Source organism: Nocardioides marinquilinus, from assembly GCF_039543705.1.
Classification (GTDB): domain Bacteria; phylum Actinomycetota; class Actinomycetes; order Propionibacteriales; family Nocardioidaceae; genus Nocardioides; species Nocardioides marinquilinus.
Map to the genome: position 1 here is coordinate 798,177 of NZ_BAABKG010000001.1, position 111,127 is coordinate 909,303.

Below are 111,127 nucleotides of genomic sequence, written 5' to 3' on the forward strand. Positions count from 1 at the left end.
GCCTTCGCCTTCGACGACGCCGGGCCCGCGCACCCGTGGGCGGCGCACACGGCGTGGCGCGGCCCGACGGTGCTGCAGCTGCGACGGACCGACCTCTGGTACTCGGTATGGAAGTTCTTCGGCCCCGCGACCGAGGGGTCGCCGTTCACGCACTGGTACGTGAACTTCGAGCGGCCCGTGGTGCGCGAGGCCGACGGCGTCCGCACCGACGATCTCGAGCTCGACCTCGTCGTGCGTCCCGACGGCCGCCGGGAGTGGAAGGACGTCGAGCACCTGCACGCGCGTCTCGCCGAGCACCGGTTCACGACGTCCGACCTCGAGCACGTGCTCGCCGCGGCCGCGGACGTCGTCGCGATCCTCGACGCCGACGCCGCGGGCGACCCCACCGCCCGCTGGTGGTCACGCTGGGACGACTGGGTGCCGTCGTCCCCGGCCGGTAGTCCCTGACGAAAATCAGGGATTCCGGGCGCCGGACCTTGATTTTCGTCAGGGACTACCGGCGCGGGAGGATGGCCGGCGTGAGCGTCCCGAACGTCCTGGCCGCGCGGTACGCCGGGGCCGACCTGGCGGCGATCTGGTCGCCGGCCCACAAGATCGTGCTCGAGCGACAGCTGTGGCTGGCGGTGCTGCGGGCCCAGCGCGACCTCGGCGTCGCCGTGCCCGAGGGCGTCGTCGAGGCCTACGCGGCCGTCGTCGAGCGGGGCGAGGACGCCGTCGACCTCGGCTCGATCGCCGCCCGCGAGCGGGTGACCCGCCACGACGTGAAGGCCCGCATCGAGGAGCTCAACGCCCTCGCCGGCCACGAGCACATCCACAAGGGCATGACCAGCCGCGACCTCACCGAGAACGTCGAGCAGCTGCAGGTGCGGCAGTCGCTGGCGCTGCTGCGCGACCGCGCCGTCGCCACCCTGGCCCGCCTGGCGCGCCTCGCCGCCGAGCACGAGACCACCGTGATGGCCGGGCGCAGCCACAACGTCGCCGCGCAGGCCACCACCCTCGGCAAGCGATTCGCCACCGTGGCCGACGAGCTGCTGGTCGCGCTCGAGCGGGTCGAGCAGCTGCTGGCCCGCTACCCGTTGCGCGGCATCAAGGGCCCCATGGGCACCGCTCAGGACATGCTCGACCTGCTGGACGGCGACGCCGACCGCCTCGCCGACCTCGAGCAGCGGGTCGCGGCCCACCTCGGCTTCGAGCGGGTGCTCACCAGCGTCGGCCAGGTCTACCCGCGCAGCCTCGACTACGACGTCGTCACCACCCTCGCGCAGCTGTGCGCGGCGCCGTCGAACCTGGCCACCACGATCCGGCTGATGGCCGGCAACGAGCTGGTCACCGAGGGCTTCGCCGAGGGCCAGGTCGGCTCGAGCGCGATGCCGCACAAGATGAACAGCCGCTCGTGCGAGCGGGTCAACGGCCTGGCCGTCGTCGTCCGCGGGCACGTCTCGATGGTCGGCGAGCTGGCCGGCGACCAGTGGAACGAGGGCGACGTCTCCGACTCGGTGGTGCGTCGCGTCGCGCTGCCCGACGCCTTCTTCGCCACCGACGGCCTCTTCCAGACCTTCCTCACCGTGCTCGACGAGTTCGGCGCGTTCCCGGCCGTCATCCAGCGCGAGCTCGACCGCTACCTGCCGTTCCTGGCCACCACCAAGGTGCTGATGAGCGCGGTGCGCAACGGCGTCGGCCGCGAGACCGCCCACGAGGCGATCAAGGAGGCGGCGGTCGGCGCCGCCCTCGACATGCGCGCCGGCGCCGACAACGACGTGCTCGCCCGGCTCGCCGCCGACCCGCGGCTCGGCCTCACCGACACCCAGCTCGCCGCGCTCGTGGCCGAGCCGATCGACTTCACCGGCGCCGCCGTCGCCCAGACGCGGGACGTCGTCCGCCGCGTCGGCGAGATCGTGGCCCGCCACCCCGACGCCGCCGCCTACGAGCCGGGCTCGATCCTCTGATCGACGGGGTCAGGCGGGCGCCCGGCCCCAGGTGACGGCGGCGCGGACGGCCGGGGGCGCGGCGTCCGCGACCTCGTGGTCGGGCGCCGCGCCGAGCGCGCCGTTGACGCTCGAGAACGCCAGCCGCAGACCCACGTAGAGCGTGAGCGAGAAGATCGCCGCGTCGTCGTAGCCCGCCGCCCGCAGCGGCTCGAGGTCGGCGGACGTCGTGCCTGACGGGTCGCGGACGACGGCCCGCGCCCACGACGCGAGCGCGCGGTCGCGGGCGTCGAGGACGGCGTCGTCCTCGCCCGACAGCGTCGCCGCGGCCACGTCGGCCCCCGCCTCGTCGGCCAGCCGGCCGCCCCACGCCAGGGCGCAGTAGGAGTCGCCGAGCGCAGCCGCGGTGGCCGTCACGAGCACCCCGCGCTCGCGCATCGACTGGCCCGCGGAGGCCAGTGCGGTCAGGTCGCGGAAGGCCGTGTCCGCCTCCGGGGCGTGCGCCCACAGCCGGGTCAGGTTCATCACGAACCCGTCGTCGGCCAGGTCGGCGTCATACATCCGCCGCGCGCCGGCGGTCTCCTCCGGGTCGCTCAGGAACGTCATCGTCCGAGTGTGGAGCGCCCGAGGCCCCCACGACCAGGGCCGCGACCAGCGCCAGCGCGAGCACGCCGAGCCCGGTGAGCAGGGCGGCACGCAGGGCCGCGTCGCCCGTGCCGAGCTGGTAGACCGCCACCAGCAGCGCGGCGCCGATGGCCGAGCCGATGCGCTGCCCGGTCTGGACGGCGGCGCCCGCCGCCCCGCCCATGCGCGGCGGCACGTCGGCCAGCGTCAGGGTGAGGTTGGGCGAGACCACCGCGCCGCCGCCGATGCCGGTGAGCAGCAGCGCCGGCACCAGCACCCACGCCGTGGCCGTCTCGTCGCGGCCGGGCACGAGCAGCGCCACGAGCGTGACGCCGCTCATCATCACCGTGAGGGCGCCGATGGTCAGGCGGCGTCCGAGGGTGGTGACGACGCGGCCGGCCAGCAGCGAGGCGACGGCCGAGCCGAGGGCGAGCGGCGTGATCAGCAGTCCGGTGTGCAGCGCGGAGTAGCCGCGGCCCTCCTGCAGCCAGACCGAGAGCACGAGCAGCACGCCGACGTAGCCGGTGAAGTAGAGGGTGCCGATGACCAGGCCGCCGGCGTAGCCGGGCGTGCGGCGCAGCAGCCCGAGATCGAGCAGCGGCGCGCGGCCGCGGTCGCGCAGCCGGTGCTCCCAGCGCACGAACCCCACGGCGACCAGCGGGGCCACGACGAGCAGCAGCAGCGGCAGCCGCTGCCCGCCCTCGAGGCTGACGACCGGGAACAGCACGCAGAGCACGGCCAGCCCGAGCAGTGCGGCGCCCACGACGTCGAGGTGCTCGCGGCGGCCCTCGCCACGGCTCTCGTCGTCCGCGTCGTCGATGCGGCCGGGCACCAGCCTGAGGACGCCGACCAGCGCGACGGCGCCGATCGGCACGTTGACCAGGAACAGCCAGCGCCACCCGCCGTCGTCGCCCGCGACCGCGATGATGGCGCCGCCGAGCACCGGCCCGATGGCCGAGGCGAGCGAGACGGTGAAGCCGAAGACGCCGAACGCCCGGCCGCGCTCCGGGCCGCGGAACAGCTGCTGCACCAGGCCGGAGTTCTGCGGGGTGAGCATGCCGGCCGAGGCGCCCTGCAGCAGGCGGGCGACGACGACGAGCTCGGCGCTCGGCGCCAGCCCGACGGCGGCGCTGGAGGCCACGAAGGCGACCAGGCCCCACACCATGAGCCGGCGGCGGCCGTAGGCGTCGCCGAGGCGACCGCCCGCCACGAGCGTCAGGCCGAAGGCCAGCGCGTAGCCCGAGACCACCCACTGGATGGTCGAGGCCGAGGTGCCGAGGTCCTCGCGCATCGAGGGGATGGCGACGTTGACGATGGTGACGTCGAGCAGCGACATGAACCCGACGACCAGCGAGACGCCGAGGATGCGCCAGCGCCGGGGGTCGGGCTCGTAGGCGTCGCCGTCGCCGCTGACGACGCTGACGGCGCGGCCGGGTGCGGCATCCTGGGCCGCGTGACCCGTGCCGTCGACCTCGTCGTGACCGGAGTCGTGCAGGGCGTGTCCTTCCGGGCCTACGCGCAACGGGAGGCGCGACGTCTGGGGGTGGCGGGATGGGTCGCGAACCGCGGCGACGGCGCCGTCGAGGCCCGGGTGGAGGGCGACGACGACGCCGTCGAGGCTATGACGCGGTGGTGCCGGACGGGATCACCCGCGGCGAGGGTGGCCGGGGTGAGCGTGTCCGAGGCCGAGGTGAGCGGGGTGACGTCCTTCGAGGTGCGCCGCTGACCCCGGCCGGGGGGCGGACCGTCAGAGGTCGGCCGGGCGCAGCACGCGGTTGATGCCGTGCGCGACCTGGCGGTTGCCGCGGTTGATGTCGATCAGCTCGGGCACCAGGCGCGGGTCGAGGTCGTTCGGGTCGGCGTCGACGAGGCGGACCGTCTTGCGGTCGGGGCGCAGGCCGATGTCGGCGCCGATCGCGGTGGTCAGCGACTCCCGGTCGGCGGTGGCGTCGAGGATGTACGGCGAGGCCAGGCTGCGGGTGACGACGTGGTAGAGCAGCACGGTCTCGAGGGTCTTGACGTCGACCAGCCTGGTCAGCTTGCGCACGGTCTGGTGCTCGGTGCCGGCGTGCTTGCCGGTGAGGTCGGCGACCAGGCGCTTGAAGGCGAGGTCGGTCGGCACGAAGACGGTCAGGGGCTGCTTGCCGTCGGCGACCAGGCCGACCGGGCTCTTCGGGCGCTCCTCGAGCACGAGCATGATCGCGGCCTCGGCGATGTCGAAGTCCTGGCCGTTGCGGTCGAAGCCCTTGTCGGCGGCGAGCAGGGTGGCGAGGCTGCGCACGCCCTTGGCCTTCGGGGCGGCCTTGGTGGCGACCGACGCGCCGGTGTCGGCGGCGGAGGCGCTGCCGACCGCGCCGAACGCGGCCATCGAGGTCAGGGCGACGGCGCCGGCGAGGCCGGCGGCCAGGCGGTGGAGGTGGGGTCGGGGCATGGGGACACTCCTCGGTCGAGGCCGCGCGGTTCACGGCCACCGGCCTCGAAGTTAGGACGGCGCACCGTGCGCCGACCTCACCCCGCTGTCATCCCTGCGGGTGATCTCGGGCCACCACTCTCGACGAGGCCCCCGAAAGGGTGTAAGGGCGCTCAGGCGCGGGCGTCGCCGCCCCAGTTGGCGAGCTTGGTGGCGACCGTGTGCAGGTCGGCGCGCCAGACGTCCTCGGGGCCGGGCGGCAGGACGTCGTCCCACTCGAGCGCGGTGGAGCCCAGCACGTTCGTCAGCCGGGCGGTGCGGGCGACGAACCACTGGTGGAAGTGGGAGCCGCCGTCGCCGAAGCGGCTGACGTGCACGCGGCCGACGTGGTCGAGGCTCTCCGTGATGCGCACCAGCCGGTTGGTGATGCGGCCCAGCTGCGAGGCGAGCTCGTCGTCGAGGGTGCCCATGTCGAGGTGCTCGCGCGTGTGCAGCGTCAGCACCAACGGCAGGCCCGACGGACGGCCGTGGTGGGTGAGCACCCACACGGGGTCCTCCCACACGATGCGCTCGGCGTCGAAGCCGGTGACGCAGGCGCTGCACGGCTTGTCGGGCGCCTCGCCCCAGCGTGGCGGCTCGTCGGACGGCGGCATCAGGGTGCGTGGCGCGATGGCGCCGTCGACCACCGTCCACGGGAAGATGTCCCAGTCGCCCAGGGCCGGCATCGGCAGGTGGCCGTCGGCCCCGACCGCCGCCACGACCCGTGCATAGACGTCCTCAGCAGACTCCGCCATGGCCGACAGCCTGCCAAACGCCCTCGCGGCCGGCGCGGGCAGGTGCGCCGGGCGCGGGGCTGGAGCGAGGGTGATCCCCGATGACACGCGCGTGGGCGGGTGTGAGCGTGGAGGCATGAGCACTCTCTCGGGAACCACCACGCCCGCCCGCCGCTCCCTGCGCCGCGCCGCCGCCGTCGGCGCCGGCACGCTGCTCGGGCTCACGGGCGCGTTCGCGACCGCCGGGCCCGCCTCGGCCGTCACCCAGGCCAGCGCCGAGTCGCAGTTCAGCGCCGCGGGCATCTCGTGGACGTCGTCCGGCGGCTGCACCACGCGCAGCAACTCGACGTGCACCTCCTTCGACGGCATCCGGCAGGCGACCATCGACGGTGCCAAGACCCTGAAGAGCGCCAGCGGCTGCGGCCTGACGATCACCGGCGGCACCGAGGTGGGCCACGCCGGCGGCACCTACAGCCACTACAACGGCTACAAGCTCGACTTCTCGCGCACCTCGTGCCTGACCAGCTGGGTGACCGGCACCTACACCTACATCGGCACCCGCAGCGACGGCGCCGCCCAGTACCAGTCGGGCGCCGGCAACGTCTACGCCGACGAGGGCAACCACTGGGACGTCACGTTCTACAACTGCGGCGGGTGCTGATACTCGACCTACCCGGTCGACTAACCTGGGGCGCGTGACGACGCTGCCCGCCGACCTGCCCCGCCACGCCGACCCCGTGGTCGTCGTCCCGGCCCCCGGGGAGGGCCCCGGCAACTGGTCGGGGGCCGCGAGCGCGGTGCTGGTCGACGGCGTGTTCTGGCTGACGTGGCGGGTGCGGCGTCCGCTCACCGCGGGCCGCGGCGTCAGCGTCATGGTCGCCCGCTCCGACGACGGGCTGCTCTTCGAGCCGGTCGCAGCGGTCAACCGCGACGCGTTCGGGTGCGAGTCCTTCGAGCGCCCGGTGCTCGTGCCGGTGCCCGGGGTCGGGTGGCGGCTCTACCTGTCGTGCGCCACCTACGACTCCAAGCACTGGTGGGTCGACAGCCTGACCGCGGCCACGCCGGCCGAGCTGCCCGCGGGCGAGCGCCGCGTGGTGCTGCCCGGCGACGACACGGTGGCCGTCAAGGACCCCGTCGTCACCCACGGCCGCCCCACCGACCCCGCGGCCGGGCCGTGGGAGATGTGGCTGTGCTGCCACCCGCTCACCGAGCCCGGCCACGAGGACCGCATGACCACCCGCCGGCTCACCAGCCACGACGGCCTCGCGTGGGACGACCGGGGCGAGGTGCTCGCCGGCCGGCCGGGCCGTTGGGACGCCCGCGGCGCGCGGGTCACCACCGTGCTGCCCGCGACCGACGACCGGCTCTCGGTGCTCTACGACGGTCGCGTCGACGCCGCCGCCAACTGGCACGAGACCACCGGCCTCGCGCACTGGGACGGCGTCCGGCTCGTGCCCGACGACGCCGTCGGCCCGATCGCCTCCCCGCACTCCGACGGCGCCTGGCGCTACGCCGCCGCCGTCCCCCTGCCGGACGGCCGCACCCGCTTCTACGTCGAGTCCGCCCGTCCCGACGGCGCCCACGACCTCGTCACCGTCGTCACCGGCTGACCCGTCGGACATGTCTGACGGGTCACCGCGCATCCGACGCTGACCCGTCGGACATGTCTGACGGGTCGGCGGAGTCGCGTCGGTCTGTTCCCGTGCGTGGTCTCGACCCGCCGGTCGCGACCTGCTTCGTCGGCCGCGCGGCGTGCTCGACCTTCGCCCGCTACGCGAGCCGCTCCTTCGTCGCGTCTCGCTGCGGGCTCCGCTCGTCGAAGGAGCCGCGGGCGGTGGGGGAGAGCCAGTCGCCGAAGTCCTCGCCGGTCAACGACGAGAGCAGGGCGATGTCGGCGGCGAAGACCTCGACGAGGGCGGCGCGCTCGTCGGGGGAGAGGCGCGGACGACGGGCGCCCCCGCCCTGCAGGGCGCCCACCAGCGGCCGGCTGGCCCGGCGCCAGAGGCGCGGCGGCGCGAACTGGCCGAGGGCCGCGCCGCCCCGCACCACCGGCCCGAGGGTGCGGGTGCGCCAGCCGGGCTCGGCGAAGGCGCGGGCGTTGTCGCGGGGGATCGAGGTGACCAGGCCCTCGCGGATGCCGAGGAACCGGCAGGTGCGGTCGATCGCGGCCACCGGCTCGTCGACGATGTCGCGGTAGCGCAGCACCAGCACCTGCTCGCGCGGCACGTGCTCGTACAGGTGCGCCAGCTGCTCGCCGTACAGGCCGAGGTCGCGGTAGCGCCAGAACGGCGCCCAGCCGCGCGCCACGCGCTCGTCCTGCAGGCCGAAGGCGGAGACGAAGTCGGGCTCGGGCTCGAGACCGTCCGACCACAGGTGCATCCAGTTGCTGTGCGCCCGGTCGACCGGGTCGCGGACGACGGCTACCACCCTCACCTCAGGCAGCGCGGCACCGAAGCGGCGGTGGGCGCCGCGTGACCAGAGGTAGAACGGCGTGCAGTCGCCGCGCACCTGGTGGGGCTCGGCGGGCTCGAAGAGCGCGGCGTACTCCTCGGCGCGCCACACCCACTCCTGCTGCGAGTGACGGTCGCCCGGGCCGCTCCAGTGCGGGGGCGGGGCGTCGTCGCAGAGCCAGAACTTCGGCTCCTTGGGGTTGCTGACGAACACGTCGGGATGCCGGGCCAGCGCGGCGTGCAGCGCCGTCGTCCCGGCCTTGGGAGCGCCGACGAGGAGGAAGTCAGGACGGGCGGGCCGCATCCTTGAATACTAATCGGCTCTGGTTACAGCACAATGGGCCCGGCCCCTATGCTGGGAGCGTGCTCAACATCCCGGCGGCGCCGGTCGTCGACGGCGCGCGGCACGTGCACTCGGGCAAGGTCCGCGACCTCTACGAGCTCACGTCCGGCCCGCACGAGGGACGCCTGCTCATGGTCGCCAGCGACCGCATCTCGATCTTCGACCACGTGCTCGGGACGACGATCCCCGACAAGGGCGAGATCCTCACCCGGATGTCGCTGTGGTGGTTCGACCAGCTGGCCGACCTCGTGCCCGCTCACGTCGTCTCCGCCGACCCCGCCGACCTGCCGCCCGGCCTGGCCGGGCGCGCGGTGATCTGCGAGCGGCTCGAGATGTACCCCGTCGAGTGCGTCGCCCGGGGCTACCTCACCGGGTCGGGGCTGCTCGACTACCGCGCGAGCGGTGCCGTGTGCGGCGTCCCCCTGCCCGACGGTCTCGACGACGGCAGCCGGCTGCCCGCGCCGATCTTCACGCCGGCGACGAAGGCCGACCTCGGCGAGCACGACGAGAACGTCGACCTCGCCACCGTCGAGCGGCTGGTCGGTCGCGACGTCGCCGCCACCCTCCGCGAGACGACGCTCGCCGTCTACGCCCGCGCCGAGCAGCTGGCCCGCGAGCGCGGCATCCTCCTGGCCGACACCAAGCTCGAGTTCGGCGTCCGCCCCGGTGGGGACGTGGACCGCAGCGCGCTCGTGCTCGGCGACGAGGTGCTCACCCCCGACTCGTCCCGCTTCTGGCCGGCCGACCACTGGCAGCCCGGCCGCGCGCAGCCCTCGCTCGACAAGCAGATCGTGCGTGACTGGGCGCTCTCGCCGGCCTCGGGCTGGCAGCGCGACTCGGGCGAGCCGCCACCCGCGCTGCCCGCCGAGGTGGTCGACCGCACGCGGGCGGGCTACGTCGAGGCCTACGAACGACTGACCGGAGAGCGCTGGTGACCCCATGAGCAGACCGATCCGCTTCGACGTGTCCTGCGAGGAGGCCTACGACTACCTCGTCGCCCCCGACAACCGGCCCGAGTGGCAGTCGAGCCTGGCCGCCGTCGCCGACGTGCAGGGCGAGGACAACGTCGTGGGCCAGCACTGGACCGACGTCACCAAGGCCCGGCTGCGGCCGCACATGGAGCTCACCGACGCCGACCGGCCGCACCGCTGGTCCGAGCGCGGCACCTGGCGCGGCTTCAGCGCCACCCTCACGCTCTGCTTCACCCCGGTCGGCTCGGTCTGCGACGTCACCGTCGGTCTCGACATGCAGGCCCGCGGCATCGCGCGCCCCGTCGGCGCGGTGCTCAACCGGATGGCGCCCTCCGCCGTCCGCTCCGACCTCAAGCGCGCGGCGCGCATCCTCGCCGAGCGGGCGGGCGACGCCCCGACCCGCTGACCCGCTGACCCGCCGACCCGCCGACCCGCTGACGCGCTGCGAACCGGTGAGTAGGTTGCAGCCGTGACCGACTTCAACCTCGCGAGCCTGCTCGAGCGCACCGCCGCCGCCCACCCCGACCGTGAGGCCGTCGTCCTCGCCCGGCCCGGCGCCGAGAGCGTCCGGCTGACCTACGCGCAGGTCGACGGCGCGGCCAACCAGCTGGCCAACGCGCTCGTCGAGCGCGGCGTGCGACCCGGCGACCCGGTGGCGCTCAGCTGCCCCAACCTGCCGTGGTTCCCGATCGCCTACTACGCGATCCTCAAGGCCGGGGGCACCGTCGTCCCCCTCAACGTGCTGCTCAAGGGCCGCGAGGTGGCCTACCACCTCGACGACTCCGGGGCGAAGGCCTACCTGTGCTTCGAGGGCACCGACGAGCTGCCGATCGGCGCCGAGGGACACCGCGGCTTCACCGACGCGGCGGGCTGCGAGCTGTTCGTGGCCATCACCGTCGACCCGGCCGGCGCGAGCCCGTTCGAGGGCACCGAGACGCTCGGGCAGCTGATGGCCGGCCAGCCGCCCACCTTCGAGACCGTCGTCACCGACGAGGACGACGTCGCCGTCGTCCTCTACACCTCCGGCACCACGGGCCAGCCCAAGGGCGCCGAGCTGCGCCACCGCAACATGCGCGACAACGCGCTGCTCGGCGAGGAGCTCTTCGGCGCCGACGCCGGCAACCCCGACACGCTGCTGTGCGTGCTGCCGCTGTTCCACTCCTTCGGCCAGACCGTGATCATGAACGGCGGCTTCGGCTACGGCGGCACCGTCGTCATGCTGCCGCGCTTCGAGGCCGGCGCCGCGCTGACGACGATGGCGGCCGAGGGCATCACGTTCTTCGCCGGCGTCCCGACGATGTACTGGGGCCTGCTCGGTGCGCTCGACGACTCCGGCGTCGACGTCGCCGCGCTGGCCGAGCAGCTGCGGGTGGCGGTCGCGGGCGGCGCGAGCCTGCCGGTCGAGGTGCACAAGGACTTCGAGCAGCGCTTCGGCGTCACCATCCTCGAGGGCTACGGCCTGTCCGAGACCTCGCCGGTGGCCAGCTTCAGCCGCCTCGGGCACGGCGTGCGGGTCGGCTCGATCGGCCAGCCCGCGCCCGGCGTCGAGATGACGCTGCTCGAGCCAGGCACGTGGGACCCGATCGAGTGGAGCGCCGAGGACCCCGACCGGGTCGGCGAGATCGCCATCAAGGGCCACAACATCATGAAGGGCTACCACGGCCGGCCCGAGGCCACCGACGAGGCGATCCAGGACGGCTGGTTCCGCTCCGGCGACCTCGGACGCCGCGACGCCGACGGCTGGTACTACATCGTCGACCGCAGCAAGGACATGATCATCCGCGGCGGCTACAACGTGTACCCGCGCGAGATCGAGGAGGTGCTGATGACGCACCCCGCCGTCTCGCTCGCCGCCGTCATCGGCGTCCCACACGAGAGCCACGGCGAGGAGGTCAAGGCGGTCGTCATCCTCGAGAAGGGCGCGGAGATCACCGAGGACGAGCTGGTCGCCTGGGGCAAGGAGCAGATGGCCTCCTACAAGTACCCGCGCGTCGTCGAGTTCCGCAGCGAGCTGCCGATGACCGCGACCGGCAAGATCCTCAAGCGCGAGCTGGCCTGAGGCGCGCCGGCGATGCCACCGATCCTCCGGGTGCTGCTGCTCGTGCTCGCCCTGCTGCTGCTGACCGTGGGCGCCCTGTGGACCCTGCAGGGCCTCGGCGTGATCGGCGGCAGCTCGATGTCGGGCGAGAACACGTGGGCCATCGTGGGGCCGCTGGTCGCGGGCCTCGGGGTGGCGCTGGCCGTCGTCGTCGTCCAGGGAGGGCCTCGGAGCCGTCCGTAGGCTGACCGGCATGAGCGCTCCGCACGGTCAGCCGACGCCGCCGGCGGTCGACTACGCCGAGCCCGCGCGGGTGCCGGCGTCGCGCCGGGGACCGCGGCTGGCGGGGGCCACCGGCTCCGCGCCGCGGTGGCTGCGGGCCGGCTGCTGGGTGGCTGCGGCAGCGCTCGCCGTCCCGCTGGTGCTGCCGCTGCTGGCCGGGCCGCAGACCGGTGCCGACTCGCCCGAGGAGGCCGTCGACCAGCTGCTGCAGGGCATCGCCGACCTCGACGCCGCCGCCATCGTCGCGGCCGTCGACCCCGACGAGACCGACGACCCCTCGGTGGCCGACAGCGCCTACCAGCGGCTGCGGTCGGTGCGCCGCGTCGGCGACGAGGTGCCGCCCGACGTCACCGCGGTGCTCAACGCCGCCGAGGCGCAGGTGGGCGGGCAGGTCGACCGGCGCGCGCTCGCCACCCTCGCCGCCGTCGACATCGCCCTCGACGACCTCGAGCTGGACGCCGGCCCGCCCGGCTCCGACGGCACGGTGCAGGTCGCCATCCTCGACGGGGTCCTCGGCGTCACCGTCGACCCGAGCCGGCTGCCCGACGAGGTCGACGGCCTCGACCCGGCCACCTACGACATGCCGCTGGTGGAGGGCTGGCGTGCCCGCGACGTCGGCTTCGAGCCGTTCCTGACCACCGTCGAGCGCGACGGCCGCTGGTACGTCAGCCTCGACGCCACCGCCGACGACATCCTGGGCGCGACCTCGTGAGGGCCGCCCCCCGCGACCTCGCCGCCGCCGGCCTGTGGGCCGCCGCGGCGATCGGCTGGGTGCTGGCGATGCGGGTGCCCTGGTACCGCGCCGGCGTGCTGGGCGACGTCACCGTGCTCGACGGCGCCGAGCTGCTGCGCGCCGGTGTGTTCGGCGTGCCCGCCGTCGCGGGGTTCGCCGTCGTCGCCCTGCCGGCGGTCGCCCTGGTGCTGCTCGGCCTCGCACCGGTGCACGGCCGCGCCGCGATGGTCGCGAGGGTGGTGCTCTGGCTGGTCGGCACGGGCTCCGCCGTGGCGCTCCTGCTGGTCACCTGGCCGCTCGGCGGGGGCGCGATCGGGCTGGGCGCCGGTCTCGTGGTGCTCGCCTGTGTGCTGGGCGCGATCGCCCTCGGCTGCGCCACCGTGACCCCGCACCGGGAGGCCGCCGACGGGGTCCGGGGCATGACCGAGCCGCTCGGCGGGTAGGGGACCGGGGTCACGGACCCCGACCTGACTCGGCAGGAGACATCGACCATGGAGGTCATCCCCACCCGGCTCGTCGAGCTGGCCCAGCAGTGCCTCGCCGCCTCGCAAGAGGTGACCGGCGCCAGCGTCGGCGGCGCAGCCGCCCTGCAGCTCGACGGCTCAGCCGCCGGCAACAGCGACGCCGCCCCGACCCTGATCACCGCCCACCAGTCCCTCGTCGAGGCCGCTAGCCAGGCGTGCGACCGGCTGGTGGCCACCCTCGAGCACGACTACGACGGCCTGCTCGCGGTCGCCTTCGACGTCTCGACGACCGACCTCGACCAGGCCCAGGGCTACGAGACCCAGCTGAGCTTCGTCGAGCTGCTCCAGGCGGGGGTCGTCTGATGGCCGGCGGCATCTTCGACCTGCGCGACGACCCCGACGCGCTCGTGCGCGCCGCCGAGCGGTGGGCCGAGCTCGGTCGCACGCTCGGCAGCGCCGGCGACGACGTCACCGAGGGCTCGCAGACCACGTTCAACGCCGGCTGGGAGGGCCAGACGGCGACCTCGTTCGACGAGCACCGCCGCGAGCTCACCGCCGACTTCGACGCGGCCGCGGAGGCGGCGAGCACCGTCAACCGCACGCTGACCCAGTCGGCCGGCGCGCTGCGGGTCGCCCAGGCGCAGCTCGACACCGAGTTCTCCAAGGTCGCTGACGTGCGGCACGTCGACTTCCTGAACCTGCTGCAGTTCTTCCCCGAGGACGAGGACGAGGAGCGACGCGTCAACCAGGCGATCGCCGCCGCGGAGGGCATCCGCACCGACCTCGACGCCAAGCTCACCGCCGACGCCGACGCGCTCACCGCCGCCACGGCGGTCTGGGACGACATCTCGTCGAGCTGGGCCTCGGTGGCCGGCGGCAACAAGCCGTTCGACTACGACGACGACGCCGGCGGCGCCGGCGTCATCACCAACGGCGACCAGACGATCGTCAACACCGGACCCGGCGACGACGAGGTGATCGTCTTCGTCAACGGCAAGGGCGAGCAGATCGTCATCGTCAACGGCGTCCCCTACCGCTTCCCGCCGGGCCAGCACGTCACCGTCCGCACCGGCCAGGGCGAGGACGTCGTCCGCGTGGGCAAGGGCGGCACCGTCGGCTTCACCATCACCGGCAGCGACGACGAGGACCACATCACCGGCGGTGACGGCGACGACACCATCCTCGGCCTCGGCGGCGACGACCAGATCGACGGCGGGGGCGGCGACGACCAGCTCTCCGGCAACGCCGGGCGCGACTACCTCGACGGCCAGGACGGCGACGACGTGGTCACCGGCGGCGACGGCGACGACACCGTCTACGGCCTCGGGGGCGACGACGTCCTCTCCGGCGGCGACGGGCAGGACTACCTCGAGGGCGGCACCGGCGACGACGTCCTCGACGGCGGCGACGACGGCGACGTGCTCTCCGGTGGCGACGACGACGACACGATCATCGGGGGCGACGGCGACGACGTCTCCTACGCCGGCCGCGGCGACGACACCACCTACGGCGGCACCGGCGCCGACACCTCGAACGCCGAGAGCGGTGACCGCGACGAGGGCGTCGAGAACCACGTCCAGGTCGAGATCGAGGAGCCGCCGGAGTACATCAAGATCGAGGGCTCCCCGGAGTTCGTGGCCCGCGTCGAGGCCGACCTGCAGCTGCTGATGAGCAGCCCGCGGGGCCAGGAGATGCTCGCCAACCTCGAGCGCGCCTACGACGACTCGGGCACGCTCGGCATCGGCAAGCAGGGCCTGACCATCAGCGAGTTCGACGGCAACGACAACAGCTCGGCGCACCCGGGCGGACCGCTGGGCCAGGACCACGAGATCAAGTACTCGCCCTACGTCGACACCATCCAGGGCGCCCCGCCCTCTGTCGTGCTCTACCACGAGCTCGCGCACGTGTACGACTACGCCAACGACACCTACATGGACGGCCAGTACAACGGCGACGACCCGCGCGACCACGGGGACAACAACTCCGAGCGCCAGGCCTCCGGGCTGCCCGTCGACCACGACAACGACCCGTCGACGCCCGAGATCATCGACCCCGACCACCCCGTCGAGTACACCGAGAACGGGCTGCGCGACGAGATGGGCCTCCCGCCGCGCACGCACTACTGATGCGCCGCGTCCGCGTCCTGGTCCCCGCCCTCGCGCTCGGCCTCCTGGCCGGGTGCGGGGACGACGCCGGCGGCGACGTCGGAGATGTCGGCGACGAGCCCGCGCCGCCGTCGTCGTCCGCCCCTGCCACCTCCGCGGCGCCGGCCGACCTCGGTGCCACCCTCGACGCCGACGTGCGGGTCGACGGCTCGCTGGTGCGCATCCGCTACACGCTCACCAACGGCGGCGACGAGCCGCTGCCGGTGGTCGACGCCGTGGGCACCGACGCCGCCACCATCGACCCCACCGAGGTCTACGTGGTCGGCGCCGACGACGGTGTGCTGCAGCTCTCGCAGCGGCTCTTCGCCCGGCCGGCCGACGACGACAACGACTACGCCGCACCGTTCTACGCCGGCGTCACCGAGGTGCCCCCCGGCGAGAGCCTCGAGCGCTCTCTCGAGGTCGGGCTGCCGGCGCGCGAGGACAAGCCGTTCCCGGGCTACTACGCCGACGGCGAGCAGCCGGCGCCGTGGCCGGCCGCGTCCGTGGTGTTCTGCGTCGGCGCGCTCGACCCGGCCCTCGACCTGCTCGACGGCCGCGTCACCCACGGCTCGGACGTCGCCCAGCAGGTCCTCTGCAGCGACGAGGTCGACCTCACCTGACCCTCACGGACCAACGAACCCACGGACCCTGAGCTTGTCGAAGGGCCTGGACAGGTCAACGGGCTGGTGTGGCGGGACAACTCGACTGCTGTATCGAGCTGCGCCTCCGCTCCTTCGTCGCTTCGGCGCGTGTTCGCGGTGCCTGATGCGATCGTCTTCCTCCGTGCGCGCGGAAGGGCTCGGGGGTCGCGTCAGGGCCCTTCGACGAGCTCAGGGTCCGTGAGGTGGCCTGGGCGGCTTCACTCGAAGGGGTTGGGCAGGGCGCCGGGGAGCTGGGCGAGCAGCTCGCGGGCGCGGCCGGCGACCTTGTGCTCGACGAGCACCTCGTAGCGGGTGGCGACGACCTGGGTGACCGACTGGAAGTCGCGGCGGCCGCGGGTCATGCCGTAGCCGAGCAGCGCCCAGATCAGGAAGAACAGGGCGCCGAACGCCATCGACGACAGCACGGTGGCCAGCACGCTGCCCTCGGCGAAGATCGAGAGGATCAGGCCGATGAACAGCCCGAACCACGCGCCGGAGGCGAAGCCACCGACGGCGACGCGGCCGGTGGTCAGCCGGCCGGTGATGCGCTCGATGCGCTTGAGGTCGGTGCCGACGATCATGCAGTTCTCGACGGGGAAGTGCTCGTCGGAGAGGAAGTCGACGGTGCGCTGGGCCTGCTCGTAGTCGTCGTAGACGGCCAGCGACTGCGGGAACTCGAGCCGGAGCGCACGGGTGGCGCCGGTGGCGCCGGCGCTACGACGTCCGCCGGGGGTGGTCATGCTCATGGTCGAAGTCTGCCCGACTACCCTGAACGTGTGCCGAAGGTCGTGGTCGACGTGATGCCCAAGCCCGAGATCCTCGACCCCCAGGGCAAGGCGGTGCTCGGTGCGCTGCCCCGCCTGGGCTTCGAGGGCGTCGTCGACGTGCGGCAGGGCAAGCGCTTCGAGCTGGAGATCACCGGAGACGTGACCCCCGAGCTGCTCGCCCAGGTGCACGCGATGGCCGAGACGCTGCTGTCGAACCCGGTCATCGAGACCTTCGCCGTGCGCGTGGAGCCCACGGCGTGAAGGTCGGCGTCGTCACCTTCCCCGGCTCGCTCGACGACGTCGACGCCCTGCGCGCGTCGCGGCTCGGCGGCCACGAGGCGGTCGCGCTGTGGCACGGCGACCACGACCTGCGTGGGGTCGACGCCGTCGTCCTGCCGGGCGGGTTCTCCTACGGCGACTACCTGCGCTGCGGGGCGATCTCGCGCTTCGCGCCGGTGATGACCGAGGTGGTCGAGGCCGCCGGCAAGGGGATGCCGGTGCTCGGCATCTGCAACGGCTTCCAGATCCTGTGCGAGTCGCACCTGCTGCCGGGCGCGCTGATCCGCAACGACCACCAGCGGTTCGTGTGCCGCGACCAGCGGCTGCGCGTCGAGAACACCACCACGCCGTGGACGGCGTCCTACGCGGACGGGCAGGAGGTGATGATCGTGCTCAAGAACGGTGAGGGCGGCTACGTCGCCGACGCCGAGACGCTCGACCGGCTCGAGGGCGAGGGGCAGGTCGTGGCCCGCTACCTCGACACCAACCCCAACGGCTCGCTGCGCGACATCGCCGGCGTGTGCAACGAGCGCGGCAACGTCGTCGGGCTGATGCCGCACCCCGAGCACGCCGTCGAGGACCTCACCGGCTGCGGCACCGACGGCCTCGGCTTCTTCACCTCGCTGGCCGCCGCCGCGTTCGCATGAGCGGCCTGACGCCGGCGCTGCTGTTCCGCCGCGTCGCGATCGCCGAGGCGATCACCTGGGCGCTGCTGCTGATCGGCATGGCGTTGAAGTACGTCAGCGACACCACCGAGCTCGGCGTGCAGGTCGCCGGCCCGATCCACGGCGTCGTGTTCGTGGCCTACTGCGTCACCGCCGTCGTCGTGGCCGTCGACCAGCGCTGGACGACGGGCCGCACCCTGCTGGGTCTCGCCTCGGCCGTGCCGCCGTTCGTCACCGTCGTCTTCGACGTGGTCGTCGATCGCCGCGGTGGTTTCGGCCCCTGGCGGCTGCGTGACGGCGAGCCCGGCCGCGGCGTCGACCGGCCGGTGGCGTGGCTGCTGCGGCGTCCGGTGCGGGGGCTGCTCGCCGGGCTGGCCGCGGTCGCCGTCCTCACCGGCCTCGCGCTGCTGGTCGGCCCGCCGGTCTAGGGGTCAGCGCTCGCGCGCCCCGGCCTGCAGCTTGGTCCAGGTGGCGGCGGTGACGATGCCGGTGGGGTTGAGCCCGACGCGCCGCTGGTAGGCGCGCACGGTGTCGGCGGTGACGCCGCGGTAGACGCCGTCCGCGGTGGCCTTCACGCCGATGTCGGAGGCGTTGATCGCGCGCTGGACGCGACGGGTGAAGACGCCCGAGGAGCCGATCTTCTGCACCGGCTTGTTGCCCGAGGAGAGCAGCGCCGTCCAGTCGCGGCGGAAGAAGCGGCCGTCGACGAAGAAGCCGCGCTTGGCCTTCCAGGCGCGCACGGCCCGCACGGTCGGCGTCTCGTAGCGGCCGCTGAGCTTGCCGGTGTAGAAGCCCTGCTCGGTCAGCAGGCACTGCAGCGCGCGCACCTTGCGGGGGCGGTCGGTGTAGCCCTCGTGCGAGCGCTCGATCGTCTCGTAGTTGCGGAAGGTGATCTGGACGCCGCCGCAGTGACGCTCCATCGGCGCGACCGAGCCGTGGCCGACGTCGAGGTAGTTGGAGTCGATGTTGATGCGCACCCCGCCCCAGACCTCGTCGTGGCCGCCGCGATACTGCTTGACGCGGCCGCCGGGCCGCCAGCCGTCGTCGCGGATGTAGGACGTCGAGTCGTTGGCGACGCCGTCCCAGCGCGCGATCCAGACGCGGTCGGGCAGCACGTAGGCGTTCGGGCGCTGCACCCGCGCGTCGTCCAGCGCCTTGATGCCCGAGCCGGCGCTGGAGTAGACGCCGGCGACGTAGCCGAGGCCGCGCACGGTCGTCGTCCACGTGCTGAGGAACGACAGGGCCGACTCGCGGCAGTCGGTGTTGCCGAGGTCGAAGCCCTCGAGGTCGTACCAGAGCGTGCTGCCGGGCACGATGCCCAGCGCCTGGGCGTCGACGACGGTGGACTTCGCGGAGTCGCGGCCCATCTCGCGGGCGCGGGGGTAGCGCCCCTTGCCGCGGAACGGGCTGATCTTGAAGTCGTCGCGGTAGCGCGGGAAGCGCGGCTGGCACGAGGCCTGCGGCCCGAGCGAGATCGGCAGCAGCTTCCAGCCCTTGGCGAGCTGGGTGCGCACCCACGCGGGCGTGAGGTTCGGCTGGTCGCGGCAGGCGCGCGAGTCGCCGGAGATGTAGATGCCCACGGCCAGGAACGGCGAGTGGTCGAGCCAGGTGTCCATCGCCGCCTGGGTCGGGGCGAGGCACTGGTCGAAGCCGTAGCCGGTGAAGTTGCCGGGCGTGACGCGGTTCGGTGGGTCCTCGCGGCGGTTGCCGGCGGCCGGGGCGGACGTCGTCGCCGCGACCGCGGCCACCGGGGCGGACGTCGTCCCCGCGGTGGCGGGGCCCTCGGCGGCGGCGAGCAGGGTCGCACCGAGGACGGCGGTCAGGGCGAGGCCGGTGATCCGGGTCGAGCGGGTCGAGCGGGTCGAGCGGGTCGAGCGGGTCGGGCGGGTGCGGGCACGGGGGAGCGTGGCGGGACGCATGGCGGAGCTCCAGGGGAAGAGGTGGTGTTCCGTCGGTCGGACGGCACCCTAGCCCCATCGGTCCCATCCGTCACAGGACTCGCGCAACCCGGACCGCTGTGACTCGGTGTCCGTGCCACTACCTCGGTGTCCTGCCGCCGAGGTAGTGCACCGGACACCGAGTGACAGGGCGGTGGCCGGTGCGGGTGGGGCGGGTCAGGCGGACGGCGGGCCCCACTGGCCCGGCGGCGGTTGCTGGGGGCCGGTCGGGGGCTGCGGCGGGTAGCCGCCGGGCTGGCCGTACTGGCCGGGCTGCTGGCCGGGCTGGCCGTACTGGCCGGGCTGCTGACCCGGCTGGCCGTACTGACCGGGCTGCTGACCCGGCTGGCCGTACTGACCCGGCTGGCCGTACGGGCCGGGCTGCTGACCGGGCTGGCCGTACTGGCCCGGGTAGCCGCCGGGACCGCCGGCGTTGCTGCCACTGTTGTCGACCAGCGGGCCGAACGAGCTGCGCACCTGCGGCGGCACGGTCAGGGCGTAGGCGGCGAGGGCGGGCAGGGTGAGCCAGGCGGCGACGACCCAGCCGGTGTCGAGACCGACGTCCTCGCTGTTGATGATGCCGAGGGCGATGAAGCCGGCGACGACGATGCCGCCGAGCACCCCGAGCAGCACGATGCGGTTGCGGCGGGCGTCGGAGACCAGCGTGGTGCCGAAGCCGGCGGCACCGGCGGCGAGCAGGCCGATGATCAGCGCGACGATCGGCGCCCCGCCGAAGTCGTCACCGGCGATCATCGCGAACAGCACGGTGAGGGCGAACAGGCCCGACCCGGCCGCCGAGACCATGAGGGCGGCCGAGACGGTCGAGGTCCAGCCGGCCACCGGGTCGCCGCCCTGGGTGGCGGCCTTGCGCTCGAGCGCGCGCGAGACCGAGAGTCCGGCGGCCACGCCGAGCAACAGGGTGCCGCCGGTGGGGGCGTAACCGCCGCCGTACCACTTGTCGACCTGCGGGAAGCTGAACAGGCCGTCGGGGTCGGAGCCGGCGAACAGGGCGATGGCCAGCACGGTGAAGCCGCTGGTGACGAAGACCCGGCGCCAGGCGACGGCGTCGCCGATCGACTGGAACGCCGGCCACAGCACCACGGCCGCCGGCAGCAGGACGTAGCCGACGAGGAGGAGGACGAACCCCGAGAACGGGTCGAAGATGTCGTAGCCGTCGGCGGTGGCGCCGTGCAGCAGCCACGTCAGGTGCATCAGCACCGTCAGGCCGATCAGGCCGTAGACGGCGTAGGTGGCCGCCGACGTCCAGGTGCGGTCGTCGGCGTGGCCCGGCTGCTCCTCGGCCTGCCGTGGCTGGACGGCGAGCGCGACGCCCGCGAGCCCCATGCCGATGGCCGTGCCCAGCCCGCCCTCGAAGTCGTCACCGAGGTGGATCAGCTCGTTGATGACCGCCGCCAGCACGCTGAGGGCGAACGGGGCGAGCAGGCCGAGCTTGGCCAGCGTGTAGTGCTTGGCGCCCCACCCGGGGACGACGCCCGCCTTGCCGGCGTAGGGGACGGCGATCGCGACGATGCCGACGAGCACCGCGATGATCACCCACCAGTGGTCGCTGCCCTCGTTCTGGGTGTCCCAGCGCATCGGCAGGACCGCGAACAGGCACACGGCAGCCGCGGCGTCGCGGACGTAGTCGGAGATCGGCCAGCCGACGAACGGGTTCGTCTTGGGTGCGGCCGGCGCGCCGCCCACGTAGCCCTGCGGCGGGTAGCCCGGCTGGCCCTGCGGCGGGTAGCCGCCCGGCGGTTGCTGGGGCTGCTGGGGCGGGTAGCCCGGCTGGCCCTGGGGCGCGAAGCCCGGCTGGGGCGGGCCCTGCGGCGGGAAGCCGGGCTGCTGGCCGGGCTGCTCGTACGGCTGCTGGTAGGGCTGCTGGTGCGGCTGGGCCGGCGGCGGTGCCTGCTGCTGGTAGGGCTGCTGGTACGGCTGGGCCGGCGGCGCCTGGTAGGGCGGCGGGGCGTCGGCCGGGCGCACCTGGGTGACGTCGGCGGAGGAGGCGGGAGGCGCCGCGGACGGGTGGTCGTGGCCGGCGGCGCCGAGCGGGCGGCCGCACTGGGCGCAGAACGCCGCGCCGTCCTCGTTGGCGGCTCCGCAGCTGCCGCAGTGGTTGGTCATGTGGAGCTGCCTCCGTGTGGTCGGGGGGTGGTCCCGGCGGCCGGTAGCGGGCCGCTCACCCAGGACAGCGGCAACCTATACCGTGCGCGGCGCCCCTCGTCCGCACTCCACGCCACGTCGAGAGGTCGACCCCGGTGACCCACCAACCCCACCCGCCCACCGAGCCGTCGGGCCGGACTCGTCGCGGCCTCCCGCCGCTGGCGGCGTCCGTGGTCTGGGTGGTCGCGGGCGGGTGCTGGGTGGGGCAGCTGGTGGTGCCGTGGACGTCGTCCGGGCTGCTGTCGCGCTCGAGCCTGGCCGACGCGCTGGCGCTGGTGCGGGCCGGTGGCGTGGGGGAGGCGGTGCCCGCCGGCACGACGGCCGGGGCGCTGGTGCTGCCGGTCGCGGGCGTGGTGCTCGTCGCCCTGGTCGCGGTGCCGACCCGCCTCGGCACGCTCGCCCGGGGCCTGGTGGCGGTGGTCGGCGCGGGCGCGTGGGTGGCGCTGTGGCGCGTCGTCCCGCAGGACGGCGCCGGGCTCGGCCCGGGCGGCTGGCTCGGCGCCGCCGGCGTCGGCGCCGCCGGGCTGGCACTCGTGGCCGAGCTCGTCGTGCGCCGGTCGGCCGGCCGCGCCGTGGCCGTCGTGGGGCTCGTGCTGGCCGTGGTCGGCGCGGGCGCGGTGACCTGGCAGGCCACCCGGCACCGGGTCGGCGCCGACTCGCCCGAGGACGCCGTGCGGCAGCTGGCCGCCGCGGTCGAGCAGCGCGACGCCGTCGCGGCGCTCGCGGTGGTGGCGCCCGACGAGGTCGACGACGTCGTGAGCGCCTACCTGCGCCTGCGCGGTGGCATGGACACGGGCGGTGAGCCCGATGACGGGCCGAGCGTCGCGGACGCCGTGACGATCACGGTCGACGACGTCGAGCTCGAGACCCAGCCCGACAGCACCTCGGGCCCGGACGGTGTCGTCCGGGCCCGGGTGGTGCTGGTGGGCGGCCGCTACGAGGTCGACCTCGACCTCGCCGCGCTGCCGGGGCCGTTCGGCGCCCTCGCCCGGCTGTTCCCCGACGGCGCCTGGCGCGGCGACCTGGCCGACGTCGCCGACGGCCCGGTCGGGCTGTTCGTCGACGACGGGGACGGCGACGGGTCCGGCCTGCTGGCCGCGAGCACCGTGCGGGTCGACGGGCGGTGGTACGTCACCGGCGTCGGCACCGCCGTCGACCGCGTCACGGCCGTCGTCCTGGGCGACGACCTGGCCACGCCCGACCTGGGCGAGCTACCCGACCTGCTGCTCGACCGCCTCGGTGAGGGGCTGGCCGACCGGCTGGGCGAGCGGCTCGGCGGCTAGCGCCCGCGGCCGGCGCAGGTGCATGGCCACGCCCACGGCGAGCGCGAGGGCGGTGAGCACCGCCGCGGCCGTGAAGGCCTCCTGCGCGCCGGAGACGAACGAGCCGGGCGTGGCGGCGGCCGCGAAGACCGTCACCACCACCGACAGGCCGACCGCCCCGCCGAGCTGCTGGAAGGTCTGCAGCAGGCCGGACGCCGAGCCGGCGTGCTGCGGGTCGACGCCGCCGAGCACGATCGTGCTGACCGGCATGAACAGCAGGCCGGCCGAGACGCCGTTGAGCAGCATCGGGCCGAGCAGCGCCGCCACGTAGCCGTCGCCCGACGAGAGCAGGCTCAGCCAGAGGAAGCTGGCGGTGAGGCCGGCCGCGCCGGTCACGATCATCGGCGTGGGGCCGACGAGGGCCAGGATGCGCGGGGTCACCCGCGACATCGCGAAGATGCCGAGCGTCAGCGGCAGGAAGGCCAGGCCGGAGGCCATCGGGCCGAAGCCGAGCTCGCCCTCGATGAACTGCACGGCGAGGAAGAACATCGACAGCTGGCCGCCGACCACGAGGCCGATGACGGCCAGGCCGCCGACGCGGCGCGGGTCGCGCACCAGCTCGGGACGCACCATCGGGTGCGCCACCCGGCGCTCGGTGGCGACGAGCAGGGCGATCAGCGCGGCGCCGAGGCCGAGCCCGGCGAGGGTGCGCACCGACGTCCAGCCGTGCTCGGGCGCGCCGATGAGCGACCACACCACGGCGACCGCACCGCCGGTGGCGGCGAGCGCGCCGACGACGTCGAAGCGGCCCGGACGACGCGGGGTCTCGTCGAGCAGGCGCCGGGTCAGCGCGAGGACGGCGAGGCCGACGGGCACGTTGATGAACATCGTCCAGCGCCACGAGCCGACCTCGGTGAGGACGCCGCCGAGCAGCAGGCCGATCGACATGCCGCCGGAGGTGACGGCGCCGAACAGCGCGAGCGCGCGGTGGCGGGCGGCGTCGTCCGGGGCACTGGTGGTGAGCAGGGCGAGGACGCCGGGCGCGGCCATCGCGCCGCCGACGCCCTGCAGGGCGCGGGCCGCGACGAGCATCTCGGGCGAGAGGGCCAGGCCGCCGAGCAGCGAGGCGAGGGTGAAGACGCCGATGCCGATCTCGAACATGCGGCGGCGTCCGAGGACGTCGCCCAGCCGGCCGCCGAGCAGCAGCAGGCCGCCGAAGGCGAGGGTGAAGGCGTTCAGCACCCACGACAGCCCGGCGGGGGTGAAGTCGAGGGCGTCGTCGATGTGGGGGAGCGCCACGTTCACGACGGTGGCGTCGAGGATGAGCATGAGCTGGGCGACCAGCACGAGCGCGATGCCGGCGGCGGCGCGGCCGGCGCCGGCGGGCAGGTCGGTCGGGAGGTCGGACTGCCGGGTGGCGCCGCCCGTCGTCCGGGCGCGCAGGGGTGTGTCGAGGGACATGAGGTGGAGGTCCTGTTCTGGCCGGAACGGCCGACGTAGGCTTTAATGGAGGAACTCTCCGGTTCGTCTGGAACGATACGGAGACTGTCTCCGTTTAGCAAGTGCCTGGACCGAGGAAAGGCGAGGTGACCCGTGCGGGCCGACGCGAAGCGCAACCGCGACCGCATCGTCGAGGCGGCGCGCGAGGTCTACCGCGAGCACGGCTACGACGCCCCGCTCGACCTGGTCGCCAAGCGCGCGGGCGTCGGCGCGGGCACCCTCTACCGCCACTTCCCCAGCCGCGACGTGCTGGTCGACGCCGTCATGCAGGGCTGGATCGACCGCGTCACCGAGGCCACCGAGAAGGTGCTCGCCTTCGAGGGGCCCGACCGCGACCTGCTGCTCGCCTGGTTCGACACCTACGCGGGGCTGGTCAGCCTGCACAAGGGCGGGCCGGCCAAGATCACCCGCGCGATGGGCGACCCCGCGTCGCCGATCCGCAGCAAGTGCACGGTGCTCACCGGCGCCGCCGGCCAGGTGATCGACGTCCTCGTCGACCGCGGGGCGCTGCGCGAGGGCACCGACCCGGTGCAGATGTGCCGGCTCGTGGGCGCCGTGGCCGCCACCGCCGAGGTCGGCGAGCTCGACGACGCCGCCGTCCGCCCGATGCTCGAGGTGCTCGCCGACGGGATGCTCGCCCAGCGCTGACCGGACGCGCCGCGGCGCCCGGCCGGGCGCTCGATAGATTGAGGGTCGTGCCCGAGCCCCGCCCCGCCAGCCAGCCCGGACTCGACACCGTCGCCGTCGCCGCGGGCGACCCCGACCGCGAGCAGCCCTGGTCCGAGCTGGGCCTGAAGGCCGACGAGTACCGCGAGATCCGGCAGATCCTCGGACGGCGGCCGACGTCGTCCGAGCTGGCGATGTACTCGGTGATGTGGAGCGAGCACTGCTCCTACAAGAGCAGCAAGGTGCACCTCAAGCAGTTCGGCGAGCTGCCGCAGACCACGCCGCGCGGGCCGCTGCTGGCCGGCATCGGCGAGAACGCGGGCGTGGTCGACATCGGCCAGGGCTACGCGGTGACCTTCAAGGTCGAGAGCCACAACCACCCGTCGTACGTCGAGCCCTACCAGGGCGCGGCCACCGGCGTCGGCGGCATCGTGCGCGACATCCTCGCGATGGGCGCGCGGCCGGTGGCGGTGATGGACCCGCTGCGCTTCGGCCCCCTGGACGCCGCCGACACCCGCCGGGTGCTGCCCGGGATCGTCGCCGGGGTGGGCGGCTACGGCAACTGCCTCGGCCTGCCCAACATCGGCGGCGAGGTGGTCTTCGACGAGACCTACCTCGGCAACCCCCTGGTCAACGCGCTGTGCGTGGGCGTGCTGCGCCACGACGACCTGCACCTGGCCGCGGCGTCCGGCGCCGGCAACCGGGTGATCCTCTACGGCGCCCGCACCGGCGGCGACGGCATCGGCGGCGTCTCGGTGCTGGCGTCGGAGACGTTCGACTCCACCGGCCCGGCCAAGCGACCCAGCGTGCAGGTCGGCGACCCGTTCATGGAGAAGCTGCTCATCGAGTGCACCCTCGAGCTGTTCGCGGCCGGGCTGGTCGCCGGCATCCAGGACCTCGGCGGCGCCGGGCTCTCGTGCGCCACCTCCGAGCTGGCCAGCGCCGGCGACGGCGGCATGCACGTCGAGCTCGACCGGGTGCCGCTGCGCGACGCCACGCTCGCGCCCGAGGAGATCCTGATGAGCGAGTCGCAGGAGCGGATGATGGCGGTGGTCGAGCCCGGCCACGTCGAGGCCTTCCTGCGCATCTGCGCCAAGTGGGACGTCGAGGCCGTCGTCGTCGGCGAGGTCACCGACACCGGCCGGCTGCACGTCGACTGGCACGGCGAGCGGGTCGTCGACGTGCCGCCGCGCTCGGTGGCGCACGACGGGCCGACCTACCGGCGACCGTTCGAGCGGCCGGGCACCCAGGACGCGCTGCAGGCCGACGTCGCCGAAGCGCTGCCGCGGCCCGGCCGCGGCGGGGCCGGTGACGGACTCGCCGACGAGCTGCGTGGCACCGTGCTGCGGCTCGCCGCCAGCCCCAACCTCTGCGACCGGTCGTGGGTCACCGACCAGTACGACCGCTACGTGCGCGGCGACACCGTGCTCGCCCAGCCCAGCGACGCGGGCGTCGTCCGCATCGACCCCGACACCGGCCTCGGGCTGGCGCTGGCCACCGACGGCAACGGCCGCTACGCGCGGCTCGACCCCTACGCCGGCGCGCAGCTCGCGCTCGCGGAGTCCTACCGCAACGTGGCCACCAGCGGCGCGGTGCCGGTGGCGGTGAGCGACTGCCTCAACTTCGGCTCCCCCGAGGACCCCGCCGTCATGTGGCAGTTCGCCGAGGCCTGCCGCGGCCTGAAGGACGCGTGCGCGACGCTCGGCCTGCCGGTCACCGGCGGCAACGTCTCGCTCTACAACCAGACCGGCGCGACGGCGATCCTGCCGACGCCGGTGGTGGCGGTGCTCGGCGTCGTCGACGACGTCACGCGGCGCACGCCGTCGTCGTTCGCGGCCGGGTCGGCGGGCGAGGTCGTCGTCCTGCTCGGCGAGACGCGTGACGAGCTCAGCGGCTCGGAGTGGGCGCACGTCGTCCACCAGCACCTCGGTGGGCGGCCGCCGGCCGTCGACCTGGAGGCCGAGCGCGCGCTGGCCGCGCTGCTGCACGAGGGCGGCCAGGGCGAGCAGGGCCTGCTCACCTCGGCCCACGACCTCTCCGACGGCGGGCTGTCGCAGGCGCTGGTCGAGGCGTGCCTGCCCGGCATGACCGGCGTGAGCGTGACGCTGCCGGGCGACCCGTTCGTGGCGCTGTTCAGCGAGTCGGCCGGCCGGGTGCTGGTCACCGTGGCCGAGGCCGACCTCGACGCGCTCACCGCGCTGGCCGAGCGGCACGGCGTCCCGGCCACCCGCCTCGGCACCACCGGCGGCGACGACCTCGTGGTCGGCGGCGACCACGGTCGCTTCGGCGTCAACCTGCTCGAGCTGCGCTCGACGTGGATGGCGACGCTGCCGGCCGCGATGGCCTGAGGGACCCCCCGCCGGCGCCGACCGGGGCTCAGGCGAGGTAGTGCGTCAGCAGGTCGACGACCTGCTTGATGTCGTCGATCTCGGCGAGCGCGGCGGCGGTGCCCTCGTCGTCGAGCGCCTCGACGTCGAGCAGCCCGAGCTCGGCGACGCGGACGTGCAGGTCGCGCACGGTGGCCGCGACGTGCTGCTCGACGATGTCCATGAGGCAGCCAAGCACGTGTGGCCGACGCGCGCGGGCGTTCTGCACAGGTGGCCGTGGCGGGCGTCGGTCTAGGTTGGGGCCGGTGCGTGTGCTCGTGTCGTTCGCCGGTGGCCGCGGCCACCTGCTGCCGCTGCTTCCGCTGGCCCGCGCGCTGCGGGACGCCGGTCACCGGCTGGTGCTGAGCGGCGGGCACCGCGCCGTCGCCGGGATGGCCGGCACCGGCCTGTTCGACCAGGTGCTGCCGCACGACCGGCTGGGTCAGCCACCGCCCGAGCCGCCCGACGGCGGCACCGGCGACCTCGACCTGACGCCGCTCGAGGTCGAGGCCGAGCGCATCGGTAGCGGCTGGGCCGGGCGGATGGGGCCGCGCAACCGGGTGCGCACCGCGGGGGTGCTCGAGCGGTGGCCGGCCGACCTGGTGCTGTGCGACGAGATGGACTTCGGCAGCGTGGCCGCCGCGCGCGACGCCGGCCTGCCGTGCGTGGTGGTCGACGTCATCGCGAGCGGTGCCCTCACCCGCCCCGAGCACGTGACCGGGCCGCTCGCCGACCTGGGGCTCGACGTCGTGACCGCGAAGGGCGACCTGCCGGTGGTGCCGTTCCCGCCCTGCCTGCGCGACCCGGCGTTGCCGCTGCCGGCGGGCGCGGCCGTGGTGCGGCCGGAGGAGCCGGCCGCACCCGACGGGCCCGAGCCGGACGCCGTCGGCTGGCTGCGCGCGCACGACGGGCCGCGGGTCTACCTGACGCTCGGCACCGTCTTCAACACCGGCTCCGGCGACCTCTTCGCGCGCCTGCTCCGCGGCCTCGCCGGGCGCGGCGCGCGGGTGCTGGCCACCGTGGGCCGCGAGGTCGACCCGGCGCGGGTCGGGGTGTCGGCGGACGACGTGCGCGTCGAGCGGTTCGTGCCGCAGGCGCAGGTGCTGCCGGCGGTCGACGTGGTGGTCAACCACGGAGGGTCGGGCAGCGTCGTCGGGGCGCTGGCGCACGGCGTCCCCGTGGTGGCGGCGCCGCTGGGGGCCGACCAGGAGCTGAACGCGGCGCGGCTGACCGCGCTCGGGGCCGGCCTCCGGCTCGACCCGGTGACCACCGCCGGGGACGACGTGTGGCGAGCCGTGAGCAGTGCTCTCGAGACGGGTCCGCGGGCCGCCGCCCGGCAGGTGGCCGACGAGGTCGCGGCGCTGCCGGTCGTGGCGAGCCTGGTGTCGCGGGTCGACCGGCTCGTAGGGTCGACGTTGTGACCGGTGCCGACCCCGAGGGGAGCCTCTTCGCCTGCCCCGGCTGTCGGGGCACCGAGTTCGAGCCGGGCTTCATCGACGACGACCGGCAGGGCCGCATCCGCTGGCTCGCCGGGCCGATCGAGCGTGGGCCGATGGGCAACGCCCGCAAGCTGGGGCGGCGCAAGGCGTCGGTGGTCGCGCACCGCTGCGTGCGCTGCTCGCGACTCGAGCTCTACGCGAGCGACCGGTGACCCGCCTGCGGCGCCGCGGCCTGCTCGGCCTGGCCGGGGCGGTCGCGCTGGCGGCGGCCGGCTGCGGGGAGGATGACGACGTGAGCGAGCCCGGCACCGAGACCAGTAGCGGCACGACGGACGGCCCGCGCCGCGTCACCTACGGCGACGACCCCAGCCAGTTCGGCGAGCTCTCGCTGCCCGCGGGCGACCCGCGCGGCGTCGTGGTCGTCATCCACGGGGGGTTCTGGAGCGCCGCCTACGGCCTCGACCTCGGGCGGCCCCTGGCGGCGTCGCTGGTCGAGGAGGGCTGGGCGGCCTGGAACCTGGAGTACCGCCGGGTCGGCGACGGGGGTGGCACGCCCGCCACGTTCGACGACGTCGCGGCCGGCATCGACGCCCTGGCCGGGCTCGACCTCGACCTCTCGACCGTCGTCACCGTCGGCCACAGCGCCGGCGGCCACCTCGCGGTGTGGGCGGCCGGACGGCAGCGCTACGGCTGGTCGGACGGCGGGGTCGCGGTGACCCACGCGGTCTCGCAGGCCGGCGTCCTCGACCTGGTGGCCTCCGAGCGCGACGGCCTCGGCGGCGGTGCGGCGGCCGCGCTGCTCGGCCACGTGCCCGCCGAGGGCGAGGACGAGAGGTACGACCCGCGGCAGCAGGTGCCGCTCGACGTCCCGGTCTGGTGCGTGCACGCCGGCGACGACACCACCGTGCCGATCGCGCAGTCCGAGACCTACGTCGCCGCGGCCACCGCCGCCGGCGCCACCGCCGAGCTCATCGAGGTCGACGGCGGCCACTTCGCCGTCATCGACCCCACCACCCCCGCCTGGGACGCCGTCCTCACCCTCCTCGACCAGATCTGACGCTGACCCGTCAGACATGTCTGACGGGTCAGCGTGAGATCGCCGGTGACCCGTCGGACATGTCCGACGGGTCAGCGTGGGGGGCGGCGGGTCAGTCGGCCTTGCGCATGGTGCGGAGGCCCACGACGAGGCCGAGGGCGGCGACGGCGGCCGCGGCGATCGCGCCCTGGGCGACGGTGCCGACCGGGAAGGTGCCGGCGAACAGCGCGCGCTCGGCCTCGACGATGTAGCCCAGCGGGTTCAGGTCGGCCAGCAGCCGCAGCCAGCCGGGGGCGCCGTCGTCGACCGGCAGCAGGACGCCGGCCAGCAGCAGCAGCGGGAAGATGAGGGTCTGCTGCACGGTCCAGAACAGCCAGTCCTGCCCCTTCGAGACCAGCGCCAGCGCGAACGACAGCGCGCCCACGCCCACGCTGAACAGGGCGAGGACGACGGCGCCGAGCAGCACGTGCGCGAGGTGCAGGTCGAAGCCGAACGGCGTCACCACGGCGACGATCAGCGCCGCCTGCGCCAGCATCGGGACGATCTCCTTCATCGACCGTCCGACCAGCAGCGAGGTGCGGCTGAGCGGCGAGACCAGCAGCCGCTCGTGCGAGCCGCTGTTGATCTCCATCGAGAGGTTCGAGCCGGTCATCGAGGCGCCCATGAGCGCGGTCATCGCGATGATGCCGGGCACGAACCACTGCAGTGCCGAGCCGTCGCCCACGTCGGGCAGCAGCGGGGTGAACAGGGCCAGGAAGACCAGCGGCTGCACCATCGCGAACAGCACGGACGCCGGCTCGCGCAGCATCGGCTTCAGCTCGCGCAGCATGACGTTCCAGGTGTCGGCCACCAGGCCGGGGGCGCGGCGCTCGGCGGGCCCTGTGGTGGTCAGCGGGGTGTCGAGGGTGGTGGTCATGCGGCGACTCCGTCCTTCTCGGTCTGCTCGTCGTGGGTCTGCTCGTGGGCCTGGTCGTGGGTCTGGTCGTGCGTCTGGTGCTCGTTGCTCTCGCGCAGGCTGCGGCCGGTGAGGTCGAGGAAGACGTCGTCGAGGGTGGCGCCGGCGACCTCGATGCGCGCGACGGTGACGCCCGACGCCGCCAGGTCGGTCACCAGCGACGCGGCGAGGTCACGGCCGTGCGCGACGCGGACGGCGACGTCACGGCCGGAGCGCTCGACGGTGGCACCCGCGAGCCGGGCCGCGCGCTCGGCGGCCGCGCGGGCGTCGTCCTCGTCGGTGAACCCGAGGGAGACCAGGTCGCCGAGGCCGGCCTTGAGGCGGGTGGCGGTGTCGTCGGCGATGACGAGGCCGTGGTCGATGACGATCACGCGGTCGGCGATCGCGTCGGCCTCCTCGAGGTAGTGCGTGGTGAGGACGACGGTGGTGCCGAGCTCGCGGTTCAGGCGCACCACCTGCTCCTGCAGGTTGACCCGGTTCTGCGGGTCGAGGCCGGTCGACGGCTCGTCGAGGAACATCAGCCGCGGCCGGTGCACCAGCCCGATGGCGACGTCGAGCCGGCGGCGCTGGCCGCCCGACAGCGTGGAGACCGGACGCCGGGCGTGCTCGGTGAGGTCGAAGGCCGCGAGCAGCTCGTCGGCGCGGGCGTTCGCCTCGGCGCGGCGCATCCCGTGGGCGCGGGCCTGGCTGACGACCTCGTCGCGGCCGCGCTGCTGGTGGCCGGCCGCGTTGCCCTGGCCGACGTAGCCGATCGCGCGTCGCACGGCCGCCTGCTCGCGGACGACGTCGTGCCCGGCCACCTCGGCCGTGCCCGACGTCGGCGCGATGAGGGTGGTGAGCATCCGCAGCGTCGTCGACTTGCCGGCGCCGTTGGGGCCGAGGAAGGCGACGAGCTCGCCGTCGGCGACCTGGAGGTCGAGGCCGCGCACCGCCTCGACCGGGCGGCCGTGCCGGGTGAAGGTCCTGGTCAGCTGGTGGGTCTGGATCACCGGACCGCTCGGGTTCTGGTTCATGGGCATCACGCTAGGTAGCATTGCGGTCAGGTTCTGTCCTCTATCGAGATCAGTCTGGATCCATGTCCACCAGCGCCCGCATGCTCTCCCTGCTCTCGCTGCTCCAGACCCACCGCTGCTGGCCCGGCGACGAGCTGGCCGCGCGGCTCGAGGTCAGCGGCCGCACCCTGCGCCGCGACATCGAGCGGCTGCGCGACCTCGGCTACGCCGTCGACGCCTCGCGCGGCGTGGCCGGCGGCTACCAACTGCAGGCCGGCGGCCAGCTGCCGCCGCTGGTGCTCGAGGACGACGAGGCGGTGGCGATCGCGGCCGGGCTGCGGTCGGCGGCGGCCGGGTCGATCGGCGGCATCGAGGAGACCGCGGTGCAGGCGCTGACCAAGGTGATCGGGCTGATGCCGCCGCGGCTGCGGCGCCGCATGGACGCGCTGACCTCGGTGACCGAGGCGCCGGCGCCGTGGCGCTCCGGGCCGACGGTGGCGGCCGGCGTCCTCACCACGCTGGCGCAGGCCTGCCGCGACGACGAGGCGCTCACCTTCGACTACACGCCGCCGGGGCGCGAGGCCGCGCAGCGGCGGGTCGAGCCGCACCGGCTGGTCTCGCTCGGACGCCGCTGGTACCTCGTGGCCTACGACCGCGACCGCCACGACTGGCGCTCGTTCCGCGTCGACCGGCTCGCCTCGCCGGCCACCACCGGCCAGCGGTTCCGCCCACGCGAGCTGCCGGCGTCCGACGCGCTGAGCTTCGTGCAGGCCGGCATCCGCCAGATCCCCGCGCGCCACGCGGTGCGGGTGCGGGTCGACTCGCCCGCGCAGCCGGTGCGGTGGGCGGTGGGGCACTGGGGCGAGGTCGAGCCCGTCGAGGGCCGCGACGACGCCTGCGAGCTGGTGATGAACGTCGACGACCTGTCCTGGCCGGTGATGGTCCTCGCCCAGGTCGGCGCGCCGTTCGAGGTCGTCTCACCCCCCGAGCTGCGCACCGCCTGCGCCGAGACCGCCGCCCGCTTCTCCGCCGCCAGCCGATAGTCCCTGACGTTTGAGGGGTCCTCCGGGCCGTTCGACCCCGCAAACGTCAGGGACTACCGCGACGAGGCCGCGAACCGGGCGCGCAGGTAGGCGGCCACGAGGGTCTCGAGCTCGGCGACGACGGGACGACGCTCGGCCGGGTCGAGAGGGGCGCGCACGAGGGTGTGGCGCACCGTCTCGACGCACAATTCGACGACCCGCCGGCGCTCGGCGGGCGGGGTGTCGACGCCGGCCCGCTCGAGCGCCGTGGCGAACAGGTCGACCAGCCGCTCGCGCACCTGGTGGGCGGGGGAGTCGGGCCGCTCGGGCGGCAGGTCCTCGGTGAGCCGGTAGTAGCCGGGGTGGGTCAGCTGCAGCGCCGCCGCCTGCCGCACCAGCCCCGCGGCGACGTCTCCGACGTCGGTGCCGGGGCGGACGTCGTCCAGCAGGCGCGTGTAGGTGCGCAGCACGTCGTCGAGGTAGCGGACGGCGAGCGCGTCGACGAGGTCGTCGATGCTGCGGAAGAACCGGTAGAGGCTGCCCACCGAGACGCCCGCGCGCGCGGCGATCGAGCGGGTGCCGGCCGCGGCGACCCCGACCTCGGCGATCTCGGCCTCCGCCGCCGCCAGCACCCGCTCGACGGTCTCGCGCGACCGCCCCTGCTGCGGAGCGGTCCTCACCAGGTGCCCACCGGGCTCACCCCGCCGTGATGCTGCCGTCGGGGTTGCGGCGGCAGGTGAGCGTCGCGCCGCCCGTCGTCCACGCCACCGACAGGCACTGGCCGAGCACCTGGTGGCCGGCCGCGCTGGGGTGCCACGACTCCTGGCAGGTCTGGTAGTAGTCGGAGCAGGTGTCGGTGACCCGCTTGATGTCGAGCTTGTCGAAGGGCCCGAAGCTCTCGACGAACGTGCCGCTCGGGCCGTCCATCACGCGCAGCGGCGTCGGCAGCGCGCCGGCCGGGCTGCCTGGGTTCTCGCACAGCCGGGCGCCGTCGAAGGCGTGCTGCACGTTCAGGTAGGTGACGTCGACGCCGGGTCGCTCGGCGCGCAGCGTGGCCGCGGCACCGGCGACCATCGTGCCGAGGCCCTGCGAGAACCGGTGGGCCGGCGCGAGCGAGGCGACGTCGGCGGGGCAGCCCGCGGCGTAGCGCTCGTCGACGAGGGCGCGGTACTTGTCGCGCTCGTCGTCACGGCCGTCTTCGGTCAGGTAGTCCTCGGCGTAGGCCTCGGGCAGCGGGTTGGTGTAGTCCTGCAGCACGACCCGGTGGACGCCGTCCGCGTCGACCTCGTCGAGCACGTCGAGCAGCTGGCGCAGCGCCGCCGTCGTGTCGGCCTGAGCGGCGGCGAACTGGTCGGGGTTCGCGAGGTCGGCGTCGGTGCACGGGTCCTCGTTGAGCTCGGTGCCATTGATCCAGTTGAGGAGGTCGATCCAGACCTCCCACCAGCCGGTGTAGCCGTCGCCGACGAACCGGCCGGCGCACTCGGCGGCCACGGTGCCGAAGGTGAAGTGGCTGTTGTTCGAGCCCAGGCCGACCAGGACGACGTCCACGTCGTGGGTCTGCGCCACCGTGCGCAGCTGGTCGAGCTGGGCGGCGACGCCACGACCGCCCTCGCGGGCCGACGACGGGCTCGCGAAGTCGGCCGGCTGGGCGCCGGAGCAGGCGAGGTTGACGCGCTGGGTGATGCCGGGCAGGTCGGCGACCTGGATCGAGGCGTTGGCCGAGCGGTGGCAGAAGTAGGGGTCGGCGTTGTCGGCGCTCCACCCCGGGAAGTCGCGGGTGGCGCCCGACTGGTCGACCACCGGCTGGTACGCCCCGGCGCCCTCGCCGCTGACGAAGCTGTCGCCGAGCGCCACCGCGGTGGGCGGCAGCTCGGCCGCCGCCGGCGCCGCGTCAGGGGGTGCCGGCGCCGCGTCGTCCGCGCTCGCCGGGCCTCCCAGCCCGGCCGCCATGACCCCGATCGTGAGCAGGCCGGCGGCTGCCGACGTCCATCGAACCCTCATCGTTCATCCCCTCCCGAGATGCGAACCGTCGTTCGCATTCGACTCCTCCGGGGCGCCGGCGGGTAGGGGGATCTCCCTCGTCCTCAGACCCGGCGGACGGATCGGCGGGTCTCGGGGCCGGGGCCGGGCTGGCAGGTGGGGCACCACCAGGTGCGGCGGTGGTCGGGGTCGTTGGGGATCTCGTCGGCCATCCGGACGACGGTGCCGCAGCGCAGGCACGGACGCCGCTGGCGGCCGGCGACCCAGTGGTCCTCGCCGCGCCGGGACAGGCCGGTGGTGACCTGGTAGGCGCCGGGGACGGTGGCGGAGTGGTGCAGGGCGGTGGCGGCGCGGGCGAGCAGGGCGTCGACGTCGACGTCGCCGATCGGCGTCCACGGCGAGACGCCGGTGAGGAACGCCAGCTCGTTGACCCACAGGTTGCCGAGCCCGGCCACGAGCCGCTGGTCGAGCAGTGCCGAGACGAACGGGCGGCCGGGGTCGGCGCGCAACCGGCGGGCGGCCTCGGCGGCGTCCCAGTCGGCGCGCAGCGGGTCGGGACCGAGGTGCCCGACGACCTGCGCCTCGTCGGCGGTCGCGACCAGCTCGAGGTCGTGCAGCCGCAGCCCCCACAACGTCTCGCCGGTGTCGAGGCCGAGCACGAGCCGCACCTGCGACATCAGCCGCGACGGCAGCCGCTTGCCGCGGCGCGTGAGCGACCACTCGCCGTCCATGCGCAGGTGGCTGTGCAGGCTGACCGGGACGTCGTCGCGCGGACCCGGACCGAACCGCGTCAGCAGGTGCTTGCCGTGCGTGTCGTGCCCGAGCACGGTGCGTCCGGCGAGGTCACGGGTGGCCAGGCGCGGCACCCGCAGGTCGGAGCGGACGACGGTGCGCCCCCGCAGCTGCCGGTCGAGCCGCCGGGCGAGCTTGTAGACGCTGTCGCCCTCCGGCACGCCTCCATGATGGCGCGCTACGCCGGGACGGCGACCACCCGCTCGGCTGGGGCCGGCTCACCCAGCGGCGGCGCGTCGCGCCAGACCCGCGGGCGCGGCACCGAGCGCACGGTGCGGCTGCAGGTGGGGATCAGCGCGGTGGCGGCGACGACGAGGCCGAGCGCGAGGACGGCGCGCTCGCCGCCGAACCAGGCCAGCGCCCCGCCGGCGAGCAGCGGCGCGAGGGGCATCGCCGCCATCGAGACGAACTGGCTGAACGACTGTGCCCGACCCACCAGCTCGGGCGGGGTGACAGTGAGCCGGTAGGCGCCGATGCCGGCGTTGCCGGCCGGGTTGAACAGCAGCACCAGCCCGAGCGCGGCGGCCACGACGAGCGGGGTGCTCCACAGCGCCATCGGCACCAGCAGCGGCAGGAAGCTCCAGGCGACGGTGATGGTCAGCCAGCCGGTGGGCAGCCGCTCGATCAGCCACGGCGCGACGACCGCGCCGAGGATGCCGGCCGCCCCGGCCGCGGTCTCGACCAGGCCGAGGTGCAGCGGGTCGACGCCGTCCTCGATCAGACGCAGCACGGCGACGAAGAAGACCGCGTTGACGACGAGGTTGGTCAGCGCCGACCACGCCAGCAGGGTGCGGAACAGCGGATGACGCAGCACGAAGCGGGCGCCCTCGGCGAGGTCGGCCCGCACCCGGCGGCGGGGCGCGCCGGCCGGGCGGGCGGCGGGGGAGAGGTCGGTGCGCAGTCGTCCGATCAGCAGCCACGACAGGGCGTAGGTGACGGCGTCGGCCAGGAACGGCAGCCACCGCGCCACCGCGAACAGGACGCCGCCCAGCGGCGCCCCGACGAGCGAGGCGACGTGCTCGCGCGCCTGGTTCTGCGACAGCGCGGCAGGCAGGTCCTCACGCGGGACGACGGTGCGCACCGCCGAGGTCTCGGCCGGTGCGAACGCCCCGGCGCACACGCCGGTCAGCAGGGCCACGACGAGCAGGTGCGGCACGGTGAGGGACCCGGCGAGCCCGGCGACGGCGAGCGAGGCGTAGAGCAGGGCGCCGGTGCCGCTCGCCGTCCGCATCACCCGCCGTCGGTCGACGCGGTCGGCCAGGACGCCGCCGGGCAGCAGTGCGCCGGCCACGCCGAGCAGGTGCGCCGCCTCGAGGGCGGCGGCCACGAGCGCGGAGCCGGTGAGCGCGTAGCCGAGCAGCGGGAAGACGAACATGCTCACCCGGCTGCCGAGCGTCGAGATGGTCTGGGCGACCCAGAGCACCTGGAAGTCGTGGTTGCGAGCGAGGGATCGGAAGCCGGTCACGATCCGCACCATATGTTGCGCAACTTATGTTGCGCAATAGTGCGTGCGCATTTGTCGCTAGGCTGGCGGCGTGCCGCGAGACGACGTCGTCCACGACCCCCAGGTGCTGCGCGCCATCGCGCACCCCGTGCGCAACCGGATCCTGAGCGAGCTCGACGCCCAGGGCTCGATGCGGGCCGCCGACCTGGCCCGCGAGCTCGGCGTCCCGGCCAACCAGGCGAGCTTCCACCTGCGTCAGCTGGCCAAGTACGGACTGGTCGAGGAGGACCCCGACGCCGCGCGCGACCGCCGCGACCGGGTGTGGCGTGCCGCCCACGCCGGCGGCCTGCGCATCGACCTGCGCGAGCTCGAGGCGGCACCGGGCGGCAAGGCCGCCGCGCGGGTCTTCCGGCGCAACGCGGCGGCGTGGGCGCACGTGCTGGTCGACCGGGTCTTCTCGGCCGAGCGCGAGCCCGACGAGCACCGCAGCAGCTCGGAGTCGGCGCTGCGACTCACCAAGGACGAGGCGACCGAGCTCACCACCGAGATCGGCGAGCTGGTGCGCCGCTACGCCGAGCGCGGCCAGGTGGCAGGCCCCGACGACGACCGCCGCACCTACGCGCACTTCTCGCTGCTGCTGCCCCACCCCGGGCTCGAGGCCGACGAGACCGGGGACGACGCCTGATGCCGGCCCGCCTGCGTCTCGCCCCCGCGGTCGAGGTCGCCGCCGCCCTCGACCGCGTCGCCGCGACCCCGCCCGACGAGCGCCCCGACCGCGCCGACCTCAAGCTGCTGGTCAAGCACTTCCTCGCCGTGCTCGAGACCCGGGCGCCGGGCCGGTCGGTGGAGGTGCGGGTGCCGCCGTACGCGGCCGTGCAGGTGGTGCCCGGCGTCCGCCACGCCCGCGGCACGCCGCCCGCCGTCGTCGAGACCGACGCCCTCACCTTCATCGCCCTCGCCACCGGCGAGCTCACCTTCGACGACGCCCGCGCCGACGGCCGGCTCACGGCGTCCGGCGAGCGCACCGACCTCTCGCCGTACCTGCCCCTCGTCGATAGTCCCTGACGCAGATCAACGTTCCGGCGTCGAAATCCTTGACTTGCGTCAGGGACTACCGCTCGCGACCTATCGCGATAGTTCGGCCTGGCGGATAGTCCCGGACGTTTGCGGGGTCGACACGTCGTCAGGACCCCGCAAACGTCAGGGACTATCCCCCGGGCGGGCGGCACCCGAGGTCGGTCTAGGTTGGCTGGCATGAGCGAGGAGACGACGGCGGGGCTGAGCACCGAGACGGTCAGGAGCCGGGTGGCCGAGCTGATGCCGGGCATCCGCAGCGACCTCGAGGACCTCGTGCGCATCGAGTCGGTGAGCGCCGACCCGGCGCGCGCGAGCGAGGTGCAGCGCAGCGCCGAGGCCGTCGTCGAGCTGTTCCGTGCCGAGGGGTTCGACGACGTCCGCATCGTCTCGATCGACGGCGGCGCGCCCGCCGTGATCGCCCACCGCCCCGGCCCGGACGGCGCCCCGACCGTCCTGCTCTACGCCCACCACGACGTGCAGCCCGAGAACGACCACGCGCTGTGGGACAGCCCGCCGTTCGAGCCCACCGAGCGCGGTGACCGGCTCTACGCGCGCGGCGCGGCCGACGACAAGGCCGGCATCGCGGCCCACCTCGGCGCGCTGCGGGTCTTCGGCGAGCACTACGGCGACACCCCGCCCGTGGGCGTCACGATGTTCATCGAGGGCGAGGAGGAGGTCGGCTCCGAGACGTTGCCCGAGCTGCTGCGCGAGCACCAGGAGGCGCTGCGCGCCGACGTCATCGTCATCGCCGACTCCGGCAACTGGGACATCGGCGTCCCCGCGCTGACCACCAGCCTGCGCGGCCTGGTGCGCGTCGACGTCGAGGTGCGCACGCTGACCCACGCCGTCCACTCCGGCATGTGGGGCGGGCTCGTGCCCGACGCGATCATGGCGCTCATCCGCCTGCTGGCGAGCCTGTACGACGACGACGGCGCCCTGACGATCGAGGGGCTGCACAGCGGGCCGGCCGCCGACGTCGAGTACCCCGAGGAGCGGCTGCGCGCCGAGAGCGGCGCCACCGCCGACGTCCACTGGGTCGGCCGCGGCCCCGTCGTCGAGCGGCTGTGGACCCAGCCCGCGCTGACCATCACCGGTCTCGACGCCCCCAAGGTCGACGGCGCCAGCAACACCCTCTCGCCCACGGCGCGCGCCAAGCTGAGCCTGCGCATCGCCCCCGGCGACACCACCGAGAGCGCGCTCGCGGCGCTCACCGCGCACCTGGAGAAGCACGTGCCGTGGGGCGCCACCCTCACCGTCACCACCGTCGACACCGGCGAGGCCACCGCCATCGACGCCACCGGGCCCGCCTACGACGCCGCCCGCGCCGCCTTCACCGAGGCCTGGGACGGCACCGAGCCGGTCGACATGGGCGTCGGTGGGTCGATCCCGTTCATCGCCGAGTTCCTCGAGACCTTCCCCGAGGCGAGCGTGCTCGTCACCGGCGTCGAGGACCCCGACACCCGCGCCCACGGCGCCAACGAGGGCCTGCACCTCGCCGAGTTCGAGCGTGTCGTGGTCGCCGAGGCGCTGCTGCTGCGCAACCTGGCCCGCTAGCGGGGACGACGGTGCGCGCGGCCACGCTCGACTTCCTGCTGCGCCACCGCCGCACGCGACTCGAGCCGCTGACCCAGCGTCTGGTCGACCGCATCGAGGCCGGCAACCCCGGCTACCGCGAGTCGGGGCTGGTGCCGCACGACGACCTCGTCCGCTCGTGCCGCGACAACGTGGCGCGGGTGCTCACCATGCTGGCCGACGCCGCGCGCGTGCGCTCGCTGCACGCCGGGGTGGACGACGACGTGCTCGCCCCCGCGCGCGAGACCGGACACCGCCGCGCCGAGCAGGGGCTGCCGCTGGACGACGTGCTGCGCTCGTTCCGCATCGGCGGCGCGTTGATCTGGGAGGACCTGGTCGACCAGGGCGGTCCCGCGCTCGACGCCCAGGAGCTGCGCGAGATCGGCACCCGGCTCTGGGTCGTCGTCGACGAGACCTCGGCCGCCGTGGCGCAGGCCTACCACCAGCACGAGCGCGCGCTGGTGCGTGCCGACGAGCAGCAGCGGGCCGAGCTCTGGGAGGGTGTGCTCGGCGGACGCGCCCGAGAACCGGGGTTCGCCCACGACGCGGCGCTGCTGCTCGACGTCCCGGTCGACGGCGACTTCCTGGTGGTGGTCGCCGAGCACCTCGACCCGCGGCGGGCCGCCGCGGTGCTCGCGCCCCACGCCACCGCCTGGGTGCGGCGGGCGGACGGCGTCGTCGGCCTGCTCGCGCTGCGCGGCCCCGACCCGGACGACGCCCTGGCCGGGCTGCGCGAGGTCGCCGCGGCCGGCGGCGCGGCCCTCGGCGTCTCGACGACCGTGCACGGTCTGGCGGCGGTCGACGAGGGCCTGCGGCGCGCGAGCCTGGCGCTGCGGGCGCAGGGCGAGACGCCGGGCCTGGCGGCGCTCGACGACCGGCTGCCCGAGGCCCTGCTGCTGCGCTGCCCCGACCTCGCGACGTTGCTGCTCGACCGGTGGGTGCGGCCGCTGCGCGCGCTGCCGCCGTCCGAGACCCGCGCGCTGCTGCAGACCCTCGCGGCCTGGGTCGCCCACGCCGGCTCGGCGACCGGGGCCGCGGCCGCCGTCCCGTGCCACCGCAACACGGTGGTCAACCGGCTGAACCGGGTGGCCGAGCTGTGCGGCGTGGCCGTCGACGGCGGCGTCCTGACCGAGGTCGACCTCGCCCTGCGCGCCGAGCGGATGGGCCTGCCGACGTCGCCCTGACCGAGCCCGTCCCGACCACGCAGTCGTTGTGCAGAGTGCACAGCGAAGTCGCCCCGATGCTGGGCTGCGGTCCTCTGCCGCGCCGGCGTGACCGCTGTCATAGTGGAGCGACCATCTAGGCGTAGCGGGGTGCTCCGTGCCGGACGTCCGTCCGGCGCTCCCGTTGCATGGGGAGACACGTGACGACCTTCGACCGACCCGACCCGTCCAGCGACCTGCACAGCGGCCTGCACGGCGACCCGCGGAGTGGAGCCGGGCCCGCGCCCGGGCTGCGACGGCGCAGCTTCATCGGCTACGTGCTGGCCGGCAGCACCCTGACCGTGGCGGCCGACCTGGGCCTCGGTCGGCCCGCGCGGGCCGAGGTGCCGTCGGGCCCGCAGGTGCCCGAGCTCTACGACCTCGAGGACCTCCAGACCGACTCGGCGCTGCCGACGTCCCACCTGATCCGCGTGGTGATCGAGAAGGACGGCACCGCCTCCTTCGCGCTGCCCCGGACCGAGGTCGGCCAGGGCATCATCACCTCGACCACGATGATCCTGGCCGAGGAGCTCGACCTCCCGATGGACAAGGTCAAGGTGCGGCTGGCGAAGGCACGACCCGAGCTGCTGCTCAACCAGCTCACCGGCGGCTCGAACACCACCTTCTCGACCTACACCCCGATCCGGGTGGCCGGTGCGCTCGCGCGCGAGCGGCTGCTGCGTGCGGCCGCCGTCCTGTTCGGCACCACCGTCGACCGGCTGTTCACCACCGGCGGGGTGGTCAGCGACGCCCTCGGCAACAGCGCGACCTACGGCGAGCTCGCCTCGGACGCCGCCAGCCAGGTCGTCGAGGCCGTCGAGGTCGTGCTGCGCCCGAAGGAGGACTTCCGGCTCGTCGGCAAGCCGCGCAACCGCACCGACGCGCACGACGCGGTCACCGGCCGCAAGAAGTTCACCACCGACCTCGACGTCCCCGGCGCGCTGCCGACGATGGTGTGCCGGGCTCCCACCCACGGCGGCACCCCGAAGCGGCTGCGCAACAAGGCCGCGGTGCTCGCGCTGCCCGGGGTGACCCACGTGGCGGTGGTGCCCACGGGGGTCGCCGTGCGGGCGCGCACCTTCGGCCAGTGCATCGACGCGATCCGGCAGATGGAGGTCGACTGGAACCCCGGCCCGGCCGCGGGCGAGTCCGACAAGACGGTGCTCTCCAAGCTGCGCGGGGGCGAGCTGCCGATGGCGGTGCCCGACGTGCCGCTGCTCGCCGAGCAGGTCGACACCCGGTTCACCTTCGCCTTCCGCAGCAGCGCGGCCCTCGAGCCGTACGCCGCCATCGCCGACGTCCGACCCGACCGGGCGACGGTCTGGGCGGGGTTGAAGGTGCCGATCCTGGCCCAGCAGAACGTCGCCCAGGCGGTGGGGCTGCCGCAGGACAAGGTCACGGTGAACGTCGTCACCGGTGGCGGGTCGTTCGGCCACAAGCTGTTCGGCGACCACGCCATCGAGGCGGCGACCATCTCCAAGGCGATGGGCAAGCCGGTCAAGCTCATGTGGCACCGCGCCGACGAGCCCCGCCAGGGCCGGCTGCACCCGATGGCCACCTCGCGGGTGCGCGCCACGATGCTCGGCGGCGAGGTGCTCAGCTTCGAGCAGCGCCACACCAGCGTCACCACCGACTTCAGCCACGGCCTCGGCGAGATGATCACCTCGCAGGCCGACGAGCTCGACCCGATCGGGCTGGGCGGGCTGAGCTTCGCCGAGACGATCTTCAGCCTCACGCAGGAGCTGCCCTACAACTTCGGCGTCGTGACCCAGCTGCTCAACGAGCCGCTGGAGTTCGAGGACGTCTTCAGCACCGGCAGCATGCGCAACATCTACTCGCCCGACACGTGCGTGGCCTCCGAGCTGACCATCGACCAGCTCGCCCGCAAGGCCGGGCTCGACCCGCTCGCCTTCCGGCTGAAGTTCCTCAAGAACGAGCGCGTCATCGCGGCGCTGAAGACGGTGGCCCGCGAGGGCGGGTGGGGACGGCGGATGCCGGCCGGCACCGCGCAGGGCATCGCGATCCACAAGGAGTACAAGGGCTGCACAGCGGTGCTCGCCGAGATCGACTGCCGCCCGCAGACCGTCAACCGCGACCTCGGCAAGGAGACCGTGACCGGGCCGCGCGTCACGAAGGTGGTCATCGCCGTCGACGTCGGCCTGGCCATCAACCCGCGGGGTCTCGAGGCCCAGATGCAGGGCGGGGCCATGGACGGCATCGCGCTCACCCTCACCAGCTCGTGCCACCTGCGCGACGGCCGGTTCCTCGAGGCCAGCTGGGACAACTACTTCTACACGCGCCAGTGGAACGTGCCCAAGCAGCTCGAGGTGCACGTCATGCCGTCCGACTCCGAGACCCCCGGCGGCGCCGGCGAGGCCGCCGTGGGCTCGACCGCCGCGGCGGTGGCCTGCGCCTACGCCCGCGCCACGGGCCGGGTGCCGACGTCCTTCCCCATCAACCACGACCAGCTGTCGTTCAAGCCGAAGTCGTTCGAGCCGCCCGTGCCGCCCTCGCCGACCAACGGCCTGAAGCTGGCGCGCTGAGGAGCCGACCCATGCCGAAGCAGACCTTCATCCTCAACGGCCGCACCGTGACGGTCGACGTGAACGACGACGTGCGCGTGCTCTGGGTGCTGCGCGACCTGCTCGGGGTCACCGGCCCCAAGTACGGCTGCGGCATCAACGTGTGCAAGGCGTGCACTTCGCACGTCAACGGCCTGGCCTTCAACCCGTGCTCGGTGCGGGTGGGCGACCTGAAGCCGAACGACCGGGTCACCACCATCGAGGGCCTCGCCGACACCGCGCCCGGTGAGCTGCACCCGATGCAGCGCGCCTGGCTCGAGCAGGACGTCTCGCAGTGCGGCTACTGCCAGCCCGGTCAGATCATGGCCGCGGTGGCGCTGGTCAAGCGGCTGCGGCGGGAGGGGCGCGAGCTGCGCGACTCCGACCTCGACCAGATCCGCAACATCTGCCGCTGCGGCACCTACTTCCGCATCCGCGAGGCCATCGAGCAGGGCGCGCGCGCGATGCGCTGACCCGTCGCGAACCGGCGCCACGCACAATCGAGGGGTGTCGACGACGTCCTGGCCGCCCGGCCTCGTGCCCCTGCACGTCGGCGCCGACCACCCGGCGCTGCTCGCGCTCACCCTGGTGCTGGCCTTCGGGCCGTTCGTGCTGCTGGGCGTGGTGATGTGGCGGCGCCGGCGTCTCGAGGAGCACGACGGGACGCCGGCCGAGGCGTCGGGCGACGGCACCACGGACGACGCGGACGACGCGGCTCAGCGCGAGAGGTAGTCGCGCCCGACCCTGTTCTCGGCCTTGAGGGCCTTGAGCAGCAGGTCGGCGATGAGCCCCTCGAGCTTGCCGCCGACGACCGGGATCTTCACCTTGACGGTGAGCTCGACGGTCTCGACCACCCCGGCGCCGTCCTCGACGAGCACCGCGGTGCCCTTCATGTCGCCCGGCTTGCCGGGGATGGTGACGGTGATGTCGCCGTGGGTGGCGCTGGTCCAGGACTCCTCCTGGACGATGTTGGTCTCGTCGCCCACGATCTTCTTCGCGAAGCCGGGCACGCCCTGGGTGGGCTGCCACTGGTCGATGCGCACCTGCTTGGCGCCGTCGGCGCCGGGCGTGACGTCGACCTCGACCTTGGTCACGCCCTGGGAGCGGCAGACCTCCTCGCGGAACGCCGGGTCGGCCAGCATCGCCGCCACCTGGTCGATGCTCGCGTCGTAGTGCATCTCGTGCCGGATCGTCTTCGCCATCGCGGGCGCCCCCTTCTGCCGTGCCGCCGTGCGGCCCGCCTCGGGCCGCCGTCGGACCGCATCATGCCGGGCGCGTGCGACACGGCGTCCACCCTCTCGTCCTAGCCTGGCCCGGTGACAACCGACGAGGACTTCGTCCGCTTCGGCGAGCAGGGCGCCCAGCTGACCTACGGCTCCTACCTGCGGCTGCCGCAGCTGCTCGACGCCCAGCACCTCGAGTCCGACCCGCCCGAGCACGACGAGCTGCTCTTCATCACCATCCACCAGGTCTACGAGCTGTGGTTCCAGCAGCTGCTGCACGAGGTGACGGCGGCCCGCGACGCGATGACCCGCGGCGAGCTGTGGTGGGCGCAGCACCTGCTCGCCCGCGTGCACGTGATCGAGCGGGTGCTGGTGCAGCAGGTCGACGTGCTCGAGACCATGACCCCGCAGGACTTCGGCCGCTTCCGCCAGCGGCTCGCCCCGGCCAGCGGCTTCCAGAGCGTGCAGTTCCGCGAGCTGGAGTTCGCCTCCGGCGCGAAGGACGCCGCCTACCTCGAGCGGTTCCGCGGCCTCACCGCCGACGAGCGCGCCCGGCTCGACCAGCGGCTGGCCGAGCCGACGCTGTGGGACGCCTTCCTCCACGTCCTGCGCGCCCATGACCTGCCCGCCGGCACCGACGAGGACGTCGTCGCCTCCGTGCGCACCGCGGCCCACGACCGCGCCCGGTTCGCCGCGGTGTGGGCGCTGGCCGAGGCGCTGCTCCAGCACGACGAGCTCGCCGCCAGCTGGCGCGCACGGCACGTGGTGATGGTCGAGCGGATGATCGGCCACAAGTCCGGCACCGGCGGCTCCAGCGGCGCGGCCTACCTCCGCGGCCGGCTGCCCCTGCAGTACTACCCGCTGCTGTGGGAGGTCCGAAGCCGGCTGTGACGACCGGCGTCCGCCCCCTGTCGGCGCCGCCCCGTAGGTTCTGCGCATGACCACCACCGCACCCGCGCCCACCGGCGTGGGGGTGTGGTCGCGGCTGGTCGGGCAGGAGGGCGTCGTCCGGCAGCTCGCCCGGGCCGTGCACGGCGACGGCATGACCCACGCGTGGCTGTTCACCGGTCCGCCGGGCTCGGGGCGCTCGAACGCCGCGATCGCCTTCGCGACGGCGCTGCAGTGCCCGCGCGGCGGTTGCGGGGAGTGCCACGAGTGCCACACCGGCCTCGCCGGCACCCACGCCGACATCGGGGTCGTGCGCACCGAGAAGCTGTCCATCGGCGTCGACGAGGTGCGCGACCTGGTGCGCCGCTCGGCGCTGTCCCCCTCCGGCCGGGGCTGGCAGGTCGTCGTCGTCGAGGACGCCGACCGCCTCACCGAGCCGGCCTGCAACGCGCTGCTCAAGGCCATCGAGGAGCCGAGCCCGCGCACCGTCTGGCTGCTGTGCGCGCCCACGGTCGACGACGTGCTGCCCACCATCCGCTCCCGCTGCCGCCTGCTCACGCTGGCCACGCCCACCACCGCCGCGGTCACCGACTTCCTGGTGCGCACCGCGGGGGTCGAGCCGGCGCTGGCCGCGCACGCCGCCCGGGCCAGCCAGGGCCACATCGGGCGGGCCCGTGCGCTCGCCACCGACGACGCCACCCGCGAGCGGCGCACCAAGGTCGTCGGCCTGCCCACGCGGCTCACCTCGCTCGGGGCCTGCATGCGCGCCGCCGCCGAGCTCGCCGAGGTCGCCAAGGCCGAGGCCGAGGCGATCACCACGACGCTCGACGCCCGCGAGAAGGCCGACCTCGACACCGCCTACGGCGTGGTCGAGCGCGGACGTCGTCCCACCGGCTACGCCCCGGCCGTCGCGGCCCTCGACCGGGCCCAGAAGACCCGCGCCAAGCGCCGCGTGCTCGACGTGGTCGACCGCGGCCTCACCGACCTCGCCTCGGTCTACCGCGACGCGATCGCCGTCGGTCTCGGCGCCGGTGTCGACCTGGTCAACGCCGAGGTCCGCGGCGACGTCGAGGAGGTCGCGCGCACCTCGAGCCCCGAGCTCAACCTGCGCCGCATCGGCTGGATCCTCGAGGCGCGCGAGCAGATGCTCGAGTTCAACGTCCCGCCGCTGTTGGCGCTGGAAGCCATGATGGTCGCGCTCAAGGTGCCCGGCTGATGCCCCGACGGAGGTAGTGGATGAACAGGCGACTGGTCGCGGTGATCGCCGTGGTGACGATCATCGTGCTGGGCGTCGGCGGCGGGGTCACGACCGCGCTGCTGGTCGGCGACGACGACGAGCCCACCGCGCAGCGCTCCGAGGGGCCGGCCGACGCCGACGCCCCCGCGGCGACGCCGTCCGACGAGCCGTCCGACGAGCCGTCGCCGAGCGACGCGGCCCCGGGCGCCCCGGCCGGCCCGGTGCCCGAGGGCCTCGACGACTTCTACACCCAGCAGATCGACTGGCAGTCGTGCGGCAGCAACGAGTGCGGCACGCTCACGGTGCCGGTCGACTACGGCGAGCCCGACGGCGAGACCATCGACCTCAACCTCGAGCGCGCCCTCGCCGGCGACCAGGCCTCGCGGGTCGGCTCGCTGGTGGTCAACCCCGGCGGCCCCGGCGCGCCCGGCACCACGATGGCCGAGCAGGCCAGCAGCTACTTCCGCCCGCAGCTGCTCGACCGCGTCGACATCGTGGCCTTCGACCCTCGCGGCACCGGTGAGTCCTCGCCGGTCGACTGCCTCTCCGACTCCGAGCTCGACGCCTTCATCGCCGCCGACCCCACGCCCGACGACGCCGCCGAGGCCGAGCAGACCGCCGAGAACCAGCAGGCGTTCTTCGAGGGCTGCGTGGCGAACTCCGGGCCGGTCGTCGGTCACGTCAGCACCGTCGAGGCGGCCCGCGACATGGACGTGCTGCGCGCCGCGCTCGGCGAGGAGAAGCTCAGCTACCTCGGCTTCTCCTACGGCACCAAGCTGGGCGCCACCTACGCCGAGCTGTTCCCCGGCAACGTCGGCCGGTTCGTGCTCGACGGCGCCATCGACCCCACGCTGAGCACCCGCGAGGACTCCCTCAGCCAGGCTGCCGGCTTCCAGACCGCCCTCAACGCCTACGTCGACAACTGCCTCGAGGGCGACTGCTTCCTCGGCGGCAGCCGCGAGGAGGCCCTCGAGACGATCCGCGGCCTGCTCGACAGCATCGAGCAGCAGCCGCTGCCCACCAGCGGCGACCGCGAGCTCGAGATCGGCAACGCGTTCTACGGCGTGGTGCTGCCGCTCTACAGCGAGGACAACTGGCCGCTGCTCGACCAGGGCCTGCAGGAGGCGCTCGACGGCAACGGCGACACCCTGCTGCTGCTGTCGGACTTCTACGGCTCGCGCGAGTCCGACGGCAGCTACGCCGACAACAGTCTCGAGGCCATCGTGGCCATCAACTGCCTCGACGACCCGAGCTTCATCGAGCCGTCCGAGGTGCCGGCCGAGCTGCCGGCCTTCCGCGAGGCCTCGCCCACCTTCGGCGACGTCTTCGCCTGGGGCCTGGTCGGCTGCCGCGGCCTGCAGGTGGAGGCCGCCGAGCCCGAGCCCGAGATCCGCGCGGAGGGCGCCGCGCCGATCGTCGTCGTGGGCACCACGCGCGACCCCGCGACCCCCTACGAGGAGGCCGTGGCCCTGGCCGAGCAGCTCGAGAGCGGCGTCCTGCTCAGCCGCGACGGCGACGGCCACACCGCTTACAACAAGGGCAACGACTGCATCGACGAGGCCGTCGAGGGCTACCTGCTCGACGGCGAGGTGCCGGCCGACGGCACCGAGTGCTGACCGCCGGGCGTGCAGCGACGCGCTAGGGCAGTCGGGCGAACCACACCAGCGACAGCGCCGCCGCGAGCAGGCCGAGCAGCAGCGAGCCGGCCACGAACCACGGCGTGATGTCGCGCTGCTCGGTGGTGTAGCCGATCGAGGACTGGATGTCGTCGTAGACCTCGTCGAGCTCGCCGGCGCTCTCGGCCTCGTAGCCGGTGCCGCCGGTGGCCTCGGCGAGGGCGGCCAGCGCCGGCTCGTCGACGGGCACGGGCACGATCTGGCCGTCGACCTCGACGGTGCCGGTGGCGGTGCCGTAGGCGATGGTCGAGATCGGGACGCCGTCCTCCTCGGCCTTGGCGGTGGCCTGGTCGACGCTGCTGCCGACGGTGTTGGTGCCGTCGCTGAGGAGCACCACGTGGGCGGGGATGGGGTCGCCGTTCTCGTCGACGGCGGCGTCGCTGCCGGCGGTCGCCTCGATCTGGGCGAGGGAGGTCAGGACGCCGTCGCCGATCGCGGTGCCCTCGTCGAGCTCGAGCCGGTCGAGGGCGTCGATGGCGGCCTGGTGGTCGGGGCTCGGCTCGGCCAGCACGGTGGCGGCGCCGGCGAAGGAGACGATGCCGACGTTGAAGCCGTCGGGCAGGCCGTCGACGAAGTCCTTGGCGGCCTCGCGGGCGGCGGTGAGCCGGTCGGGCTCGACGTCGACGGCCATCATCGACAGCGAGACGTCGACGGTGACGATCACCGTGGCGCGCTCGCGCGGCACCTGCTCGTCGACCTGGGGCCGGGCGGCCGCGACGCAGAGCGCGACGAAGGTGATCAGCAGCAGTGCGGCGGGCAGGTGCCGGCGCCACGACGGACGCCGCGGCATCACCTTCTCGAGCATCGGCAGCGCCGCGAACCGCACCGCGTAGCGGGTGCGGCGGGCCTGCATGACGACGTAGACGACGAGCAGCACGGCCACGGGGACCAGCAGCAGCAGCCACGTCGGGCTGGCCAGCGAGAGCATCGGGTTCAGGCCGTTCATGCCGGGACCCGCCGCATCGGGCGGCCGTTGACGTGGCGGGCGAGGTCGCGCACCCAGTCGCGGTCGGTGCGCAGCAGCACGTGCGCGGCGCGGGCCGAGCGCACCGCCTCGGCGGCCGCGGCGCGGTGGGCGGCGGTGGCCGCGGCGTAGCGCTCGCGCAGTCGCCGGCTGCCGGTGGCGACCTCGCGGCGGCGTCCGGTCTCGGGGTCCTCCAGCGTCACGGTGCCGACGTCGGGCAGCTCGAGCTCGCGGGGGTCGACGACCTCGACGACGAGCGTCTCGTGGGCGGCGGCCAGGCGCCGCAGCGGCGTCTCCCACGAGAACGGACGCTCGAGGCGGCCGTCGGGCTCGACGAGGTCGGTGACCACGACGCGCACGCCGGGCCGCGGACGGCGCGTGGCGAACGCCCGGAGCGCGGAGCCGAGGTCGAGGGCACCGCCGCTCGCGTGCCGCGGCGTGGACGACGGGCGCAGCGCCCGGTGCGCGGCCGCGCGCGAGAGCACCGGCGCGCTCCAGGCGAGCCCGTCGCGCGTGAGATGGGCGGTGCCCACCCGGTTGCCGGGGCCGGCGGTGAGCAGCGCGACGGCGGCGACGACGCCCGCGGCGACGTCCCGCTTCTCGAGCGCGACGGTGCCGAAGGCCATGCTGGCGGTGTCGTCGACCAGCACCCAGCTCTCGAGCTCGTGCTCGGCGAGCGGGCGCCACACGTGGGGCGTGCCCGACGCGCGGGCGGTGACGTTCCAGTCGATGCGGCGCACGTCGTCCTCGCCGGGGCGGTAGCGCACGATCTCCTCCGGCTCGGAGCCCGAGCCGAGGGTCAGGCCCCGCTTGTCGCCGTGCAGCCGGCCCGGCAGCCGGCGCCGCACGGCGAGCTCGAGGCTGGCGAAGACGGCCTCGGGGGAGGCGGTGCCGCCGAGCGGGGGCAGGTCGTCGGTCACGGGACCGGCAGGGGCTCGGTGTGCTTGCGGCCGTCGGGATCCTCGCGGCTGGCCACGCTCGGCTGCGGGACGGCGGCCACGATGTCGCGCACGATCTGGCGGGGGTCGGCGCCGTCGGCGACGGCGTCGAAGGTGAGCAGCAGGCGGTGGCTCATCACGTCGGAGGCCACCTCGGCGACGTCGGAGGGCAGCACGTAGGAGCGCCCGCGCAGCAGCGCGAGGGCCCGGCCGGCGGCCAGCATGCCGAGGGAGGCGCGCGGGCTGACGCCGAGCTCGATCTGGCCGGTGAGGTGGGCCAGGCCGTAGCGCTCGGGCGAGCGGGTCGCGATGGTCAGGTTCACCAGGTAGCTCGACACCGAGTGGTGCACGAACAGCCCGTCGGCCACCCGCTGCAGCCGCAGGACGTCGTCCGGTCCGAGCACCTGCTCGGCGACCGGCGGGTCGACCGACATCCGGTGGAGGATCTCGAACTCCTCCTGGCCGGTCGGGTAGGGCACGTCGATCTTGAGCAGGAAGCGGTCGCGCTGCGCCTCGGGCAGCCGGTAGACGCCCTCGGACTCGACCGGGTTCTGGGTGGCGAGCACCAGGAACGGGTCGGGCAGCCGGTGGCTGGTGCCGGCCACCGAGACCTGGCGCTCGGCCATCGCCTCGAGCAGCGCCGACTGCACCTTCGCCGGGGCGCGGTTGATCTCGTCGGCGAGCACCAGGTTGGCGAAGACCGGACCGAGCTCGACGTCGAAGCGCTCGCTGCTCGCGCGCCACACGCGGGTGCCGGTGATGTCGCCCGGCATCAGGTCGGGGGTGAACTGCAGCCGCGCGAAGCTGCCGCCCACGACATCGGCCAGCGTGCGCACCGCGAGCGTCTTGGCCACGCCCGGGACGCCCTCGAGCAGCAGGTGGCCGCGGGCGATCAGCCCGACGAGCATGCGCTCGACCATGGCGTCCTGGCCGACGACGACCTTCTTGACCTCGATGAGCGCCCGCTCGAGCTGGGCGGAGGCCTGGGCGACCTCCGCCTCCTGTGCCTGCGACATGCACCCACCTTGACAGACCAGGTGGAACGGCCCGGGCCGCCCGCGACGTGCCCACCGCCGGGTGATCGGCGGCAAAGGTTCTGCGGTTCGTCACCACACCCGCACGGAGACACCTACAGTCGCGACCGTGAGGCAGCAGCTGCAGAAGCTCGAGCCCGAGGACCAGGCCCTCCAGGCCCCGGTCCGCCGCGTCGCCCAGCCGCTGGTCGTCGGTGCCGCCGACGACCGGGCCGAGGTCGAGGCCGATCGCGTCGCCGACGAGGTGATCGCGCGCATCGGCGGCGAGAGCGCCGGCGCGCCCGAGGCGCACCAGCACGGTGCGGGCTGTGACCACGTGCAGCGCGTCGCCGACGGCACCGGCGCCGAGGTCGGCATGGCCGGCGGTGCGCTGTCGGACGGTCTGACCGAGCGCGTCGAGCAGGCCCGGGGTGGTGGAGCGCCGCTCGAGGCCGGCGTGCGAAGCCAGATGGAGGCCGGCTTCGGCCGGTCGCTCGCCCACGTGCGCATCCACGACGGCGCCGAGTCGGCCGACCTGAACCGCAAGGTTTCGGCCCGCGCCTTCACCGCCGGCAACGACGTCTTCTTCGGGGCCGGCGAGTACCAGCCCGGGACCCCGGGCGGGCAGCGGGTGCTCGCGCACGAGCTGGCGCACGTCGTCCAGAACGGCGGGGCGCCGACCGTCAAGCGCTGGCCCGGCGGCAAGAAGAAGGAGGCCCCGGCCGACAAGGGCGGTGGCGGCGTGGCCGTCGCCGAGCCCGTCGACGCCGAGGTGGAGCCCGTCGGGCCGAAGGCCGAGGAGGCAGCCCCGCCCGACGTGGCCGGCAACGAGGGCATCGCGCCGGTTGCCCAGGCGGCCATCGACGCCGCGGTGGCCGCGAACCCCAAGAAGTACGGCCCGCTCGAGCAGTACGTGAGTGCCCTGGTGCCCCAGGCGCAGCAGAAGGAGCTCTGCAACCTCGGCAAGGTGCGGCAGCAGAGCAAGGGCGACACCGACAAGCGAGCTGTGAAGGACCTGCTGCGGGCCTACCTGCTCTACGAGTACGTCAGCGTGCTCTTCTCCAAGCTCGGCAAGCCCCAGGCGACGACGACGAACGAGATCCGCAAGCCCACCGAGGCCGAGCGCAAGAAGTTCGACTCCCGATACTTCCCGAAGACCCTCGAGGTGCGGGACAAGTGGAAGGGCCTGCTCGACAAGGGCGCCGACAACCCCGAGACCCGTGCCTGGCTGAAGTCACAGGGCTTCGACGGCGCCGTCACCGCGCAGACCCCGACGCAGAAGGCGGCGGCAGGCGGCGGTCCGCGCCTCGACGTCCGGGCGACCTTCATCGGTGGCAACGTGCTCGGCGCACCGCGCCGCATGCACCTGTTCCTCGTCTACACCGGCGCCGACGGCGAGCTGACCTACTTCCGCGGCGGCCCGGACGAGAACGACATGACGGTGTGCGACTACGGCGACTTCCACCCGGGGATCGTCGACTGGGACCCCTCGGCGCCCAGCGTCACGGTGCTCAAGGGCGACAAGGCGCAGGCGAAGCTCGACCGGCTCGTGCAGGTCGCCCGGCAGATCGACGGCATGCAGGTGCCCTACAAGGCGGCGAAGAGGAACCTCAACGCCGGTGGCCTCGGCGGCCTCGAGGCGTTCGTCAACGGCGAGAACTGCAACGCCGTCGCGTGGACGCTGCTCAACGAGTCCGGCATCCCGACCAAGAAGCCGTCGGGCGTGCACCCGGGGTGGGGGCACAAGCTCGGCTCCTACCTCAAGCAGGGCAAGGACAAGGGCAACGAGGTCATCACCGGGCCCGAGGCCGACGGGCCCGGCGTCCCGATCACCGTCAGCGGGAAGGCGTCCGACGCGGTCCCCGGGTACGCGGACCGTGCCTTCACCGACAAGACCGGCACGATCCCCGGCGGGGTCGAGGTCAGCAAGCTCGCGGTGGACGGCAACGCCACCAAGGTCCGCTACCAGAACGTCACGTACTGGATCGACAGCAAGAAGGTCTTCCGGCCGGGCAGGCCGTTCTTCGTCGCGGGCGAGAAGGACCGTTTCTACGGTCCGCTCCGGCCGACCGACCAGTACGTCGACGCCTGGCAGCGGATCGAGGTGCTCGACCCGACCTGGAAGGTGGGGGAGGCGCGGCCGGTCGAGATCCGCGCCGTCGTCTACGGGCACACCGTCGAGGGCTTCCTCGACGGCGGGCAGATCACCGACACCGACCCGAAGATCGCGGCGGAGAAGATGGCCAAGGCCGCGGCGAAGGAGAAGGCGAAGGCCGGCGCCGGCAAGATCAAGGGTGTGCTGAAGGCCGGCTTCACGGTGCCGATGTTCGACGAGGAGGGCAACCAGCACCCGATGAAGGCAGCGAACGGCGCGGCCTACAAGCCCATCGACATCGGTTACACCGGTCGCACCAACAAGGTCGACGGCGAGCTGCTGGTCGAGTTCGACGTCTTCGGCAAGCGGGCGTGGATGCCGGCGAAGACCTGGAAGAAGCTGTTCGGCACCGACTACCCGAAGGGCTGATGATGCTGGGCGGACTGAGCTTCAGCGACCTGGACGAGGCAGATCTCGTCCGGGTCACCGACAACCACGACCGCGAGCAGGCACGGGTGACCGACCCCACGCGGATCGCGGCCGCGGCGCGCTGGCTCGACGAGCGCGCCGACCGCTTCGAGACCCCGCGCGCCGAGCCTCGGATCATGACCCTGCGGCTGAACTTCTCGCACGCCGGGTCGGCGCTGGGCTCGGTAGGCCTCGGACGCAGGTACCTCACCGCTCAGCGGTGGGGCGGCTTCTACCAGTGCGACGCGCTGCCCGACGAGCGCGCCGAGCTGATGGAGCTGCTCGGGGTCCCCGACCCCGACTGACGTCGACCGGCACGCACGGGAGGGACTTCTCGGGATGGACGACTGGGCGGCCTGGCCGGCAGCCTGCCTCGAGCGCGAGGTGCTGCGCCGGCGCACGGGCGCGAGCAGCGAGGCGGCCGATGACGCCGTCACGGCGGCCGCCGACGAGCTCGAGAAGGCGCGCTACGACGCCGGCCCGCTCGCGCGGATCGCCGATGCGGCGGGGCTCGACGAGACCGAGGTGCAGGTGCTCGCGCTCTGCGCCGCCGTCGACCTCGACGTGCGGCTGCAGGGGCTCGTGGTGGCGCTGGGTCGCGTCCAGGCCCCGACGCTGCTCGACGTGCAGCTGCTGACCGAGCTGCTCGGCGCCGACGCGGCGCGCGCCGTCTCGGCCGACGGCCGGCTCGACCGGGCCGCGCTGCTCGACGTCGAGCGCGAGGGCCCGCTCGCCACCGCCCGGGTCTCGCTGCCGCGGCGGACGGCGTGGGCGCTGCTCGGCGACCTCGCCCTCGACCCGGCGCTCGACCCGGCGTGCAGCTACCTGCCCGCGCACGGTGACGACCCGGGCCAGAGTCCGCTGACCCTGGTGCACGGCGCCGACCCGCTGCGACGGCATCAGACGGCGTCCGCGGTGACGATCGGCGAGGCGTTCGTGGCCTCGCCGGCCCCGGTCGACGACGCCGGCTGGCGCGCGCTGGTGCGCCAGGCCACGGTGGTGGGTGCCGGGCTGGTGCTCGACCTGGAGGGACCGCCGACGGCGCTCGACCGCCGGTGGGTCGAGCGGGCCGATCACCTGCCGATCGCCCTCTGCTCGGTGCAACCTCTGCCGATCTCGCAGGCGCCGCAGCGGCCGTTCGTGCAGGTCGCCGCGACGCCGGCCGACGTCACCGACGACGAGTGGGCCGAGGCCTTCCCCGGGGCGCCGGTGCCGGGACGCCGTCCGACCGCCGACCAGCTGCGCCAGGCCGTGCTGGCCCGGCAGGAGGGCGACACCCCCGAGGAGGCGGTCCGTCGCGTCGCCACAGGAGCCCTGCTCGCGCACGCCACGCGCGTCGTCCCCCGCGTCGGCTGGGACGACCTGATGCTGCCGCCGAGCCAGGAGCGCCAGCTGCACGCGCTGGTCGACCGCTACGGCCAGCGCGACCGGGTGCACCGGGAGTGGCGGATGCCGCTCTACCCCTCGCCCGGAGTGGTCGCGCTCTTCACGGGGCCCTCGGGCACCGGCAAGACGACCAGCGCGGAGGTCATCGCCGGCGAGCTCGGCATCGAGCTCTACCGCATCGACCTCTCGGCCCTGGTGAGCAAGTACATCGGCGAGACCGAGAAGAACCTCGAGGAGGTCTTCTCGGCCGCTCACACCGGCAACTACCTGCTGCTCTTCGACGAGGCCGACTCGCTGTTCGGCTCGCGCTCGAAGGTCGAGGACTCCAAGGACCGCTACGCCAACCTCGAGGTGTCCTACCTGCTGCAACGCCTCGAGACCTACGACGGCTTCACGGTGCTGACCTCGAACTTCAACGGCAACATCGACCCCGCGTTCATGCGCCGCATCCACGTCACCGTGCACTTCCCGGTGCCGAACGCCACCGAGCGCGAGCGCATCCTCGACCGCGCGCTCGCCGGCGTGCCGCGCCGCGACCTCGACCTGGGGATGGTGGCCGAGCGGTTCGACCTCACCGGTGGCTCCCTCCGCAACGTCGCGCTCACAGCCGCCTTCGCCGCGGCCGCGCCCGGCGGCTCCGGAGCCGTGGGGATGCCCGAGCTGCTGCGGGCGGTCTCGTCCGAGATGGTCAAGCTCGGACGCCGCGCGCACCGCGACGCCTTCGGCCGCTGGGCCGACGACGTCCTGCCGCCGGGGCAGTAGGGGTCAGGCGCCGTCGGCGGCCTGGCCGCCGGCCGCCTCGACGACGGCGCGCACCCGACGCGTGGCCAGCTCGATCATCAGCCGCGCGGCGGGGGAGAGGGTGGCCCCGGCGCGGTGCACGATGGCGAGGGTGTCCCACTGCCGCGGGCGCAGCGAGACCCAGCCGGCGCCCGGTGCGAGCCGCGGCACCAGCTGCACGGCGGCGCCGCGGGGGATGACGGTGTCGGCCAGCCCCATGCCGGCCAGCTCGACGGCCGTCTCGACGTCCTCGACCTCGATGCGGGTCTGCGGGTTGCGGCCGCTCTCGTGCAGCATGCGGCGCAGCACGATGCGGGTGGAGTCGACGGCGCGCCAGGTGGTCTCGGGCATCACCAGCGACGCCTCGCCCAGCCGCCGGGCGGTGATGGGCGTCTCGAGCCGTGCCGGGTCGGCGCTGACGTAGACCAGCTCGTCGCGCACGACGGGCGTGACGCTGAGGCCCTCGCTCTCGACGGCGGGGACCGCGATCATCGCGGCCTCGAGGTGCCCGCGGCGCAGCTGGTCGGCGACGTCGGTGGAGTTCTGGCCGATCAGCTCGACGCGCACGCCGGGGTGGCGCTCGAGGACGTCGGCCACCAGGCCCGCGCCGGCGTAGAGCCGCGAGGTGCCGAACATGCCGAAGCGGATGGTGCCGGTCTCGAACGACACGACGCCCTCCACCGCCCGCTTCGCCTCGTCGACCGCGCCCAGCACCCGCTCGGCGTGCGGACGCAGCGTGTCGGCCACCGTGGTGGGGACGACGCCCCGCCCGACCCGCCGGAACAGCTGGACCCCGAGCGTCTTCTCCAGCGCCTTGACCTGCTCGGAGACCGACGGCTGGGCGTAGCCGAGCTCGTCGGCCGCGGCCGTCAGCGAACCGTGCTCGTAGGTGGCGAGGAAGCACCGCAGCTGGTGGAGCGAAAGCATAGGTCGAGCCTAGGGGTTCCTTCGGAAAGAGAGGCTACCCCTGGGTCAGCCAGGTCGTCAGAATTGAGTCATGTTCACCCACGACTGCACCTCCTGCCACCAGCGGTCGCTGATCTTCCCCGGACAGGTCACCGGCCTCGACAACACCGACCACGGCATCGTCGTCCACTTCGCGTGCTGGTGTGGCTCCGCCCAGACGCTGCTCACCGGCCGCGCGGCCGCCGAGCCGCAGCGCCGCCCCGAGCCCGCCCCCGCCGCCGCCTGACCCCACCCCTCCCGCGGGTGGCCCCGCCGACTGCGCGCCCGCCGTCCCAGTTGGCTATGCTCGGCCGCGCTGCCTGCGGGCGGCAGGCCGCCTTAGCTCAGTCGGTAGAGCGATTCACTCGTAATGAATAGGTCGTCGGTTCGATTCCGACAGGCGGCTCCACGTATCACAGTCAAGTAAGCCCCGCTGGTGTTCATCTGTGATCAACCAATGGCTGACAGCCTGGCTGACTAGGCTGTCCCCCGGAGGTGGTCACAGATGGCCGACGGTCGGCGACGAAACCGGCGGGACTACGGGACCCACAGCGTCTACCAGCGCGCCGACGGCCGCTGGTACGCAGCGATCGACCTCGGGCTGACCGAGCGCGGCACCCGCCGGCGCATTACGGTCAGCGCCAAGACCGAGCCCGCCGTCAAGGTCCGCCTCCGCGAGCGCCTGCGCGAGCTCGACGAGATGGGCGACACCGACCTCTCCACGCGGACCACGGTCAAGCAGTGGGCCGACCAGTGGCTGCCGCTCGTCGAGCGCACGCTCCGACCGCAGCCCTACATCGCCAGCCGGTCCGCCGTCCGTCGCTGGATCGTGCCAACCATCGGCCACAAGCAGCTGGTGAAGCTCACGCCCCGGGACATCCGCGCCGTCGCCGACGCCCAGCGCGCCGCCGGCCTGACGACGTCGACGCAGCGCCGCACCCACTCCGTCCTGCGCACCCTGCTCACCGACGCCCAGCAGGAGGGCTACGCCATCCCGCCGCGGGTCCTCGCCGTCAAGGCGCCCGACAAGGCCGTGAGCGGCCGCACGGATGTGCCTGTCGAGCTCGCCATCCGGCTCCTCGGCATCGCGGCCGAGCTGCCCCACGGCTCCCGCTGGGCCGCAGCCCTCCTCCAGGGCATGCGCCAGGGCGAGTGCCTCGGCCTCACCTGGGACCAGGTCGACCTCGAGCGCGGCCTGCTCGTCATCTCGTGGCAGCTGCAGCCGCTGCCGTACCGCGTCGCTCGTGACCGCTCGTCGGGGTTCCGCGTGCCCGACGGCTACGAGGCCAGGCAGCTGCACGGCCGCCTCCACCTGGTCCGCCCCAAGACGAAGGCCGGCTGGCGCGTCATTCCGCTCGTGCCCTGGATGCGCTCGGCCCTTCTCGCCTGGCGCGAGATCGCGCCCGAGAACCCCGCTGGCCTCGTCTGGCCCACGGCCGCCGGCACGCCCACGCTCGCCAAGAACGACGACGAGGAGTGGTACGCCCTGCAGACCACTGCGGGGGAGGGGCACCCCGACGGCCGGTTCTACTCGATCCACGAGGCCCGGCACGCCACCGCGACGCTGCTCCTCGAGGCCGGCGTCGACCCGACCGTCATCACCGCCATCCTCGGCCACTCGTCAATCGTGACGAGCCGGGGCTACATGCACGTCCGCGTCGCGCCGCTCGCCGACGCCATGGGCAAGGTCGCCGACCGGCTTGCCCTCGGTGCCTAGTCGGCGACCAACGAAGATGCGACTTGCGCGCGACACTAAGCCGGGTGGGCAACTACGGTCGCAGGCGTGAGTGCGGCAGCGCCCCTACTGCGGGCATACATCGACGAGACCGGTGACCGCGGCGTCAGCGGCAAGTCGTCGCCGTACTTCGCGTTCGCCTGCGTCCTCGTCGGTGATGAGGATGAAGCGCCCATGCGCGCCGCCCTGAGCCAGTTGCGACGGGATCTCAACGTGCCCGTCGGCCGGCCGTTGCACTGGAAGGATCACGTGAAGACCTTCAGTCGCCGTCAGCACGTGACGGACGTACTGACGGCCGTCCCGCGCATCCGGCTGAACTACGTCGTGGTCGAGAAGGCCGCGATCCCTGCCGGGGCCGGGATGCGAACAGACCAAGCGGTCTTCTACAACTTCGCCGCGGCGCTCTGCATGGAGCGCATCCTGCTGGCCGCGGGCGGTTGGCCGGGAGGCCAGCGCGACGTCGTCGTGCGCTTCGGTCACGTGCGGGGTTTCAACCATCAGACCACTCGCGACTACCTCGACCATCGAGCGCGCAGGCAAGACCCCAGCTGGGTGCCCTGGCGCCTTCGCCGGGGCGACGTGCACTTCAACGATCAGACCAGCTTCGACGGCCTGCAATGTGCTGACGCCTTCGCTGGCATGCTGAGCGCCGCCCTGCGGCCGGACCAGTTCGGCAACTACGAGCCACACCACCTAGTCAGGACCCGGCCGCTGATCCGCGAGTACCGAGGCCGGTGCTGGGGCACGGGGTTCAAGTGGCTTGGCAACGAGGCCACGATCCGCGGCATGCCGTGGTGGCCTGAGATGAACATCTGACACGCAAAGAAGCGACCGCCCGGGGGGCCCGGGGGCGCCGCATCCGACTAGAGCCGGAAGGGTCTGGCAGCAGACCAAGCGCGATCCCCGCGACCTCCACGGTGGTCGCTTCCTTGCTTGAGCAAACCATACGCATAAGACATTCCCAGAGCGATCCGCCGCACGCATTCGCGATGTGATCCGTTGGCGTGAGAAGCGCGGCGATCTAGCGAGTGATTGAACGGCCGGACGCTGAGCGTCTAGCGCGGCTCGAGGTCGTCAGGGTCGTCCGGCGGCGGCTCCCCGGCCGCGCCTGCCTCGCGTCGGCGTCTTTGACCGGTGCTCTCGACGCCGACGTCGCGCGCCGCCTCGTCGAGGCCATCACCCCGGTAGAAACCCGGTGGCTCGTCGTCCCCTGCCTCATGCGGCACCAGGTCCAAGTCGTCCACCCAGGCCAGGTCCATGGCGGGCCGCGGCGGTCGCGGAGGGTCCTGACGCTCGATTGCGTCGTCCGCGCGGCGCTGCACACGCGAGAGGTCGAGCAGCAGGTCTGTCAGCGCGGCGCTGCCGTCCGGCGTGGAGGCGGTCAGGGTGATGCCCGCCGAGACCATGATGTCGACCAGGTCCATGGTGACCCTGCGGACGATCGTCGGGTTGGCGTCCAGGTCGAGAGCACCATCGGCCACCCTCGGCCAGCCCGCGATGTGGTCCCGGAGGGCGAGCAACTTGGCGATAGCTGCGGTGTCACCACCCTGCATGCGCTGGTAGGTCATCGACGCACGTGACTCCCAGTACGCCTGGCTGCGCTCGATCTCCTCGGCGCCCTGCGCGTTCAGCTGAGCAACCTCAAGGGCCTCCCCTTGGCGCAAGCGGTCGAGGGCGTCGAGCTGCCACTGCAGTGCCATGGCAATGCGAGCGCGGCTCGATCTCTGTGGCCACCGCTTGCCGCTCAGGAAGTCGTTGACGGTCTTGGGATCGACCTGTGCCGCTCCGGCGAGCTGGGTGTTGGTCATCTGCAGCTCGGCCAGACGGAGCTTGACGGCTTGGCGTGCTCGCTCGGCGCCTGATTCTTCACTCACGTTCCGCATCGTTCCCGGAAACTCTAGGGAACAGCAACCCGCCACGAGGCGGGACGACGTCCCGTCAAAGTGGGAATACGCGGGTGGAACTACCTGGATGTTGTTCCCGCCTGACCTGCGGCGACGGTCATTTGTTGGCCCTGTTCCCCGAAGGTTCCTTGCTTTGTTCCCCTATGTTCCCTAACCTTCCGGTGTGCCCAGACGGACGACGGCCCCGGCGGAACACGGTGAGCGGCAGCGCATCGGCGCGACGATCCGCCAGCTCCGTGAGATGCGCGGCTTCAAGCCCGACCAGTTCGCCTCCGAGATCGGCATCAGCCGGCCCTACCTCGCCAACATCGAGGCCGGCCGCAAGCCGCTGACCGAGGTGCTGCTCGCCCGGATCAGCGGTGTGCTGATGGTGGCGCCGCTGGTAATCGTCCGACCCGACTACTTCGAGCCCGACCTGGTGCCGGCGTGAGCGCGCAGACGTCGACGCTCCCGGAGCGCGAGTGGCTGACCGTCCACGAGGCCGCTGCGTGGACCGGGCTCTCGGTGTCCAGTGTTCGGCGCGCGAAGCACGCCGGACTCGTGCGCGCCAAGAAGACCGCCGCGCGCGGTGGCCGAGAGCTCTTCGCGGTCAGCGACCTGCGCCGCTGGATCAACGGCATGGAGGACGCCTGAGCGTCCGGACAAAGAGCAACCCCCGACTGGCGGGCCATGCCGGTCGGGGGCGGTGAAGAACAACTACGAGAGGAACCATACCCATGAGCGCCGACACAACGACAGACCCGGACGCCGTGGACGTCGTCCCGGCCGCGATCACCCGCGCCGACCAGGCCGCCTGGGAGGCTCCGCCCCTCCGGCCGACCTTCGTGGACTACGACGGCCGGGCGCCGCAGGTCATGCCGTGCCCCGACTGGTGCGCCCAGAAGGACTCGACCCACCGGGCCGGCCTGCTCGCCGAGGGTGGGCGACTGCACCGCGGCCACTTCCTCCGCGTCATGACCACGATCGCCAACGGCTACTACGACGACGCGTTCCCCGAGGAGGGGGAGGGGGAGGCCGACGAGGGCGTCCGCGCCGCGCACCTGCGCGTGGCCCTGGTCTGCGGGTGGCGTGACAGCACGCCCCGCATCCGGATCGAGAAGCTCGAGGGCAAGCGTGACGAACGCGGCAACAGCGTCCCGACCGTCACGCAGTGCGCCACGCTCTACGCCGACGAGGCCCGTGAGCTGATCGCCGTCCTGCAGCACCTGCTCAAGGTCGGGCTCGACTGATGCCCACCCAGCGCATCGACCGGTTCACGGTCAGCGCCGCCCCCGAGACCCAGGACGACGAGCTCGACACCACCGGCCAGCACGCCGACAACCTCGTCTGGCGCGACTACGAGTTGCCGAACGCCACCGGCGGGGGTGACGACGGCAAGATCCTGATCCGCCTCGGCGTCGACGCGGGCGAGCACGACATCGTCTTCCACGACCTTGGCGCCACCGACCATCTTGCCGCCCTCGGTCGCGCGATCGACAGCCTCGCCCGGATCCGCGCGCACCTGCAGACGATGTACGGCGGCCGGGGGTCCTTCGGCAGGTGCCTCGCCTACGACGCGCGCGGCGAGCGATGCCTCGCCGGCGTCAGCGACCCCCACCGCTTCCCCGTCGAGACCTCGGACGCCGCCTGATGGGCCGCAGCGAAGGGGCGGCCGCGTTCGCCCGACTCCGGGAGCGCCTCGTGGAGGCCGGCCACGCCGAGGTCTGGTCGACCGCCGGCATCGTCGCCGAGTGGCTGGCTGACGAGCGCGACCAGCGCCGATCGTCGGACCAGGACGAGACCACCGCCAAGGCCCCGACATCCGGTGACACCGACCGCACGCTCATGCTCGCCGGCAAGGCCGTGCACGCCGCCCGCTGGCACGACGCGGACGGAGGCTGCGACGACCCGTCGGGCTGCGGTGCGTCCGTTGACGACGAGAAGGCCGCTCGAGCCGTGCTTGACGTGCTGCAGGACCCGCTCATCGAGGTCGACGCCGCAGTGGGCTGGTCGTTCCGGGTCTCGCCAATCGCGGAGGGCTTGAAGGCGATCGAGACACGCGCCCTGGCGGTTCACCCGAGACTAGGCGCGGTCTGCGGCCGGCCGATGAGCACCGACCCGGCAGACGATGACGTCTGCCTGCTGGCGCCCGACCACAGCGGAAACTGCTCGTGAGCGGCCCCGAGCCCACCGTGGCGCAGGTGCGCGGCGCCCTCGCCCGAAACCTCGGCCTCGACCCCGGCGCCGACGACCCGGTGGACGCCGCGCTCGTCGAGCACCACCTCGAAGCCATCAGCACCCTGATGATCGAGCGCGGTGAGTCGCCGTTCGTCCGCCAGGTCGGCACCACCATCGCCGATGTCGCCCGCGAACACACGCCGTTCACCGGGTCCTGCAAGGCCGGCACGCACGTCGACGACTCCCGCCCCTGCGATGAGTTCGAGCGGGCGCTCTGCCTGGCGCTCAGCTGGCTTCGGTCGAGCGTCGTGTTCACACCCCCGGGCCCACAGACCCGCTGGCCGGAGTCCCCGCTTCACCGCGCGGTCCTGCTGCGCCTCGTAGCCGAGCGCAGCCTCGACCGCGTTGACCCGACCGGCTGGCTCGCAGCCCAACTGCGCGACTTCGCCGACCTGCTCATCGTCGCCGAGACCCACGAGTGGTTCGGCACCAAGGAGGACGCCGGCCAGTGACGCCAACGCTGCTCGACACCGCGCTCGCGCTGCACCGCGCCGGATGCTCCGTCGTCCCCGTCAGGGCCGACGGATCCAAGGCGCCCGCCGTCCACTGGAAGGAGCTGCAGGCATCCCGCCCCACGGTCGACCAGCTCGAGACGTGGTTCGCCGCCCCGAGCACCTACGACGGCCTCGGTGTCGTCACCGGCGCCGTCTCCTCGAACCTCGAGATGCTCGAACTCGAAGGCCGCGCCGTCGACCTGGCCGAATCGCTCGTGAAGCTCATGGCCGACAACGGCGCGGCCGAGCTCTGGCAGCGGCTCTGCAACGGATACCTCGAGGTGTCGCCGTCGGGCGGCTTCCACTGGGTCTACCGCGTCCTCGGCGACGCGAAGCCCAACACCAAGCTGGCCCGACGGCCAGCCACCGCCGACGAGCTCGACGCGTTCAAGTCCACCGAGCGCGCGAAGGCCGAGCAGACGCTCGCCGGCGACAAGCTCGAGCGCCGGCTGGAGAAGATCGCCGAGACGACGCCCGAGCAGGTCCCGCAGGTACTCATCGAGACCCGCGGCGAGGGAGGGTTCACCGTCGTCGCTCCGTCGTCCGGCCGGACGCACCCGACCGGCAAGGCGTGGCAGCTGATCCACGGCGGACCCTCGACGATCCCCGACGTCACGGTCGAGGAGCGGGACCTGCTGCACGCCATCACCGGGATGCTCGACGCGATGCCCGCGGCGGTGCCGGCCACCACGGCGCCGCGGCGGGGCGCGCCCACGTTCGACGGCCGCGGCGGCGCCACGACCAGCGCGCGCCCGGGCGACGACTTCAACGCCCGCACGACATGGGACCAGATCCTCACGCCTCACGGCTGGACGAAGGCCGGCAGTCTCCGTCCCGGTGAGCTCGCCTGGGTGCGCCCCGGCAAGAACCCCACGGACGGGATCTCGGCCACCACCGGGCTCAACGACGGCGACAACCTCTACGTGTTCTCGACTTCCACCGAGTTCGAGACCGACGTCCCCTACACGAAGTTCGCCGCCTACGCCCTGCTCGAGCACCGCGGCGACTACAGCGCCGCCGCCCGCTACCTCCGGGCGCGCGGCTACGGCGGCCAGGACGAGTGGGCCGCCTTCGGGCTCGCCTCGCCCACCGTGCTTACCACCCCGGGGCGGGACGACGGCGGTACGCCGCCCGACGGGCCCGCCGGCGAGCAGACCCAGGACCCGCCGCCGAGGCCGCCGATCGAGGTGACCAACCCCGCCATCGCCGCCGCCCAGCTGCGCGACCTGCTCGGCACCGGCCGGCTCGCCGGCATGTTCCGACGTGGCGACGATCTGGTCTACACGGCCCGTGTCGGCGAGGCCGGCTACGTCGCACCACCCGCCGGCGACGACGGGATCGCCCAGGTCCGCACCGTGCGCGACCCCCGCGTCCTCGCCAGCCACGTCGACCTCGCCTACAACGTCTTCCGGATGACGGGCCGAGCCGATGCCAAGGTGCCCACGGCCGCGCTCTTCCCAACCGAGGCGGCGCGAGCCGCCACCAACGTGCCCCACCAGATGCCGAACCTGCAGCAGCTCGACGGCGTCACCCACTCGCCGATCCTCCGCGTCGACGGCACCCTGCTCGAGCACCCCGGCTACGACCCCGCCACCAAGCTGCTCCACCTGCCCGAGCCCGGCCTCGTCGTCCCGCCCGTCGCCGAGCAGCCCGCGGCCGCCGACCTCGCGGCGGCCGCGGCGCTGCTCGCCGAGATGACCGCCGGCTTCGACTTCGTCACGCCCCACGACCGCGCCAACTACTACGGGCTCCTCCTCACGCCGCTGCTGCGGCTGATGACGCCCCCGCCCTACAAGCTCGGCGCGATCAGCTCCCCCTCCCCGGGGTCCGGCAAGTCGCTGCTCGCCACGCTCGCCCGCATCATCCACGGCGGCGTCTTCCGTGCCGAGCTGCCAATCGAGGACGAGCTGCGCAAGCAGGTCACCTCGATGCTCACCATGACGACCGGGCCGATCATCCACTTCGACAACCTCAGCGGCGTCCTGCGCTCGTCGACGCTCGCCGGCCTGCTGACCTCCAACACCTGGGGCGACCGGCCCCTCGGCTCCACCGAATGGGTCGGCACGCCAAACGACCGGCTCTGGCTCGTCACCGGCAACAACATCGCCCTGGGCGGCGACCTCGTCCGCCGCACCGTCTGGGTCACTATCGACCCCGGCGTCCCCAACCCCGAGCGCCGCACCCACTTCGCGATCACCGACCTCAAGCGGTGGGCGACCGACCGCCGCGGCGACCTCCTGCACGCGCTGCTCACGGTCGTGCGCTCCTGGGTCGTCGCCGGCAGGCCATTACCCGTGGCCACCGCCAGCGACGACTACGCGTCCTGGTCGCGCACGATCAACGGCATCCTGGCCCACGCCGGCATCGATGGGGTGTTCGGCCACGAGGACTCCGCGCCCGAGGCGCTCGGGGTCGACGACGACGAGTGGGTCGACTTCCTCGACGCCGTCCACGACACCTTCGGGTTGCAGCCCTGGACCGTCGCCGAGCTGCTCGACAAGGTCGACACCGGCGTCCGCTACGACGGCTGGCCCACCAGCAACCTGCCCACCGGCGCCAGGCCCATCGCCGTCGACACGCTGCCCGTCGACCTGGCCACCAGGGCCCGCCGCGACGGCCTGCCCACCATCAACCGGTCCCTGGGCAACTACCTCAAGAACCGGCGCGGACGCTGGGCCGGCGACTACGCCGTCCAGCAGGTCGACCGGACGTCGCGCTCGAAGAAGTCCGCCAGGTGGCAACTCATCTCACGACTGACCCCCGCAGACCCCCAGACCCCCGCATCGAGGGGGGATAGGGGGTCCGAGGGGTCTGGCTACATACCTACGCGGAGCGAGAACACCGGTGAAGTCCAAATGAATGGGCTGAATCTGACCCCCGCAGACCCTCTTGCCCCCCCGAGCACGTGCGGGGCCTGCGGCGCCGCGCCGGCCACCAGCTCGTCGCTCTACTGCGACCACTGCCTCAACGTCCTGCGCCGCGCGAGCGGCGTCGCCGAGCGGCCGACTGGGAGCGACGGATGATGCCCGGCCCGATCGACCTCGACGAGTGGGACGTCCCGCTGCTGCTCGCAACCGGCATCGACGTCGGCCTGGCCATCACCATCCTCAGCGAGGGTGACCGATGAACGCCGGCCGCCCGACCATCACCGACATTCTCGGACGCGTCGAAGCGGACGCCTCCCTCGCTACGGTCGAGCAGAAGGCCCGAGGCGTGCTCGCCGCATGCCCGCCGGCCGTCTACCCCGCGGTGATCGTGCGGCTGGCCGCCATGCTCATCGAGGTCCGCGCGCGCCGTGGCCGCCTCGTCCAGCAGCCGGCGGCCGCGCAGACCCCACGACCCGTCGACCCGCCAGACCGCCCCCACGACCTGCGTCCGCCCGATCCCGTCGCCGACCAGCCGCCCCGTACGCCGGTGCGGCCGCCCACCAGCCGCCCCGCGCCATCCGGTCACGCCTCGCCCCGCATCCGCGCGGCCACGCTCGCCTGGCGCGACCTGCTGACCACCCGGCTGACCATGCACGGCGTCGCCGGCCCCTACGAGGTCGAGGTCCAGCACATGAGCCCGATCGAGCTCCGCAACCTCGCCGACACGATGCACGACACCACCGAACGCCTCCACGCCCTGGCCGACACGCTCGAGCAGCACGGCGTCCGGAGCGCCGCCGACCTCGAGCCCGCCCAGATCGCCGCTATCGGCGGCGGCCAGTGACCACGACCGCCGACGTCGTCGACCCGCTGCTGTTCGTGCAGACCACCATCCACCGCGACCTCGAGCAGCAGCGCATCGCCAACGCGCACCGCCTCGCCGTGCTGACCCGGACGACGCCCGACGAGGACGGAGTCATGCGCGGCTTCGCCCTCGACGAGCGCCACCCCGACGTCGTCCGCCTCGCCGCGCTCGTCGACGCGCTGGCCGCCCTCGAGCACGACGCCGAACTCAGCATCAAGCGCGCTCTCCGCCGCAGCCCGCTCCACCCGTGGATCAAGGCCCAGCCCGGCCTCGGCGAGAAGCAGACCGCCCGCCTGCTCGGCGCGATCGGCGACCCTTACTGGCACGCGGCCGAAGATCGGCCACGGACCATCTCAGAGCTGTGGGCCTACTGCGGCCTGCACACCGTCCTCGTCGGCCATGGTGGAAGCGACGCCCTCCGGCGAACTGCCGGCGAGGATCAGACTCCCGAGGACCACACGAGACCCGGCACCCGATGTGTCCTTGTCCCCGGGGAGCGGCACCGCGACCCTGACCCCGCCGTGCTCGAGGTCAGGGTCGCGGCCCGCCGCACGAAGGGTCAGCGCGCCAACTGGTCCACCGACGCCAAGACGCGCGCGTACCTCTGCGCCACGTCGTGCATCAAGCAACACGCCTCGCCCTACCGCGCGACCTACCTCGGACGCCGGCACCACACCGCCGTCGCGCACGCCGACTGGACGGCCGGCCACAGCCACGCCGACGGCATCCGGATCACCAGCAAGGCGATCCTCCGCGACCTCTGGCGCGAAGCCCGCCGCCTCCACCATCTCAACGAGAGGGACGACGGATGACCGGCGCCACCTGCCGCTGCGGCCGCCCCACGGCCGGCGCCGCGCTCTGCCCGACCTGCAGCACCACCCTCGCCTACGCGATCCTCCACGTCGGCGTCTACGCCGTCGACCTCGAGAACGTCGCCGGGAAGACCACCCGCTACGGCACCACCTCGGGCGGCAAGAGCGCCATCGGCCGCGAGCGCCCACTACCCGTCGACCTGCGCTTCGTCAGCACGTCCGACCCCGACCCGCAGCGGCACGCCCGGCACGCCCCCGGCGCCCAGCTGCGCGCCGACGTCCTCGCGACGCTGACCCGCTGGCATCGCACGGTCGCCCGCCACCGCCCGCCCGTGGCCGGCCCCGTCTGCACCAGCTGCGACCACGACAGCTGCGACCACCTCCGACGGCGCCACCGACCGCTCGCGCGCACCGTGCCTACCCTCGTCCACTACCTCGCCGGCGCTCACCGGTGGGCGTGCTCCCAGCCGTGGGCCCCGGACATGCTCGACGAGCTCGTCAACCTCGAGCAGCGCCTGGCCCGCATGGTCGACCGGCCGCCCGACCTCTGGTACGCCGGGAAGTGCTCCGACACCGACGCCACCGGGAACGTCTGCCTCACCGACGTCTACGCGCGCACCGACCGCGGCGTCGTCACTTGCCGCGGCTGCGGCGCCGTCCACGACGTCAGCAGCCGCCGGACCTTCCTCCTCGAGCAGGCCCGCGACTACCACGTCACCGCCACCCAGGCCGCCGGCGCGCTCATCGCCTGGACCGAGTACGACGGCAGCGAGGCCAAGCTCGTCGACCGGATCCGCAAGTGGCGCGACCGCGAACGCCTGGACGTCGCCGACGTCACCAGCCTTCACGGCCGCGATCGGCACCTCTACCGGCTCGGCGACATCCAGGACCTGCTCGCCGACGACGCCCACCAGCGCCAGGCCAAGGCGCTCACCAGCCACCGCTCCGCGTGCTAGCGTTCGCCTGTCCGGTTGATCGGCAGCAGCGCTGTGCCCACACCACGCTGACTGCCTCGAGCAACGCGGACATCCAGCCGTCGACAGGGTGACCGAGGCGGCGACCGAGGCGGCGACCGAGGCGGCGACCGAGGCGGCGACCGAGGAACAGGGCCGATAGCGCGTTTGCGCAGGTCAGCCGGGCGACCGCGATGGACCAGTCACAGCCCAACCGCGTGACGCTGGACGTACTCCTCGATCGCCCGGCGCGCGACTTCGGCCGCCCGCACGCCGTCACGCTCGGCGATGGCGTCGAGCTTGACGCGCGTCTCGAACGGCACCCGGGTATGAACCTGCGGCGACGCCTTGCGCTCACCGGACAAGGACGGGCGACCGGGGCGCCGCTTCACCGCCGCGCGGTCGGCGACCTCGCGGCCGTACCTCTCGGCGGCCGCCTCGTCGAGCTCGGTCCCATCGGGCAAGGTGATCGGGTCCTCGTCGAGGTCGACATCGACCACCTCGACGTCGGGACCTACGACGAACTGCTTGGGGTCCATCTCTGCTCCTATCGTTGCTGCTGCCCGGGTCGCTCTCCCGGGCGGGCGCCCACCGCCTACTTGCGGTAGGAGGTGGGCATCGCGTGGATGACGGCCAGTCCGCCCTCCCGCTTGTTGTCAGGCACTGCCACGATCTCCAACTCGACGCCGCGCGAGTCGGTGCCGATGTAGGTGAGAGCGTCGCCCTCGACCGTGGGCTCACCCGCGGCGACCATCGCCTCGACGATGTGCGCGTTGCCGACGCGGTGCTTCCGGGCCGACCGGGTGACTCGTACCTGCATGGCTCTATTATTGCTGACACAATTGATTTGTGTCAACAGAATACACCGACTGTTGTGAGGCTGATGTGCAGGTCACAGGCGGGGGAGACCTGTGAGCACGGGCCGCAACACGACCGTCCGCGACCAGCACCGCCGCGCCATCCGCCGCACCCAGCCGGCCTGCGGGATCTGCCACACCGCCATCGACTACGACCTGCACTACACCGACCCGATGTCCTACGTGGTCGACCACGTCGTCCCGCTCAACAAGGGCGGCGCCGACACGCTCGAGAACAAGCAGGCCGCGCACCGACGGTGCAACAGGCTGAAGAGCGACAACCTCGAAGGTGCCACGCCGACCAGAGCGTTCGAGACCACCAGGACCTGGTGACGCTACTCCCCGACGATGCCCAGCCCGATCGCTCGGCGGTGCACCGCGTCCAGCGCGTTCAACGCCTCGGGCAGCAGGAGACTGGCCTGGCTGCTGCAGAGCACCTTCAACACGGCCAGGTCGGAGCCCCCGGTCTGCGCTTCGAGCGTGTAGGTCAGGCCAGGCGTCGCCTTCACCTGGTCGAGCAGATCAACGCAGTGCCGAAGATCGCCTCGGTAGGCGACCATCAGGTCCCACTGCGGTCGCGGCGTGTCGGGTGGTCTGAGAGGCAGCGGCATGGCCGCGATTCCACCACGACCACCTGGGGCGGGGCACCCCCCAGACCCCATCCCATCGCCCCTCAGGGCATAGGCGGATACCCCCCCTGCCCGTTTTCCACAGACCCCGGGAGGTGCGCGCATGCCTCGCAAGCCCGCCCTCCGTGCCGTCGCCGCCGACGAGAAGGCCGCTAAGAAGCCGCCGATGACGGTGCTCGCCGCAGCGGAGGGCGGCACGCGGGTCGACGAGCTGCGCGCCATGCGCCGACGAATCGCCCGAGCGCTCGACGACCCGAACACCGCCGCGCGGGACCTGGCCTCCCTCTCGCGCCGGCAGCTCGAGATCGGTCGCGAGATCGAAGCCGTCGAGATCGCCGAGAGCGAGGAGCAGTCGGTTGTCGCGCCCACCGGTGACGAAGCCTGGGACGAGAACGCCATCTAGCCGCCGCGCGGCGCCGGCAGCAGCGGACCCTGCGAGGAAGGGGGGCGGCGCTGGTCGTCCGCCCCGCGGCCCGGGCGACCAGCGCCGACTGTCCGAGGTCGCCCGCCACGTCATCCAGCCGACTGGCATCGAGACCACGAGCTGGCCGAAGGTGCGTGACACCTGCCACCGGCTCGGCTGGACCTTCGACGGCTGGCAGGACGGCGCCGGCCGGCTGATCCTGGCGAAGGGTGCCGACGGCTTGTACGCCGCCGACATCGTGGTCGTCAGCATCCCCCGGCAGGTCGGCAAGACCTACCTGGTCGCGGCAATCATCTTCGCGCTCGGCATCCTCGAGCCGGGCCTTACCGTGATTTGGACAGCCCACCGCAAGAGCACCGCGGTCGAGACCTTCGCGAAGTTCTACGACCTCGCGCAGCGGCCGAAGGTCAAGCCCCACGTTCGCCAGGTACTGCGAGGCAAGGGCGAGGAGCAGATCCGCTTCACCAACGGGTCCAGGATCCTCTTCGGCGCCCGCGAATCCGGGTTCGGCCGTGGCTTCGAGGACGTCGACATCCTGGTCTTCGACGAGGGGCAGATCCTCGGCGAGGCGACGCTCGACGACATGGCCGCAGCGCAGAACGTCGCAGCCAACCCGCTGACCTTCGTCATCGGCACGCCGCCCAGGCCGAAGGATCAGGGCGAGTTCTTCACCCTCCTACGGCAGGAAGCCCTCGACGGCGACGACGACGGCACGCTCTACATCGAGTTCAGCGCCGATCGGTTCGCCAGCCCGATGGACCGCGACCAGTGGCGCAAGGCGAACCCGTCCTACCCGCTGCGGACGACCGAGCGGGCCATGCTGCGCCTGCGCAAGCTGCTGAAGTCCGAACCGTCCTGGCGACGCGAGGCACTCGGGATCTGGGACGAGCAGGCCGTGCACCGACCCGTCGTGTCACCGACGCGATGGGCCGAGCTCGCCGACCCCGGGCCCGAGGACGGCACCAAACCAACCGCGCTCGGCCTCGACATGTCCCACGCGGGGACGATCTCGGTGACCGCCTGCTGGCTCGACGACGAGACCGCCCACGTCGAAGAGGTCTGGGCCGGCACCGACGCCGCGGCGGCCCACACGTGGATCGTCGAGCGCGCGGGCCGCCGAACCCCCGTGCTCGTCGACACCTACAGCCCGGCCGCACAGCTCGAGCCCGCGCTCAAGGCGAGCGGCGTCAGCGTGCGGACCACCAGCGCCACCCAGATGGCCCGCGCCTGCGGCCTGGTCTACAGCGACGTCAGCGCCACCCCGCCACGGCTGACCCACGGCGGACAGCCAGCCGTCGACGACGCCATCGCCGGCGCGAAGCGTCGACCGATCGGCAGCGCCGGCGGCTGGGGCTGGGACCGGACACGGCCCGAGGTCGACATCGCACCGATCGTGTCGCTCAGCCTGGCCCGCTTCGGCGCCGAGCAGAAGCGTCGCCGCTCCCGCGGCGGCGAGAACACCAGGACAGCCGGCTCCGGCCGGCACTCGAGGGGACGGACCGCTCGAGCCAGCGGACGAAGGGCGGTGGTGAGGTGAGCACGACCGAACTGCCGGACGCGCAGAAGGTACGGCTGCCCCAGGTGAGCGCCGACGAGAACGCCCTCATCAACTCGCTGCTCGCAGAGATCCACACCAGGCGTCTGCGCAACGGACTGCGCACCTCCTACTTCGAGAGCCGCCGAGCGATCCGCAGCGCGGGCACCATCGTCCCGCCCCACTACTTCCAGCTCGGCCTCGCGCTCGGCTGGTGCGCCAAGGCCGTCACCGGCCTGGGCCGGCGCTGCAACCTCGAGGGCTACGTCTGGCCGGACGGCGACCTCGCCGACGTCGGTGGCGACAAGCTGTGGGACGACAACCATCTCAGCTCCGAGGTCGACGCGGCCATCAACGCAGCGCTGCTGCACGGCCCGGCCTTCCTCATCAACACCGTCGGCGAGGACGACGAGCCCGAGTCGCTGATCCACGTCAAGGACGCCACCGAGGCCACCGGCACCTGGAACCGACGCAGGCGCCGGCTCGACAACCTGCTCTCGGTCACCGGGACCGACAAGGACGGACGGATCCTCTCGCTCGCGCTCTACCTCGACAGCGAGACGATCACCGCGGCCCGTGACCGAGCCAACCTCGCCTGGACCGTGGACCGCGCCGAGCACGACTTCGGAGTCCCTGCCGAGGTCGTCGCCTACCAGCCCAGCCCCAAGCGGCCCTTCGGCCGATCGCGCCTCACACGGCCGATGATGGGCCTGCAGGACGCCGCCGTGCGCGCGCTCATCCGACGCGAGGGCCACATGGACGTGTTCTCGTACCCCGAGCTCTGGATGCTCGGAGCCGACGAGTCCGCCTTCGTCAACGCCGACGGCGTGCAGAAGTCGATCTGGGAGGTCCGACTCGGCCGCATCAAGGGCATCCCCGACGACGAGGACGCCCCCGACGCACTGGCACGCGCCGACGTCAAGCAGTTCCCGGCCGCGAGCCCCGAGCCGCACCTCAAGGACATCAACGCCCTGGCCAAGCTATTCGCGCGCGAGGCATCGCTGCCCGACACGGCCCTGGCCATCAGCGAGATGGCCAACCCGACCAGCGCAGAGTCCTACGACGCCTCGCAGTACGAGCTCATCGCCGAGGCCGAGGGCGCGGTCGACGACTTCCGGCCGCCGCTGCGCCGGTCCTTCGTGAGGGGCCTGGCCGTCCTGAACGGGATCGCGATGGCCGAGGTGCCGTCCGAGTGGCGCTCGATCGACAGCCGGTGGCGCAACCCGCGCTACCAGTCACGATCCGCGGAGTCTGACGCCGGCCAGAAGCAGCTCACCGCAGTCCCGTGGCTGGCCGAGACCGAGGTCGGGCTGCAGCTGATCGGTCTGACCGAGCAGCAGGCGCGGCTGGCCCTCGCCGAGCGTCGGCGAGCGGCCGGCGGCAGCCTGCTCGACCGGCTTCGCGCCGCGGCCGCGTCCGCTGGGGACGACAACTCGGGCGTGACCGATGGCGCTGGCGACCCTCAGGGCTGAGACAGCCGAGGTCGTGGGCCTCGCCGGCCAGGACCTCGCCCGGCTGTGGAGCCTTGTCGCGGCCGGCGCGTCCGCCGAGACGGCGCTGCGGGACCTGCTGCCCGCGATCGTCACCGAGTACGGAGCCCTCGGTGCCGCGCTGGCGGCCGAGTGGTACGACGACCAGCGCGCGAAGGCCGACGTCCGCGGCACCTTCACCGCCATGCCCGTTCCGGCCGAGGACCGCGGCGCCCAAGCGCTCATCGGGTGGGCGCTGGCCACCGCCACGGACGACTCCTCGCTACGCGGCCTGGTGCTCGGCGGCGTGCAGCGCCGCATCGCCGACCACGCCCGCAACACGATCGCCACGGCCGCGGTCGAGGACCCCGCCTCGGCCGGCTGGCAGCGAGTCGGGAGCGGCGAGTGCCAGTTCTGCCGCCAGCTCATCGCGCGCGGCGCGGTCTACACCGAGCGAACGGCCGACTTCGGCGCGCACGACCACTGCAACTGCTCGGCCGTGTCCGCCTGGAAGGGCCGCCCGAAGCCGGTCAAGCCCTTCACGCCCTCGCTCCGCTTCCGAAGCGACGAGGCCCGCGACGCGCACAACGAGCGCACCCGCGAGTGGCTGGCCAGCCACACCTGATCTCGCCCCGATCACCGGGGTGCAGCGCCCACGGCAGCGCTCAATGCCGGAGCAGCACCTGACGAGGCAACGGAGAACTGCGCATGACCGACACGCACTCGCTCCTCCCGCCGGCCGACCGCGGCTGGCTCGAGCGCACCATCGCCCGCAACCGGGCCCTGTACGGCGGATGGTCCATGGCGGCCGGCGGCGACGGCGGAGACGGCGGCACCGGGGACGGCGGCACCGGCCAGAACGGCGGCGACGGTGGCACCGGTTCCGGATCGGGCGACGGCACCCCGACGTCCTTCACCCAGGACGACGTCGACCGGCTCGTGGGCAAGGCCCGCACCGAGGAGCGTCAGAAGGCGGCGAAGAAGTTCGGCGACTACGACGACCTCAAGTCCCGCGCCGAGGGCGCCAAGACGCTCGAGGACCGCCTCAACGATCTCGAGTCCCAGAGCACCGCCGCGAAGCAGCGGGCACTCCGGGCTGAGATCGCCGCCGAGTTCGGCATCAGCACCAAGAAGGGCGAGAAGGACGAGCCCTCGGACGCCGAGCTGTTCCTCACCGGCACCGACGAGGAGGCCATGCGGTCGCAGGCCCTTCGCCTGGCCGGCCGCGAGTCGGAGCGCAGGAAGAAGCACCCCCGCGTGCCCAAGGAGGGCACGACGACATCCTCCGGCACCACCACCGACGATGACGAGCGCGAGTACGCGCGAACCCTCTTCGGCGGCGGGGCCTAACCCCGAAAGAGAGAACGCACCATGTCCACCCTCGCCACCTCGTCCCTGTCCCTCCCCAAGCACATGCGCCCCGGCGTGTGGAAGAAGGCCATCGGCCAGTCCGTGCTGGCCAAGCTCTCCGGCGCCGAGCCCCAGGAGTTCGGCGAGCAGGAGTACATGACCCTCACCGCCCCGCCCCGCGGCGAGGTCGTCGGCGAGGGCGCCGCCAAGAGCGAGTCCACGGCCACCTTCGCCCCGGTCACCGCGATCCCGCGCAAGGTCCAGGTGACCCAGCGGTTCAACGAGGAGGTCCAGTGGGCCGACGAGGACTACCAGCTGGGCGTCGTCCGCGAGATGGGCGACCTCTCCGGCGTCGCCCTCGGCCGAGCGCTCGACCTGATCGCCATCCACGGCATCAACCCGCTCACCGGCGCCCCGCTCTCCGGGTCGCCGGCCAAGATCCTGGACACCACCAACGCCGTCGAGCTCACCACGGCCACGGTCGGCAAGCCCGACGAGGCCGTCGAGGCCGCCGTCGGACTCGTCATCGACGACAACCTCAGCCCCAACGGCATCGCCTTCGACAACGGCTTCGCCTTCAAGCTGTCCACGCAGCGCGACGGCCAGGGCCGCAAGCTCTACCCCGAGCTCGGCTTCGGCCAGGACATGGGCACCTTCCTCGGCCTGAACGCCGCCGTGTCCGACACCGTCCGCGGTGGCCCCGAGGTCCTCACCACCGGCACCGGCGCCTACCGCACCACCAACCCCAACGTGAAGGCCATCGTCGGCGACTTCACCGCCTTCCGCTGGGGCGTGCAGCGCGACATCCCGCTCGAGGTCATCCGCTACGGCGACCCCGACGGGCTCGGCGACCTCAAGCGCAACAACCAGATCGCCATCCGCGCCGAGGTCGTCTACGGCATCGGCATCCTCTCCGTCGACGCCTTCGCCAAGGTCCTCGACGCCGTCGCGAACGTCTGATCGGAGACCACACCATGGCGAAGAACGACCAGCCCGCGGACACCGTCACCCTGACCGCACCCAACGGGATGCAGGTCAGCGTGGCCAAGTCGAAGGAGGCCGCGCGGCTCGCCGCCGGCTACCGCCCCGTCGAGCAGTCCGGCGGGCGCGGCCGGCGCGACAAGGGCGGCGGGGGAGACCCGTCGCCCTACGCCGGTCTCAAGGTCGACGAGCTGCGCGCCGAGATCGACAAGCGCAACGACGGCCGCGAGGACGACGCGCTGATCCCGACCGACGGCAACAAGCCGGACCTCGTCGCCGCCCTCGAGGCGGACGACAAGGCCCAGGCCTGAGCAGCAGGGGGCGACTCATGGCGCAGCAAGGAGAGACCCCGGAGATCGTCAAGACCTCCGACCTCCCCGAGCAGATGCAAGGCGCCGAGCTGATCGACGACCTCGTCGCCGGCGCCAACGCCAAGGCCGCCCGAGTCGCCCCCTGCCTCGCCTCGACCGAACCCGGCCCCGGCGCCGGACAGCTCGCCGAGGCCAAGCTGATCCTGCTCGGCGCCATCAAGCGCTGGGCAGAAGCCGGCGCCGGATCCGTCCAGCAGCAGAGCGCCGGGCCCTTCAGCACCACCGTCGACACGCGCCAGCGCACTGGCTACAACCTGTGGCCGAGCGAGATCCGCGACCTGCAGGACCTCTGCAAGAGCGCCGACGACCAGACACGTCAGGCCTTCACCGTCGACACCGCGCCGGGCGGCGCCCTCCACTCGCCGGTCTGCTCGGTCTACTTCGGCGCCGGCACGACCTGTTCGTGCGGAGCGTCGATCGCCGGCCAGCCGCTCTACGAGCAGGTCGAGCCATGAGCTTCGCCTACGGCGAGACGGTCGTCCGCCGGCGTGCACCGCTGGTCACCGACCGCTACAACGCGAAGGTCCGTGACTGGGACGCCGCCGCCGAGACCTTCATCCACGGGTGCGGGATCGCCGACGGCGGGTCGACCGAACCCGTGGAGGTCGGCAGGACCGCCGTCGTGTGCGACTTCGAGATCTACGCACCCGCCGGAACCGACGTCGCTGCCACCGATCGGCTCGTCGTCCGGGGCCAGGTCTGCGAGGTCGAGGGCCAGCCCTTCGACTGGCGCCACCCCCAGACCGGCTGGCGTCCCGGGACCGTCATCCGCGCGAAGATCGTGAGCGGCTGAGGTGGCCGGCCAGGGTCGAGTCCGCATGAACACGGCCGGCGCCCGTGCCATCTTGCGCGACCCCGGCGTGGTCGCCGAGCTCGAGGCCCGTGCCCGCCGGTCGCTCGCCGCGGCACGCGCCGCAGCCGAGCAGTTCAAGCAGACCGGCAACTATCTGAACGGCCTCGACGTCGAGGTCATCACCACCGACCGCGTCGTCGCCCGCGTCGTCGCCCGCGCCCCTCACTCCCACCTGGTCGAGGCGCGCCACGGGACCCTCGCCCGCGCCATCGACGCCGCCGGAGGTGCATGACGATGCTCTTCCCCGACGTCGAGGCATGGGCCGTGACCCACCTCGAGACCGCGCTCGCCGCTCGCCCCGAGTCCTACGCCTCCAACGTCCACGTCGGCACCGCCGTCCCCGAGCCGCGCGTCGACCGCATGGTCGTCGTCCGCCGCGACGGCGGCGGCCAGACCGGCATCTTCGACAACGCCCGCCTGTCGTGGCGCGTGTGGGCCGGCACCGAGGCCGATGCCTCCGACCTGGCCCGGCTCGTCGGCGCGCTGCTGTGGGCAGCACCCGACGGCAACCCCGTCGTCCGGGTCACGCACGAGTCGGGCCCCTCCCGGGTCATCGACGACTCGCGCCAGCCGCAGCGGTTGGCGCTCACCACCATCCGCACCCGAGGAGAACAGCTGTCGTGATCAAGCTCAAGCACACCGAGACCGGCGACACGATCGAGGTCGACGACGGCCGCGAGGGGCCCTACCTGACCCAGGGGTGGGAGAAGGCCCCTACTGCCAAGGCGGGCGCCCCGAAGAAGCTCGCCGCCCCCAAGACGACGGCGAAGACCACGCCGCCGAAGCCCGCGCAGACCAACAACTGACCCGGCTCCCAGAGCCGACAACACGAAGGGACGCTGACCATGGCGACCGATGCTTCCAAGGTGCGCGTGGCCGTCACGGGCGCCATCATGAAGGGCGCGACCAGCGCGACCGCACCGACCGGCACCGCCGGATCCACCACCGGCTTCACCGACCTCGGCTTCGTCGGCGAGGACGGCGTCGAGATCGAGCTGCCCGACGCCGGCGACGCCACCGCCATCAAGGCGTGGCAGAACGGCACCACGGTGCGCGTCATCCGCACCCCCTCCGAGGACCGTCCGACCTGGACGTTCATCCTGCTCGAGTCCTCGATCGCCGTGGCCGAGACCTATTTCGGCGTCACCGTCACCCCGGGCGCGTCCGAGGGCTCCTTCGAGTACCAGGTGAAGACCCGCGACCCCAGCTCCTACATCGTCGACGTCATCGACGGCCCCGAGCTGATCCGCGACTACATCCCCCGCGGAGTCGTCGCCTCCGTGGCCGCCCACACCCTCGCCACCGGCGAGGTCATCGGCTACGGCGTGACGATCGAGGGCGAGCGCGACCCCGTCAAGGGCTACAACTTCAAGCGCTGGGCGACTTCGCTCAAGACGCCGGCCTGACGCCGCGCACAGACCACCCCCCGTCTGGGCGCGCGGGCCCGGGCGGGGGGTGCACCACCATCCACCCGCGCGCCCCAGCCGCGAAGGAGCACCCGCGCATGCCCACCGCCAAGAAGACCGCCGCCCCCAAGGCCGGCACCAAGCCCGACGGCGCCGTCTACAGCTTCACCGAGGACGGCCAGACCTACCACCTGCCCGCGATCAACGAGGGCGTCGCCGACGTCCCCGGGCGCTACACCATCGACGCCGTCCTGCACCCGGAGAACGAGATGGCCCAGACGGCACTCGGGTTCGCCATGCTCAAGACCGCCGACATCCCACCCGATGTCCGCGCAGTCCTCGAGAACCTGCCCACCGGCCGGCTCCTCACCATCGTTCGGGAGTGGATGGGGGAATCACGGGGTTCCTCGGCCTCCTAGCCGCACACCGAGGAGCCCTCGAGTTCGACTGGCGCGACCGCTTCGGCCTCGGCCTACGCGACATCGGCGACCGGATGACCCTGACCGAGGCCGCCCGCCTCGCCCACGGGCTGCTGCAGGACCCCAGCACACACACCTTCGCTGCCGCCTCTGGATGGGCCTACCCGGCCACCCGCGAGGCGCTGATCATGGCGGACCTCTTCGACGCGTTCCGCCAGGTCCACTTCGTGCGGCCGAAGCCGGCGCGGCGTCCGTGGACGACCGACGGCCCCACCGTGGAGAAGCGCGGCAGGACCGACCTCACGCAGGACGAGGTCATCGCCGCCCTCCGCGCTGCCGGCCACACCGCCCCCCTACCTACCCGAACGAGCAGCGTGAGGAGACCGCCGTGGCCGAGATCGCCAGCGCCTACCTCTCCCTGATTCCGTCCCTGCGGGGCGCATCTCGCGTTATCCAGGGCGAGCTCGACCCGCTCGCCCGCCGCTCCGGCCAGCGCTTCGGCAACGACTTCGGCAACGCCGCCGGCCGCGGCGCCGGGGACGGCCTCAGCGACGGTCTCAGCGAGGGCGCCGGCGGAGGGCAGGAGGCCGGCAGCAAGTTCGGCAAGCTCTTCGGGGTCGCCGCCGGCGCCACCGCAAGCCTCGGCCTCGGCGCCGCGCTCGTCGACGGCACCACGAAGGCAATGGACCAGGAGGTCGACCTCGACCGGGTCGCCGCCTCGCTCGGCCTGGGGGAGCGACAGGCAGCGGCGCTCGGCCGGACCGCCGGCAACCTCTACCGCGACAACTTCGGCGAGAGCTTCGGTGACTCGGCCAACGCCGTCGGTGCCGTCAAGGCCGCCTTCCGCGACCTCGACGGCGGCGAGCTGCGCCGGGTCAGCGGACTCGCCCTCTCGTTCGCCGACATCTTCGAGAGCGACGTCCCCCGCACGATCTCGGTCGCGCGCACCGCCGTGAAGTCCGGCATGGCCAAGGACGTCACCGGTGCCCTCGACCTGCTGACCGCCGCGTCGAGCAAGGTCGGCCCCGCCCTCGCGCCCGACATCCAGGACGCCGTCGAGGAGTACGGCCAATTCTTCAACGCCGTCGGGATCGGCGGCCCCGAGGCGTTCTCGCTGCTCGTGGCCGGCGCCGACAAGGGAACCTACGGGATCGACAAGGCCGGCGACGCGATCAAGGAGTTCACGATCCGCGCCACCGACGACTCGATGGCGACCCGCACCGCGCTCGAGGACCTCGGCCTCGACTTCACACGGATCCCGAACCAGCTGCTCGCCGGCGGCGAGAAGGCAGGCCGCGCGACGCAGCAGATCGTCCGGTCGCTGCTCGACGTCAAGGACCCGACGAAGCAGGCGACGCTGGCGCTCGCGCTGTTCGGCACCCCGCTCGAGGACCTCGGCACCAAGAACATCCCCGAGTTCCTGCAGTCCCTCGCCGACGGCGGCCGCCAGCTCGGCAAGTTCGAGGGCGCCGCCCAGCGGGCCAGCGACACCCTCGGCAACAACGCCCGCGGCCGCGTCGAGTCCTTCCGCCGCGACCTCGAGCAGACCTTCGTCGACGTGCTCGGCGGCCGCGTGCTGCCCGTCATCGACACCGTCACCGGCAAGCTGCAGGACGGCTTCCGCGCCGACGGCCTCGACGGGGTCGCCGCCTCGCTCGAGGACATCACCGGCCTCGACGGCGTCATCGTGCCGATCTTCGAGGACGTCCAGGACGCCGTCGGCGACGTCGTCCGGATCGGCACCAAGCTCGCGCCCGCCTTCGGCGACGCCGCCGAGAACCTCGCCCCGCTCGTCTCCCCGATCGCCCTTGTCGGCGACGGCCTCGAGCTGCTCGCCGACATCGTCGAGGTCATCCCCGACGACGTCGCCTCGTTTGCGCTGCAGGCCGGCGCCGTGCTGCTCGTGATGAAGAAGCTCAGCGGCCCGGTCGGCGCCGTCACCACCTCGGTCGGCCGCAACCGCGCCGCCTTCCAGCAGTGGCGCGCCGAGATGACGTACGCCGAGACCCGTGCCCAGCGGACCGCCACGATGATGGGCCGACTCGGCACCGCCGCGAAGGGCGCCGCCGGTATCGGCGGCATGCTCGCCCTGACCAACGCCTCGGGCGAGAGCGAGGGTGCGTTGAAGACCCTCGGCGAGGTCGGCGGGCTCGCACTGCTGGGCTTCGCAGTCGGCGGCCCCATCGGCGGCGCCATCGGCGCCAGCATCGGGCTGCTCAAGAGCGTCAGCGAGCAGCTCGGCATCACCAGCCGCGACTACAAGCTGGCCGAGGGCGTCTTCGAGTCCGTCTCCGGCTTCGAGTCGGCCCAGGAGGGAGCCGACTCACTGCGCGAAGCACTGCGAGGCGTCGTCAACGAGTACGGCAACACCACCCGCGCCGCGGTCGAGGCCGCGTTCTTCAAGGACGGCGAGCTCTCCTCGGACATCAAGCAGCTCCGCGACCTCGGCGTGTCGATGAGCACCATCGTCTCGGCCACCCTTGGCCAAGGGAACGCGCAGGACTACGTCAACCGAGCCCTCGGCGACGCGCGAGTCCCGCTCGAGCGCAACCTCGCCTCTGCGCAGGCCATGTACGAGGCCGTGCAGCGCGGTTACAAGGAGGTCTCAGCCCCAGGCCAGGGCACCCAACGGGTGCAGTTCTCCGACCAGGAGATCGAGGACGCCGAGCGCGCCTACTCCGAGGCGTCAGACGCCCTGGCCACCTTCAACGCGACGCAGAACGTCTTCAGCGAGCGCATCCAGAAGAACACCGGCGAGCTCACGAACCACCGCCAGGTCGTGCGCCAGACCGCCCAGGACCTGGGCATCACGGTGGCGCAGTACCAGAAGTTCCCGCGCTCGGTGCGCACCCGGATCGAAGGCAACCTGCCGCAGACGTCGCAGGACGCGGTGCGCCTGCTCGGTGAGTTCAAGGGACTGCAGCGGTTCAGCCGGATCCGCACCGTCGTCTCAGCCCCGGGAGTCGACCTCACCGAGCGGCAGGTCGAGCGACTCGGCCAGACCTACAAGCTGACCCCGAAGCAGGTCACGACGCTGATGAAGATCGAGGGCGTCGGCCCTGCGGCGAAGGACGTGCGGACGGTCATCCGCCAGGCCGAAGCGCTCTCGGAGGTCAAGCCCGACTTCCGGCAGGCGATGCGCTCATTCGACACCTTCACCGGCGACGCGGGCGAGATCGTCCGCCGCGGCGGCCTCGACATCGTCCGCGACCTCGCCAAGACCACCGGCAAGGCCAAGGCCGACACCAGCGGTGTGAACCGGTCCCTCAACTCCGGCACCAGGGAGGCCAGCGGGATCGCCTACCGCGGCGGCCTCGACGTCGGCAACCAGCTCGAGGCCGGCATCATCAGCGGTTTCGCAACCACCGAGCAGCGACTGTCCTCGAACGCCGCGGCAGCGGTCACCTCCGCCATCCGTGCTGCCCACCAGGCCGCCGACAGCCACTCCCCGTCGCGGAAGATGCACTACCTGGGCCGCATGCTCGGCGTGGGTGGCGCGAACGGCATCGAGGACGAGATCCCGCGGATGGCCAAGGCCGGCCGCGACCTGGCCCTGGCATCCCTTGCCGGAATGGCCAAGCTCGCTGGCGCACGCCCGACCCTCGGAGTGGGCGTGGAGGCCACAAGCGCAGCGGCCACGGCCGCGCAGCGCGACGCCTTCGTCGCAGCGGCCGCACCCGCCCGCGCCGCCCGCGCCACCGCGGCCGAGCTGCGCCCCCAGCCGGCCGGAGCTGCCGGCGGGATCCGCTCGGTCACCGTCGTGATCGGCGAGGAGGAGTTCGAGGGCTACCTCCGCGAGGTCTACGAGGACTCCGCCGACCTCCAGGCCGGCCTCGTCCGGGAAGGGTGGCGATCGCGATGACACTGCTCGCCCCGACCGCGGTCTCGGTTCAGCAGTCCAAGCCGAACCAGGCCTACGGCGTCGCAGCCCAGATCCCGGTCTCGCAGGCGGCTCACATGCTTGCCCGGGCGGGGCTGCCGATCTCGATCGACGAGGACGCCGTCATCCCGACCGCATTCCTCACCCTGACTCAGGTCGCCGACGTCAGCGGCTCGGTCACGGTCAACCTCCGCCGCGCGGCCGAGCAGTGGGGCAACCGGGCCACGTGGAACAGCACCCCGGCAGTCAGCGCAGCCACCAACGCGCTGACCAAGTCGAACCCCAAGGCCGGCGCGAAGTGGGTGTGGGACGTCACCGCCGACGTGCAGGCCTGGGCCGCCGGCGGCCTCACGAACTACGGCTGGCGGCTGAACGCGACCGCGCTCATCAAGTTCAAGGGCTCGAGTGCGGCGACCGGCGCGCCGGTCCTCGATGTCGACGTCCTCGAGCCGGGCGAGGCGCCCGAAGACCTCTACCCCGACGGCGGCGCCATCTCGGTCGCGAAGCCGACCCTGTCGTTCCTCGTGCCTGAGGACACCGTCGCCGTCCAGGTGCAGCTCGACGCAAACGCCGCTTCGCCCTACGACTTCGACTCCGGGGAGATCCCCTCCGAGGCCGGGCAGGTCGTGCTCGCCGACACCGCATTCGGCGGCCTGGCCAACAATGCCGTCACCTCGTGGCGAGCGCGGACGCGCGGCGGGACTGGACTGACCGCCTGGTCCCAGTGGGCGACGTTCACCCGCGTCACCAAGCCCACCGTCACCATCACCTCACCGGGGACCACCTCCGACGACGAGAGCCCCACCGTCCTGTGGTCCGTCACCGGGGGCACGCAGGAGGCCTTCCGCGTCCTCGTCACCCGCGGCGACGGCACCGTCGTCGCCGACTCCGGCCGCGTCACCTCCGCCAGCAAGGCATGGCAGGCACCCCGCGACATCCTCCGCAACGAGGGCCAGACGGTCACGATCGAGGTTCGCGTCTGGGACGCCGTCGACCGGCTCGTCACCCCCGGCGACCCGGCCTACGCCTCAGCCACCAAGGACGTCACGCTCTCGACCACCGCCGGCGTCAACCCGCCCGCCACAGTCGCAGCCACCTCCGACGGAATCCGTCCCCGCGTCACCGTCACCGCCACCGCGGAGCAGGCCCCCGACGGCTGGGTCGTCGAGCGCAACGGGCAGCGCGTCTTCCGCAACAACGCCGCGACGCTCAACTTCACCTGGACCGACTGGGACGTCACCCCCAACCACCCGGTCACCTACCGCGTCCGCCGCGTCGTCAACGGCCAGGTGTCCGCGGGCGGCCCGTCCTCGACCGTCACCCCACGCATCACCGGCATCTGGCTCGTAGACCCCGACGACGACGACGGCGCCCTCATCCTCGGCATCGACGAAGGCACCCGCACCGCGGCCGAGCTCGCCGTCGTCCACCAGCCCATCGGCGGACCGCCCATCCGCCGCGTGGCCTACCGCCCGCCCGCCTCCGGCACCGTCACCGGCGACCTCGTCGACTACGACGGCGTGAAGTCGGCCGACGCCTCAACGGCCTGGCTCTACCGCGTGAAGAGCTCCGACCCCGATCGCCTCCTGCGGCTATTCCTCGGCGACGAGGTGCTGCTCGTCAACGTCGGCGACATCACCATCAGCCCCGCACCGCGCTCGGGCGTCGAGCGATACAACCGGGTCTCCTTCAGCTGGTGGCAGGTCGACGACGTCCCCTGGAAGGCCTGAGAACGATGGCGCAGCGACTCGGCCTGACCGACTCCGAGCACCGCCGCTACCTCGCGCACCTGTTCGGCAACCACGACTTCGAGATCGAGGTCGAGGTGCTCAGCACCGAGGGCAAGGTGCTGGCCGGCGTCCGCGAGACGCTGCTCGACGGGCAGGTCAACATCCAGCCCCGCGACAACGCCATCAGGCGCACCGCCTCGTTGACCTTCCACGACCCCGACCGGCGGCTTGGACTCGACACCCGCAGCCCCTACGCCACCAGCCTCTTCCTCGACCGCATGGTGCGCGTGCAGCACACAGTCGTCGTGCCCGGCGTCGGACGGGTCACCGCTACCCCGTTCGTCGGGCCCGTCATCACGGTCACACGAGACGGCGAGACCCTCACCGTCGAGTGCCACGACAAGGCCGCCTTCGCCGTCCGCGGCCGCCCACCGATCCGTGTCAAGGGCGGCACCAACTGCGTCGACGCGATCCGCCGCATCATGGCCGCCACGGGCGAGAACCGGTTCCGGCTGCCCGAGAAGAACGACCGACGCACCCCGAAGAGCAAGCCCTTCAACGTGGGGTGGTCCGACGAGGCGTCTCCGTGGACGGTGGCCAACAAGATCGCCGCCCTCACCGGCATGCGCCTGGACTACAGCTGCGACGGCTACCTCACGCTGCGCCCCCTCCCCAGCAAGCCCGCACTCGCGCTCAACGAGAAGCGCCTGACCGCCAACCCGACGGTCGCCTACGACGCCACGAACGTCGTCAACGCCGTGCGCGTGCAGGGCACCATCCGGCCCAAGAAGAAGCCGAAGAAGCCGGCCAAGGACGAGAAGGACAAGAAGGTCAAGGTCGAGAAGGTCGCGGTGTCCGCGATCGCGAAGAAGCGGCACCCGCTGTCGCCGGACAATCTTGGACGGAATGGCGCCCCCCGCTACCTGCCCAAGTTCATCGACGGCGACCAGTACCGCCGCCAGGCCGACGCCGCCGACCTCGCGAAGCGCGAGCTGCGCCAGGGACTCAACCTCGCCTCGTCGACCACGACCGCGACGTGCGTGCCGGTCTTCCACCTCGACAACGACGACGTCATCAGCGTCGCCACAGACACCACCACCGCCCGCCTCCGCCTCGGCGAAGGCTCCATCCCCCTCGGCATCGGAGGCGACATGACCATCGGCTACCAGCGGGCCGTCTCGTTCCGCCGCACCAAGCCCAAGCCCCGCCGACGCGGACGGGGGCGCAACCGTGGCTGACACCGTCGCGGGCCTCGTCGAGTCCGTCGACTGGGACGCCACCGGAACCGAGCTCACGGACGACGCGGCCGCCGGCGCGACCGTGCTCACCGTCGACTCCATCGAGGACTTCGACAACGCCGGCGGCGACCTCGAGATCAACGGCGAACGCTACGAGTACCTCGAGTGCGACCTCACCTCGTCGACCATCACCCTCGCCACCGGCCTCAACGACGACGCCGCCGAAGGAGACCCCGTCGCCCCCGTCGTCGGCGGCCAGGTGCCGCTCGACCTGGTCGCCGAGGTCTCCACCGGTGACGGCGAGCCGAGCGACGTCGTGATCCCGTTCGCTGAGCGCGACCTCTGGCCCGTGGGCGTCTACGACGACCCCGTCCCAGTCAGCCTCTCGGCGGACCTCGAGAGGATCGTCGGCGTCCCCTCGCGGGTGCCCGTGCGCGACGGCGCCTTCCTGAACCCCGAGACCGTCCCGATCAACCCCGCGCTGCAGGCCGACCTCGACGCGCTCACCCAGGCGCTCGACGAGCTCAACACCACGACCCTGCCGACGCTGACGTCCGATCTCACGGCCGCCGAGGGGGCAGTCACCGCGCTGCAAGGCCGCTTCCCCGTGACGACCCCCGACATCTCGGCCAGCGCGATCACGGCCAACGAGCTCGCGGCCGGCGCGGTCGTCACGACCAAGCTCGCAGCGGGCGCGGTCACCGCGGCCACGATCGCAGCGGGCGCCATCACCACGGTCAAGCTCGCCGCCGGCGCCGTGACCGCCAACGAGATCGCCGCCGGCGCCATCACCGCGATCAAGCTCTCGGCCGACGCGATCGACGGCAAGACCATCACCGGCGCCATCGTGCGCACCGCCGGCACCGGCGAGCGCATCGTCGTCCGCAACGACGGCTCCGGCGGCATCATCGAGTCCTTCGCCGGCCTCAGCGGCGAGACGCCCTCGGTCATCAACCCCTCGGCCTACCAGAACCGTCCGACGCTGACCTTCGAGACCGGTGCCGCCGGGAGCAACACCCGCGCCGCGCGGATGCTCATGGTCTCCGACGCCACCGAGTCCTTCCTCGAGCTGAACGCTGACGCGTTCTACTCGCTGGGCAAGAGGGTCTCGCTGCAGTCCGTGGTCGACAGCGTCTCGATGGGCTCGATCTCGGTCGCTTCCGACGGCACCGCCCGCCTCAGCGGCAAGAACGAGGTGCGCCTCTTCGCCGAGACCAGCATCACCCTCACCGCGCCCGTCATCACCGTGCCCTCCGGCAGTGTGCTCGACGCGACCATGCGCAACGGCGACGTCGGCACCGGCACCTTCCGAGACACCGTCGACGCCCGCGTCTGGGCCGTCGGGGAGTCCTACCAGGTGGCCTCGACCGCGGACGCGACGCCGACCGGCACCGGGAACGTGACCCTGACCAACATGAGCCAGCAGGTCACCAGCCCCGGCGCGACCGCGGTCTACATGGTCACCGTGAACCCTGACGTCGAGATCACCACCGCGGGCACCGTCAACCTCGTCGAGCTGCTTGTCGACGGCAACGCCACCGGCCAGGTCATCCGCACCCGCGGGGCGGCGAGCACCCGCGGCGGCTTCGCCCGGACCTACCGGATCACCGGCCTCGCCTCCGGCAACCACACCATCAGCGCCCGCACCCGCAACTCCGCGGCCTCGTCAGGCGCGACGGTCTACGCCCAGTCCTACCTCACCATCCACCGCGTCAAGTAGCACGAGGAGCCCCATGCCCGCGCAGCCCGCTCAGCCCACCACCAAGACCGAGACCGCTGAGGTCGACCCACGCATCGCCCTGGCTCAGCAGCAGGAGCAGTACGAGGCCGACATGGCTCAGCTCGCCCACCTGCAGGCCCGGGTTCCCCTGCTGCGGGCGCAGCTCAACGAGGCGCTCGCCCGCGTCGCCCAGCTCGAGAAGACCAGGCAGCCGACCGACCGGCGGCGCGCCACTACGAAGCGGACCACCACCAAGGCGGCCGCCACCACGAAGGGGAAGTGACCCATGGCCACCACGCGCGCGAAGAAGTACCTGGTCCGCGACTCGGCCGGCGTCGAGCACACCGTCGAGGCCCAGGCCGTCGCCATGAGCGACGACGGTGGCCGCGTCACGTTCTACTCCGACGCCGCGAAGACCTCCCCGGTCGCCTCGTTCGTCAACCCGCCCAGCTGGGGCCCGGCCAGCTGATGAGCCACCCCGCGCCGGTACCGGGGATCACGATGACGACACGGGCCCGGGCCTACCTGCTGATCACGGTCGTCGGCCACGCCCTGATCGGCACCTCGGCGCTGGTGCTCGCCGACCGCTTCACCGGGCCCGCCTATTCCGTGGCCCGCGCGATCATGCCGATCCCGGTGTGGGGGCTGCTGTTCCTAGCCGGCGCGGGGTTCCTGCTCAACGCAGCCATCAGCCGCAGTGAGGACCGCGCCCGGGTCGGCATGGTCGTCTCCGTCGTCCTCGAGGCCGTGCTCGCCGCAGCGTTCGCGATGTCCTTCGCCGAAGGCGGACCCACCACCCCGGTCGGCACCATCGCCTTCCTCGTGCTCATGGCCAAGGACCTGCTCATGTGCGGGCAACCGCTGATCACCCCGTTCGAGCGACTCGCTGAGGAGTACGACCACCCGAAGGGCCGGTGACGTGTGGACTTCGAGGGCATCGCGGCGGTCATCGTCGCGCTCGCCGGCCTGCTCGCCGCCGTCGGCGCCCTGGTCCAGAACCGGCGCGGTCGCGCCGACCAGAACCGACAGCAACAGGTCACGGATGCCGCGCTTGGCGACAAGCAGCGGCTCGACGAGACCCAGCAGGCGCTCGACGCTACCGAGCGCCGGGCCGAGCGGGCCGAGGCCGGAGAGGTGCGCTGGCGCGACCGCAGCGACCAGCTCGAGGCCGAGATGGACGCCATGCGCGACCGGCACCGTGAGGAGATGGCCCAGCAGGACGGCCGCTGCCGACGGGCGTGGAACGAGCTGTACGACGGCTTCGAGACGCTCCGCATGGTCGTCGTCGACGAGGTGGCCCGAGCGGCCGCTGGCGAGCGCGTGGCCATGATTCGCCCGCACCCGCACCTGACCGACCAGGTCACCCCACTGGACGAGCTAGCGGGGCCTTCCGGTTCTTAGGTCTGACGCGGGAAGCATCGCGAAGCCAGGTCGCGCAGGTACTCCATCGCCACGCTCACTGTGAAAGCAGGGCCGGCGTACCGCACGTAGTGCGTGTTCGTGCTCTGCCCATCGACCATCGCGCCGAGCGCCTGCGTGCCGACGGCGCTCTGCAGCAGCGTCAGGTTCATCGCCAACGGCTCCTGGTCGCCAAGCCCGCGGACGAACCCACCGAAGTCGGCTGACTCGTCGGTCACCCACTGCACCTCGACGACGAACTCGACCCATCCCGCGAGCTGGAACCCCATGGCCCGCGACCCTACGCCAGCTCGCGAGCCGGTGGGTCGTATCGCAACGGGCCGTTAAGCCCGCCCACCCCGAGAGGACCACGCATGTCCACGATCACCCGCCTGCCGGCCGACCTGCCGGCACGGATCCGCACGACGGCGAAGGCCCTGCAGATCGACGTCGACGTCGTCGAGCTGCCCGGGTGGCGCGACCGCGGCCGCCCGGCCTCGACCGGCACGTTCCGGCCCGTCGGTGGGCTGTGGCACCACACCGGCGGCAGCCCCGACACCCCGGCCTACGTCGACTGGATGACGCTCGAGGGCCGCCCCGACCTGCCCGCCCCGCTGTGCCAGACCGCCGTCGGCCGACGCGGCGTCATCTACCTCTGCGCCGCCGGCCGCGCCAACCACGCCGGTGTCGCCCGCGCCGCCGGCACCGTGGCCGCCGGCGACGGCAACAGCCTCTACTGGGGCACCGAGTGCCTCAACACCGGCTCCGAGGGCTGGTCACCGGCGCAGTACGGCGCGATGGTCGTGCTGGGTGTCGTGAAGATGGACGTCCTCGGCACCAGCGCGCAGGCCCAGCGGATGCACCGCGAGACCAGCACGACCGGCAAGTGGGATCCCGGCATGCTCGACGCCGACGACTTCCGCCGCGACCTCGCCCGCGCGCACGCCCGCCTGCACGCCAAGCCCGACCCCGAGCCGCAGCCGTTCCCGCTCGCCGCCCGCGGCCTGGTCGAGCTCGACGACCTGCAGCGCGCCCTCGACCGGATGCGCACCAAGGGCGCCCCCAAGGTCCGCCAGCTCGTCGACGAGGACCTGCAGCGCCAGCTGCAGCAGCTGCGCCGCGGCATCCGCTCGCTCGTCGACGACGACGAGGGCTGAGGCGTGGCCACCGCCCGCGGCCTGGCCGCCGCCGCGATCGAGTCCCTCACCGGCTGGGGCCGCCGACGTGGCGAGCCCCGCAGCGTCGACGACGTCGCGCACCTCGCCTCCGCGCGGATCTCGGGCCGCTACTCCGCCACCCGGGCCCAGCTCAAGGCCGCGCTCACCACGATGGCCAACGGCCGCGGCGAGCGCACCGCCGACGTCATCCGGCTCACCGAGGTCGGCTCGGCCGAGCACCGCCAGGCCCTCGTCGAGTGGGCCCGCGCCAACGGCTTCTGGCTCTTCCACGCCCGCGGTCGCGGCGAGGGTGAATGCGCGCTCCTCGGCCGACGCGGCACCACCCGCCTCCTGCGCGCCGACGCGCTCGAGACCACCCACATGCGGCTGCGCACGTCCCGCGACGCCCCGCTCACCGTGCTCGCCGCGGCCGTCGAGGTCACCAAGACCGGCCAGGTCGTGCTCGTCTCGGAGATGCACACCCCGGCCAGGGTGTCGACGCCCGGCGGGTTCCGCGGCGGCTGGCCGTCCAAGGTGCACCGCGCCATGACCGCCGGTGCCGCCCGCGCGCTTCGGAAGTGGCGTCGCGGGCTGCCGAAGGAGATGCGCCGGCGCATCGTCGGCCGTTCTTACGGCGCCGACTGGAACATGCACCTCGTCCTCGGCTGGGCCGTGCTCTACCTCCGCACCCGGTGGCCGAACCTACGCATCGCCGCGAAGCGCCTGGTGCGCACCCACCGCGGCGGCCGCGTCATCGATGCCGAGCTCACCGACCTCGAGACCAGCCAGCCCACCGTCGTGATGGGCCGGCTCCCCGGCTTCGACCACTGGTGGACCTGGACGGTCTACCGCCTCACCTGGCGCCCCTGGCAGATCCGGCTGGGTGCCGACGACCCCCGCTACCGCGAGATCCCCGGATGACCGAGAAGGAGCCCAGCGCCATGACCGAGCCCACGCACGTCCGCGTACCCGAGACCGTCCCCGCCACCGCGGTGGCGGTCGACACGATGCCCACCACACAGCTCGAGGTGGCCGTCACCCCGACCCAGGTCCGCCGGCCGTGGCGGTCCACGGCCCGCAGCGCCTTCCAGGCCCTCGTCGGGCTGTGCGTGCTGATGCCGCTGCTGATCGGCGCCGCCGGCCTCGACCCCGCCAAGGTCCCCCTGCTCGCCGGCGTCGTGGGGGTCGCCGCAGCCGTCACCCGCATCATGGCTATTCCGGCCGTCGAGGAGTGGCTGCGCCGGTTCCTGCCGTTCCTTGCCGCAGCCCCGCGGCCGAAGCGCCGCCACCGCCCGAGGTGACCCGCAGAGGTCAAGATCGCGCCCCTGACCTGTCAAAGGGCAAAGTTTGACCCCATCTGTAAGACCGCCCCGTCCCTTCCCTGGAAGGGGCGGGGCGTTCTGACGTGCCTACGGTCCGGTCGGCTTGATCGCGTTCTCCCGGTAGCTCATGTCGATAAGGACGCCGCCGAGGTCGTCGGACGCCGCGCGTACCTGCTCAAGAGGTCCTGCCAGGAGCCAGGGCGGGCTGCCGTCCTGGTTGTAGAGGACGCCCTGCGGGGGACGGCCCTCCCGCTGGTCGTAAAACGCCAGCTCACGCTGGCCCGCAATGTCGTAGGCCTGGTCGACGATGTCGTCGTAGATCCGGGCTGTGACGTAGGTCGGTGCGTAGAGGTTGCAGTGCAGCTGGTCGATGGCGCTGCTTGCGTTGCGCGAGACCTGGGGTTTGGCGCACACCTCGACCCCGGCGTCCTCGGCCGCTGCCAAGAGGTCCGCGGCCGTTGCGAAGTCAGGCTCGGGCTGCGGTGCCGTGGTCGACCTGGACTCGGGTGGGCTCCCGGGGTCGTCGGCGTCTGACTCCCCGCCGTCACAACCGCTCAAGAGGACGCAGGTGAGGGCGCCGGCGAGTAGGAGGAGGACGCGCACTAGTCGCGGACCGTGCGGTTGAACGTACCGACGTACTCCCAGGTTGACTCACCGGTACGTCGCTCGAGGATGACCGGGTTGCGGTCCTTCGTCACCAGCTTGCTGGCCCACACCATCGCGTCGTCGTTGTTGTCGAAGTCGGCGCCCGAGATGTCGTCGCCAGACTGTGTGCGGGCACGGTAGGAAGCCATCGGCACATCATGAGCAAGGCCGCTGCCCACTGTCGAGGGGGCCGGTAGGCGCCCGAGCCTCATCGCGTTGGCTCACACAATGGCTGACAATTGCCCCGAATCCCGGCGAGCAGAGCGTGAAAGGCCAGCCACTCGTAATGAATAGGTCGTCGGTTCGATTCCGACAGGCGGCTCCCACCACCTTCGGTCAGGCTCCAGTGCCGGCACGCAGCCCGGCCTGATCGGCCGTTCCGCCCCCGCTGGCGGTCGCGGTTGGCAGGATGGTCCCGCGATGGACGACCTGCACACCTCGGAGCGCGACCGGCTCGACGCCCCGGTCGACGGGTCGGACTCCCTCCGGGTCGACGTGCTCGGGCCGCTCGAGGTGTGGCGCGGTGAGGAGCGTCTCGAGCTCGGTTCGCTTAAGCAGCGGGTGGTGCTGGCGTGCCTCGCCGTGGCGCGCGGGCGCGTCGTCCCGACCGAGCGGCTGGTCGACGTCGTGTGGGGCGAGGACCCGCCCCCGAACGCCGTCAACAACCTGCAGGTCTACGTCTCCCGCCTGCGGACGACGCTGCGCGCCCCGGCGACGGGCACCTCGCCCCTCGTGCGCCGCGGGTCGGGCTACCAGCTCGACCTCGAGCCCGGCCACCTCGACGTCGAGCGGTTCCTGGCCGGCGCCGACGAGGTCGGCGGGCTGGTGCGGTCGGGCCGGTGGGAGGACGCCGCGGCGCGCGCCGGCGCGGTGCTGGCGCTCTGGCGGGGCGAGGTGCTCCACGACGCGCGGCCGATGGACTGGATGGGCGCCGACCTGCTCGCCTGGCGCGGCCGCCGGGACGGCGTGGTGGCTGCACGGGTCACCGCGCTGCTCGGGGCGGGCCGGCTCGACGAGGCGGTGGCGACCGCCGTCTCGGCCGCGAGCGAGGGGCCGTCCGACGACGCGCTCGCCCGGCTGGCGATGATCGCGCTCCATCGCGTGGGTCGCGCGCCCGACGCCCTCGAGCTCTACGAGGAGCACCGGCGCGGCCTCGACGACCACCTCGGGGTCGAGCCGTCGGCCGAGCTGCGGGCCACCCACCTCGCCGTCCTGCGGCAGGAGCCGTGGCTCGACCACTGGCCCGAACCGCAGCGCGGCGCGGCCGGCACCGCGCCCGAGCCCGAGCCCGAGCCGACGCCTGCTCCGACGCCCGCGCCGCGCCCGGCCCGGGGCGGTCCGGCCTACGTCGGCCGGCGCCACGAGCTGGAGGAGGCGCTCGCTGCCGCCGGGGCGGTGCTCGCGGACGACGGGCAGGGTCGCGTGCTCGTGCTCACGGGCCCGGCCGGCATGGGCAAGACGCGGCTGGCCGAGGAGGTGCTCGCCTCCTTCGCCGCCGCGGGCGGCCTCGTCGTCCGCGGCCGCTGCCTCGACGAGCAGGACGCCCCGGTCTGGTGGCCCCTGCGCCAGGTCGCTCGCGAGCTCGGCGAGGACCCCGACGTGCTGCTCACCGCACCCGCCGGCGCCGGCGCCGACACGCTGCGGTTCACCGTCTACGAGCGGGTGCGCGACCTGCTCGCCGCGCGGTCGGACGAGCGACCCGTCGCCGTCCTCGTCGACGACCTGCAGTGGGCCGACCCCAACTCACGGGCGGCCCTCGGCTACCTCGCCACGGCGCTGGCCGGGTCCCGGGTGCTGCTGCTCGTCACCGTCCGTGACGCCACGTCGGCGTCCGACGAGCACCCCGCGGCGCGCCTGCTGCGGGCGCCGGGCGCCACCCACCTGGCGCTCGAGCCGCTGACGGCGTCCGAGGTCGCCGACCTCGCCACCGAGGTGGGCGGTGCCGAGCTGGACGACGACGAGGCGGCCGACCTCGCCGCCCGCTGCGCCGGCAACGCGCTGTTCGTGTGCGAGTACGCGCGCCTGCCCGAGGCAGACCGCCGGCAGGGCAAGGTGCCGGTCGTCGTCCGCACCGTGCTCGCGCAGCGCGTGGGCGCCCTCGAGCCGCCGGTGCGCCGCGTGCTGCAGGTCGCGGCCACGCTCGGCGGGGTCGTCGACCTGCCGCTGGTCGCGCGGATGGCGCAGCTCTCGCAGGACGAGCTGCTCGACCTGCTCGACGCCGCGGCCGAGGCGAGCATCATCGAGCCGGTCGCGGGCGGCGCGGGCTACGACTTCAGCCACGCCCTCATGCGCGACCAGGTGATGCACGAGCTCAGCGAGCTGCGCCGCCAGCGGCTGCACGTGGAGGCGGCCCGGGTGATGACCACGGCCGGCGCCGAACGGGTCTCGCAGCGCGCCGGCCACCTGGTCGCCGCGGGTCCGCTGGCCGAGCCGCGCGACGTCGTGGAGGCCTGCCGGGCGGCCGCACTGCAGGCCGAGGAGCGGATGTCGGCCGAGACGGCGGCGTCGTGGTGGCAGCAGGCCGCCGACGCCCTCGACCGGCTGCCCGCGACCCCGTCACTGCTGCAGGAGCGCGACGACCTGGTCATCGCAGCGGTCCGTGCGCTCGGACGGGCGGGTCGCACCCAGGAGGTGATGCAGCGGCTCGAGGTGCTGCTCGGCGAGGCGGTGCGGCTCGGTCGCACCGACACCGTCGGCCGGCTGGCCGCGACGCTGCTCCGCATCTCCGGCACCTGGCCGTGGGCGGTCTTCGGCGCCGACCCCGCGCCCATGCTGGCCCAGCTCGGCACCGTCGCGGAAGCCGTCGCCGGCTCCCCGGCGGCGAGCGCCCGCGTGCTCGCCGCCCTGGCCGTCGGCCGGTGCTACGACCCCGACCCCACCGTGCCCGACCAGGCGAGCCGGCGGGCGCTGGACCTGGCCGAGGAGGTGGGCGACCCCGACGTGCTGGCCGACGCGCTCGTCGGCCGGGTGCTGACCTACGTCGGCGAGGCCGGTCACGCGGAGGAGGCCGAGCAGCTGCTCGACCGACTCGCGGCGCTGCCCAGGGTCGGCCCCGACGCCGAGACCGACCGCACCTTCGCCCACAGCGCCCACACGATGTCGTGTTTCTCGCTCGGCGACGTCGCGCAGGTCGAGGCGCACGTGCGCGCCGGCGTCCTCGGCTGCGACCGGTTGCGCATGCGCGAGGTGCGGGCCCAGCTGAGGTGGATGGAGGTCGGGCTCGTGCACTGGCTCGAGGGGCCCGAGGCGGCGCTGGCCTCGCACGCCGTGGCCGCGGAGGCCCACCGCGCGACCGAGCTGTACGACGGCGGGTTCGCCGACCTGGTCCTGCGGGTGCTGCTGCTCGACGCCGGACGGCTGCACGAGGTCGCCGACTTCGAGCGGTTCGAGACGGTGCTCTGGGCCGCCGCCGGCGCCTGGGCCCGCGGTGACCACGAGCAGGCGGCACGGCTCGTGCGGCGCCGGCTCACGGAGCCGTTCCCGACCGCCTGGGCGACGCTCGCCCACGTCATGGTGCTGGCGCACGTCGTCTGCGAGCTCGGCCTGGCCGACGCGGCGGACGCCGTCGTCCGGCTGCTCGAGCCGTTCAGCGGGCGCCTGGTCTCGCTCGGACAGGGCCCGGTGCTCGGCCCCGTCGACGCCGCCCTGGCCCGGCTGGCCGCGCTGGGCGGGCAGCCGGACCGGGCGCGCGAGCTGCTGGCGCGAGCCCGCGAGCTGTGCCGTCGCAACGGCAGCGACGTGTGGGTCGCCCGGTGCGACGAGCTCGGCGCGTCGATCGCCTGACCCCGGTCTTGGCGCGCGGGGCCGGTCAGTGCCCCACCAGCGAGCCGAGCCGGGAGCGCAGGGTCTGCCCGGTCGCCGGGACGGCGGCCAGGTCGGCGGCGCCGAGCACGGTCGACCGCGGGTCGTAGCACCGCGAGACGCGGGCCAGTCGGTTGACCGTGGCGCGGGTGTAGGTGCGCTCGAGCCACTCCGGTCCGCTGCCGGGGGCGAAGTTCGGCAGCGCTCCTGCGGCGGCCCAGGGCGACATCGCCTCGAGCAGGCGCGCGCCGTCCTCGTGGACGGCGTCGACCACCGGCGGCACCCCGAGCCCGACGGCGAGCAGCGAGAACTCCGCGCCGCGTTGGTCGTAGGCGCTCGACCCGTCGGCGGCAGCGGCGACGGCGCCGCCGAGCTGGCGCACCTCGACGGCGATCTGCGGGCTCTCGGCGTCGGGGCCGGCCAGGGCGAGCAGCGCGTCGACGGCGTCGGTGGGCAGGCTCGCGAGCAGGCAGTGCTTCTCGGCCGACGGCATCGGGTCGACGGGGTCGGCGTGGACGGCGCCGATCGCGGCGTGCGGCAGCGGGCCGACGGTGTCGATCAGGGGCGTCGCGACCTCGCGCATCGCGGCTAGCTCGGCGGCGCCGCGCTCGGCGTCACCGCACCAGGCGAAGCGGACGGCGACGCTCAGCCGGCCCGCGAGCGGCGGGGGGACGTCGGGCAGCGGCGGCAGCCGCAGGAGGGCGACCGACGTGGTGGCCTCGCGGGGCAGCGTGGGGCACCACTGCGCCCAGGCGTGCAGGGCGGCGCGGGCGTCGGCGCCGTCGAAGTACAGCGCCCCGGCGTACAGGTCGGGGGCCTCGACCAGCTCGACCTCGATCGCGGTGACGATGCCGAGCAGGCCCTTGCCGCCCCGCAGCCCCCAGAACAGCTCGGGTTCGTGGGTGGCGGTGGCGCGGCGCAGCTCGCCGTCGCCGGTGACGACGTCGAAGGCCACGACGCGGTCGCTGGCCAGGCCGTAGGTGCGCGCGAGGGGGCCGAGGCCGCCGCCGGTGGTGTAGCCGACGACGCCGACGTGCGGGGCGGAGCCCGCGAGTCCGGTGAGGCCGTGGGGTGCTGCGGCGTCGAGCACCTGCTGCCAGCGGACGCCGGCACCGATGCGGGCGACGCGTGTGACCGGGTCGACGTGCAGCTCGCCCAGCTGCGCGGTGTTGACCAGCAGGACGTCGTCGAGCGTGCCGTGGGCGCCGTGGCCGGTGGCCTGGACGGCGACGCGGATCCCGCGCTGGTCGGCCCACCGCACGGCGCGGACGACGTCGTCGGCGTCCTGGGCCACGACCACGGCGAGCGGACGGCGGGGCACCGCGACGTTCCAAGGCGAGACGGCCTGGTCGTAGGCCACGGTGCCGGGCAGGTGGACGCCGTCCAGGTCGACGGTGTCGACGGCACCGGCGGTGCCGGTGATGCCGGTCGTGCCGGTGGACGGGGTGGTGTTGGTGGGCGTGGTGGTCACGGCCGTTCCTCTCGTTCTGCACCGGCGGGCGCCGGCGACGGGGAGCACCGTGACCCGCCGTCCCTGCACGGGCCTTGACGTAACCCTGCTGCCGGGGCAAGCGCACGTCAGGCCGGTTGCAAGGACCACGGCCCAGGCTCCTCACACCCGGAGCGACCGGGTCAGACGAGAAGGAGCACCCATGTCCCGCACCCGCCGCCACCGCCTCGGCGCGAGGCTCGCCGTCCTCGGCCTGCTCGCGGCCCTTGCCGCGGCCACCGGCCTGCCGACCAGCCCGGCCACCGCGGCCGAGAACGCCGGCGCCGCTGCTGGCAGTCGGCCGACCAGCTGGAACGACGGCAAGCACGACCAGGACACGATCCTCGACTGCTGGACGCAGGAGCCCGCGGTCGGCGTGAGCGCCGACGCCGGGTGGGGCAGCCTCGACGGCGAGGTGCCCGAGGTCGGGGAGATCTTCTACGTGCGGGGCTACATCGGCTCGGTCGCCCTGCCCTGCCTCGGGCGCACCGGCGTGCTGCCCGAGGTGGTGCCGCCGGCCGGGCTGGAGTTCGCCGACGAGGAGATGCCGATCTACTGGTCGCTCGCCCCGATCGGCGCCCCGCAGTGGAGCACCCGGCAGCTGAGCTTCGCCCACGGGGCGCACGGCGGCTACCTGATCGGCACGCCCGACGGGAAGCCGTGGGAGCTGCGGCAGGGCCAGGTGCTGGAGATCCAGCTGCCGGTGCGGGCCACGCGGCCCATGAAGGGCCCCGCCACCCAGCAGCCGGAGTGCCAGGACCGCGTCGACGGTGACGCGCCCTGCCCGGTCGCCGTCTCCGGCGATCACTTCCAGTTCGCCTACACCCTCACCGGCTCGGGCAGTGACCGCCAGTACGTCATCCCGTACGTCGGGCTGTTCGTCGCCGAGCGCCCGGCGCCGCCCGCGCCCGTGGGTTCGACCACCGCGGCCCGCTACCAGGTCAGCGCTCGTGCGGCCGGCAAGGCCGTCGTCACGGTGACCAGCCGCAAGCCGGCCACCGGGGCCGTGGTCGTGCGGGACGGCGCGCGCACCATCGGCCGTGGCACCGTCGGCACGTCGGGCCGGGTCACGGTGCGGCTGCCCCGGCTCGCGCGCGGCGTCCACCGGCTGAGCGTGCGGTACGCCGGCTCGCGCACGGTCAAGCCGTCGACGTCGGTCGTGACCCGGGTGCGGGTGGGCTGACCACCTACCAGGGGACGACCTGCCGGTCCTCCCAGAGCAGGCCGGTCTCGGCGCCGTCGGCCGGGCGGGTGGCGAGCCAGACCGCGGTCTCGGCGCCCTGCTCGGCCGAGCGCGGGGCGTCGGGCCCGCCCATGTCGGTGCGGCAGTGCCCGGGGCAGGTCGCGTCGACGAGCAGGCCGCGTCGGCCGAGGCCGTGCTCGTGGGCGAGGTTGCGCACGAGGGCGTTCACGCCGGCCTTGGCCACCCGGTAGGGCGCGAGGCCGCCGGCGTTGCCGGGGCCCGACATCCGGCCCAGGCACGCACTGACCGCGATGACGCGTCCCGAGCGTCGTTCGACCATGCCCGGTGCGAACGTGGCGATGGTGCGCCAGACGCCGTCGAGGTCGGTCGCCATCACCCGGCGCCACTCCTCCTCGCTGGTGCGCAGCGTCTTGGCCGTGCGCTCGCTCATGACGGCGGCCGCGCACACGAGGACGTCGACGGCGGCGAGCGGCCCCAGTCGTTGCGGCAGGGCGGCCGTCTCGGTGGGGGAGGACACGTCGCACCCGGCGCCGACCGCGTCGACGCCCTCGGCGACCAGACCCGCGGCGGCGGCCTCGGCCCGCTCGGGGTCGCGGCCGACGAGGACGACGGTCGCGCCCAGGTCGCCGAGCCCGCGGGCCACCGCGAGGCCGATGCCGCGGCTGCCGCCGGTGACCAGCGCGACCCGCCCGTCGAGCCGCTCGTCGGACCCGTGGTCGGACGCGGCGTCGGTGCTGCTCACGGCGCCACGGTAGGCCGGGCGGCCCGCCGTCCGGCACCTCCCCGGCGGGGGGCTAGCGCCGTCGGGAGCTGCCCTTCTCGCTCTGCTCGAGCTTCTTCTTGGCGAACTTCAGGCCGAAGATCGAGAGGATCTTCCACACCAGCCAGCCGAGCATCTGGAAGAAGGTGCGACGGGGCTTGCCCATGGTGGTGCCTCTCTGGACGGACGATGGTCGGGCCCGCCACACGACGCGTCGGGCCCGCACGGTGAACTTACAACGTAAGTGCCACCCTTTCGGGCATCACTGGCGCGCGACGGGCCGGGCGGGTCACGTCCAGTACAGGACCCGGCAGCCGGGCATGCGTCGGGCGAGCTCGGCCTCGAACCAGGCGCGCAGCTCGGCCATCACCTCGCGCGGGTAGACGTGCTTGCTGCTACCGAACCTGCCGCGCTTGACCGAGCGGCGGGCCTCGTCCATCTCGAGGGTGGTGCGGGGGTACCAGCCGAGCAGCACGTCCTTGCTGCCGGCGGTGAAGCGGTGGGTGATCAGCTCGGCGGTCAGGTCGAGGTCGGGGACGCCGGCGACGGCGTCCTCGACCAGGCCGAGCAGCTCGTCGTAGTGCTCGCGCCAGCCCTCGAGCGCCATGATCGGGGCGATGGTGAGACCGACGGGGTAGCCGGCGAGGGCGAGGCGGCGCAGGGCGGCGAGCCGGCCGGACAGCGGGCTGGTGCCGCCCTCCCAGCGGCCGGTCACCGGCAGGCAGTTCACGCTCAGCCGCACCCGGGTGCGGCCGCGGTGGTCGAGCCGCACGAACGGTGCGACGTCGTCGAACTTCGTGGTCCAGCGCAGCTGCACCGGGGCGTCCCACGCCCCGAAGTGCTCGACGGCGCGCTGCCAGCTGCCGGTGAGGTGGTCGAGTGCCAGCGGGTCGGTGTAGCAGGACGCCTCGAACGTCGTCCCCTCCTCGCTGCGGTGCCGTGACCGGCTGGTGACCGCGCCCGTGCCGACGTAGCCGGCGAGGTTGTCGAGGATGGCGTCGAGGTCGGCGTAGACCCGCGTGACCGGCGGCCCCGACAGCGACCCGGCCAGGTAGCAGTACTGGCAGTGCGCCGGGCAGCCCTCGGCCAGGTCGACGCGCCAGTCGGCGCTCGGCGCGATCGGCTGCAGCGTGCGCCGGCTGGGCGGGCTGACCACCACGGCCAGCGTCGACTTGGCCCGGGCGTAGGTCTCGCGCTCGGTCTCGCCGCGGACGTCGGTGAGCCGGTTGCCCTTCAGCCGCTCGACCTCGATGCCGAGCGCCTCGACCCGCTCGACGATGCGGACGCCGTGCGGCTCGTCGAGCGCCGCGGGCGTGATCGCCACGCGCTTCGGCGTCCACCGTCGGGTCGGGCCCGGGTCCGGGTCGAAGGGGTCGGCCAGGTCGGCCAGGTCGCGCTCCACGACGTCGTCCTGCCCGCCGCTCGCGCTGTGCGGCAGCTCGTGCTCGGGGGCGAGCGGCTCGGCGAGGTCGACGGCGTCGTCGGGGCGCGGGGTCACCGTCTCGACGCTAGGCCGCGTCGGCACCCGCGGGCAGGGGCCGGCCGGGTGAGCGGAGCGGCTAGCGGTAGTCGCGGGCGACGTCGACGAGGACGTCGTGCAGGGCCAGCTCGGCGGCGCCACGCACCCGGCCGTCGCGGTGGGCGACCAGCACCCGGCGCGACGGTGCGGTGTCGCCGAGGGAGACGACCCGCACGTCGGGGTGCTGGTTGACCGTCGCGGTGCGGGGCGCGAGGGCGATGCCGAGGCCGACGCTGACCATGGCCTGCGCCTCCTGGTAGTCGTTGGCGCCGAACGCGATGGTCGGGGTGAAGCCCGCGGCGAGCGCGCTGCGCTCGAGCACCTCGACCACCGGGTGTCCGCCGGCCCGGATGATCCACGGCTCCTCGGCGAGGTCGGCCATCCGCACCGTGCGCCGCCGCGCGAACCGGTGGCCGGAGCCGACCAGCAGCACGGTGGGGTCGACGAACAGCTCGGTGAGCACGAGGTCGTCGTTCTCGATGCGCTCCCACTCGTAGTCCCACAGCAGCGACATCGCCACCCGCCCCTCCTCGAGCAGCCGGATGAGGTGCTCCTCGCGCCCGCTCTCGACGGTCAGCGTGATGGCCGGGTAGAGCTCGCGGTAGCGCCGCACCGCCAGCGGGAGGAACGAGCTGCCCACGGTGGGGAAGGTGCCGAGCGTGACGCTGCCGCGGCGCACCCCGGCGATGTCGGCGAGGTCGGCCTCGGCGGCGGCGAGCTGGCGCACCACCTTGCGGGCGTGCCGCGCCAGCACCAGGCCGGCGTCCGTGGGTCGCATGCCGCGGGCGTGCCGGTCGAGCAGGGGGACGCCGGCCTCGCGCTCGAGCCGCAGCAGCTGCTGCGAGATCGCGGACGGCGTGTAGCCCAGCGCCTCGGCGGCGGCGGTGACCGAGCCCTGCTCGACCACGGCGAGCAGCACCTGCAGTCGTTTGACGTCGAGCACGCCGACATTGTGCCTGAAGCATCGCTACATGACCGTGAAGCAGGCTCCAGCAGCGCTGAAACTGCGGCGACGAGCGCGAGGGGTTTCCGGGCCGGCACTCGACCATGAAGCATTGCTTCAACTAACTGTGCCAGATCGTGATTGTGCTACAGGTCACCGTCGCCCAACCTGATGCCGGTCCGGATCGACCGGACCGACCAGAGGAGGCCTCGAGTGCGCGAGATCGCAGCGACCTGGATGCGCGGCGGGACCAGCAAGTGCTGGGTCTTCCGCCGCGACGACCTCGCGGTGCCCGACCTCTCGGTCGACGAGGTGCTGCTCCGGCTCTACGGCAGCCCCGACGCCCGTCAGGTCGACGGGCTCGGTGGCGGGACGTCGACCACCAGCAAGGCGGTGATCCTCGCCGCGTCGCAGGCCGCCGGCGTCGACGTCGAGTACACCTTCGCCCAGGTCGGCATCGAGGAGGCGAAGGTCGACTGGGGCAGCAACTGCGGCAACTGCTCCGCGGTCGTGGCGCCGTTCGCGATCCGGGAGGGCTGGGTGGCCCCCGTCGACGGCGAGACCGTCGTCCGGGTGCTCAACACCAACACCGGCCAGCTGATCGTGCAGAAGGTCGCCACGCCCGGCGGCGTCCTCAGCGAGGAGCCGACCGAGCGGCTGCCCGGCGTGCCGTTCCTCGGCGCGCCCGTGCGCATGGGCTTCGTCGACCCGGCCGGCCGCAGCACCGGCCGGCTGCTGCCGAGCGGCCGGCCCTCCGACGTCCTCTCGGCCGCGGTCGGTGCGGTGCGCGTGAGCCTCGTGGACGCCGGCGCCCCCGTCGTCGCCGTCGCCGCCGCCGACCTCGGCGTGCGCGGCGACGAGAGCCCGGCCGAGCTCGACGCGACGCCCGGCCTGCTCGGCCGCCTCGACGCCGTCCGCCGCGAGGCCGGCGTGCTCATGGGCCTCGCCGAGACCCCCGAGGAGGTCGAGCGGGCGGTGCCCAAGCTCGCCCTCGTCTCGACCCCGCACCCGGCCGACCTCGACGAGCCCCCCGCCGACCTGACCGTGCGGATGCTCTCGATGGGCCGCTTCCACCCGGCCGTGCCCGTCACCGGCTCGGTCGCGCTCACCCTCGCCGGCGGGCTGCCCGGCACCGTCGTCCACGAGCTCGTGGACGACGCCGACGCCGCCACCGGCCTGCGTCTCGGGACGCCGGCCGGGTGCGTCGAGACGTTCGTCGAGTCCCACGACGGCGTCCCCGTCGTCGGCATCACCCGCACCTACCGGCGGCTCGCACACGGCTCGGTCGTGCTGCCCGACCCGCCCCTGCTGCCGTCGGTCTCGGCGTGAGCAGCTGCTCCGACTCCCTGCCACGAGGGCCGTTCCCGTGGCAGGCTCACCGCACCTGGAGGAAGGCATGACCCAGCACGTCGACGAGGCCGCGACCTCGACCGGCACCCCGCCGAAGGCGCCGGAGGCACCGGACACACCGGTCGCCCACGGCACGGCGGACACCGCGACGCGGGGCACCCCGCCCCGGCGCGGGGTCGTCGTCGCCGTGGTCGCCGGGTTCACCGCCCTCGCCGCGGGGGTCAGCGTCTTCGGCGGCGGCCTGCTCGACCCGGCCGCCTCCACCACCGACGGTGACTACGCGGGCGAGACGGTCGAGATGATGATCCCGCTCGCCGAGGGCGGCGGCACCGACACCTGGGCCCGCTTCGTCGCGGGCGAGCTGACCCACGCCGTCCCCGGTGCCCCCGGGCTGGCGCCGGTCAACGACGACGGCGGCGAGGGCATCCTCGGCACCAACCACTTCATGACCTCGGCGAAGCCCGACGGCACCGAGTGGCTGGTGAGCACCGCCTCGACCGTCGTGCCCTACCTGCTCGACATGCCGGCGGTCCGCTACGACTTCGAGGACCTCCGGCCGATCCTCGCCAACGGCACCGGCGCCGTCGTCTACGCGCGCACCGCCGCCGGCGTCCGCGGGGTCGCCGACCTCGTCGACCGCGACGAGCCGCTCACCTTCGGCGGCATCGCCGCGACGAGCCTCGACCTGACCACCCTGCTGGCCTTCGACCTGCTCGGTGCGGACGTCGACGCCACCTTCGGCTTCGAGGGCCGCGGGCCGGTCAACCTCGCGCTTCAGCGCGGCGAGGTCGACATCGACTACCAGACCACGTCGTCCTACGGCCCCGCCGTCGACCCGCTGGTGAAGGACGGCACCGCGGTGCCGCTGTTCAGCCTCGGCCAGGTCGACGACGACGGCGACGTCGTGCGCGACCCGAACTTCCCCGACCTGCCGACGGTCGTCGAGGCCTACGAGGACCTCTACGGCGAGCAGCCGCCCGCCGACGCGATGCGCACCTACACCGCCATCCTGGCGCTCACCTACACCTACCAGAAGGCGCTGTGGGTGCCCGAGGACACGCCCGACGAGGCCCTCGAGCTGCTCCGGACGACGGCCGACCGCCTCGGCCAGGACCCCGCCTTCCAGACCTCGGCGCAGGAGGTGCTCGGCGGCTACCCGCTCGACGCCTCCGCCGACCTGCCCGAGCGGATCGGCGAGGCCTACCAGGTCGACGACGAGGTCCGCGACGACGTCCTCGAGCTGCTCGAGGGCGACTACGACATCGAGATCGGCTGAGGTGCCCCGATGACCGACGCTGCCTTCTCCGCGCTGGCCTCCCTGGCCTCCCCGTCCCTGCTGGTCATGCTGGTGATCGGCGTCCTCGCCGGCCTCGTCATCGGCCTGATCCCCGGCCTCGGCGGCACCGGCGCCGTGGCCATCCTGCTGCCGGTCACCTTCGGCATGGAGCCCGAGCAGGCCCTGGCCCTGCTCATCGGCGCCCTCGCCGTGGTGCACACCTCCGACACCGTCGCCGCGGTGCTCCTCGGCGCACCGGGATCGGCCTCGGCGAGCGTGACGATGCTCGACGGCTACTCGATGGCCCGGCAGGGACAGGCCAAACGGGCGCTCTCGCTCGCCTTCCTCTCCTCCATGGCCGGCGGCCTGATCGGGGCGGTCGGGCTGACCGTCGCCATCCCGCTGGCCCGCCCGCTCGTGCTGTCGTTCGGCAGCCCCGAGCTGTTCATGCTCACCATCCTCGGCGTCTCGCTCGCGGCCGTGCTCTCGCGCGGCAACGTGCTCAAGGGCCTCACCGCCGGCTTCCTCGGCCTGCTGCTCGGCCTGGTCGGCACCTCGCCGACCACCGCCGAGGAGCGCTTCTCCTTCGGCTCGCTGTTCCTCAGCGACGGCATGTCGCTCGTCGCCGTCGCGCTCGGCATCTTCGGCCTCGCCGAGATCGCCAGCCGGGTCGGCCAGCGCCGGGTCGAGGAGAAGCCGGTGGAGCTGTCGGGCGGCTGGGGCTCCGGCATCCGCGAGTGGCTCACGCACTGGACCCAGGTCGTCCGCGGCTCGCTGATCGGCATCTGGGCCGGCGTCCTGCCCGGCGTCGGCGCCACCGCCGGCACCTGGCTCGCCTACGGCCAGGCGGTCGCCACGGCGAAGGACAAGCGCAAGTTCGGCAAGGGCGACCCCCGCGGCATCGTCGGCCCCGAGAGCGCCAACAACTCCGTCGAGGCCGGCGACCTCATCCCGACCTTCCTGTTCGGCATCCCCGGCGGCGTCCCGTCGGCGATGCTGCTCGGGATGCTGCTGACCTACGGCATCCAGCCAGGTCCGGCCATCGTCACCGACCACCTCGACCTGATGTACGTCATCATCTGGTCGTTCGCGATCGCCTCGGTCGCCGGCGCGTTCCTCTGCTTCCTCGCCACCGGCCAGCTCGCCCGGCTCACCAAGGTGCCGTTCGCGGTGCTCGGCCCCGGCCTACTCGTCGTGATGCTGCTCGGTGCCTTCCAGGAGGGCGGCCAGCTCGGCGACCTGTGGATCATGGTCGCGCTCGGCGTGGTCGGGTTCTTCCTCAAGGCCACGGGCGTGCCCCGCGCGCCCCTGCTCATCGGCTTCGTGCTCGCGATCCCGATGGAGCGCTACTACTACCTGACCACCAACCTCTACGACGGCTACGGCTGGCTCACCCGGCCCGGCGTCCTGGTCTTCGCCGCCGTGCTCGTCGTGCCGGTGCTGTGGGCCGTGGCCAAGCGGCTGCGCCGCCGCTCCGGCGAGGCCGACGACGGCCACCGCGACGAGCACGAGGCCGACGAGGTCGCCGACGACACCGGCGACGAGCTCGAGGGCTCGCTGGCCGGCACGGGCTGGTCGCTCGGGGTGGCCGCGCTCTCGGTGCTGGTCTTCGGCGGCGCGCTCTGGGCGAGCCGGTCGTTCTCCGACGAGGCGCAGCTGATGCCCCAGCTGGTCGCCGTCGGCGGACTGCTCGCGGCCGGCTTCCTGCTCCTGCAGGAGGTGCGGCACCGCTCGGCGCGTCTCTCCGCGGACGACGGCCCGCTCGCCGCCGACGTCGCGGGGCCGGCGCCCGGCGGGGGCGGCACGCTGGTCGCCGAGCGCACCGGCACCGCCGTCGTCGCGGCGACCCGCCACCACGACCTCCTCGTCGCCGCCCGCACCTTCGCCGCCATGGCCGGCTTCCTGGTCCTGGTCGCGGCCGTCGGCTACGTCTCGGCCACGCTGGTCTTCGTCCCGGCCTTCCTGCTGCTGGTGGCGTGGGTCAGGCCGCGCACGGCGGTCGTCTACACCGTCGTGCTCGGCGCGGTGCTCCTCGCGCTGCCGTCGCTGCTGCCGGTCGACCTGCCGATGGGGTTCCTGCAGTGACCGCGCCGACCGACCTGGAGGCCCACCGATGACCGTCGTCGTGGCGTACGCCGACACCCCGCCCGGGCACGCCGCCGTCCGCGCCGCCGCCGAGGTGGACGGCCCGGCGGGCGAGACCGTCGTCCTGGTCAGTGCCGTGCGGGGGGAGGCGCCGCCGTCCACGGCCGAGGCCGAGGCCCGCTGGCCCGCGCTGGCCGGCCGGGTCGAGGTCGAGCAGGGCGACCTGGCCGACCCGAGCGACCGGGTCGTGCAGGTGGCGCAGCGCCGCGACGCCCGGCTCGTCGTCCTCGGGCTGCGCGCCCGCACGCCGGTCGGCAAGCTGGTCTTCGGCAGCACCGCCCAGCGGATCCTGCTCGACGCCACCTGCCCCGTGCTGGCGGTCAAGCCCGAGCCCGAGCCCGCCTAGGGCCGGCTGGCCGCGAGACCGTCCCGGCCCCGGCCGACACCCCGGAGCCGGTGCGTCAGTGCGACTCGCGCGAGACCTCCGACCCGCTCGACCCGACGAGGAAGTCGAGGTCGGCCCCGGTGTCGGCCTGCATCACCGTGCGCACGTAGAGCTGCTCCCACCCGCGCCGCGGCGCCGCGAACGCCTCGACCATCGCCGGGGCGGGCTCGCGGGACGCCAGCTCGTCGGGCGTCAGCTCGACGTCGAGCCGACGGTGGGCGACGTCGAGGACGACGACGTCACCGGTGCGCAGCAGGCCGAGCGGCCCGCCGGCCGCGGCCTCCGGCGCCACGTGGAGGACGACGGTGCCGTAGGCGGTGCCGCTCATCCGGCCGTCGCAGATCCGCACCATGTCGCGCACGCCGGCCTCGAGCAGCTTGGTGGGCAGCGGCAGGTTGGCGACCTCCGGCATGCCGGGATAGCCGCGCGGGCCGCAGCCGCGCAGCACGAGCACCGAGTCGGCGTCGACGTCGAGGTCGGGGTCGTCGATGCGGGCGTGCAGGTCCTCGATCGAGTCGAAGACCACGGCGCGGCCCCGGTGGTGCAGCAGCGCGGGCGTGGCCGCCGCAGGCTTGATGACGGCGCCGTCGGGCGCCAGGTTGCCGTGCAGCACGACGATGCCCGCGCTGGCCTGCAGCGGCTCGTCACGCGGCCGGATCACCTCGCGGTCCCAGATCTCGGCGTCGGCGAGGTAGCTGGTGAGCGGCCGTCCGGTCACCGTGAGGGCCTCGTCGTCCAGCAGGTCCTCGACCTGGCGCAGCACGGCGAGCAGCCCGCCGGCCCGGTGCAGGTCCTCCATCAGGTACCTGCCCGCGGGCTGCAGGTCGACCAGGAGCGGCACCCCGGCACCGGTGGCGTCGAAGTCGTCCTGGGTGAGCTCGACGCCGAGGCGGCCGGCGATGGCCAGCAGGTGCACGACGGCGTTCGTCGAGCCGCCCACCGCGGCCAGGGCGACGACGGCGTTGAGGAACGAGGCCCGGGTGAACAGCCCACTTGGACGCCGGTCGGCGTGCACCATCTCGACCGCCAGCCGGCCGGCCTCGTGCGAGCCCTCGAGCAGCCGGCTGTCGGGTGCGGGGGTGCCGGCGGTGCCAGGGATGGTCGCGCCCAGCGCCTCGGCCACCATCGCCATGGTCGACGCCGTGCCCATCGTGTTGCAGTGGCCGCGGCTACGGATCATCGACGACTCCGACCGCAGGAACTGCTCCTCGGAGAGGGTGCCGGCGCGCACCTCCTCCGAGAGCCGCCACACGTCGGTGCCGCACCCCAGCGGGACGCCGCGGAACGTGCCGGTCAGCATCGGCCCGCCGGGCACGACCAGCGCCGGGAGGTCGACCGAGGCGGCCGCCATCAGCAGCGAGGGGATGGTCTTGTCGCACCCGCCGAGCAGGACGACGCCGTCGACCGGGTTGGCGCGCAGCATCTCCTCCGTCGCCATCGCGGCCATGTTGCGCCACAGCATCGCCGTCGGCCGGACGAGCGTCTCGCCGAGCGACACCACCGGCAGCTCGAGCGGGATGCCGCCCGCGGCGTAGACGCCCTGCGCCACGCTCGCGGCGACCTCGGTGAGGTGGCGGTTGCACGGGGTGAGGTCGGAGGCGGTGTTGGCGATCGCGATGTGCGGTCGGCCGTCGAAGGCGTCGGACGGCAGCCCCCGTCGCATCCACGCGCGGTGGATGTAGGCGTTGCGGTCGGTGCCGGCGTACCACTGGGCGCTGCGTCGCTGCGACATCGGATTCCAATTCTCGAAACGATGATCTAGCATCTGGAACGTGCTGCACGGTACCGCCCCCCGGGCCGCGAGCGACAGCCCCGCGCCGGAGCGGCTGGTGGGCGCCGACCGCACCCTGGTCGTGCTCACCACCCTGGCCGGCTACCCCGAGGGGGCGTCGCTGGAGGAGATCACGGCCGCCGTGGGCAGCCCGAAGCCCACGGTGCACCGCGCACTGGGCGTCCTGCGTCGCGCCGGCCTCGCCGAGCAGCTCGGGCCGGGTCACTACGTGCTCGGCGACGAGTTCCTCCGGCTCGCCTTCGCCCACCACCAGGCGCGGCCCGACCACGTGCGCGTGCGCCCGGCCCTCGAGGCCCTCGCCGCCCGGTTCGGCGAGACCGCGCACTACACGGCCCTCGACGGCGACGACGTGGTCTACCGCGCGAAGGTCGACCCGGCCGAGGGCGCGGTGCGGCTGACCTCGGTGGTCGGCGGTCGCAACCCGGCCCACTGCACCGCGGCCGGCAAGCTGCTGCTCTCCTTCGCCCTCACCGACCGCGACCAGGTGGCCGCCTGGACGGGCTCGCGGACGCTCGAGCGACGCACCGACCGCACGCCGACCAGCGTCGACGCGCTGCACCGCGAGCTGGCCCAGGCCCGCGAGCGCGGGTTCAGCGTCGACGACCAGGAGAACGAGCCCGGCATCAACTGCCTCGCCGTCCCGGTCTTCCTCACCGGCCCGACGACGCCGAGCGGCGCGATCAGCGTGAGCGCGCTGGCCTACCGCACCCCGCTAACGGTGCTCGTCGACGCGCTCGACGAGATCCGCGACCTGGCCGGCGCGAGGCGGTGAGCCCCACGTCCCCGACGTCCCCGACGGCCCCGCCGGTGGCCGTCACCGACGCCCGGTTCGCCCTCGCCGAGGGGCCGCGCTGGGACGCCGTGACCCGGCGGCTGCTGTGGGTCGACATCCTCGGCCGCGCCTGCTTCCTGGGCCGGCTCGAGCGCGACCGGCTCGTGGTCGAGACCCGCCACGACTTCGACGCCCACGTCGGCGCCGCCGCCCGGGCCGACGACGGGTCGCTGCTGGTGGCCACCGGACGCCGCCTCACGACCGTGCGACCCGACGGCACCCGCATCGCCGGCGAGCCGATCGGCCTGGTCGGGCGGCGCGACCGCTTCAACGACGGCGTCTGCGACGCGCGCGGACGCTTCCTGGTCGGCACGGTCTCGCTCGACGGCGCGCACCGCTCGCAGCGGCTCCTGCAGGTGGGCGCGGACGGCGTCACCGTGCTCGACGACGACCTCGGCCTCTCGAACGGCCTGGGCTTCTCGCCCGACGGCGCCACGCTCTACAGCGTCGACAGCGTGCCGGGCACCGTGTGGCGGCGCGACTACGACCACGACACCGGCCGCGTCGGGCCGCGCACGCGCCTGCTCGACCTGTCCGACCGCACGCCCGACGGGCTCGCCGTCGACGAGCACGGCCGGCTGTGGATCGCGATCCACGGCGCCGGCGAGGTGCACCGCTACGACCCGCGCGGCACCCTGGCCGCCGTCGTCGCGGTGCCGTGCCCGCACACCACCAGTGTCGCCTTCGCCGGCGACGGCCTCGACCGGCTCGTCATCACGACGGCCTTCGGCGAGCTGAGCGACGCCGAGCGCGCCGCGGCGCCGCTCTCGGGCAGCGTCTTCGTCGCCGAGCCGGACTGCCGCGGCCTGCCCACCTTCGCGTGGTCGGGCCGACTCCCCGTGCCACCCCCTCGAACCAGGAGACCAGAGTGAGACTGATGCGCCTCGGCGCGGTCGGCGCGGAGCGCCCGGTCGTGCTGATCGACGAGACCCACTACGTCGACGTCTCGGACGTCGTCGCCGACTACGACGCCGACTTCTTCGCCCGGGGCGTCGAGGTCCTCGCGCCCGTCGTCGACGAGCGCGTCGCGTCGGGCCGGGTGCGCGAGCTGGCCGGCGAGCGGGTCGGCGCGCCGATCGCGCGACCGCACCAGATCCTCTGCATCGGTCTCAACTACAGCGACCACGCGGCCGAGACGGGCCAGGAGGTGCCGGCCGAGCCGATCCTGTTCACCAAGTCGCCCAACACGATGATCGGGCCGGACGACGACGTGCGCATCCCGCGCGGCTCGACCAAGACCGACTGGGAGGTCGAGCTCGGCGTCGTCGTCGGGCGGCGCACCTCCTACCTCGACTCCGTCGACGAGGCGC

General features: G+C 73.5%; 120 protein-coding genes and 1 tRNA gene (2 of these 121 only partly in view). 87 read left to right on the plus strand and 34 right to left on the minus strand.

The features are described from left to right. Both ABEA04_RS03830 and purB read left to right on the plus strand, forming a co-directional pair. Positions 1-447, plus strand: partial view of a ribonuclease FAU-1 family protein gene (locus ABEA04_RS03830; RefSeq protein WP_345454685.1) — the 3' portion only. The gene continues 111 nt to the left of window position 1, outside the view; the window shows 447 of its 558 coding nt (coding positions 112-558); its start codon lies beyond the left edge, outside the window; the stop codon is at positions 445-447. A gap of 62 nt (positions 448-509) precedes the next feature. Then, a complete protein-coding gene (purB, locus tag ABEA04_RS03835; protein WP_345454687.1) occupies positions 510-1,946 on the plus strand; it encodes an adenylosuccinate lyase in 1,437 nt (478 codons plus the stop codon). A 9-nt stretch (positions 1,947-1,955) separates the two neighbouring features. On the opposite strand, the gene ABEA04_RS03840 is transcribed toward purB, so the two are convergent. Further along, the gene (locus tag ABEA04_RS03840; protein ID WP_345454689.1) at positions 1,956-2,531 is read right to left on the minus strand and encodes a carboxymuconolactone decarboxylase family protein; all 576 of its coding nucleotides are present in this window, start codon (positions 2,529-2,531) and stop codon (positions 1,956-1,958) included. Beyond that, positions 2,479-4,071, minus strand: coding sequence for an MFS transporter (locus ABEA04_RS03845; protein WP_345454691.1), 1,593 nt, complete (start codon positions 4,069-4,071; stop codon positions 2,479-2,481). The genes ABEA04_RS03840 and ABEA04_RS03845 overlap by 53 nt, the downstream gene beginning before the upstream one ends. Between ABEA04_RS03845 and ABEA04_RS03850 the strand changes: the two genes are divergently transcribed. Continuing rightward, positions 4,048-4,275, plus strand: coding sequence for an acylphosphatase (locus tag ABEA04_RS03850; RefSeq protein WP_345454693.1), 228 nt, complete (start codon positions 4,048-4,050; stop codon positions 4,273-4,275). The genes ABEA04_RS03845 and ABEA04_RS03850 overlap by 24 nt on opposite strands. A gap of 21 nt (positions 4,276-4,296) precedes the next feature. Here the strand turns inward: ABEA04_RS03850 and ABEA04_RS03855 are convergent, their stop codons facing one another. Both ABEA04_RS03855 and ABEA04_RS03860 read right to left on the minus strand, forming a co-directional pair. Beyond that, positions 4,297-4,980 carry a fasciclin domain-containing protein gene (locus tag ABEA04_RS03855; RefSeq protein ID WP_345454695.1) on the minus strand — a complete coding sequence of 228 codons (684 nt, stop codon included), beginning with the start codon at positions 4,978-4,980 and terminating at the stop codon, positions 4,297-4,299. Positions 4,981-5,132: 152 nt separating this feature from the next. Next, positions 5,133-5,753 carry a hypothetical protein gene (locus ABEA04_RS03860; protein WP_345454697.1) on the minus strand — a complete coding sequence of 207 codons (621 nt, stop codon included), beginning with the start codon at positions 5,751-5,753 and terminating at the stop codon, positions 5,133-5,135. Between the two features lie 115 nt (positions 5,754-5,868). Between ABEA04_RS03860 and ABEA04_RS03865 the strand changes: the two genes are divergently transcribed. Both ABEA04_RS03865 and ABEA04_RS03870 read left to right on the plus strand, forming a co-directional pair. Beyond that, on the plus strand, positions 5,869-6,393 hold the full coding sequence (locus ABEA04_RS03865) for a hypothetical protein (RefSeq protein ID WP_345454699.1): 525 nt from the start codon (positions 5,869-5,871) through the stop codon (positions 6,391-6,393). 34 nt (positions 6,394-6,427) lie between these two features. Beyond that, positions 6,428-7,342, plus strand: coding sequence for a hypothetical protein (locus ABEA04_RS03870; RefSeq protein ID WP_345454701.1), 915 nt, complete (start codon positions 6,428-6,430; stop codon positions 7,340-7,342). 160 nt (positions 7,343-7,502) lie between these two features. Here the strand turns inward: ABEA04_RS03870 and ABEA04_RS03875 are convergent, their stop codons facing one another. After that, positions 7,503-8,486 (minus strand): sulfotransferase family protein, encoded by a 984-nt coding sequence (locus ABEA04_RS03875; protein ID WP_345454703.1) that lies wholly within the window; start codon positions 8,484-8,486, stop codon positions 7,503-7,505. A gap of 59 nt (positions 8,487-8,545) precedes the next feature. Here ABEA04_RS03875 and ABEA04_RS03880 point away from each other — a divergent pair, with 59 nt between their 5' ends. From ABEA04_RS03880 to ABEA04_RS03920, 9 genes are all read left to right on the plus strand, one after another. Beyond that, positions 8,546-9,460 carry a phosphoribosylaminoimidazolesuccinocarboxamide synthase gene (locus ABEA04_RS03880; protein ID WP_345454705.1) on the plus strand — a complete coding sequence of 305 codons (915 nt, stop codon included), beginning with the start codon at positions 8,546-8,548 and terminating at the stop codon, positions 9,458-9,460. 4 nt (positions 9,461-9,464) lie between these two features. After that, a complete protein-coding gene (locus tag ABEA04_RS03885; protein ID WP_345454707.1) occupies positions 9,465-9,902 on the plus strand; it encodes an SRPBCC family protein in 438 nt (145 codons plus the stop codon). 63 nt (positions 9,903-9,965) lie between these two features. Then, positions 9,966-11,555 carry a long-chain-fatty-acid--CoA ligase gene (locus ABEA04_RS03890; RefSeq protein WP_345454709.1) on the plus strand — a complete coding sequence of 530 codons (1,590 nt, stop codon included), beginning with the start codon at positions 9,966-9,968 and terminating at the stop codon, positions 11,553-11,555. 12 nt (positions 11,556-11,567) lie between these two features. After that, on the plus strand, positions 11,568-11,777 hold the full coding sequence (locus tag ABEA04_RS03895; RefSeq protein WP_345454711.1) for a hypothetical protein: 210 nt from the start codon (positions 11,568-11,570) through the stop codon (positions 11,775-11,777). Positions 11,778-11,787: 10 nt separating this feature from the next. Continuing rightward, the gene (locus ABEA04_RS03900; protein WP_345454713.1) at positions 11,788-12,528 is read left to right on the plus strand and encodes a hypothetical protein; all 741 of its coding nucleotides are present in this window, start codon (positions 11,788-11,790) and stop codon (positions 12,526-12,528) included. Next, positions 12,525-12,992 (plus strand): hypothetical protein, encoded by a 468-nt coding sequence (locus tag ABEA04_RS03905; RefSeq protein ID WP_345454716.1) that lies wholly within the window; start codon positions 12,525-12,527, stop codon positions 12,990-12,992. Before ABEA04_RS03900 ends, ABEA04_RS03905 begins: the two co-directional genes overlap by 4 nt. A gap of 48 nt (positions 12,993-13,040) precedes the next feature. Next, positions 13,041-13,376, plus strand: coding sequence for a hypothetical protein (locus tag ABEA04_RS03910; protein ID WP_345454718.1), 336 nt, complete (start codon positions 13,041-13,043; stop codon positions 13,374-13,376). After that, complete coding sequence (locus ABEA04_RS03915) at positions 13,376-15,139, plus strand: M91 family zinc metallopeptidase (protein WP_345454719.1); 1,764 nt, start codon at positions 13,376-13,378, stop codon at positions 15,137-15,139. The genes ABEA04_RS03910 and ABEA04_RS03915 overlap by 1 nt, the downstream gene beginning before the upstream one ends. Further along, on the plus strand, positions 15,139-15,780 hold the full coding sequence (locus tag ABEA04_RS03920) for a hypothetical protein (protein WP_345454721.1): 642 nt from the start codon (positions 15,139-15,141) through the stop codon (positions 15,778-15,780). The genes ABEA04_RS03915 and ABEA04_RS03920 overlap by 1 nt, the downstream gene beginning before the upstream one ends. A gap of 239 nt (positions 15,781-16,019) precedes the next feature. Here the strand turns inward: ABEA04_RS03920 and ABEA04_RS03925 are convergent, their stop codons facing one another. Next, entirely contained in the window at positions 16,020-16,547 is a 528-nt protein-coding gene (locus ABEA04_RS03925) for a YflT domain-containing protein (protein WP_425576981.1), read from the minus strand. A gap of 30 nt (positions 16,548-16,577) precedes the next feature. Here ABEA04_RS03925 and purS point away from each other — a divergent pair, with 30 nt between their 5' ends. Genes purS through ABEA04_RS03940 form a run of 3 tightly spaced genes read left to right on the plus strand, consistent with a single transcriptional unit; the run spans position 16,578 to position 17,940 of the window. Further along, the gene (purS, locus tag ABEA04_RS03930; protein ID WP_345454723.1) at positions 16,578-16,829 is read left to right on the plus strand and encodes a phosphoribosylformylglycinamidine synthase subunit PurS; all 252 of its coding nucleotides are present in this window, start codon (positions 16,578-16,580) and stop codon (positions 16,827-16,829) included. Beyond that, positions 16,826-17,494, plus strand: a complete 669-nt coding sequence (gene purQ / locus ABEA04_RS03935; RefSeq protein ID WP_345454725.1) for a phosphoribosylformylglycinamidine synthase subunit PurQ — start codon at positions 16,826-16,828, stop codon at positions 17,492-17,494. Before purS ends, purQ begins: the two co-directional genes overlap by 4 nt. Beyond that, positions 17,491-17,940, plus strand: a complete 450-nt coding sequence (locus tag ABEA04_RS03940) for a DUF3817 domain-containing protein (protein WP_345454727.1) — start codon at positions 17,491-17,493, stop codon at positions 17,938-17,940. Before purQ ends, ABEA04_RS03940 begins: the two co-directional genes overlap by 4 nt. 3 nt (positions 17,941-17,943) lie before the next feature. Here the strand turns inward: ABEA04_RS03940 and ABEA04_RS03945 are convergent, their stop codons facing one another. After that, entirely contained in the window at positions 17,944-19,431 is a 1,488-nt protein-coding gene (locus ABEA04_RS03945) for a glycoside hydrolase domain-containing protein (RefSeq protein WP_345454729.1), read from the minus strand. A gap of 195 nt (positions 19,432-19,626) precedes the next feature. Next, positions 19,627-21,573 (minus strand): zinc ribbon domain-containing protein, encoded by a 1,947-nt coding sequence (locus tag ABEA04_RS03950; RefSeq protein WP_345454731.1) that lies wholly within the window; start codon positions 21,571-21,573, stop codon positions 19,627-19,629. Positions 21,574-21,707: 134 nt separating this feature from the next. Here ABEA04_RS03950 and ABEA04_RS03955 point away from each other — a divergent pair, with 134 nt between their 5' ends. After that, a complete protein-coding gene (locus ABEA04_RS03955; RefSeq protein ID WP_345454733.1) occupies positions 21,708-22,895 on the plus strand; it encodes a hypothetical protein in 1,188 nt (395 codons plus the stop codon). On the opposite strand, the gene ABEA04_RS03960 is transcribed toward ABEA04_RS03955, so the two are convergent. Next, positions 22,824-24,335, minus strand: a complete 1,512-nt coding sequence (locus tag ABEA04_RS03960) for an MFS transporter (protein WP_345454735.1) — start codon at positions 24,333-24,335, stop codon at positions 22,824-22,826. The two genes, ABEA04_RS03955 and ABEA04_RS03960, sit on opposite strands and share 72 nt — an antisense overlap. A gap of 132 nt (positions 24,336-24,467) precedes the next feature. Between ABEA04_RS03960 and ABEA04_RS03965 the strand changes: the two genes are divergently transcribed. Together ABEA04_RS03965 and purL are read left to right on the plus strand one after the other, a co-directional pair. After that, positions 24,468-25,022, plus strand: a complete 555-nt coding sequence (locus tag ABEA04_RS03965) for a TetR/AcrR family transcriptional regulator (RefSeq protein ID WP_345454737.1) — start codon at positions 24,468-24,470, stop codon at positions 25,020-25,022. A gap of 47 nt (positions 25,023-25,069) precedes the next feature. Continuing rightward, complete coding sequence (gene purL, locus ABEA04_RS03970) at positions 25,070-27,388, plus strand: phosphoribosylformylglycinamidine synthase subunit PurL (protein WP_345454739.1); 2,319 nt, start codon at positions 25,070-25,072, stop codon at positions 27,386-27,388. A gap of 28 nt (positions 27,389-27,416) precedes the next feature. Here purL and ABEA04_RS03975 read toward each other — a convergent pair whose 3' ends face one another. Next, positions 27,417-27,590 carry a hypothetical protein gene (locus ABEA04_RS03975; RefSeq protein WP_345454741.1) on the minus strand — a complete coding sequence of 58 codons (174 nt, stop codon included), beginning with the start codon at positions 27,588-27,590 and terminating at the stop codon, positions 27,417-27,419. 82 nt (positions 27,591-27,672) lie between these two features. Here ABEA04_RS03975 and ABEA04_RS03980 point away from each other — a divergent pair, with 82 nt between their 5' ends. From ABEA04_RS03980 to ABEA04_RS03990, 3 genes are read left to right on the plus strand one after another with little or no spacing between them, the layout of a single operon-like run. Then, positions 27,673-28,827, plus strand: a complete 1,155-nt coding sequence (locus ABEA04_RS03980; RefSeq protein WP_345454743.1) for a glycosyltransferase — start codon at positions 27,673-27,675, stop codon at positions 28,825-28,827. Then, positions 28,824-29,057 carry a hypothetical protein gene (locus ABEA04_RS03985; protein ID WP_345454745.1) on the plus strand — a complete coding sequence of 78 codons (234 nt, stop codon included), beginning with the start codon at positions 28,824-28,826 and terminating at the stop codon, positions 29,055-29,057. The genes ABEA04_RS03980 and ABEA04_RS03985 overlap by 4 nt, the downstream gene beginning before the upstream one ends. After that, the gene (locus ABEA04_RS03990) at positions 29,054-29,902 is read left to right on the plus strand and encodes an alpha/beta hydrolase (protein WP_345454747.1); all 849 of its coding nucleotides are present in this window, start codon (positions 29,054-29,056) and stop codon (positions 29,900-29,902) included. Before ABEA04_RS03985 ends, ABEA04_RS03990 begins: the two co-directional genes overlap by 4 nt. A 91-nt stretch (positions 29,903-29,993) precedes the next feature. On the opposite strand, the gene ABEA04_RS03995 is transcribed toward ABEA04_RS03990, so the two are convergent. Further along, on the minus strand, positions 29,994-30,797 hold the full coding sequence (locus ABEA04_RS03995) for an ABC transporter permease (RefSeq protein ID WP_345454749.1): 804 nt from the start codon (positions 30,795-30,797) through the stop codon (positions 29,994-29,996). Next, positions 30,794-31,849, minus strand: coding sequence for an ABC transporter ATP-binding protein (locus ABEA04_RS04000; protein WP_345454751.1), 1,056 nt, complete (start codon positions 31,847-31,849; stop codon positions 30,794-30,796). Before ABEA04_RS04000 ends, ABEA04_RS03995 begins: the two co-directional genes overlap by 4 nt. A 62-nt stretch (positions 31,850-31,911) precedes the next feature. Here ABEA04_RS04000 and ABEA04_RS04005 point away from each other — a divergent pair, with 62 nt between their 5' ends. Continuing rightward, the gene (locus ABEA04_RS04005) at positions 31,912-32,871 is read left to right on the plus strand and encodes a helix-turn-helix transcriptional regulator (protein WP_345454753.1); all 960 of its coding nucleotides are present in this window, start codon (positions 31,912-31,914) and stop codon (positions 32,869-32,871) included. A gap of 53 nt (positions 32,872-32,924) precedes the next feature. On the opposite strand, the gene ABEA04_RS04010 is transcribed toward ABEA04_RS04005, so the two are convergent. The 4 genes from ABEA04_RS04010 to ABEA04_RS04025 form a co-directional block, all read right to left on the minus strand. Further along, positions 32,925-33,530, minus strand: coding sequence for a TetR/AcrR family transcriptional regulator (locus tag ABEA04_RS04010; protein WP_345454755.1), 606 nt, complete (start codon positions 33,528-33,530; stop codon positions 32,925-32,927). A 16-nt stretch (positions 33,531-33,546) separates the two neighbouring features. Continuing rightward, positions 33,547-34,800: an SGNH/GDSL hydrolase family protein gene (locus ABEA04_RS04015; RefSeq protein WP_345454757.1), complete on the minus strand. Its 1,254-nt coding sequence runs from the start codon at positions 34,798-34,800 to the stop codon at positions 33,547-33,549. Between the two features lie 134 nt (positions 34,801-34,934). Next, positions 34,935-35,783, minus strand: a complete 849-nt coding sequence (locus tag ABEA04_RS04020; protein ID WP_345454759.1) for a DNA-formamidopyrimidine glycosylase family protein — start codon at positions 35,781-35,783, stop codon at positions 34,935-34,937. A 17-nt stretch (positions 35,784-35,800) separates the two neighbouring features. Continuing rightward, positions 35,801-37,087, minus strand: coding sequence for an MFS transporter (locus ABEA04_RS04025; RefSeq protein WP_345454761.1), 1,287 nt, complete (start codon positions 37,085-37,087; stop codon positions 35,801-35,803). Between the two features lie 70 nt (positions 37,088-37,157). On the opposite strand from ABEA04_RS04025, the gene ABEA04_RS04030 reads away from it, so the two are divergent. From ABEA04_RS04030 to ABEA04_RS04060, 7 genes are all read left to right on the plus strand, one after another. Then, a complete protein-coding gene (locus ABEA04_RS04030; protein ID WP_345454763.1) occupies positions 37,158-37,751 on the plus strand; it encodes a helix-turn-helix domain-containing protein in 594 nt (197 codons plus the stop codon). Beyond that, positions 37,751-38,131 carry a sterol carrier family protein gene (locus ABEA04_RS04035; RefSeq protein ID WP_345454765.1) on the plus strand — a complete coding sequence of 127 codons (381 nt, stop codon included), beginning with the start codon at positions 37,751-37,753 and terminating at the stop codon, positions 38,129-38,131. The genes ABEA04_RS04030 and ABEA04_RS04035 overlap by 1 nt, the downstream gene beginning before the upstream one ends. A gap of 189 nt (positions 38,132-38,320) precedes the next feature. Beyond that, a complete protein-coding gene (locus ABEA04_RS04040; RefSeq protein WP_345454767.1) occupies positions 38,321-39,697 on the plus strand; it encodes a dipeptidase in 1,377 nt (458 codons plus the stop codon). 11 nt (positions 39,698-39,708) lie between these two features. Further along, positions 39,709-40,899, plus strand: a complete 1,191-nt coding sequence (locus tag ABEA04_RS04045; protein WP_345454769.1) for an RsbRD N-terminal domain-containing protein — start codon at positions 39,709-39,711, stop codon at positions 40,897-40,899. Positions 40,900-41,078: 179 nt separating this feature from the next. Beyond that, entirely contained in the window at positions 41,079-43,460 is a 2,382-nt protein-coding gene (locus ABEA04_RS04050; RefSeq protein WP_345454771.1) for a molybdopterin cofactor-binding domain-containing protein, read from the plus strand. 11 nt (positions 43,461-43,471) lie between these two features. After that, positions 43,472-43,951: a (2Fe-2S)-binding protein gene (locus ABEA04_RS04055; RefSeq protein ID WP_345454773.1), complete on the plus strand. Its 480-nt coding sequence runs from the start codon at positions 43,472-43,474 to the stop codon at positions 43,949-43,951. Positions 43,952-43,985: 34 nt separating this feature from the next. After that, positions 43,986-44,210, plus strand: a complete 225-nt coding sequence (locus ABEA04_RS04060) for a hypothetical protein (protein ID WP_345454775.1) — start codon at positions 43,986-43,988, stop codon at positions 44,208-44,210. On the opposite strand, the gene ABEA04_RS04065 is transcribed toward ABEA04_RS04060, so the two are convergent. Continuing rightward, entirely contained in the window at positions 44,195-44,680 is a 486-nt protein-coding gene (locus tag ABEA04_RS04065; RefSeq protein ID WP_345454777.1) for a DUF2505 domain-containing protein, read from the minus strand. The genes ABEA04_RS04060 and ABEA04_RS04065 overlap by 16 nt on opposite strands. A 114-nt stretch (positions 44,681-44,794) precedes the next feature. Between ABEA04_RS04065 and ABEA04_RS04070 the strand changes: the two genes are divergently transcribed. From ABEA04_RS04070 to ABEA04_RS04080, 3 genes are read left to right on the plus strand one after another with little or no spacing between them, the layout of a single operon-like run. Next, on the plus strand, positions 44,795-45,592 hold the full coding sequence (locus tag ABEA04_RS04070; protein WP_345454779.1) for a tryptophan 2,3-dioxygenase: 798 nt from the start codon (positions 44,795-44,797) through the stop codon (positions 45,590-45,592). A 46-nt stretch (positions 45,593-45,638) separates the two neighbouring features. Continuing rightward, positions 45,639-46,805: a DNA polymerase III subunit delta' gene (locus ABEA04_RS04075; protein WP_345454781.1), complete on the plus strand. Its 1,167-nt coding sequence runs from the start codon at positions 45,639-45,641 to the stop codon at positions 46,803-46,805. Positions 46,806-46,825: 20 nt separating this feature from the next. Further along, positions 46,826-48,442, plus strand: coding sequence for an alpha/beta hydrolase (locus tag ABEA04_RS04080; RefSeq protein ID WP_345454783.1), 1,617 nt, complete (start codon positions 46,826-46,828; stop codon positions 48,440-48,442). A 22-nt stretch (positions 48,443-48,464) separates the two neighbouring features. Here ABEA04_RS04080 and ABEA04_RS04085 read toward each other — a convergent pair whose 3' ends face one another. From ABEA04_RS04085 to ABEA04_RS04095, 3 genes are read right to left on the minus strand one after another with little or no spacing between them, the layout of a single operon-like run. Further along, a complete protein-coding gene (locus ABEA04_RS04085) occupies positions 48,465-49,448 on the minus strand; it encodes a VWA domain-containing protein (RefSeq protein WP_345454785.1) in 984 nt (327 codons plus the stop codon). Beyond that, the gene (locus ABEA04_RS04090; protein WP_345454787.1) at positions 49,445-50,386 is read right to left on the minus strand and encodes a DUF58 domain-containing protein; all 942 of its coding nucleotides are present in this window, start codon (positions 50,384-50,386) and stop codon (positions 49,445-49,447) included. Before ABEA04_RS04090 ends, ABEA04_RS04085 begins: the two co-directional genes overlap by 4 nt. Continuing rightward, entirely contained in the window at positions 50,383-51,420 is a 1,038-nt protein-coding gene (locus tag ABEA04_RS04095; RefSeq protein ID WP_345454789.1) for an AAA family ATPase, read from the minus strand. Before ABEA04_RS04095 ends, ABEA04_RS04090 begins: the two co-directional genes overlap by 4 nt. Before the next feature lie 127 nt (positions 51,421-51,547). On the opposite strand from ABEA04_RS04095, the gene ABEA04_RS04100 reads away from it, so the two are divergent. The 3 genes from ABEA04_RS04100 to ABEA04_RS04110 are packed head-to-tail and all read left to right on the plus strand — an operon-like array spanning position 51,548 to position 56,128. Then, positions 51,548-53,941 carry an eCIS core domain-containing protein gene (locus tag ABEA04_RS04100; RefSeq protein WP_345454791.1) on the plus strand — a complete coding sequence of 798 codons (2,394 nt, stop codon included), beginning with the start codon at positions 51,548-51,550 and terminating at the stop codon, positions 53,939-53,941. Further along, the gene (locus ABEA04_RS04105; protein ID WP_345454793.1) at positions 53,941-54,285 is read left to right on the plus strand and encodes a hypothetical protein; all 345 of its coding nucleotides are present in this window, start codon (positions 53,941-53,943) and stop codon (positions 54,283-54,285) included. Before ABEA04_RS04100 ends, ABEA04_RS04105 begins: the two co-directional genes overlap by 1 nt. A gap of 34 nt (positions 54,286-54,319) precedes the next feature. Further along, on the plus strand, positions 54,320-56,128 hold the full coding sequence (locus ABEA04_RS04110) for an ATP-binding protein (RefSeq protein WP_345454795.1): 1,809 nt from the start codon (positions 54,320-54,322) through the stop codon (positions 56,126-56,128). A gap of 3 nt (positions 56,129-56,131) precedes the next feature. Here ABEA04_RS04110 and ABEA04_RS04115 read toward each other — a convergent pair whose 3' ends face one another. After that, on the minus strand, positions 56,132-57,073 hold the full coding sequence (locus tag ABEA04_RS04115; RefSeq protein WP_345454797.1) for a LysR family transcriptional regulator: 942 nt from the start codon (positions 57,071-57,073) through the stop codon (positions 56,132-56,134). A gap of 70 nt (positions 57,074-57,143) precedes the next feature. Here ABEA04_RS04115 and ABEA04_RS04120 point away from each other — a divergent pair, with 70 nt between their 5' ends. The 4 genes from ABEA04_RS04120 to ABEA04_RS04135 all read left to right on the plus strand — a co-directional run bounded on the left by ABEA04_RS04120 (position 57,144) and on the right by ABEA04_RS04135 (position 59,642). Continuing rightward, positions 57,144-57,338, plus strand: coding sequence for a hypothetical protein (locus ABEA04_RS04120; RefSeq protein ID WP_345454799.1), 195 nt, complete (start codon positions 57,144-57,146; stop codon positions 57,336-57,338). An 86-nt stretch (positions 57,339-57,424) separates the two neighbouring features. Continuing rightward, positions 57,425-57,500 (plus strand) — tRNA-Thr (locus ABEA04_RS04125). Positions 57,501-57,596: 96 nt separating this feature from the next. After that, positions 57,597-58,808 (plus strand): tyrosine-type recombinase/integrase, encoded by a 1,212-nt coding sequence (locus tag ABEA04_RS04130; RefSeq protein WP_345454801.1) that lies wholly within the window; start codon positions 57,597-57,599, stop codon positions 58,806-58,808. 66 nt (positions 58,809-58,874) lie between these two features. Continuing rightward, entirely contained in the window at positions 58,875-59,642 is a 768-nt protein-coding gene (locus tag ABEA04_RS04135) for a DUF3800 domain-containing protein (RefSeq protein WP_345454803.1), read from the plus strand. Between the two features lie 239 nt (positions 59,643-59,881). Here ABEA04_RS04135 and ABEA04_RS04140 read toward each other — a convergent pair whose 3' ends face one another. Further along, a complete protein-coding gene (locus ABEA04_RS04140) occupies positions 59,882-60,700 on the minus strand; it encodes a hypothetical protein (RefSeq protein ID WP_345454805.1) in 819 nt (272 codons plus the stop codon). Positions 60,701-60,893: 193 nt separating this feature from the next. Between ABEA04_RS04140 and ABEA04_RS04145 the strand changes: the two genes are divergently transcribed. From ABEA04_RS04145 to ABEA04_RS04190, 10 genes are all read left to right on the plus strand, one after another. After that, positions 60,894-61,160, plus strand: a complete 267-nt coding sequence (locus ABEA04_RS04145) for a helix-turn-helix domain-containing protein (RefSeq protein ID WP_345454807.1) — start codon at positions 60,894-60,896, stop codon at positions 61,158-61,160. After that, the gene (locus tag ABEA04_RS04150) at positions 61,157-61,363 is read left to right on the plus strand and encodes a hypothetical protein (RefSeq protein ID WP_345454809.1); all 207 of its coding nucleotides are present in this window, start codon (positions 61,157-61,159) and stop codon (positions 61,361-61,363) included. The genes ABEA04_RS04145 and ABEA04_RS04150 overlap by 4 nt, the downstream gene beginning before the upstream one ends. Positions 61,364-61,446: 83 nt before the next feature. Continuing rightward, entirely contained in the window at positions 61,447-61,959 is a 513-nt protein-coding gene (locus ABEA04_RS04155; RefSeq protein WP_345454813.1) for a hypothetical protein, read from the plus strand. After that, complete coding sequence (locus tag ABEA04_RS04160; protein WP_345454815.1) at positions 61,959-62,360, plus strand: hypothetical protein; 402 nt, start codon at positions 61,959-61,961, stop codon at positions 62,358-62,360. The genes ABEA04_RS04155 and ABEA04_RS04160 overlap by 1 nt, the downstream gene beginning before the upstream one ends. Then, positions 62,360-62,884: a hypothetical protein gene (locus ABEA04_RS04165; RefSeq protein WP_345454817.1), complete on the plus strand. Its 525-nt coding sequence runs from the start codon at positions 62,360-62,362 to the stop codon at positions 62,882-62,884. The genes ABEA04_RS04160 and ABEA04_RS04165 overlap by 1 nt, the downstream gene beginning before the upstream one ends. 26 nt (positions 62,885-62,910) lie before the next feature. Continuing rightward, the gene (locus ABEA04_RS04170) at positions 62,911-63,399 is read left to right on the plus strand and encodes a hypothetical protein (RefSeq protein ID WP_345454819.1); all 489 of its coding nucleotides are present in this window, start codon (positions 62,911-62,913) and stop codon (positions 63,397-63,399) included. After that, positions 63,396-66,464, plus strand: coding sequence for a bifunctional DNA primase/polymerase (locus ABEA04_RS04175; RefSeq protein WP_345454821.1), 3,069 nt, complete (start codon positions 63,396-63,398; stop codon positions 66,462-66,464). Before ABEA04_RS04170 ends, ABEA04_RS04175 begins: the two co-directional genes overlap by 4 nt. A gap of 100 nt (positions 66,465-66,564) precedes the next feature. Further along, a complete protein-coding gene (locus ABEA04_RS04180) occupies positions 66,565-67,152 on the plus strand; it encodes a hypothetical protein (protein WP_345454823.1) in 588 nt (195 codons plus the stop codon). Further along, entirely contained in the window at positions 67,149-67,985 is an 837-nt protein-coding gene (gene tas / locus ABEA04_RS04185) for a TIGR-Tas system RNA-guided endonuclease (RefSeq protein ID WP_345454825.1), read from the plus strand. The genes ABEA04_RS04180 and tas overlap by 4 nt, the downstream gene beginning before the upstream one ends. Further along, on the plus strand, positions 67,982-68,941 hold the full coding sequence (locus ABEA04_RS04190) for a hypothetical protein (RefSeq protein WP_345454827.1): 960 nt from the start codon (positions 67,982-67,984) through the stop codon (positions 68,939-68,941). The genes tas and ABEA04_RS04190 overlap by 4 nt, the downstream gene beginning before the upstream one ends. A gap of 200 nt (positions 68,942-69,141) precedes the next feature. Here ABEA04_RS04190 and ABEA04_RS04195 read toward each other — a convergent pair whose 3' ends face one another. Further along, entirely contained in the window at positions 69,142-69,477 is a 336-nt protein-coding gene (locus ABEA04_RS04195) for a hypothetical protein (RefSeq protein WP_345454829.1), read from the minus strand. A gap of 56 nt (positions 69,478-69,533) precedes the next feature. Then, entirely contained in the window at positions 69,534-69,758 is a 225-nt protein-coding gene (locus ABEA04_RS04200; RefSeq protein ID WP_345454831.1) for a hypothetical protein, read from the minus strand. 91 nt (positions 69,759-69,849) lie between these two features. Between ABEA04_RS04200 and ABEA04_RS04205 the strand changes: the two genes are divergently transcribed. Further along, positions 69,850-70,128 carry an HNH endonuclease gene (locus ABEA04_RS04205; RefSeq protein WP_345454833.1) on the plus strand — a complete coding sequence of 93 codons (279 nt, stop codon included), beginning with the start codon at positions 69,850-69,852 and terminating at the stop codon, positions 70,126-70,128. A 2-nt stretch (positions 70,129-70,130) separates the two neighbouring features. Here ABEA04_RS04205 and ABEA04_RS04210 read toward each other — a convergent pair whose 3' ends face one another. Beyond that, the gene (locus tag ABEA04_RS04210) at positions 70,131-70,406 is read right to left on the minus strand and encodes a hypothetical protein (RefSeq protein WP_345454835.1); all 276 of its coding nucleotides are present in this window, start codon (positions 70,404-70,406) and stop codon (positions 70,131-70,133) included. A gap of 184 nt (positions 70,407-70,590) precedes the next feature. Between ABEA04_RS04210 and ABEA04_RS04215 the strand changes: the two genes are divergently transcribed. The 23 genes from ABEA04_RS04215 to ABEA04_RS04325 all read left to right on the plus strand — a co-directional run bounded on the left by ABEA04_RS04215 (position 70,591) and on the right by ABEA04_RS04325 (position 89,200). Beyond that, a complete protein-coding gene (locus ABEA04_RS04215; protein ID WP_345454837.1) occupies positions 70,591-70,827 on the plus strand; it encodes a hypothetical protein in 237 nt (78 codons plus the stop codon). Positions 70,828-70,978: 151 nt separating this feature from the next. Further along, positions 70,979-72,385 (plus strand): hypothetical protein, encoded by a 1,407-nt coding sequence (locus ABEA04_RS04220; RefSeq protein ID WP_345454839.1) that lies wholly within the window; start codon positions 70,979-70,981, stop codon positions 72,383-72,385. Next, complete coding sequence (locus ABEA04_RS04225; RefSeq protein ID WP_345454841.1) at positions 72,382-73,854, plus strand: phage portal protein; 1,473 nt, start codon at positions 72,382-72,384, stop codon at positions 73,852-73,854. Before ABEA04_RS04220 ends, ABEA04_RS04225 begins: the two co-directional genes overlap by 4 nt. A gap of 13 nt (positions 73,855-73,867) precedes the next feature. Then, positions 73,868-74,476: a VG15 protein gene (locus tag ABEA04_RS04230; protein ID WP_345454843.1), complete on the plus strand. Its 609-nt coding sequence runs from the start codon at positions 73,868-73,870 to the stop codon at positions 74,474-74,476. Between the two features lie 83 nt (positions 74,477-74,559). After that, positions 74,560-75,201, plus strand: a complete 642-nt coding sequence (locus tag ABEA04_RS04235) for a hypothetical protein (protein ID WP_345454845.1) — start codon at positions 74,560-74,562, stop codon at positions 75,199-75,201. Between the two features lie 21 nt (positions 75,202-75,222). Further along, positions 75,223-76,161: a phage major capsid protein gene (locus tag ABEA04_RS04240; protein ID WP_345454847.1), complete on the plus strand. Its 939-nt coding sequence runs from the start codon at positions 75,223-75,225 to the stop codon at positions 76,159-76,161. A 14-nt stretch (positions 76,162-76,175) separates the two neighbouring features. Further along, complete coding sequence (locus ABEA04_RS04245) at positions 76,176-76,493, plus strand: SAP domain-containing protein (RefSeq protein ID WP_345454849.1); 318 nt, start codon at positions 76,176-76,178, stop codon at positions 76,491-76,493. A 17-nt stretch (positions 76,494-76,510) separates the two neighbouring features. Further along, the gene (locus ABEA04_RS04250) at positions 76,511-77,008 is read left to right on the plus strand and encodes a hypothetical protein (protein WP_345454851.1); all 498 of its coding nucleotides are present in this window, start codon (positions 76,511-76,513) and stop codon (positions 77,006-77,008) included. Continuing rightward, the gene (locus ABEA04_RS04255; RefSeq protein WP_345454853.1) at positions 77,005-77,346 is read left to right on the plus strand and encodes a hypothetical protein; all 342 of its coding nucleotides are present in this window, start codon (positions 77,005-77,007) and stop codon (positions 77,344-77,346) included. The genes ABEA04_RS04250 and ABEA04_RS04255 overlap by 4 nt, the downstream gene beginning before the upstream one ends. A 25-nt stretch (positions 77,347-77,371) precedes the next feature. After that, complete coding sequence (locus ABEA04_RS04260) at positions 77,372-77,638, plus strand: hypothetical protein (RefSeq protein ID WP_345454855.1); 267 nt, start codon at positions 77,372-77,374, stop codon at positions 77,636-77,638. A 2-nt stretch (positions 77,639-77,640) separates the two neighbouring features. Next, positions 77,641-78,030, plus strand: coding sequence for a hypothetical protein (locus tag ABEA04_RS04265; protein WP_345454857.1), 390 nt, complete (start codon positions 77,641-77,643; stop codon positions 78,028-78,030). After that, positions 78,027-78,212 (plus strand): hypothetical protein, encoded by a 186-nt coding sequence (locus ABEA04_RS04270; RefSeq protein WP_345454859.1) that lies wholly within the window; start codon positions 78,027-78,029, stop codon positions 78,210-78,212. Before ABEA04_RS04265 ends, ABEA04_RS04270 begins: the two co-directional genes overlap by 4 nt. Positions 78,213-78,251: 39 nt before the next feature. After that, a complete protein-coding gene (locus ABEA04_RS04275; protein WP_345454861.1) occupies positions 78,252-78,812 on the plus strand; it encodes a phage tail tube protein in 561 nt (186 codons plus the stop codon). 98 nt (positions 78,813-78,910) lie between these two features. Continuing rightward, positions 78,911-79,231 carry a hypothetical protein gene (locus ABEA04_RS04280; protein WP_345454863.1) on the plus strand — a complete coding sequence of 107 codons (321 nt, stop codon included), beginning with the start codon at positions 78,911-78,913 and terminating at the stop codon, positions 79,229-79,231. Positions 79,232-79,305: 74 nt separating this feature from the next. After that, complete coding sequence (locus ABEA04_RS04285; RefSeq protein ID WP_345454865.1) at positions 79,306-79,653, plus strand: hypothetical protein; 348 nt, start codon at positions 79,306-79,308, stop codon at positions 79,651-79,653. After that, positions 79,620-83,093 carry a phage tail tape measure protein gene (locus ABEA04_RS04290; RefSeq protein WP_345454867.1) on the plus strand — a complete coding sequence of 1,158 codons (3,474 nt, stop codon included), beginning with the start codon at positions 79,620-79,622 and terminating at the stop codon, positions 83,091-83,093. The genes ABEA04_RS04285 and ABEA04_RS04290 overlap by 34 nt, the downstream gene beginning before the upstream one ends. After that, positions 83,090-84,841, plus strand: a complete 1,752-nt coding sequence (locus ABEA04_RS04295) for a DNRLRE domain-containing protein (RefSeq protein ID WP_345454869.1) — start codon at positions 83,090-83,092, stop codon at positions 84,839-84,841. The genes ABEA04_RS04290 and ABEA04_RS04295 overlap by 4 nt, the downstream gene beginning before the upstream one ends. A 5-nt stretch (positions 84,842-84,846) precedes the next feature. Beyond that, positions 84,847-86,079 carry a hypothetical protein gene (locus tag ABEA04_RS04300; RefSeq protein WP_345454871.1) on the plus strand — a complete coding sequence of 411 codons (1,233 nt, stop codon included), beginning with the start codon at positions 84,847-84,849 and terminating at the stop codon, positions 86,077-86,079. After that, complete coding sequence (locus tag ABEA04_RS04305; RefSeq protein WP_345454873.1) at positions 86,072-87,799, plus strand: hypothetical protein; 1,728 nt, start codon at positions 86,072-86,074, stop codon at positions 87,797-87,799. Before ABEA04_RS04300 ends, ABEA04_RS04305 begins: the two co-directional genes overlap by 8 nt. Before the next feature lie 13 nt (positions 87,800-87,812). Next, positions 87,813-88,082: a hypothetical protein gene (locus tag ABEA04_RS04310; protein WP_345454875.1), complete on the plus strand. Its 270-nt coding sequence runs from the start codon at positions 87,813-87,815 to the stop codon at positions 88,080-88,082. A gap of 3 nt (positions 88,083-88,085) precedes the next feature. After that, on the plus strand, positions 88,086-88,268 hold the full coding sequence (locus ABEA04_RS04315; RefSeq protein WP_345454877.1) for a hypothetical protein: 183 nt from the start codon (positions 88,086-88,088) through the stop codon (positions 88,266-88,268). A gap of 32 nt (positions 88,269-88,300) precedes the next feature. Beyond that, positions 88,301-88,717, plus strand: a complete 417-nt coding sequence (locus ABEA04_RS04320; protein WP_345454879.1) for a hypothetical protein — start codon at positions 88,301-88,303, stop codon at positions 88,715-88,717. Between the two features lie 3 nt (positions 88,718-88,720). Further along, positions 88,721-89,200, plus strand: coding sequence for a hypothetical protein (locus ABEA04_RS04325; protein ID WP_345454881.1), 480 nt, complete (start codon positions 88,721-88,723; stop codon positions 89,198-89,200). Here the strand turns inward: ABEA04_RS04325 and ABEA04_RS04330 are convergent. After that, positions 89,197-89,487, minus strand: coding sequence for a hypothetical protein (locus ABEA04_RS04330; RefSeq protein WP_345454883.1), 291 nt, complete (start codon positions 89,485-89,487; stop codon positions 89,197-89,199). The two genes, ABEA04_RS04325 and ABEA04_RS04330, sit on opposite strands and share 4 nt — an antisense overlap. An 84-nt stretch (positions 89,488-89,571) precedes the next feature. Here ABEA04_RS04330 and ABEA04_RS04335 point away from each other — a divergent pair, with 84 nt between their 5' ends. Genes ABEA04_RS04335 through ABEA04_RS04345 form a run of 3 tightly spaced genes read left to right on the plus strand, consistent with a single transcriptional unit; the run spans position 89,572 to position 91,655 of the window. Then, a complete protein-coding gene (locus ABEA04_RS04335) occupies positions 89,572-90,354 on the plus strand; it encodes a peptidoglycan recognition protein family protein (protein ID WP_345454885.1) in 783 nt (260 codons plus the stop codon). Positions 90,355-90,357: 3 nt separating this feature from the next. Then, a complete protein-coding gene (locus tag ABEA04_RS04340) occupies positions 90,358-91,275 on the plus strand; it encodes a hypothetical protein (RefSeq protein WP_345454887.1) in 918 nt (305 codons plus the stop codon). Beyond that, positions 91,272-91,655: a hypothetical protein gene (locus ABEA04_RS04345; RefSeq protein WP_345454889.1), complete on the plus strand. Its 384-nt coding sequence runs from the start codon at positions 91,272-91,274 to the stop codon at positions 91,653-91,655. Before ABEA04_RS04340 ends, ABEA04_RS04345 begins: the two co-directional genes overlap by 4 nt. 108 nt (positions 91,656-91,763) lie before the next feature. On the opposite strand, the gene ABEA04_RS04350 is transcribed toward ABEA04_RS04345, so the two are convergent. Further along, the gene (locus ABEA04_RS04350; protein WP_345454891.1) at positions 91,764-92,279 is read right to left on the minus strand and encodes a hypothetical protein; all 516 of its coding nucleotides are present in this window, start codon (positions 92,277-92,279) and stop codon (positions 91,764-91,766) included. Further along, positions 92,279-92,470: a hypothetical protein gene (locus ABEA04_RS04355; RefSeq protein ID WP_345454893.1), complete on the minus strand. Its 192-nt coding sequence runs from the start codon at positions 92,468-92,470 to the stop codon at positions 92,279-92,281. The genes ABEA04_RS04350 and ABEA04_RS04355 overlap by 1 nt, the downstream gene beginning before the upstream one ends. 271 nt (positions 92,471-92,741) lie before the next feature. Here ABEA04_RS04355 and ABEA04_RS04360 point away from each other — a divergent pair, with 271 nt between their 5' ends. Beyond that, entirely contained in the window at positions 92,742-96,104 is a 3,363-nt protein-coding gene (locus ABEA04_RS04360; RefSeq protein ID WP_345454895.1) for an ATP-binding protein, read from the plus strand. 25 nt (positions 96,105-96,129) lie between these two features. Here ABEA04_RS04360 and ABEA04_RS04365 read toward each other — a convergent pair whose 3' ends face one another. Next, complete coding sequence (locus tag ABEA04_RS04365) at positions 96,130-97,593, minus strand: FAD-binding oxidoreductase (protein WP_345454897.1); 1,464 nt, start codon at positions 97,591-97,593, stop codon at positions 96,130-96,132. Between the two features lie 181 nt (positions 97,594-97,774). On the opposite strand from ABEA04_RS04365, the gene ABEA04_RS04370 reads away from it, so the two are divergent. After that, positions 97,775-98,794 carry an Ig-like domain-containing protein gene (locus tag ABEA04_RS04370; protein WP_345454899.1) on the plus strand — a complete coding sequence of 340 codons (1,020 nt, stop codon included), beginning with the start codon at positions 97,775-97,777 and terminating at the stop codon, positions 98,792-98,794. 4 nt (positions 98,795-98,798) lie between these two features. Here the strand turns inward: ABEA04_RS04370 and ABEA04_RS04375 are convergent, their stop codons facing one another. From ABEA04_RS04375 to ABEA04_RS04390, 4 genes are all read right to left on the minus strand, one after another. After that, positions 98,799-99,557: an SDR family NAD(P)-dependent oxidoreductase gene (locus ABEA04_RS04375; RefSeq protein ID WP_345454901.1), complete on the minus strand. Its 759-nt coding sequence runs from the start codon at positions 99,555-99,557 to the stop codon at positions 98,799-98,801. 52 nt (positions 99,558-99,609) lie between these two features. Next, positions 99,610-99,741, minus strand: coding sequence for a hypothetical protein (locus ABEA04_RS04380; protein WP_345454903.1), 132 nt, complete (start codon positions 99,739-99,741; stop codon positions 99,610-99,612). Positions 99,742-99,864: 123 nt separating this feature from the next. Continuing rightward, entirely contained in the window at positions 99,865-101,073 is a 1,209-nt protein-coding gene (locus ABEA04_RS04385; protein ID WP_345454905.1) for an SPL family radical SAM protein, read from the minus strand. Positions 101,074-101,134: 61 nt separating this feature from the next. After that, a complete protein-coding gene (locus ABEA04_RS04390; RefSeq protein ID WP_345454907.1) occupies positions 101,135-102,037 on the minus strand; it encodes a LysR family transcriptional regulator in 903 nt (300 codons plus the stop codon). A gap of 213 nt (positions 102,038-102,250) precedes the next feature. Between ABEA04_RS04390 and ABEA04_RS04395 the strand changes: the two genes are divergently transcribed. The 4 genes from ABEA04_RS04395 to ABEA04_RS04410 all read left to right on the plus strand — a co-directional run bounded on the left by ABEA04_RS04395 (position 102,251) and on the right by ABEA04_RS04410 (position 107,154). Beyond that, a complete protein-coding gene (locus ABEA04_RS04395; protein WP_345454909.1) occupies positions 102,251-103,366 on the plus strand; it encodes a PrpF domain-containing protein in 1,116 nt (371 codons plus the stop codon). Between the two features lie 67 nt (positions 103,367-103,433). Further along, positions 103,434-104,663, plus strand: coding sequence for a hypothetical protein (locus tag ABEA04_RS04400; RefSeq protein WP_345454911.1), 1,230 nt, complete (start codon positions 103,434-103,436; stop codon positions 104,661-104,663). A gap of 9 nt (positions 104,664-104,672) precedes the next feature. Next, positions 104,673-106,748, plus strand: coding sequence for a tripartite tricarboxylate transporter permease (locus ABEA04_RS04405; protein ID WP_345454913.1), 2,076 nt, complete (start codon positions 104,673-104,675; stop codon positions 106,746-106,748). A gap of 28 nt (positions 106,749-106,776) precedes the next feature. Continuing rightward, positions 106,777-107,154 carry a universal stress protein gene (locus ABEA04_RS04410; protein WP_345454915.1) on the plus strand — a complete coding sequence of 126 codons (378 nt, stop codon included), beginning with the start codon at positions 106,777-106,779 and terminating at the stop codon, positions 107,152-107,154. 55 nt (positions 107,155-107,209) lie between these two features. Here ABEA04_RS04410 and ABEA04_RS04415 read toward each other — a convergent pair whose 3' ends face one another. Then, entirely contained in the window at positions 107,210-108,925 is a 1,716-nt protein-coding gene (locus ABEA04_RS04415; protein WP_345454917.1) for a dihydroxy-acid dehydratase, read from the minus strand. A 40-nt stretch (positions 108,926-108,965) separates the two neighbouring features. Between ABEA04_RS04415 and ABEA04_RS04420 the strand changes: the two genes are divergently transcribed. The 3 genes in view from ABEA04_RS04420 to ABEA04_RS04430 are tightly spaced (at most 5 nt apart) and all read left to right on the plus strand, a layout consistent with a single transcriptional unit that may run on beyond the window. Continuing rightward, complete coding sequence (locus tag ABEA04_RS04420) at positions 108,966-109,757, plus strand: IclR family transcriptional regulator (RefSeq protein WP_345454919.1); 792 nt, start codon at positions 108,966-108,968, stop codon at positions 109,755-109,757. Continuing rightward, complete coding sequence (locus tag ABEA04_RS04425; RefSeq protein ID WP_345454921.1) at positions 109,754-110,689, plus strand: SMP-30/gluconolactonase/LRE family protein; 936 nt, start codon at positions 109,754-109,756, stop codon at positions 110,687-110,689. Before ABEA04_RS04420 ends, ABEA04_RS04425 begins: the two co-directional genes overlap by 4 nt. A 5-nt stretch (positions 110,690-110,694) precedes the next feature. Further along, positions 110,695-111,127: the 5' portion of a fumarylacetoacetate hydrolase family protein gene (locus ABEA04_RS04430; protein WP_345455630.1), read on the plus strand. It continues 416 nt past the right edge of the window; 433 of the gene's 849 nt are visible here — the first part of the coding sequence; the start codon lies at positions 110,695-110,697; the stop codon falls past the right edge of the window.

Bases quoted from the DNA above. Each gene is read 5' to 3' on its own strand.
- ABEA04_RS04000 (WP_345454751.1), bottom strand. From the start codon at position 31,849: ATGAACCAGAACCCGAGCGGTCCGGTGATCCAGACCCACCAGCTGACC.
- ABEA04_RS04015 (WP_345454757.1), bottom strand. From the start codon at position 34,800: ATGGCGGCCGGGCTGGGAGGCCCGGCGAGCGCGGACGACGCGGCGCCG.
- ABEA04_RS04005 (WP_345454753.1), top strand. From the start codon at position 31,912: ATGTCCACCAGCGCCCGCATGCTCTCCCTGCTCTCGCTGCTCCAGACC.
- ABEA04_RS04400 (WP_345454911.1), top strand. From the start codon at position 103,434: ATGACCCAGCACGTCGACGAGGCCGCGACCTCGACCGGCACCCCGCCG.
- ABEA04_RS04380 (WP_345454903.1), bottom strand. From the start codon at position 99,741: ATGGGCAAGCCCCGTCGCACCTTCTTCCAGATGCTCGGCTGGCTGGTG.
- ABEA04_RS03860 (WP_345454697.1), bottom strand. From the start codon at position 5,753: ATGGCGGAGTCTGCTGAGGACGTCTATGCACGGGTCGTGGCGGCGGTC.
- ABEA04_RS03875 (WP_345454703.1), bottom strand. From the start codon at position 8,486: ATGCGGCCCGCCCGTCCTGACTTCCTCCTCGTCGGCGCTCCCAAGGCC.
- ABEA04_RS03885 (WP_345454707.1), top strand. From the start codon at position 9,465: ATGAGCAGACCGATCCGCTTCGACGTGTCCTGCGAGGAGGCCTACGAC.
- ABEA04_RS04115 (WP_345454797.1), bottom strand. From the start codon at position 57,073: ATGCTTTCGCTCCACCAGCTGCGGTGCTTCCTCGCCACCTACGAGCAC.
- ABEA04_RS04210 (WP_345454835.1), bottom strand. From the start codon at position 70,406: ATGCCGCTGCCTCTCAGACCACCCGACACGCCGCGACCGCAGTGGGAC.
- ABEA04_RS04130 (WP_345454801.1), top strand. From the start codon at position 57,597: ATGGCCGACGGTCGGCGACGAAACCGGCGGGACTACGGGACCCACAGC.
- ABEA04_RS04295 (WP_345454869.1), top strand. From the start codon at position 83,090: ATGACACTGCTCGCCCCGACCGCGGTCTCGGTTCAGCAGTCCAAGCCG.
- ABEA04_RS03945 (WP_345454729.1), bottom strand. From the start codon at position 19,431: ATGCGTCCCGCCACGCTCCCCCGTGCCCGCACCCGCCCGACCCGCTCG.
- ABEA04_RS03940 (WP_345454727.1), top strand. From the start codon at position 17,491: ATGAGCGGCCTGACGCCGGCGCTGCTGTTCCGCCGCGTCGCGATCGCC.
- ABEA04_RS04335 (WP_345454885.1), top strand. From the start codon at position 89,572: ATGTCCACGATCACCCGCCTGCCGGCCGACCTGCCGGCACGGATCCGC.
- ABEA04_RS04245 (WP_345454849.1), top strand. From the start codon at position 76,176: ATGGCGAAGAACGACCAGCCCGCGGACACCGTCACCCTGACCGCACCC.
- ABEA04_RS04065 (WP_345454777.1), bottom strand. From the start codon at position 44,680: ATGGCGAAGACGATCCGGCACGAGATGCACTACGACGCGAGCATCGAC.
- ABEA04_RS04085 (WP_345454785.1), bottom strand. From the start codon at position 49,448: ATGAACGGCCTGAACCCGATGCTCTCGCTGGCCAGCCCGACGTGGCTG.
- ABEA04_RS04240 (WP_345454847.1), top strand. From the start codon at position 75,223: ATGTCCACCCTCGCCACCTCGTCCCTGTCCCTCCCCAAGCACATGCGC.
- ABEA04_RS04035 (WP_345454765.1), top strand. From the start codon at position 37,751: ATGCCGGCCCGCCTGCGTCTCGCCCCCGCGGTCGAGGTCGCCGCCGCC.
- ABEA04_RS04040 (WP_345454767.1), top strand. From the start codon at position 38,321: ATGAGCGAGGAGACGACGGCGGGGCTGAGCACCGAGACGGTCAGGAGC.
- ABEA04_RS04055 (WP_345454773.1), top strand. From the start codon at position 43,472: ATGCCGAAGCAGACCTTCATCCTCAACGGCCGCACCGTGACGGTCGAC.
- ABEA04_RS04320 (WP_345454879.1), top strand. From the start codon at position 88,301: ATGACGACACGGGCCCGGGCCTACCTGCTGATCACGGTCGTCGGCCAC.
- ABEA04_RS04190 (WP_345454827.1), top strand. From the start codon at position 67,982: ATGACCGGCGCCACCTGCCGCTGCGGCCGCCCCACGGCCGGCGCCGCG.
- ABEA04_RS04355 (WP_345454893.1), bottom strand. From the start codon at position 92,470: ATGGCTTCCTACCGTGCCCGCACACAGTCTGGCGACGACATCTCGGGC.
- ABEA04_RS04075 (WP_345454781.1), top strand. From the start codon at position 45,639: ATGACCACCACCGCACCCGCGCCCACCGGCGTGGGGGTGTGGTCGCGG.
- ABEA04_RS04300 (WP_345454871.1), top strand. From the start codon at position 84,847: ATGGCGCAGCGACTCGGCCTGACCGACTCCGAGCACCGCCGCTACCTC.
- ABEA04_RS03910 (WP_345454718.1), top strand. From the start codon at position 13,041: ATGGAGGTCATCCCCACCCGGCTCGTCGAGCTGGCCCAGCAGTGCCTC.
- ABEA04_RS04280 (WP_345454863.1), top strand. From the start codon at position 78,911: ATGCCCACCGCCAAGAAGACCGCCGCCCCCAAGGCCGGCACCAAGCCC.
- ABEA04_RS03925 (WP_425576981.1), bottom strand. From the start codon at position 16,547: ATGAGCATGACCACCCCCGGCGGACGTCGTAGCGCCGGCGCCACCGGC.
- ABEA04_RS04410 (WP_345454915.1), top strand. From the start codon at position 106,777: ATGACCGTCGTCGTGGCGTACGCCGACACCCCGCCCGGGCACGCCGCC.
- ABEA04_RS03915 (WP_345454719.1), top strand. From the start codon at position 13,376: ATGGCCGGCGGCATCTTCGACCTGCGCGACGACCCCGACGCGCTCGTG.
- ABEA04_RS04105 (WP_345454793.1), top strand. From the start codon at position 53,941: ATGATGCTGGGCGGACTGAGCTTCAGCGACCTGGACGAGGCAGATCTC.
- ABEA04_RS04330 (WP_345454883.1), bottom strand. From the start codon at position 89,487: ATGGGGTTCCAGCTCGCGGGATGGGTCGAGTTCGTCGTCGAGGTGCAG.
- ABEA04_RS03995 (WP_345454749.1), bottom strand. From the start codon at position 30,797: ATGACCACCACCCTCGACACCCCGCTGACCACCACAGGGCCCGCCGAG.
- ABEA04_RS04180 (WP_345454823.1), top strand. From the start codon at position 66,565: ATGAACGCCGGCCGCCCGACCATCACCGACATTCTCGGACGCGTCGAA.
- ABEA04_RS03900 (WP_345454713.1), top strand. From the start codon at position 11,788: ATGAGCGCTCCGCACGGTCAGCCGACGCCGCCGGCGGTCGACTACGCC.
- ABEA04_RS04215 (WP_345454837.1), top strand. From the start codon at position 70,591: ATGACGGTGCTCGCCGCAGCGGAGGGCGGCACGCGGGTCGACGAGCTG.
- ABEA04_RS04155 (WP_345454813.1), top strand. From the start codon at position 61,447: ATGAGCGCCGACACAACGACAGACCCGGACGCCGTGGACGTCGTCCCG.
- ABEA04_RS03975 (WP_345454741.1), bottom strand. From the start codon at position 27,590: ATGGACATCGTCGAGCAGCACGTCGCGGCCACCGTGCGCGACCTGCAC.
- ABEA04_RS04110 (WP_345454795.1), top strand. From the start codon at position 54,320: ATGGACGACTGGGCGGCCTGGCCGGCAGCCTGCCTCGAGCGCGAGGTG.
- ABEA04_RS04260 (WP_345454855.1), top strand. From the start codon at position 77,372: ATGAACACGGCCGGCGCCCGTGCCATCTTGCGCGACCCCGGCGTGGTC.
- ABEA04_RS03920 (WP_345454721.1), top strand. From the start codon at position 15,139: ATGCGCCGCGTCCGCGTCCTGGTCCCCGCCCTCGCGCTCGGCCTCCTG.
- ABEA04_RS03895 (WP_345454711.1), top strand. From the start codon at position 11,568: ATGCCACCGATCCTCCGGGTGCTGCTGCTCGTGCTCGCCCTGCTGCTG.
- ABEA04_RS04080 (WP_345454783.1), top strand. From the start codon at position 46,826: ATGAACAGGCGACTGGTCGCGGTGATCGCCGTGGTGACGATCATCGTG.
- ABEA04_RS04165 (WP_345454817.1), top strand. From the start codon at position 62,360: ATGGGCCGCAGCGAAGGGGCGGCCGCGTTCGCCCGACTCCGGGAGCGC.
- ABEA04_RS04285 (WP_345454865.1), top strand. From the start codon at position 79,306: ATGACCCTGACCGAGGCCGCCCGCCTCGCCCACGGGCTGCTGCAGGAC.
- ABEA04_RS04405 (WP_345454913.1), top strand. From the start codon at position 104,673: ATGACCGACGCTGCCTTCTCCGCGCTGGCCTCCCTGGCCTCCCCGTCC.
- ABEA04_RS04160 (WP_345454815.1), top strand. From the start codon at position 61,959: ATGCCCACCCAGCGCATCGACCGGTTCACGGTCAGCGCCGCCCCCGAG.
- ABEA04_RS03865 (WP_345454699.1), top strand. From the start codon at position 5,869: ATGAGCACTCTCTCGGGAACCACCACGCCCGCCCGCCGCTCCCTGCGC.
- ABEA04_RS04120 (WP_345454799.1), top strand. From the start codon at position 57,144: ATGTTCACCCACGACTGCACCTCCTGCCACCAGCGGTCGCTGATCTTC.
- ABEA04_RS04315 (WP_345454877.1), top strand. From the start codon at position 88,086: ATGGCCACCACGCGCGCGAAGAAGTACCTGGTCCGCGACTCGGCCGGC.
- ABEA04_RS04345 (WP_345454889.1), top strand. From the start codon at position 91,272: ATGACCGAGAAGGAGCCCAGCGCCATGACCGAGCCCACGCACGTCCGC.
- ABEA04_RS04370 (WP_345454899.1), top strand. From the start codon at position 97,775: ATGTCCCGCACCCGCCGCCACCGCCTCGGCGCGAGGCTCGCCGTCCTC.
- ABEA04_RS04415 (WP_345454917.1), bottom strand. From the start codon at position 108,925: ATGTCGCAGCGACGCAGCGCCCAGTGGTACGCCGGCACCGACCGCAAC.
- ABEA04_RS04360 (WP_345454895.1), top strand. From the start codon at position 92,742: ATGGACGACCTGCACACCTCGGAGCGCGACCGGCTCGACGCCCCGGTC.
- ABEA04_RS03960 (WP_345454735.1), bottom strand. From the start codon at position 24,335: ATGTCCCTCGACACACCCCTGCGCGCCCGGACGACGGGCGGCGCCACC.
- purB (WP_345454687.1), top strand. From the start codon at position 510: ATGGCCGGCGTGAGCGTCCCGAACGTCCTGGCCGCGCGGTACGCCGGG.
- ABEA04_RS04235 (WP_345454845.1), top strand. From the start codon at position 74,560: ATGACCGACACGCACTCGCTCCTCCCGCCGGCCGACCGCGGCTGGCTC.
- ABEA04_RS03840 (WP_345454689.1), bottom strand. From the start codon at position 2,531: ATGACGTTCCTGAGCGACCCGGAGGAGACCGCCGGCGCGCGGCGGATG.
- ABEA04_RS04310 (WP_345454875.1), top strand. From the start codon at position 87,813: ATGCCCGCGCAGCCCGCTCAGCCCACCACCAAGACCGAGACCGCTGAG.
- ABEA04_RS04195 (WP_345454829.1), bottom strand. From the start codon at position 69,477: ATGGACCCCAAGCAGTTCGTCGTAGGTCCCGACGTCGAGGTGGTCGAT.
- ABEA04_RS03950 (WP_345454731.1), bottom strand. From the start codon at position 21,573: ATGACCAACCACTGCGGCAGCTGCGGAGCCGCCAACGAGGACGGCGCG.
- ABEA04_RS04250 (WP_345454851.1), top strand. From the start codon at position 76,511: ATGGCGCAGCAAGGAGAGACCCCGGAGATCGTCAAGACCTCCGACCTC.
- ABEA04_RS04255 (WP_345454853.1), top strand. From the start codon at position 77,005: ATGAGCTTCGCCTACGGCGAGACGGTCGTCCGCCGGCGTGCACCGCTG.
- ABEA04_RS04095 (WP_345454789.1), bottom strand. From the start codon at position 51,420: ATGTCGCAGGCACAGGAGGCGGAGGTCGCCCAGGCCTCCGCCCAGCTC.
- ABEA04_RS04200 (WP_345454831.1), bottom strand. From the start codon at position 69,758: ATGCAGGTACGAGTCACCCGGTCGGCCCGGAAGCACCGCGTCGGCAAC.
- ABEA04_RS04275 (WP_345454861.1), top strand. From the start codon at position 78,252: ATGGCGACCGATGCTTCCAAGGTGCGCGTGGCCGTCACGGGCGCCATC.
- ABEA04_RS04265 (WP_345454857.1), top strand. From the start codon at position 77,641: ATGCTCTTCCCCGACGTCGAGGCATGGGCCGTGACCCACCTCGAGACC.
- ABEA04_RS03855 (WP_345454695.1), bottom strand. From the start codon at position 4,980: ATGCCCCGACCCCACCTCCACCGCCTGGCCGCCGGCCTCGCCGGCGCC.